This window comes from Exiguobacterium abrahamii (assembly GCF_015645365.1).
GTDB lineage: Bacteria > Bacillota > Bacilli > Exiguobacteriales > Exiguobacteriaceae > Exiguobacterium_A > Exiguobacterium_A abrahamii.
In genome coordinates this window covers 1-115343 of record NZ_JADOYC010000004.1, presented here as the reverse complement: position 1 = coordinate 115343, position 115343 = coordinate 1, and the positions used below count along the sequence as shown (strand labels likewise).

Here is a 115343-nt window from a genome sequence, read left to right as displayed (position 1 = left end):
TCACACGGTTCAATAAAGATTGGAACAGTACGGTTTGTCGTCCGATCAGCGCATAAAACGGGAAATAATGTTTAGCATAAACAAACGTCGGCAAATAGGCATCCGCCTCAATCGTCTTTAACAACAATGGTGAAGCGGGACGTTGTAATCGTTCTGCAAGTCCAACGGTCGCCTTGCATTCGCACAGCTGATCAAGCACTCGAATCGTCAACTCTTCTTCGATATCGAGCAATAAGACGAGATCCAGCAGATTCAATTCATGCGTCTCCATGAATTGATCACTGCGTTGAAGATGCATCGTATAAGTAAAGTCCAGCTTTTCAGCAACAAGTTCCCACAACTCGGAATGGCGCGCCGCATATAGACCTACCGGAAAGTGAAGGGGTTGGCGGACGATCGAGCGATGCCCTTCAAGTGTATAGACTTGATTGACGTCCAGACCGTCTGCTAGCAGCATTTCGAGTAACTGGTGACGATTTTGACACGTGACGAGTGTTTGAAACAGACGATCAATCTCGACGAGTGGTTGTTTCATTTCAAGCGCTATTTTCAAATGAGCAGGTGAATCCTGCTCTAGCGCACGCTTAATGAATTGTAAGGCCTGTTGTTCCGCATCGTTCAGTTGGGCAACATGTGTCCGAAACATTTCGATGTCAAGTTCCCGGAAGGCTTGTAACGCCGGTGCAATTGATTGATTTTTTATAAAGGGTTTCCACATGATTCCCTCGACCTCCTCATTCCAGTATCTCTTCGTAGTGTACGCAATATCCTACCGTCTTGAAAGCAAAAAATGGAGAATCTTCCGTCGTTTCAGGAAGATCCTCCACTTTTTATTTTTTACCGACTTTTAAATGAGCGTTTCGAAAGACAGCATCTTGTTTTCCTGTCTTTTCAACACTTGTTCCGACAGACCCCAGGTATTCAAGTTCATCCTTTGGTTGAATGAACTCGTATGTGATGGCAGGTTCGCCCCGAAGACGAACGTGTATGATTTGTCGATGTCGTAAAGAGAATGATGCGCGCACTTCAAGAAAGGAGGAAGCTGATAAATCATGTTGCCGCTCTAAGATCGTCATCAACTCTTTTTCCGAGTCACGATAGTTCCCCTGCAATTGAGCATACGAAATACCGACTCCTAAAGATAGGATGCCAATTAGACTAAGAGCGAAAATGACCAGCACTTTCTTCATGACTGATCCACCTCCGAAAAAAGTTCATTCTACTTATTCATCGGTTCATCCATCGTTGACGTGAAGTCTTTTTTCGAATCCTTTACGTGAAACTGCATGTCCACATGTGGAATATCATCTTCTAAATAAGGGTCGGATACGGTTTCGAAACCAAACGATCCGTAAAACCCTTCTAGGTGTGCTTGTGCCTGTAAGTAGATCGCAGCTTCTTTCTGCAAATGTACCATCGCTCTCTCCATCATTTGTCTCGCTAACCCAACCGATCGGTGATCACGATGAACAGCTACCCGTCCAATCGCTACTCCTTTTGTCGGATGATCATACATCCGAAGGCATCCGACGATTTGACCGCTCTCACTCCGTACGATTAGGTGTGTCGCTTGTTGATCTTGATCATCTAGCTCCGGATACGCGCACTCCTGCTCGACGACGAAGATATCCGTTCTTAATTTCAAAAGTGCATATAAGGTATCAGGTGTCATGGAATGAAAAGACGCGAAGTTAAATTCGTACATAAAAACTCTCCTCTTTAGTTACGACAAAGTCGTGATAGTTGTCCAGCGTAAATCGTGACGGGAACATCTCTAAACACCGTATCTTTTTCCCAGTTCAGCCCGTTGGCACGAGCGACATTTTGCGAAGCACGATTATCGGGATGAATGATCGAGATGATTCGATCATGCCCTCGATTGAACGCCTCCATCATTAATCGTTTTGCTGCTTCACGACCATAACCGACTTTCCAGTGCTTTGGTTCGAGCCAATAACCGACTTCTAACTCTTCTTTCCCATCCACTTCCTGCATCAATAATCCGGCAAAGCCAATCGGTTCATTCGTTTCTTTTATGAACAACAGTAAAAAACCAGTTTGTCGCTCATCCGAATATCGCTCCAATTGCCGTTCGAACCACTCTCGTGCCTCATCTTCACTCAAGGCAGTGCCTCCATTGATATAACGCATGACTTGCTCATTTTGGACAAGTGACTTATAAAAACTAAAATCCTCTTCTTCGAACGGTCGCATCCATAAACGTTCACTTTCCATCGTCATCGCCTCCTTCTATACTTCTCTTTTCCCGAGTTCTTTTCGCTTCATTCCTCTTCCTGATCCTGCTTTTCCTGTGACATTTTTCATTACTAATCGATGACATTCACTCCCTAGTGCTTGCAATTCCCGGCATAAGTCGGTATTTTGGGAACAGTATGTTGAACAACGACCGCACGATTAATGTTAAAATATATTTTGAGCGCATGAGCGCTGGGTAGGAATTCACGAAAAGGACTGAGACCATAATGACTGAACAAGTAATGACGGGACTGTATGAAGGCATTTCAAAAGAGTCCGTACTAATCAATGAACCTTTAAAATATCATACGTATACAAAAATGGGAGGAATCGCGGATTTATTCATCATCCCAACTTCTTATGAAGAAACAGCTTTTGTCGTCCGATATGCTTACGAACAAGGTATTCCCTTGACGTTGCTTGGAAACGGATCGAATCTTGTCGTACGTGATGGCGGCATTCGCGGCATTGTCCTCTCCTTTGAGAAGTTAACCGATATCTCGGTCGAAGGACATGAGCTCGTCGCTCAAAGTGGCGCAGCAATCATCGAAGCGTCTCGTGTAGCTTACGCGCATCAGCTCAGCGGTCTTGAATTCGCTTGTGGGATTCCAGGAACGATTGGTGGCGCATTGATCATGAATGCGGGAGCATACGGTGGTGAAGTCAAGGATTGCCTCCATAGCGCTACTGTATTGACACGACAAGGAGAACTGTTGAACATTTCGCATGATGAGCTCGAACTGGGATACCGGACAAGTTGCTTCTCGAAGAAAGAATACATCATCCTCGAAGGTCGATTTGCGTTAACAGAGGGTGACCCAGCATTGATCAAGGAAGTCATGGATGATTTGACGCATAAGCGAGAAACGAAACAACCACTCGAGTACCCTTCTTGTGGTAGCGTCTTTAAACGTCCAGAAGGCTATTTTGCAGGGAAGCTGATTCAAGATAGCAACTTACAGGGAACACGCATCGGTGGTGCTGAAGTGTCCAAGAAACACGCTGGTTTCATCGTCAACGTCGAGAATGCGTCAGCATCCGACTATATCGCGCTCATTCGTCATGTCCAAGAAACGGTTCAAGAAAAATTCGGTATCTTACTTGAGACAGAAGTGAAAATCATCGGTGAAGAAGCATAATCAAATCATTTTACGAAAAAGGTGAGCTCCGTATTCGGACTCACCTTTTCGTTCGTTTAGATTGACCAGTTTCCGTCACGCATAACTGATTCACGCGTTCCGTCTGCAAGTTCTCCTTCAATCGATAGATCCGCTGATCCAATCATGAAGTCGACATGCGTCATCGAGTCGTTCGCGCCTTGTGCTTCTAGTTCTTCTGCTGAAAGGCTTGGACCATTTTCGAGACACGTCGAGTACGCACGACCAATCGCTAAGTGGCACGAAGCATTTTCATCAAACAATGTATTATAGAATAGGATACCCGAGTCAGAAATCGGCGAACGGTGCGGCACGAGCGCAACTTCTCCGAGATAACGTGCACCTTCATCAAGTGAAATCAAGTCATCTAATGCTTCTTGACCCTGTTTCGCTTCCGCTTTAACGATTTTTCCGTTCTCGAACCAGAGTGTGAACTCATCAATCAAGTTCCCACTGTAGCTAAGCGGTTTTGTGCTCGAGACGTGTCCGTTGACACCTGTCTTTTTCGGTAACGTGAACACTTCTTCTGTCGGCAGATTCGCGATGAAATCAACACCATCTGCATTCGGACCACCGCCACCTAACCAAACATGACGTTCTGGTAATTCGATTGATAATTCTGTTCCTGGAGCTGTGTAGTGCAATGTTTTGTATTTCTTCTCTGTCAGGAATTTTGCTTTTGAACGCAGATTATGATCATGATCCGCCCATGCAGCGACCGGATCCGCTTGATCGGCACGTGTAGCCTTTAAAATAGCTGACCAGAGCTCTTCAACAGCATTCTCTGAATCAGGGAATACTTTCTTCGCCCAGCTTTCAGAAGGTGCTGCTACGACACACCAGCTGACATTGTCACTCATGACGAACTTCCGCCAATTAGCAAGAGCGACACCGGCTGCTTTATTCGCACGTGCGATTCGGCTCGAGTCCACGCCATTCAATAAATCTGGATCTTCACTGACGACCGATAAGAACGCTGTCTTTTCTTCTGCCAGTTGGTCGTAACGTGCTTTTAACCAATCCGGGAACGTATCAAACGACTCTTCCGGTGCATCGAAATAACGGATTTTCGTCATCTCATCATCTGACCATTGTACATATACTTGCGTAGCTCCTACTTCGTAGGCGACACGCGTGATTTCACGAACGAGCGGCAAATTTTCGATTCCTGCACGCACCTCGAGTTGTTGTCCTGGTTGTAGATTAATTCCCGTACGCACGGCTAAAGACGCGTATTGTTGTAATTCTGCTTGTGTCGGCATTATGTAATCCCCTTTCTTGTATCTTTATTTTCACGAAATAGTTGCAATTTTGCAAGAAATAAGGCGAAACTAGAAAGAGAAGAGAAGGAGGCATCACCATGGAATTCACACCCGGCGATTTTAAATCGGCTTATACGTATTTTCACCGACAGGCACTCGACCTCGTTGGTGATGAAAAAGCACAGCAAGAATTGTTAGTTCGAGCAGAAATCGGACTTGCGCACTTGACGCAAGATATCGCGTCTACAGAAAGCTTGGACATCGAACGCGAGGCAGAACTCGTCCTTTATTTTCAATTAAAACAACTGCTTGAAATGCTTCGTGCTCTCTATCAGAAAAAATTCGAAATGCATGCGGAGCAGGAACAATTGTTATTGACGGCCGTTCTGTACTTCACGTCTCCTGTTGACGCCTTACCGGACGATAACGTCCTCGGGCTCTTCGATGATGCACAAATCGTCGAGACGATTTACGAAGAACTGGCTGCAGACGTCGATCGCTTTCAACATATGGAATGAATGAAAAAAGCAGCTGTCGCGACAGCTGCTTTTTGATTATGCATTTTGTTTCGAAGCAATATGAACAGGTGTCGTGGATTGACGTGATTCATCTACTTCTAATTTTTCTTTATTCAGCCACGTATAGATCATTCCCATAAAGACTGCTCCACCAATGATGTTTCCAGCTAAAGCTGGCAACAGGTTATGCATCGCTCCGGCAAATGTGATCGTATCCGGATGTGGTACGACTAACGCAATGGAGAACAATGCCATATTGGCGATGACGTGATCAAATCCAGAAGCAAAGAAGACTGCGACCAGTACCATCATCATCATGATCTGCGCCAACTCATTCTTCATGTTCTTTGGAATGAAAATCGCTAAACAGACCATCCAGTTACAGAAGATAGCTCGTGTGAAGATTTCCCACGTCGTATGGTGGATCTTCGTTTCTGAGACAGAAAATAACCAGTTGTTCATACCAAGCTCTTGGATGATTCCTGTTTGAGAAAAGAGTAGCGCAAACGCTAATCCTCCAAGTCCATTTCCAATCAGACAGATCAACCAGACCTTCATCGTATCCATCTTCGTCGTATAGCCGCGCATCGTCGCCGTCGTGAAATACATCGTATTTCCTGTGAACAGCTCTGCCCCACCGTAAACGATCAGGACGAGTGCCACTCCGAAGGTCAGTCCACCAACAAGTGTCGCAACAGGTGACTCCGCCATATATAGACCGTTAATTGCTTTTAAGGTAAAAATAATTGCAAATCCAATGAAAATCCCCGCTAGCATGGCACGAACTAAGTACTCGAGAGGACGCATTTGTAGCATGCGCGTCGACTTGATTGCTTTATTCCGTAATCCTTCTAATGCTTCTACCTCGTTCATCGTAGAAACCTCTCTTTCTTTTGTTCAACACTTCACAATGTTTGTTCATTTATTATCATACTTCCATCTTAAAAGATGTTCAAGTATTGAATAGACCTGTTTTATCGTTTTTATAAAAGAACGAGATGTAAACGATATCATTGTGTCGAGATTGTGAAAAATGCCTTTTCTTGTTTTATACAACTAATTAGTTTGAATTCGTAGTCGTGATGCGAAGCGTTCAAAGAACGTGTTTCGCCTTGATGCATCGAGCACATAACCATCAATAACGACCCGATTAAAGCGTCTAGAAGAGGAAGTAGCTCGTTCAATATCGGTCGGAGTGTAGGCGTCGAATGTTTTCCTGTCCATCGTAAAATCTGCACCTGAATACGGATCCGTGTAGTGAATTTCGAGATCGGTCAAATCAGGAATCGTTGAAAATAAAACAAGCGTATGATGCATCAGCACTTTAGATAACCGAGCTTTCAAAAAATCCTGATTCACTTGTAGTGTCCCAGTATCGGTACCAATCCAAGCTTGTCGCTCTTTTCCTGTCACTTCATAGGCAAGACGTAACGATTCTCCTTCGACATCTACCTGTTTTAATTCTGATGAGAACGGAAGTTGTTCGGCTAATTGACGAACCGCTACCGTATTCATCATCGAGGCACCCACTTGTCTCGCTACAAGATCACCATCATGCCAAATGGATGATTGATTTTTTTCATTGGGTTGTTCGAAAAGACGAATTCCAACCAATATTCCTAAGCAGATACAACCAAGAATCCATAACATTTTCTTCATTTTCATCACCTTCCTAAAAAAACGTACCCTTTTTCATCTTTTTTCATAAGAAGGGTTGAAATTTTATGCATTTGAGCGTACTCTTGCATGCAGATACTCACAGAAGGAGGAGCATGAGGTCACTCATCATATTGCCATGACTACAACACACCCACAGAAAAAGAGAGTTGAAAAAATCAGTTTCTTAATCATTGGTACATTGCTGTATTCCCTTTACATCAGCCTACTACTATCTCCAAATGATATCGGATCAGGCGGTATCATGGGGATCACGCTCATTATTCAAGAGCTCTTCCACACGCCAATTGGATTAACGCAATTGCTCTTAAACATTCCCCTCTTCCTTTTAGGTTTCCGTTTCCTACGCAAACGATTCATGTTCTTATCTGGAATTATCGTCATTGCTTCTTCCTTTTTAATTGACTGGATTCCGACTCAAATCGTTCCGGAATCTTTAAACGATCCACTCGTCGCTTCCATCTTTGCTGGTCTAGTCTCTGGTCTTGCAATGGCATTGATCTTCTTCGGTGGTGCTTCAACTGGAGGGCTTGATATTCTCGGAAAGTTTTTCTTTGCTCGTTTTCATAACTGGCCACTTCCTCGTATATTTCTGATGCAAGATCTTGTCATCTACATCCTTGTATGGTGGGTATTTGATCTTAAACACGTTATGTATGCTCTCATCATGAGCTTTGTTCGTGCCAAAGCCCTTCAGACGGTTTACAGTTTCTATTCTGCTTCTAAGCAATGTATCATCATTTGTGAGAAAGCAGATGAAATCAATGAAGTCATTACAAAAGAACTCGGTCGTGGTGTCACGATTCTCGATGCACGTGGAGGATATTCCAACCGAACGAAAAAAATGGTCTATGTCGTCGTTCAAAATAATGAAATCGTCCGTTTGCAAGAAATCGTCTCTTCTGTCGAACCGAATGCATTCGTTACATTCTCGGAAATCCACACTGTCTTCGGCAATTACAAGGAACATTCGTATTCGTTTTAACACCAAGCGCAGCTTAGCTGTGCTTTTTTCATCTTCTTAAAACAGCTTCTCGTATTGCATCATCTTTCCTGCTTTTTTATGAGTATTATTCACTTTTTTGATCATTATCCCTATTCAAAAAATAGACAGGCTTCACTTTTTTTACGATAGTAGTTAAGCTTATGACATGTCTTTTATTTAAAGGAATGATTGCATGCACTCTCTTTGGCGTCAGCGTATTCTGCTGATTTTCTTGGTCAGCTTATTCGCCTCTATCCCAATCATCTATGCGTTATCCGGTTATCGGACGATTGCAACGATGACCGAGCAAATGAAGGATCATGATATACCGTTAATCAATCAGGTAGATCAGTTGGTCGAACACAATCGAGATCGTGCTAATGCGGTTCGTGGTCTCTTATTGTATGAAGATAATCGTTATATCGAACAATATTACTTTTCAACGTCTAAAATCCATGATTTGCGCAATAGTCTGAACCAATCGTCGACTACTCCAGGGACGATTAAAGATCTTCTTCGCCGCAACAATGTTTGGGAGTCCGAAATTGAACGCGTGTTTGTCGTCTATGAACGTCAAAGTCCAACAGCCGCAAAACGTCTTGCTAGACAGTCAACTCAGACGACTCAAACGATTCTCGAAGACTTATCCCGTGTGAAAGATGATTTGTATAAAACGCTTCAAGCCAAATTACAACAATCAGATACTTTGATCGCTACATATAAATGGATGTGTCTTGGTCTCTCCATCCTGTCCTTTTTACTGATTAGTGCCACGGTCTTTTTCTTCCACCGCTTCGCTCCAAAAGGATCAGAACAATCGTCTTTAGAATAAACGAAAAGCGCAGCTTTGGCTGCGCTTTTCGTTTATTCTAAAGACTCATTCAGACATTGCTTTTCCCTCTTGTACATGTTCCATCGCCATATGTACAAGCGATGACACATGATGGTCATCCAAGGAATAATAGACGACTTTACCGTCTTTTCGAAACTTGACGAGTCCTTGTTTCAACAAAGATCGAAGATGATGCGACGCTGTTGCAATCGAACAGTCGACAGAAGCCGAGACATCACAAACGCATAGTTCTTCTTCGATCGTCAGCGCATAAACGATTCGCAGTCGTGTCGCATCCGAAAGAATCTTAAATAGCTTTCCGATTTCTAGCGTCGGAATCGTGTCAACGATATGTCCGATTTCAGACGCGCGTTGTTCATCAATCGCAATCGTTTCACAACGGGGAATGTCCATGTCCGTCACCTCGTTTCTACCTATATTGCACCATGAGAAACAGGACATTGCAAGTTCAGCGCATTCGTCTGCGAATGAGCCAAAACACGAACCATCCTCCTACGTAATCTCCGATATCCCAGACAATTCGATTTTGATCGACAGCGCGTACGCCGATGTCAATGACTTTCGTGCTTTCTAATCGGTTCGTATAATGTTGACGAAGTCGCGTCGGAATCGGTAGACGAAGAAGTGCCCGGTAATAGATATCTAAATGAGTATGTCCCCAAATTTCCGTCGCAATCGAGCTCGTTTTAATATACAACGGACGTTTGTAGCGTCTTTCATACTTTTCTTTCAATAAAAGGGCCATCTCATAAGATATACGATTAGGACGCGGAAATAAAACTTTTCCTAGATGGTAGATCCCCTGATTATCGACTCGAATGATTTGTGGTTCTAACCGATATCGAATCCAATAGCCGTGAAAACGAATTGTCTGCCATTTCAATACAATCACCTCTGAACGGATTATACCCTGTTCTGAAGTGATTGATGCCATTCTCGTACAGCATCTGTCATTTGTTGCGTAGCGAGTTGCCGATCTTCTTTAGCGAAAATTTCTGAGATGACGGCATACCCTTCTAGCGGGATAGGCAGAGAAGAGACATTCGTTGCTGTGATTCCACCAATACCGATTAGAGGTAATCGTACGGCTTCTCGAATTGCCTGAAGCATCGTGTGCGACATGGAATCAGCGTCCGCTTTGGATGACGTCGCAAATAGAGACCCCACGCCTAAATAAGATGCTCCGTCTCGTTCTGCTTCAATCGCTTGTGCAACGGTTGCTACCGAAACACCAATCACAGCATCTGGTAAAAGGCGACGTGCTGCGGTTAAAGGAATGTCTTCTTGTCCGATATGCAAACCAGCTCCGACGAGTAACGCGATATCGATCCGGTCATTGATGATCAAAGGAACGTCGTAGCGATCCGTGAGCGCTTTCAACCGAACTGCCTGATCGAAGAATTCCTTTCCTTGCGCTGTTTTTTCCCGTAGTTGCACGATCGTTGTCCCACCTAAAATGGCTTCCTCAACGACCGTCTCGATCGCGAATCCAGGATGGTACCGACGATCCGTCACTGCATAGATGGAGTAATCAATTGACACGTTCTGTCACCTCCACAAGATCTTGTACCGTCATGAGGCTGATTGCATTGAACAACTCTCGTTTAAAATCACCAAGACCTTGCGCGGAGGCTGCTTGTTCTCCTGCTTTTCCCATGACGAATGTTCCGTGAACAGCCGCCTCAAACGCTGTATATCCTGCACCGAGGAAACTCGCAATTAAGGAAGCCGTCATACAGCCAGTACCCGTGATATCTCCTAGACGAGGTGTTCCTACATGTAATTCCATTTCGCGCGTTCCATCCGTGATATAGTCGTTCGGACCTGTCACGACGAGGACAGATTTGTGTTTGCGAGCGAATGCACGAATACTTTCTCGATCCATCATTGCATCTCCCGCAGCATCGACTCCCTTAGTTCGCCCATCTTCCCCCAGTAACGTCTTGATTTCAGAAGCATTTCCTTTAATGACCGTACACCCGAGATCGATAAGTTCTTTAGAGAAGGCAGTACGTAATGTCGTTGCCCCTGCTCCAACTGGATCAAGAACGATTGGGACATTCAAACGTTCCGCTTCACGGGATGCAAGTCGTTGAGCTGCTTGCATGTCTGCATCGATCGTACCAATGTTTAAGACAAGTGCTTGCGCGAGTCTAACCATCTCTTCTACTTCGCGAATGTCTTCCGCCATGACGGGTGATGCTCCAACAGCGAGTGTGACGTTCGCGCAGTCGTTGATCGTCACCGTGTTCGTCAGATGGTGAATGAGTGGTTTGTGTTCAAGAATGGTCGTAAACATGTGTATCCCTCCAAAGTGAATGAAAATGATGTGTCGGTCCAATACCTTGTCCGAGGGCAAATCCATGACGAATTGCCTCCGTGACATAGCTCTTTGCCTGTCTTACGCTATCTGTTAAATCTTCTCCAAGCGCCATCCGCGCCGCAATCGCCGCAGATAAGGTACAACCAGTTCCATGAGTATGTTGATTGTCTAACCGTTCCGATGTGAAGCGGTGTTCCACTTCCCCATCAAACAACAAATCCGTCGCAGCTCCCGAGAGATGCCCACCTTTTAGTAATACTGCACCTGTCTGTGTAGCCAATTGATGCATCGCCAATCGCATTTCCTCTAGATTGGTCACTGATCGTCCTGTTAAACGCTCCGCTTCCGGTAAATTCGGTGTGACGAGTGTCGCAAGTGGTAGAAGTTCTGAAATCAATGCTTGTTCAGCCTCCGTCCGCAATAGGGCATGACCACCTTTAGCGACCATGACGGGATCTAATATGATCGGAACTGTCTGTTTGCGGAGATGTGTAGCAATGACACGAATCGTCTGCGCATTCGAGACCATTCCGATTTTGATCGCATCGACACGAATGTCTGAAAAAATCGACGTTAACTGGGCATCTACGATTTCTGGGGATAACTCTTCCACCGCTTGAACACCCAACGTATTTTGCGCCGTGACGGCTGTCAGGACGCTCATTCCATAAACGCCTAAAGCTGAAAATGTTTTTAAATCTGCTTGAATCCCCGCTCCACCACCGGAGTCGGATCCTGCAATCGTCAGTACGTGTTTCATGTTCTTTTCACCTTCCCATCGAGCAATGTAAGGGAGTCGTGACCGACAAAAAAAGCGTCGACCGCTGTAAAAAAGCAGTCGACGCTATACGAAAGCGTTATACACGCATTCCGGTATCCGTTCGGCTCAACTTTCCTACGCTGGTATTATCCAGTTCAGGTAATAGGGTCGAAAACAGATTGGTTTTCCTCTCAGCCGGATTCCTCCAGCTCCCCTAGTTGCTCAAGTATTCGTTTCGCCTTAACTGTAGCATAGAGAAGAAAAAAAAACGAGCCGAAGCCCGTTTTGATTACAGATATGCCAATGGATTGACTGCATTCAGAGGAGAAGAAGCACTGTATTGATAGCCTCCGACATGTAGTTCGAAATGTAAGTGTGGCCCTGTTGAATTCCCTGTACTACCAAGTGTTCCGACTTGCTGACCTTGAGAGACCGTTTGTCCTGCACGAACCGATAATGAACTCATATGTGCGTAGACGGTCGTGTACACTTGTCCATCGAGGAAGTGAGAAATCATGACATGATTACCGTAAGGTCCACCACCTGATGCTGTAATGACCGTTCCAGCTGCTGCAGCGACGATTGGAGACCCGACCGAACCACTGAAATCAACACCGTTGTGGAACGTATAACCGTTCGCGCCGCTTGCTGGTCCGAATCCTTGCGACACTCCACCAGAAGATGGTCGAACGAATTTCCCTCCACTCGAAACAACGGGCGGGGCAACAGAATCAGTAGATTCTGAACTCTTACCTGCTTGTTTTGCTGCTTGAGCATTCGCTTTAGCGGCTTTTTCAGCTGCTGCTTTCTCCGCTGCTGCTTTTTCAGCCGCTGCTTTAGCGGCTGCCTTTGCTGCCGCAATTGCACGTTCTTGCGCTTCGAGAGTCGCTTGAAGTTCTTTTGCGTCTAACAGTTCTGTCGTGAACTTCGTCTTCCCTTTTCGTAATTTCTTCAGCGTAGCACTACGTTCTTTCATTTGAAGCTTTAACGCTTTCTTTTGTTCAATCAATACTTTCTTTTCTTGCATTTGCTCCGCTTTTTTCTCAACGAGCGCTTGTTTTGCTTCTGCTAATTTTTGTTGCGTTGCGATGTAATCCGAAATCATTTTATCGTCTTGCTCAGCGATTTTTTTTCCCGCCATGACACGGCTGAATAAATCACCTAAGTCCTTCGATCCAAAAATGACTTCTTCCCATTTAATCGAGTTTCCATCGTTCTCTTGGAAAACACGCAAACGATCACCGAGTAATTCTTCCTGTTTCTGTAACATTTCTTCGTAACGGACGATGTCTGCCTTTAACTCATCGATTCGAACGTTCAACTGTTCAATTTGTTTATTTTTTTCGGAGACTTGGAAAATCTTTTCGTTGATTGCTGCGTCAATTTGATTGATTTGACGTTGCTCTTTTGAGATTTTAGCTTCTTGTTTTTTGATTGCTTTTTCAAGTTTACGTTGTTCAGCGGCATTCTCAGCCTTTTTTTCTTTAATTGTCGCTGCTGCAATCGGTTGTGTTCCTGTTATAAGTAATGCTCCTAAAACAATGGTAGAAATTAGTTTTTTTAGCATATATCGTTTTCCTCACTTATGTTTTTTCATATTTTATTATAGTATTCAAGTTTCTCTCATATCTGAAATAGATTATAGCACCGTAATCGTTTCAAAAAAATTTCATTTACATTTCAAATGAAAACGGTTTTTTGTAATATATGATTTATTTTTTGAAAATGACAAAAAAAGAACCGTTGCATACGCAACGATTCTTTACGATTAAAGCATCGACATTGGATTAACTGAGTTAGCTGGACCAGTCGCACTATAGCTATACCCACCGATATGGATTTCGAAGTGTAGGTGTGGTCCTGTTGAATTTCCTGTACTACCTAACGCGCCAATTTGTTGACCTTGGCTGACACGTTGACCAGCATGAACATTGAGTGAACTCATGTGAGCATATACTGTCGTATATGTCTTCCCGTTCAATTGGTGAGCGATCATGACATGGTTTCCGTAAGGTCCGCCACCTGATGCTGTAATGACTGTACCTGTTGCAGCTGCCACGATTGGCGTACCGACTGGACCACCAAAGTCAATTCCGTTATGGAACGTATATCCGTTCTCTCCACCTGCAGAACCATACCCTTGTGTAACAGTTCCGGCAGTTGGATGAATGAACAGACCACCTGATGATGGTGCTGGTTTTGGTGCAGCTGGTGCTGACGGCGCTGGAGCAGGCGCAGCTGGTGCTGGTGTAGATGGTTTTGGTGCCGATTGTTTCGTCGAACCAGAAGGTTTTGCTGACTGCGCTGCCTTCTCTTGTGCTGCTTGCTGAGCTGCTGCTTCTTTAGCGGCTTGCTCTTCTGCTGCTTTTTGTGCTGCTGCTTGCGCTGCTTCAGCTTCTGCTCGTGCTTTTGCTTCACGTGCCGCTTGAGCTTGACGTTCTTTTTCGATTCGCGCTTCACGTTCACGTGCTGCTTTTTCAGCAGCAATCGCTTTTTCTTGCGCAATCAGAATTTGTTGAACTTCTTTTGCATCCATCAATTGTGTTTCGAACTTTTCTTTTTTCTTACGTAGTTCTTTTAAGCGTTTGTTCCGCTCTTTTAATTGTGATTCAAGATCCGCTTGTTGACGTTTTAATTCTTTTTTCTCTACTACCAACTGCGCTTTCTTTTCTTTTACTTCTTGTTGCGCATCCGCTAATTGCTTTTGCGTATTCTGGTAATCCGTGATCATTTTATCATCTTGTTTTGAAATGGATTTCCCTGCCATGACACGGCTTACGAGATCACCAACGTTTTTAGCACCAAAGATGACTTCTTCCCATTTAATTGAGTTTCCATCATTCTCTTGCATGACACGAAGACGATCACCGAGTAGTTTTTCTTGGCGTTTTAGTTTCGCTTTATATTTCTCGATTTCTTTTCCAAGTTCAACGATTTCACGTTCTGTTGCTTTGATTTGACGATCCTTTGTTTCGACAGCAAAGATTTTTTCGTTCAACGCTTCGTCTAGTCGATTGACTTCTTGTTGTGTTTTAGAGATTTTTTGACCTTCTTGATTAACAGAAGACTCTAAGTTTTTTTGCTTTTTAGCATTGTCTTGTTGCTGTTGTTCGTTTTTGGCTTTCTGTTCACTTAAATCGTCAGCTGCTGCAAAATGAGGTGCTGATGAAAGAACCAGTGCGGAAACGATGAGCGACGCGAACGTTTTTTTCATGTAGTATTCCCTCTTTTTCTGTAGTGTATGTTTTATGATTTATCGTAGAGTATTTAAGTTAAATTTAAATTCTGTAATAGTTTTTCTTTTTTATAAGAACGTTTTTGATTATAGCATTCATTCCTCTTCCATAATATTTCAGTGATATTTCATTTTAAATAAATCTTTCCTCTTCTATGTAATAGAAACATTTGGAAGGTAACTCATCGTTGCAACTTTGGAGTGTTTTTGGGAAACTGAAGCGAACAGAAGGAGGGTATCATATGAAATTAGACCACACTGGAATTGCCGTTCGCGACATGCAGGAAGCCATTTCATTTTATACAAACGTACTTGGAGGAACCTTAACAAAAGAGTACTCGAATCCTGCGCCTGGTATCGCTTCCAATATTGCGGTCATCGAGTTCGATGATGCGCACATCGAGTTGTTGACGCCAACTAGTCCGGATAGTCCGATTGCTCGTTTTTTAAAACAACGCGGGAAAGGTGTCCATCACATTGCTTATCGCGTAGAGAATTTAGATCAAGCGATTGAAGAAGCAAAACAACAAGGGTTAACATTTTTAGAAGATACGTATCGAACGACGCCATTCGGACGACGACTGATTTATATGAATCCCCGGCATTCACACGGCGTCATTACGGAACTCTGTGATTATCCAGAGAACCCCTAAAAAAATCAGCACTGCGTTATCGCAGTGCTGATTTTTGTTCTATACCATTAGCCAAGTTTTGCAACGATTTCCCGATTGAATGCAGGAATATCATCTGGTTGACGACTTGAGACGAAATTATCGTCAACGACGACTTCTTCATCTGCAAAGTCCACACCAGCATTTTCTAAATCAATTCGAATTGATTTATAACCTGTCATTTTTCTTCCTTTGACGATTTTTGCATTAATCATCAATTGTGGTCCATGGCAAATCGAGAAAATTGGTTTTTTCGACATATCGAATTCTTCGACGAATGAGACAAAACGCTCGTCTTCTCGAAGTAAATCTGGTGAAAAACCGCCTGGAATCAGGAGAGCATCGTAGTCTGTTGCTGAAGTCTCATCAATCGAGAGATCAACATTTACTTTTGCCTCTTCCTGTTTGCCGACGAGTTCTGCACCTTTTTTAGCACCAATGACAGTGATCTCGTGCCCTGCTTCTTTTAATGCATCAACCGGTCCTGTGAATTCTACATCTTCAAAATGATCGGCGAGTACGACTGCTACTTTTTTAGACATGTGATTCATCCCCCAAGTTGTTTGATTTAAATCGGATCTTCTCCGCGATCTCGTGGAGAGACCGTATCATCTGGCATTTCGTCTTTTCCTTTTAGGATTTCCTTTTGTTGCTCCTCTGTCAGTTTCCGTTCTTTATCCGACAGACGATCCCGTTCATCTTCAAACTTTTCATTTGGACGATCGGTTTCTTTCGGTGCCATGGAAAACCCTCCTTATGATTCGTCGATTATGCTTATAGTGAATCGACGACTTTAACTGAAAGATCGACATCAATGTTGCCACGTGTCGCTTTCGAGTACGGGCAGAAATTGTGTGTCTTCTCTAGTAAATCTTCGGCTTCTTCTTGCGATACGCCGACGACCTCGACGACGAGTTTCGCTGCAATTTTTACACCGTTATCCGCTTCGTCCTGTAAGAGGCTGACTTCTGAATTCGTCCGCGTCTCGACTCGTTTTTTTGCTTGGCGCGCCATCAAATTATAGGCACCATCAAAACAAGCGGCATATCCTGCTGCGAATAACTGTTCCGGGTTTGATGTCGGAATGTCTTCTTTGCCTTTTGTTCCTGGCATGACTAAATCGAGATTGATGACGTTATCGTCTGAAGCGACTTTCCCGTCGCGACCACCGACTGCAGATGCACGTGAAGTAAGAATGACGTTTGACATGATAGAAAACCCCTTTTCCTGTTGAATTAAAAAATGCTTTTTTTTGCCACATAGACAGTAATACCCGTCACTGAGGGAGATAAACACAAGAGGTGTCTATCACCTTAGCTAATCATTTTTTAAGTAGACAAAAAAAGACGATGAACTCGAAGTTCATCGTCTTGCACATTCTATTTCTTATCCAATCTCTTCTGTTGCAGTTTCTTCTTGATCAGGCAATTGAAGATAAATCGATTTCACTTGATGATTATCGACTTCCATGACTTTGATCGTGTATTCCTGATAGCGGAATTCTTGACCACTCGACACTTCCGTATCTTGTGCCATGACCCAGCCACCAATCGTATCAATGTCTTCTTCTTCAATTCCTAGGTTAAAGCGTTCATTTAGGTCATCAATCAAGACACGGCCTGAGATGCGGTATAACCGCTCATGAATTTGTTCGATATCTGCTTTCTCATCCTTATCGAATTCATCTCGGATTTCTCCGACGATTTCTTCCAAGATGTCTTCCATCGTGATGACACCAGCCGTACCACCATATTCATCGATGACGAGTGCCATCGGTGTCCGTTCCACCTGCATTTTCAGCATGGCATCTTGAAGCGGCGAATATTCGGATACAATCGGCAAGTTGTGGATGTAATAGCTTAATGCTTTTCCTTTGTTCGCCATATGATCCGTAAACAATTGTTTCGCATTGATGAAGCCAAGGATTTTATCCTTATCTCCTTCTTCCGCTACTGGGTAACGTGTGAACTGATACTCTTCAACGAGGCGAATGATGTCCTCCATCGATGCATCGTTCGAGATCGTGATTAAGTCCGTCCGCGGTAACATGATGTCTTTCGCGATTCGCTCATCGAACGAGAAGATGTTCTGCATGTAGGAAAGCTCAGTCTGGTTGATTTCTCCACTCTTATAACTCTGCGTCATGATGATTTTAATCTCTTCTTCAGAATGGACTTCTTCGTGTCCCGCTGGCTCGACGCCAAACAACCGAAGAATGATTCGTGCTGAACCGTTCAATGTCCAGATGAAGGGTTTCATGATTTTACCGAACCAATATAGTGGTGGCGCGAGTAACATCGTGATCGCTTCAGTTTTTTGAATCGCTAAAGATTTTGGAGCAAGTTCTCCAAGCACGACATGAAGAAACGTTACAATCGAGAATGCAAGAACGAACGAAATGATCGTCGAGACGGAGTTCGGAATGTCAATCTCTTCGAACAACATACCGAGAATCGCACCCACCGTTGATTCTCCTAACCACCCGAGACCAAGCGCTGTCACCGTAATTCCAAGTTGACAGGCCGATAAATAATAATCCAAATTCTCAAGTAGCCTCTTCGCCACTTTCGCAGTCTTGCTTCCTTCTGTAATCAACTGATCGATTCGAGACATTCGCATTTTGACGACCGAAAATTCGGCAGCTACAAAAAAAGCGGTTAAGACGATGAGTAGTGCAATGACGAGTAACCGAATGATGATCGTCGTCGTGTCGAATGTCTCCATTGAGTGTGTACTGTCCAATCGTTTCCCCGAAGAAAGGGGATTCACCTCCATTAATATAAAGCCAGATGCCGAGGCATCTGGTGGTTTACAGCAAAAAGAAGCTTCAGACTTTCAAAGCTTCCCTACTTTTTCATATTCATACTATAACGGAACTTTCATAAAATGTGTACTTGAAGACATCATTTCAGACCGTCAGACGACATAGAGAATAAAGATTACGATCATGAGTAACATCGCGATTCCCTTTAACAAGGCACTTGATAAGATACCAAGGACTGTTCCGATTCCAACTGAAACCGAGGTTTGCCATGTTTTTTTACTAATGATTTTTTCCGTCAAGATGGCAAAGACAAACGGGAAAATTAATAATCCGATACCCGGCAAAATAAATGGTCCCGCAATCAATCCGACTGTCGTTGCAATCTTAGCCGCTTGTGAGCCTCCCCGTCGATCGACGGTGTAGGCGCTAACGAGATAATCGAGTGTAAATAAGAGAATGATGAAAATCGCTTGAATCACCCAAAAACTAATCGATAATTCAGAGAACCCGAATCCGAATCCATAAATCAAAAAGCCTACTACTAAAATCGGTGCACTTGGGATGATCGGATACACGAGACCTGCAAAAGCGACTAGAAAACAGACGACGATCAGACTCCATAACAAGATTGTCACTTTCTATTCCTCCCTTCTTTTGATTCTCTTGCCCTTTTTACGTCGAAGGGGAGACAAAAGTTTCATTCAACGCCCGATGAATTTGATTTTGTAAAAAATCACGATCCCAGTCGTTCATTGTTTCAAAACGTACTTCCGAACAGATGTATGGAATGAACCGTTGAATCGTTTCATAGTGAGCTGGTAAGGCTTGCCGCTTCATCGTTCCAAGCGACTCAAGCATCGTCGCGAGAACTGAAATATCTTCTGCTCCGTAATGTCGTAGTTGATAAAACGTCGTGTATAACAATTGTTGGTAAGTTTCCCTGACGACGATGTGTTGCTGGTCCTTTCCAACAACTAGCACACCATCTGGTATTACGGCATACTGTCGCATTAAGTCACCAATGATCCGAACCGCATGTCTTGCTGTATTCGGATCATTGATTCCTGGAGAAATCGCACGTAAAGCAACTTCACTTAATTTTTCAAGAACAAATGCAAAATCCTGTTCTGAAGATTTCGTCGGTCCAATCAAGATACTTTCATTGATATCCCGGCAAGTTGCCCGTCCGATGGCTTCTCCCTCTGTTACGAATGAGCCGACCGTTCGATGAATATACACGCGGTCTTTCTGATCAAAAGCATCATAATCGACTGCTTGAATATATCCGGTTCGTGTTGCCTGAATAAGATGTGGATAATTTGTCGTCATCTTTCTTTCAGTAATCTTCTGTTCTCCTGATTCTAGATGTTCGATTTGACGTTTTAACAATTCGTTCCCTTCTTCGTGTAATCGATCGAGTAATGTCGTCACGCGAATCGACTGACTGACGATATGAATGAATGCGACGAATGCCACGATCGATATCAACACGACGAGAACGGCTACTGTCGAAGCGACGACGCTCGTCTTCAAAGCCGGACGAAGAAAAAAGAGCATCGTCATCGAGTAACTGACCGCTCCAATGAATATACCGAAAATGTGTTGCACCTGCCGATTCTCGATGAAGTTAGGCAATGTCCGTGGTGAAAATTGTGATGAATAGGTCGTCAATACGACAAGAATGGTTGAGAATGTGAATGTCATCATGGCGAGCAGTCCGGTAAAGACCGAACTATGGATTGTCTGCGCTAAGCCAAGCGTCGTTTGCCAGTCTTTTGGAAACCAGTTTGATATATACACATCTAACCACGTCACGATTCCCGTCAAACCAATCCCAATGAGACCATATAACAATGGCCACCACCAATTGATTTCTCGAGACAGGACTTTCAGCTTCTTCAAAATAAAATTCCTCCTTTTTATAGCACTATATTGATTGAATTCCTGATTTAAAGCGCTTTAAAACCCATCTGACTGACTGACTTTGAGCAATATGTTTGGTCGAAGTGCACGGATGTGTTTTACTTCTTTTCATAACGTGAATAACTTAATTGTTATGAAAACGAATGGGAGATGAAATGATATGGCTCAACAAAACGAAGCAACATTGCATACAGATTTCACGAAGATTTATATTGATGGTCAGTGGCGCACAGGCGCAAGTGACAGCAACATGACGAACACGAATCCTTTCACGGGTGAAGAGCTCTTTACAATCTCTGCAGCAAATCAACAAGATTTAGATGACGCTTATGAAGCGGCTCAAGTCGCTCAAAAAGACTGGGCAAAAGTTCCTGCTTTAAAACGTCAAGGTCTCATCGAAAACTTCTTGAAAGTCTTGTACGAAGAGAAAGAAACGATCATCGAATGGTTGATCAAAGAGTCCGGAAGTACACGCATCAAAGCGGAAGGTGAATTCCTTGCTTCTGTCTTGATCGTCAAGGAAGCTGCGACATTCCCACTTCGGATGCACGGTGAAATTCGTCCATCGGTCGTACCAGGCAAAGAAAACCGGATTTACCGTAAAGCACTTGGTGTCATCGGTGTCATCAGTCCATGGAACTTCCCGTTCCACTTAGCTGTACGGTCGATCGCTACTGCCATTGCCATCGGGAACGCAGTCGTTGTTAAACCGGCTACGGACACACCTGTTTCAGGTGGATTGATTTTTGCTAGTCTGTTTGAAAAAGCCGGATTGCCAAAAGGTGTCTTGAATGTCATCGTCGGTCGCGGTTCAGAAATCGGTGATGCTATCGTCGAACATCCTGTACCACGCTTGATTTCATTCACAGGATCCACTGAAGTTGGTCGTCATATCGGTGAACTTGCTGGTAAACACCTGAAGAAAACAGCGCTTGAACTTGGCGGAAACAACGTCTTCGTCGTACTTGATGATGCTGATCTCGATCGTGCGGTCGAATCTGCTGTCTACAGCAAGTTCTATCACCAAGGTCAAATTTGTATGTCGACGAACCGAATTCTCGTCGCTTCTTCGATTCATGATGAATTCGTCGAGAAATACGTCGCTCGTGTAAAAGAGCTACAATACGGTGATCCATCACATGATCGGACACAAGTCGGACCACTCATCAACCAATCACAAGTTGAACGGATTCTTGAAGATCTCGAGAAAACAAAAGCTGCGGGTGCAACCGTTCGTGTCGGCGGCGAAGCAAAAGATAACGTCATCGCACCTACTGTCGTCACTGGTGTTACGAATGATATGCCACTCGCTAAAAATGAAATCTTCGGACCAGTCGCTGTCATCATCCCGTTCGATACGGATGAAGAGGCACTTGAAATCGCGAACTCGCTTCCGTACGGATTGAGCGGCGCTGTCCACGGTTCTTCTATTGAACGTGCGACTGCCTTTGCACTTGAAGTCGAGACAGGTATGATTCACATCAACGATCAATCGGTCAACGATGAGCCACATATGCCATTTGGTGGTGAAAAAGATTCAGGGCTCGGTCGCTTTAACGGCGAGTGGGTACTTGAAGAATTCTCGACTGTCCAATGGTTATCTGTCATGCACGATCGTCGTCAATACAAACCATTCTTTGAGTAATATAAGAGTAGGGTTTTCCCCTACTCTACATAATTTTGTGAAGGAGTGATTTCACATGCCGTTATTACGATTCGACGTCATTGAAGGACGTTCAGAAGAAGAGTTAAAAACGTTACTCGATACCGCACACGATGCGATGGTCGAAGCATTTGATGTGCCGGAGCGCGATCGTTATCAAATCGTGCATACGCATAAAGCACATGAGATGGTCATTCAAGATACAGGACTCGGATTTGAACGGAGTAAAGATATCGTTCTTATTAGTGTGACGAGTAAAACGCGGACGGAAGAGAAAAAACAACGTCTCTACCAATTACTCGCCGAACGCTTACAAGCAAACTGCGGACTCGCACCGACTGATTTGATGGTGTCGATCGTCGAAAATGATGCAGCCGACTGGAGCTTCGGTCTTGGCGAAGCACAGTTTTTAACGGGTAAACTATGATCGTCTGTAAGTAGAACAAAAGGGAAGTATGTTATCGGTAATTTCCGGTAACATACTTCCCTTTATTTGTTCTTACTTCATTAAACAAGAGAGAACCTTCACATGACTTACTCCTTCGTTTCTTCCGTCTTCTCCCGTGGATTTTCCCGTTGCAGCGGTGCTTTCCAACTAAATTGATCGGGTTCTGGAACGAAGTCAAGGCCTCCTGGATGGAACGGTTGGCACCGTAACAATCGACGCGTCGTCAAATAACTACCTTTTACCGCACCATGACGTTCAATCGCCTCCATCCCGTAATGGGAGCATGTTGGATAGAATCGACATGTAGCTGGTTTCATGGGAGAGATGACTTTTTGATAAAAACGAATTCCTCCCATTAAGACACGCTTCATACTGTCCCTTCTTTCGTCTTTTTTTCTAGTGTAACGCATCTGTCCATCATTTTCAGATGTTCTGCCTTATACTAAAAGCAGATTTAAAAGAAGGATGTGTTGAGATGAAGGCATTAACTTTCCACGAATTCGGAGGTTCTGATGTATTACGCTTCGAAGACGTACCAACGCCAACAATCACTGAACAGGAAGTTCTGATTGAAATGAAAGCGATCGGTCTGAATTTCGCAGACATCTATCGCCGAAAAGGAAACTACCATTTGGAAGGACAGCCCCCCTATATTTTAGGTTACGAAGGTTCAGGCATTATCACAGCGGTTGGTTCAGCTGTTTCAACGTTCCACGTAGGTCAACGAGTTGCTTTTGCGGACGTTCCGCTTGCGAATGCTGAGTACGTCGCAGCACCCGTCGATAAATTGATTCCGCTTCCTGATGGTATCTCATACGAAACAGCAGCTTCTGTCTTATTACAAGGGTTAACAGCGCATTATTTAACTCGAGATAGCTATCATGTCCAACCGGGAGATGTCGTCTTAGTGCATGCAGCCGCCGGTGGCGTTGGTCAGTTGTTGACACAGCTCATTCGTTTGCTTGGGGCAACTCCGATTGGATTGACGTCTTCTCCTGAGAAAGCACAGATTGCTAAAACTGCGGGCTGTGAATCTGTCTATTTATATTCCGAGAACTGGGTCGAGCACGTGCTCGCGCAAACTTCGGGTAAAGGGGTTGATGTGGTCTACGAATCCATTGGTCCTACCTTAATGGATAGTTTCCATGTGACAAAAGTCCATGGAACGGTTGTCTTCTATGGTATGGCAGGCGGCGATCCCGTATCTGTCGATCCTCGCTTCTTGATGGATACGTCCAAAACATTGACGGGTGGTGACCTTTGGAACGTATTAACATCTTCTGAAGAACGAATCCGTAGATCTGGTGAATTATTTGATTGGATTCTATCCAATCATCTCACCCTGTCTTCTCCTACAACATTCAGATTATCTGATGGCAAAGCAGCACATGACTTTTTAGAAAGTCGACGCAGCACAGGAAAACTACTTTTGCTTCCTTAACTCGTTTTTTCTAAGACGACTCCCCGTGAGTCGTCTTTTTTATGTGAAATTAGAATTATCGATTGCTTTTTTTTAATGAAGAGAGTAAAGTAAATCTCATCAAAACCTAAAACCCAAATAAGTTTTGAGTTTTAGAAAGGGGATTTGTATTTATGTTTCGCTCAGAATGGAAGAAATTGAAGAGTCCGATGATGATTGTCGTCATTCTCGCCCTCATCCTCGTACCGTTTCTCTACAACTCCATCTTCTTATCTGCATTCTGGGACCCATACGGTCAAACAGAAGATATCAAGGTCGCTATCGTCAACGAAGACAAGGCGACGAAGTTTAAAGGAGAGAAAGTCGACATCGGGGATCAATTCGTCGACAAACTCAAAAAAAATGATGATTTTGATTGGCAGTTCTTATCTAAGGACAAAGCCGAAAAAGAATTACGTGACGGCAAAATCTATATGACGGTCGTCATCCCGAAGAACTTCTCTAAAAATGCAACTACACTACTCGATGATCATCCGAAAAAGATTGAGTTGGAGTATTACTTGAATCCAGCCAAAAACTACTCGGGCACACAAATTTCGAGTACGGCTGCAAAACAATTAAACGAAAAGATCCGAAAATCCGTGACGAAACAATACAGTAGTGCGATTTTCGGTGCGTTAAAGAAAATTGCAAACGGTATGGAAAAGGCATCGGACGGTTCTTCTAAACTAGAAGATGGCAACCATAAAACAGCGGATGGTGCCAAAACACTGGCAACGAACCTTGGAAAACTTGCGGATGGCAGTCTGACACTGTCCGAAAAACTTGGGGAAGCCAATCAAGGTTCGAAAAAACTCAGTGACGGCGTCACGACACTCGACGAAAAGACTGCCCTCTTCGCCCAAAAAACGGGTGAATTGTCTTTTGGGTTGAACACGCTAGACGAAAATGGTGGCAAATTACAAGCCGGTGCTGCACAACTAGAAGACGGAGCAACGAAACTCAGCGGTGGCTCGACACAAGTCCGTCAAGGGGCAGAACAACTGGCTGCAGGTACGGCTCAGCTTAATGAAAAAATTCCTCAATTGACGGATGGATTAAATCAATTGGATGAAAAAGCACAAGCTGCCAACGCCTTTTTAACGCAACTTAATCAAGATGCTGAAAAAGCGAAACAAGATTTACGAGCACGTCGTGAAGCCCTTGAAGCAAACGTTGCGCAACTAAAAGAAGTCATTTCTGCTTCTGAACAGTTATCGGATGAAGAAAAACAAACGTTACTCGGTTCTATCGGTTCATTAGAAGAAAACATCCAAAATCTCGCCGCCCAAGAAGGCGCGATTGATCAGAGTCTTGCTCAAGCAACGGACGCAACGAAGAAGATTGGTCAACTGGCTGCAGGTGGTCAACAAGTCGAATCAGCTGTATCACAACTGAACGCAGGTCAAGTGAAACTCGTCGACGGTGCGAAACAAGTCGAGTCTGGTGCACAACAATTAGCAAGTGGTCAACAAACATTCAATGAAAAACTCGGTCAATATACTGCAGGTGTGCATAAAGCTGCAACAGGTGGCGCACAACTGGCTGACGGGGCTAATCAGCTTTCAGATGGCACACATCAACTCCAAACAGGTGCTAGCGCGTTAAATAACGGGTTAGGACAATTGGCTTCTGGTTCAACTACGATTACGGACGGAATCGGCAAAACGACCGATGGGGCTTCAAAAATTGCGGATGCCAATACCAAACTTGAAGATGGGGCTAAAACATTGAAGGACGAGCTCAGCAAAGGAGCTAAAGACGCAACCGTCAAGCCGACGAAAGAGCGGGATAATATGCTGGCAGAACCTGTCGTCTTAAAAGAACATGACTATTCGACGGTCAACAACTACGGTTCTGGTTTATCAGCTTATATCCTTAGTATCGCCTTATTCGCAGGTGCCTTGATGTTCTCGTCTGTCTATCAGATTCGTCCAGAACATGGCGAAAGTCTGACATGGCGCTTCCTTGTCGGTAAATTATCACTCATCTTACCGATTGGAGCCTTACAAGGTGTCGCAGCGGCCACAGCCATCGTCTATGTCCTCGATGCTGATGTCGCAAGTGTTCCTGCGCTCTATGGATTTGCTGCCTTAACAGGTATGACGTTCATTACGATTCTGTTCACGCTCGCGATGCTACTCGGTCGCGTCGGACAGTTCCTTGCCTTCCTACTACTTCTGCTTCAAATCGGTGGTAGTGGTGGTACGTTCCCAGTCGAGATGACGCCAAGCTTCTTCCAAGCCATTCATACGTTCTTACCAATGACGTATTCAGTCGGCGGATTCCGTGAAGCTCTTGGACTTGGTGTGACAGACGCCCTCATCTCAAACAGTCAAGTCCTTGCGACCATCTTAGTCGTCGCGTTGATCATCAGCTTCGTTGGAGGGCTCGGAGCCAAGCGAATTTTACTCTCAACGAAAGTGAGACGAAAACAACATGACACAGTCTAATAAAGAAACATTGATACTGGACTCAGCGATGGCTTGTTTTTCTGAACTTGGTTATAAAGGTACGACGATCGAGCGTGTCGCCCGACGCGCTCATGTCGGGAAACCGACCGTCTATCAATTGTTCGAAAGTAAACTCAACCTTTTCGAATCACTCGTAACACGTGTGCTGCAAGAGATGAAAGAAGAAGCAGAACGCGCTTACGTCGAACATGCGACGGTAGAAGAAAATAAGCAAGCAATGATCGACGCTATCGTCTATCATCAGCAACAACATTTGTTCATTCTTCAAATCATCGAAGAAACACGTAATCTCAAATTACAAGAAATGCAAGAACTACGGACACGGATCGAACGGCATGTCGTCGAATATCTTAAAACGCTACTCGAGACTCGCCTTGGACAAGATGATCGTGACGTACCAGTCGATGTCACCGCCTTTCTGATTTTCCGGACGTACATTGCGTTAATTGCCGAATGGCCATTGATTGCTCAACCGTTGGAATTAGATACGATTCGCCGTGCCATGCTACGCATTTTATGAATCAAAAAACCGCCGATCAGTGGATCGGCGGTTTTTCATATTCTCGATTTTTTTCTAAATTCCGTGCCGTTTGACTAGAAGTAACTGTTTTCTCATCCTTCAAAGTGCCAAACAACCAGTCCCCTACCGGATTCGATACACCAAACCAATAGTGTTCATTTTTGAAATGATGTAATAGATGCGTCTTTTTCATCCATTTTCCAAAGCGTGTTCTCGGTTTCAGCGGAACGTGTGCCACGTAATGTTTCCATTCATACACAAGCAACATGACGACCAATCCACTCGCGGCTGCAGCTGTCGAGACGATAGATTGTGTCAGAAGATAGGTCAGAGCCGCAAAGAAACCAAGGTTCGGCAAGGAATACCAGACAGGTAAAAACAACAGATGCAGTTCATTCGGATGCGCATGATGATCGTAATGAAGTCGTTTCAACAATTTTCGTCCAAGCGCATTTTTAGGTGGTGGTAAATGGAACAAAAAACGATGCGTCAAGTATTCACTGAAACTAAAGACGATCAGTCCAAGACAAAAGAACAGTAAAATCGACCAATGAAACGGCTGAGCAAGGACATAACTACTGACCGCAATCAGTATTACGAGCATGATTAAAATATCCGGAAATAGAAAAAAACGGCGATAGATGTCTGACATAGATGCCCTCTCCTTTCTTTTTTCGTTACAGCGTCTAATCATACGTTCATTGATTCGTCATGTTTTTTTACTTCAAGTCGTGTAATCATTCTCACTCTTTCCCTTATACTAAATAGGGAATGGAGTGATGATCGCTTTGAGTTTATCGACCGGAATCATCTTCGTGTTACTCGCCTATACACTCATGTCGCTCTACGACATGTGGCAGGTATATCGGACAACTAGCAAGCTTTGGATGTTTGTATTATTTCTTGCAACATTGATCAGTCTCATCGTTGCCTTTTTTGTGGCCCCTGTCCTTGCGCTATTCTTTTACTGGTCACGCCATCCATTGAAACGAAACATCGGTATCGTGTTACTGATTGTCGTGTGCCTCATCTCAATTATGACGAAGCTATCTGCTTAATCGACTTCCTTCATGAACTACTCATGAAGGTTTTTTCATGTTCTACTACCGAAGAAGAGACGGCGCATCAACTCACGTTCCGGCATCTCCGTCGTATTGAGGACGTCTAAAAATGGTCGATCATCATATGAAAGCTTCAGGATTTCTGAACGGACTTGATCCTTCTCCCATTCAATGATTGCTACTGGGGCGATGGCTGTCTCCTGACATCCAAGTGCACCTGGATTAATAAAGAGTGTTTGTCCTGTCTCGACTTGTTGCGCTGGATGATGGTGACCGAAACCAATGATCCGCGCCTCACTTCCAGCAAACAAGACGGATAAGTTGTCTTTCGTTCCATCTACCGCTTGCTTTAACGGCTCTTCCCCAATCTTCTTCGTCTGGTCGGCATAAGCATAGTGCGTCAGGTGCATCGTTTGTTCCTGATGCATGATATTTAAGACACGCGGTAAACGTTCCAAATACTTTTGATTCTCTTGCGTCAACGTATCCGCGATCCATTGGTGATGCTCTTTCGCATGGCGGTAACTATCGGGATAGGTCTCCCCATGAATTAAAGCAAGGACACATTCATCATGATTCCCAGAAATCGTTTGAATATCAGGTCGTTGCTTCAATAGATCAATGACTTCATTATGCTCTGGTCCAATGCCGACAAGATCACCGAGACAATAGACGGCATCGATATCTGGTTGTTGATCAAGATAGGACAATACTGCACGTAATGCTGATGCATTGCCATGAATATCTGTAAAAAGCATGACTTTCATGTAAACGCCTCCATTGTTGGTACATTAGGATTTCTCGGTGATACCGTGAATTCCTGTCAGATTTCAGGAAAAATAAATTGTCAGAAAATATTGATTATTAATCAAGAGCGTGTTAGGCTTAGAAAAATTCACAGAGAGGGGCACGATCGAATGATTCCGACGCAACAGCCATTTAACCAAGCCGGCCGACTGATTATTCTATGCATGAGGGACTGAAAACTTTTCCGATGATGAAACGGAAATGATTTTTGGGCCCTTCTTTCGATGCATCGAATGAGGCGCCCGCACAGAATGAGTGGCGCCTATCCCAAAAACGGATAGGCTTTTTTCATGGCAAAAAATAGAGATAGATAGAGAGGATGACAACGTTGAAAGAATATGCGATGGATCGAATGGTAAAAGTATCAGCTGGAATGGCAAATGCCGTTCTTGTAACACTCGGTGTCGGACTCCTGATTGAGACGCTCGGAAATCTTCTACATATCCAAATGCTACTGACGATTGGTGGTGTCGCAAAAGTACTACTCGCCCCTGCACTTGGTGCCGGTATTGCCTTTCAGCTCGGAGGAAACACACTTGTCCTGTTCAGCGCGATGATCGCAGCAACGATCGGTGGTGCCGCTCTTCAATCAACTGCTTCTGGACTCGTTCTTGTACCCGGTCAGCCGATCAGTGCGTTACTCGCAGCTGCCGTCGCTGTATACGTCGGAAAACGCATGACTGGAAAAACGAAATTTGACATGATGGTCATCCCGATGAGCGCTGTCCTTGCTGGCGGCGTGACTGGAATCGGTGCTGCTGCCGTCACGACACCACTCCTTACAAAATTCAGTGCCATGATCACAGCATCCGTTGAATCATCTCCAATCGCAACTTCTCTTGTCATTGCACTCATCTTTAGCGTCTTATTGATGTCTCCTGCTTCGTCCGCTGCACTCGCTATCGCTTTGCAACTTGATCCTGTAGCAAGTGCCGCTGCACTCATTGGCTGTTCCGCTCAATTCGTCGGCTTCACGTTGATGGCATACCGTCAGACGGATCCAGGTGGTTTGATTGCTTCATTCTTTGTAACACCTAAAGTACAATTCCCGAATATCGTTAAAAATCCACGTCTTGTCGTTGCACCGTTTCTCGCAGCGATGATTTCAGCTCCTGTCGCGACGCTTCTTCTCTCTTTGAAAGTACCGTACGAACTCGCAGGACTTGGATTAAATTCGATGATTGCTCCACTTAATATCTTCGTCAACCAAGGTCCTCAGGCGTTCCTCGTCTTCTTCTTGACTGGTGTCGTTCTACCTGGTGTCTTGACGCTCGTCTTCTATCGATTGACGACCGTCGCAGGGTGGACGAAGCGCGGCGATCTTCATCTCGAAATTCAATAAAACAATTTACCTCCCTTCCAACTATTCCTGATTGATTTCGGGAATAGTTTTTTTAACGCAAAAAAAAATCGCCCCTTCGAAAAGGAACGATTTCGGTATGATTCTGACTGGGCTCGAACCAGCGACCTCTACCCTGTCAAGGTAGCGCTCTCCCAGCTGAGCTACAGAATCATGCTGTGTTGTTACTGGGTATGTTTTTATTATAGCAGCATATCGAAAAGTGTAAAGCCTTTTTCATAAAAAAAATTATCTTTTTTCAAAAAGATCTTTTTAAATAAAAACAGTTTTAAAGTTGCGGGTTCTATGAGTGTCCTCTACTATGTAAATAAGCACATATAAAAAGAAAGGAGCGTTCATATGAACTTTTTAACCCGATTTAGTTTGAAGAACTCGGTTGCTGTCTTCATCATTGCAATCCTATTGATTTTAGGAGGCGTGTATTCCTTCTCACAATTAAAAGTTGATCAGTTCCCGGAAATCGAGTTTCCTCAGATTTCAATCGAAGCGGTTTACCCTGGTGCATCACCTGACGATGTCGATAAACAAGTCGTCTCAAAGCTTGAAACCTCCCTTAAAGGAATTGAAGGGGCTACCAAGCTAACAAGTTCTTCTTATGAAAGTATCGGTATCTTAAACATCGAATTCCCGTTCGATACCGATATGGATAAGGTTGAACAACAAATCGATGCTGCCATCCAAGATGCGAATCTACCGGAGGAAGCAACGACGAAATTAAATCGTCTGTCCTTTGGATCGTTCCCGATCTATAATATCTCCTTCTTTAGCAAAGATGGCAAAGACATCGAAAAAATTCTAAAGGAAGATATTGAACCTGAACTTAATAAGATTCCAGGCATCAACAGCGTGTCGGTTGGTGGCTATAAGGATGATCTCGTTCAAATCACTGTCGATAAGGAGAAAGCGACGGAAGCGGGTCTCTCGCTCTCAAGCATCAAGGAACAAATCAATGGAAAGTATGTCTCGTTCCCATCTGGTCAGCTATCAGAAAACGATTCGAAAATTCCGATTCGCGTTGAGGAAAAACTAGAAAATCTAGATAAACTCAAAAATCTACAATTGACACCTGCTACAGGTGCGGCTAGTTCATCAAGTAACGGTCAAACAGGTGGTTCATCTGCTGGCGGTCCACCACAAGGTGCAACGCAAGGACTACCAAGTACAACAGGTGGTGCAGCTGCAGATCAGGCTTCTGAACCTGCAGAACCGATTCGCCTAGAGGATATCGCAAAAATCGAAGCCGTCTCGCAACAAAGTGAAAAAACGCGTTACGATTTAAAAGATTCCTTATCGATGGCAATCACGAAAAAACAAGATGCCAATACAGTCGAAATCGCAGATGAAGTCACGAAGATTCTCAATAAATATGACGACCAAGTCGACTATACGATTGGGATCGATTCAGCGAAGGATATCGAGGAGTCCGTTGCGACACTCGTCAAAGAAGGATTACTTGGTGCACTCTTCGCATCACTCGCTGTACTCTTGTTCTTACGAAACCTCCGTGCAACGATCATCGCCATCGTCTCGATTCCATTATCATTACTCATCGCTGCTATCTTCTTGAACTGGCAAGATATTTCCCTGAACATCATGACACTTGGTGGGATGGCTGTTGCAGTCGGTCGTGTCGTCGATGATAGTATTGTTGTCATCGAGAACATTTTCCGGCGCGTCCGAAAATCCGAATCCGGTATGACGGATGAAATCATCGAACAATCGACAAAAGAGATTCTAAAAGCAATCACGTCATCAACGCTGACGACCGTCGTCGTCTTCCTACCGATTGGATTTGTCGGTGGGATTACTGGTAAGTTCTTCTTACCGTTCGCTTTGACGATTATTTTCTCATTACTTGCTTCACTACTCGTTGCGATCACGATCGTACCGATTCTCGCGAAATTTGCCTTTAAGAAAGTACCAGCAGAAGAAAAAGAAGGCGCTCTCCAACGTTGGTATGGCAAGCTGATTGAAAAATCACTCTCGCACAAGGCGATCATCTTGGTCGTATCGTTTGTCCTTCTCGGTGGTTCCCTGGCGATCGTACCGCGTCTCGGCTTTACGTTCATTCCGAATGAAGCATCGAAGACCTTGACGGCATCGCTTGAACTTCCGGCTGCCACATCACTTGAAAAAACAAGTGACGTCTCGTTTGAGATGGAAAAAATGTTTGATAAAGAAAAAGCCATTGCTGACGTGACGACTTCTGTCGGAGCACGTGACTTCACGACAGGCTTACGTCTCGATAATAAAGCAAGTTATTTCTTGAATCTAAAAGACGGCGTAAACGTCGAGAAAACGATCAAATCACTTGAGACACAGATGGAAGACATTGCTCAAGATGAAAACGTCGATGTCAAAATCAGTGTGGCTGAACTATCGACAGGTGGTCCACCATCGAATAACAACGTCGATGTCGACTTGTTCTCGAACGATCTCGAAGCCCTTCAAGAGGCGGCAAAACTCGTCGAGGATAACATGTCGAAAAATAATGATTTGAAATATATCACGAACAACTTCAGCGAAAAACAAAAGCAGTATCTCGTAGAAATCGATCCTGAGAAAGCAAGTGATCGCGGACTATCTGGTTTCCAGATTCTCGGTACCGTTAACGATCAAACGAAGCCAGTTACGGTCGGAACGCTCAATCTCGACAATAAGGATCAAGACGTACAATTATCTTATGAAGAAGGACTCGTCTCGAAAGAAGATCTCGAAGACGTCCAACTCTTCTCAGCAAACGGTCCTGTCGCTTTGAAAGATGTCGCGAACGTCAATGAAGTCGAGACCTTCACATCGATTCAGAAACTCGACGGAAAAGTATATGCTCGCGTATCTGGACAAGTCAAAGGAGACGACGTTCAAAACGTATCGAATGCCGTAAAAGCTGACGTCGAAAAAATCGATTTACCAGACGGTGTCTCACTGACAAGTGGTGGCGGAAATGACGATACGGTTGAAATCTTCCAATCACTTGGAATTGCGATCGTCGTTGCAATCGGACTTGTTTACCTGACAATGTTGATTACGTTCGGAAAAGCTCGGATTCCATTCATCATCTTGTCCTCTCTGATCTTTGTTCCGATCGGTTCACTCGTCACGCTCTTCCTTGCGAATGAACCATTGTCTGTCAGTGTCATGATCGGCTTCTTGATGTTGATCGGAATCGTCACCACGAACGCAATCGTTCTCGTCGACCGCATCGGTCAAAACGTCGGACGTGGAATGCCGATTCGCGAATCATTGATTGAAGCTGGTAAAACGCGATTACGCCCAATCCTGATGACCGCATTTGCAACAATCATGGCATTGGTACCACTCGCATTAACCACTTCTTCAGGAACATTGATCTCAAAAGGTCTTGCCTTGACGGTCATCGGTGGATTAACGACCTCTACGTTGTTAACACTTATCATCGTTCCTGTCGTCTATGAATTGTTCTTCTTCAAAAAAGCAAAAAAAGAACGTACAACTAAGTAAATGCACATGAAAAGGAGCCTATCGCGATCCAAGCGATAGGCTCCTTTCATTCTATAAGACCTTACGACTCTAACTGTTCATCCGTTCGTTCCAACGTACCATCATGTTGCGCCACTAATCCGTCGAGGACGGATGGTTCAAACTCTTCACCGATCGCAATGATTCCTGTTTGTCCAGGCGGAATGACACCGAGTGTTCGTTTGAATGTTTCTTGAATTTCTTGATTTTCTTTCATGTCTTTCGATCCACCAATCAGCATACCCGTCATCGAACCAAGTAAGATGCCGAATGGGCCTCCTAGAATACCCACCGCCATTCCAATTAACGACCCTTTGACGGCGCGATTCGATCCACTTAGGTCTACAGCATCTTCAAACGAAAAAGCACCATTCTCATTTCGCTTGATGACGGCAATCTGTTCGAAATCGACTTGACCTCGCGCATGATATTTCTTCAATTCACTGAACACTTGATAGGATGTCGCTTCTTCTTTGAACGTAAACGTCATAATGTGATGTTTCGCATCTTTTTTTGCCATTCGTTCCACCTCTTTCACCTGAGACGAATAACCGACTAAGCCAACATCCTCTATTTACCATGTTTTTAAGGAGTCGAAACCTTTACCGGTTTCCATGGTGCGAGGTGGAAGTACTCCTCCATTGTTAATCCACTGACTTTTAGACGAGCGGCAAGCGTTGCTCCGACATACCGATAGTGCCAGCTCTCATACGTATACCCCGTCCAAGATTCTTTACCAGAAGGATAGCGGAGATGGAAGCCATAGCGGTGAGCATTCGCAAACAACCATTTCGCCTCTTTTGTTTTGGAAAAGCTAAACGTGGCGTATTTTGTTGAATCAGCGCCTCCGATATCAAACGCAAGACCAGTCTGGTGTTCACTTTTTCCAGGTTCCGCACTATACGTACTCGCCTTCTCGTACCCATCACGCGCAACATATTTATCAAATAACGTTTTTTGATAGGCATAGGAGCGATATGTACTAAACGCAACGAGCGTAATTCCCTCTTTTTTAGCCGCTATACGCATTTTCTCAAACGCTGCTCTTGCTTGTTGATTCTCACCAGGAGCGTACGTCGAGCGGAGCGCTAAGTTCTTATTCGCGATGAGGGTCTTACCGATCCGTTTTCCACCGATTTGTTCATCCGTCAATAGATACTTCGTACTCGCATACCCAATCTTCGTACCATATTGTACTTTTGACCATGTACCGACTTTCGACAGTTCCGTCACATAGATCCCTGTCGGAATAACCGCAAGACTCGGTTGATCAATCGATGCTCCTTTACGCAAATGAAGGGATGTCTTTGCTTGCCGATAAGTAGAAGTCGATGCTTCGACCGTTGGTATATACACTGATGTACAGGCCGCTGTTAATGTCAACGTCGTGATGAGTGTCGTGATGTATTTCATGAATCGTATATCTCCTTTATGCATGTTCTAATCTGCATCCATATTTTAGATTAGAATACCATTCTTTTTTTCAAACAGGGTTCTTTCGGAATGCTTGTCATGAAAATGAAGTATTTCTGAAGTTTTCTAAATGTAGCTTAAGGACGAATTACAATGGGTAAATAACGATGTATGCGTTTTCGAAACATGATTCTGATGTAGAAAGGAGTAGCGTACGTGTCACTTTGGGAATGGATTTTCAGTATTGGTAGCATCTGCTGGATTGGTGAGATGATTCGTTTTCGGAATCGCTCCGAGTCTAAGTCAGGCGCAGCAGAACAAGTGAGTTTTTATTTGATTTTCCTTGTCCTAAGCGGAACGATCGTCTGCGCTTTCCTCTTTGCGAATGAAACCGTTTCTTCTGTCATGCGCATCTCTTCATGCATTTTGTTATGGTGTGGTGTTTCCTTGCGCTTATGGGGAATTCTCCACTTAAAGCAACAGTTCACTCGTCATGTCGTCGTGGCGTCGGGTGATCAGCTCGTCAGTAGCGGTCCCTATCGCTTTTTACGTCACCCGTTATACAGTGGATTGTTGTTGATTACGATGAGCTTCCCCCTGTTCACCGGTCAGTCCGGACTCTTCATTCTCTCTGGACTTCTGATGTTCATTTTCTTGCTCTACCGGATTCGAATCGAGGAAGCGATGTTAACGAAAGGTTTTGGACCCGCCTATACGGTATGGGCTGCAAAACGAAAACGATTGATTCCATTCATCTACTAAAGGAGAAGTGATTCATTTGAAGAAACGCGCAATTGTCATCGGAGCTGGTCTTGCCGGTATGTCTGCTGCCATTCGTTTGGCTGGAGATGGTTATGCAGTCACGATGCTTGAAAAGAATGCAAACGTCGGAGGGAAACTGAATCAACGGAGTGGGAAGGGATTTACTTTCGATACCGGCCCTTCCATCTTAACGATGCCTTGGGTACTCGAACAACTCTTCTCAAGCGTTCATCGTAACTTGGATGATTACTTAGAAATCGAGCGCATTGAACCGCAATGGCGTACATTCTTTGAGGATGGAACAAAAATCGATGTCAAAGGTGACTTACCTGGAATGCTCGAAGAAGTCGAACACGTCTCGTCACGAGCGGATTTCGTTGAATTGTTCCGGTACTCCAAACAAATGTACGACTTGTGCCTCGACAGTTTTTATAAATACAGCCTTGAAGATTTAAAGGACTTAAAAAAATACCATACGATGTCAGATTTATTAAAGATGGACCCGATGAATACCGTTGCGACCGGAACAAAAAAACATCTCAATGATCCGTATCTCGAACAGCTGTTCAACTATATGGTCATGTATGTCGGTTCTAACCCGTATCAGGCACCTGCTGTTTTCAATCAAATGATTTATGTTCAAATGGGACTCGGCATCTATTATGTCAAAGGTGGGATGTACCAAATCGCGCGGGCTATGAAACGATTACTTGATGAGCTCCGTGTCACGGTTCATCTCAACTCACCTGTTGAACAAATCGTCCTTGAAAATAAAAAAGCGGTTGGCGTCCTATCGAACGGAACATTTCATGCGGCTGACATCGTCGTCTCAAACCTTGAGGTCATCCCGACTTATGAACGGATCGTACCGGAGAAAAAAGCCCGGAAGCAGGCTAAAAAATTACAGGCGTCGTTCGCCCCTTCCGTTTCAGGTCTTGTCCTACTGCTCGGTGTAAATCGTGAGTATAGCGGGCTAGCACATCATAATTTCTTTTTCTCGGAAAATCCAGAGCGTGAATTCGCCCAAATGTTCAAAGAAGGTACCCCTCCTGAGGATCCGACGATTTACGTCGGAGTCTCGTCAAAATCCGACGCCTCCCAAGCTCCTGAAGGGAAGGATAACTTATTCGTCTTGACACACGTTCCACCGCTAACACTTCAAAAAGGTGAAGTCGACTGGGATGCGTACCGTGAAGTCGTTCTCGATAAACTGGAGCGGATGGGACTTCATGGGCTTCGGGAATCGATCGAGTTTGAATATCGCTTTACCCCAGAAGATTTGAAGGAATTATATGGTCCAAACGGTGGATCGATTTATGGTGTCGCAGCCGATCGGAAGAAAAATGGTGGATTCAAGATTCCATCGAAGAGTGACTTGTACGAAGGACTTTATTTCGTCGGTGGTTCGACACACCCAGGCGGCGGTGTACCGATGGTCACCTTGTCCGGTCAACTGACGGCTGACTTAATCCGAAAACATGAAGGTGCTGTTCCTACGCCTTAAGATTTCTCCAATTACAAAAGAGACGGAAACTGATTCACGCATCAGTTCCGTCTCTTTTTTTACTTTGTATTCGTCAAAAGTGGTACGACGTGAATGTCCGCCTTTTCTCCTGATTCCACATCCATTCGACATACGGCTGGCATCGGTAAGGACTTCCAAAATGCGTAATCGAATGTCGGATCAAATGTTTCTAAGAGTAGCACCATGATATTTCCATGTGTTCCAAGAACGACTGTTTCGTCAGGATGCTTCTCCACTAGTTCGTCGATGAATGGTCGAATGCGTTGCGACGCTTCTTTGTTCGTTTCACCTCCATACGGATTTTCATTCGGATGTTGCCATACATATGTGACCGCTCCTTGAAAATCGTCAAGCTCTCCCGGTGCTAGTAATCGCTCTCGTAGTTCCTCTACCTCAATGATTGGGTGTTGACGTGCCTCCGCGAGTGGTGCAATCGTCTCGATTGCCCGTCGATACGGGCTGCTGTAGAATCTGTCGATTGGAATTCCTTGAAAGGTTTCAAGTAAATGTATCGCATCTGCCTGTCCTGTATCGGAAAGTGGACGTGCTCGCTCATCTGTTGAGTATGTCGAATGTGCGTGTCGTACGAAATAAAATGTCGTCATGTTTTGAATTTCCCCTTTATTGGTGTGTCCAGCGGTATCCGATTCCGCGAACTGTTTCCAGATGCTGTTCAATCGGAAAACCGCAAACACGTAGTTTTTCTCTCAAATGTCTGATATGCGAGTCGATCGTCCGCTCGTCTACAGCCGCTTCCGCTCCCCATAACATTGTCGTTAGTTGATCGCGCGTCCAAACACGTCGTGGAGAATCTAAAAATACACCTAACAACTCAAATTCCGTTTTCGTTAACGAAATCTTTTGTTGGAGGTAACTACAACGATAGCTTTCCCGGTCATAGGATAGACCATCGTACTGTTGCTGTAATAAAACTTCCATTCGTCCGATCAGTTCCCCTTCTTGAATCGGTTTTGATATGTAATCATTCGCTCCTACTTCTCGTGTCCGAATGATGTCTTCCCGTTGATTCCGCGCCGTAACCATTAAGATCGGGATGTTAGAGTGTTCTCGAATGAGACGACAACATGTCCAGCCATCCATATCCGGCATCATGACATCTAGTAAAATCAGGTCGAATACGTGCTGACGGCAGAGATCAAGAGCTTGTTGCGCAGAATCCACAAGCTGACACGTGTACCCATACGGCTGAATATACAGTTTGAGCAGTTCAAGCATCCTTGGTTCATCATCTACGATCAATACATGCGGCATTTTATTTCTCCTTCCACTGCAGTGTCACTTGTGTTCCATGTCCAAGTTGACTCTTGATGTTCAATTCTGCTCCATGTGTCTGAGCAATTGCTTCAACGATGGAGAGTCCGATTCCAGTTCCTCCATGTTTTCGAGAACGAGATGCTTCCGTTCGGTAGAGCCGTTTCGTTACATGAGGTAAAGATTCTGCAGCAATCCCTTCTCCTGTATCTTCGATTTGAATGAAAGCCCCTACTGCGTTGACACCATAACGAACGATAATTTTTCCCGACGTCGTATGTCGCCGTGCATTTTCAATGATATTCACGATCATCTGACGGAGCTGCTGAGCGTCACCCATCACTTCCATTCGCTCACCTTCTATCTCGAACGAAACATTTTCTTGTTCGATGTCCAGGCGCATCAATCGTATCACTTGATGAATCAAGTCTTCGACATCGACAGGTTTTCGTTCCATCATAAAAGCATTGGCATCAATGCGTGCTAACCAAAATAATTGCTCAATCCATTCATTCATTTGCTGACTTTCTTCTCGAATGATCGTAACGTAGCGTTGTTGCTCATCCGGCGTCAACGTTTGACGTTCGAGAATGTCCGCGTATCCCTTTATATATGTCAATGGTGTTCGTAGTTCATGAGATACGCTTGCTAAAAATTCGGATCGTTCCCGATTCAAAAAATCGAGATCTTGTTTTAATTGCTGAATCGAACGCGCCAATTGTCCCAGTTCGTCTTGTCGATCAATCGGCAACGCTCCATCTTCCCCATCTAATAGACGTGCCGTCGCTTTTTCCATTTGAACCAGCGGACGAGAGATGAGTCGGGTCGTCCAAATGCTTGCCGCACCTGCTAATAAAAGTGCGAGCAGACCCACTTGGAAAAACTGCTGTTTCAACGGATTAAGTACGTGATCCACGATTGCTTTAGAAGCGAACATGAAGACATGACCCTGATGTTTCCCGTCGATGGTGATGGGACTGTCCGTCATTAAAAAGTCACGCATCGTCACGATTTTTCCTTGTTGACGGTAATCAAAATCCGTATGCTCTAGCACACTTTTCATCTCATTCGACAAAGGTCGTGACGCTTCGAGTCGTTTTCCATCTGCATCAGTGATCACCACAGTAAACGATGAATCTGCTTCCATCATGCTGACATGGCGCATCGTCGTTTGGTCATAGGAATCGACAAGGACATCACGATGGGTATTTCCTCGGTTCAGTAAACCGTCCACTACTTCCTGCGTTCGTGTTTGAGACAACTGATAATACAACGTCCCAAACAACACACTGCCACAAATTAAAAATGCCGCAAGCACGATTCCTCCAACCGAGTATGAAATACGACGCATGACATTTCCTCCCTTTCTCTTCACTTTAGTATAGCGAAAAAAAACACGATCGACGCAGGCAAACGAAACTGTCACCTCATCTGCACACGATTTGCACATACGCTGGGTATAGTAAAAAAGACTAGTGAATTCAGGAGGGTTTTATTATGAAAAAATCATTGACGTTAACCGCACTGGCTCTTAGTTCTACGCTTTGGCTCGGTGCATGCGGATCCGCTTCAAATGACGAAGGAAGCAATAGCGACTCACACGACATGTCTCATGGAGATATGATGCATTCGAGTGATGGAAAGATACCGTCTGGTCTAAAGGAAGCCAGTGATCCGACTTATCCGAAAGGAAGCAACGTCACGTTGACGACGAATCATATGGATGGAATGAACGGAGCTAAAGCAACGATTGCGGGAGCTTATGATACCGTCGTCTATGCGATTAGTTACAAACCGACTACTGGTGGAAAGATAGTGAAAAATCATAAATGGGTCATTCAGGAAGAACTCGATCCCGTTCCAACTAAGCCACTGCAAGTTGGTGACGAAACGACTGTCAAAGCGGATCATATGAAGGGTATGGATGGAGCTAAAGCGACGATTGACGAAGTAAAAGAAACGACGGTTTATATGGTGAACTATGAACCGACGGACGGTGGAGAGATGGTGAAAAATCATAAATGGGTCACAGAGGATGAGATAAAGAAATAATAAAAAAAAGCCCGCTTTTTCCTTTAAAGGAGAAGCGGGCTTTCGGTATGATTCTGACTGGGCTCGAACCAGCGACCTCTACCCTGTCAAGGTAGCGCTCTCCCAGCTGAGCTACAGAATCATGTTTGCAGTACGTTATGTACTTGCTAGGACATGTATTAATATATCAAGAAACTAAAAGGCTGACAAGTCTTTTTCCGAAAAAAAATAAAAAAATTTAAAATGGGGGAATCAACCCCGCTTCCCCCATTTTGAATGACTTACAGGAAGGTTGATACTCGATCAATCGGTAAACGTAGTGCCGGACGTTTTTTCGCATCTTCAACCGCTTTTCCGACAGCAATTAACATGACTGGTACATACCGTGACTCGGTGATGAACGTTTCCGCAAAACGTTGATGATCAAATCCACCCATTGCGAGTGTTGATAATCCACGCGCTTCTGCCGCAAGCATCAATTGCATCGCAGCAAGGCTCGCATTCGACATAGCCGCGTCGCGACCATACGCCTCACTTTGATAAGCGCCTTCTACCTGTGCCTTGATCGAATCAAACAGATCCTCTGTCATGCCACCTGCTTCTACTGCTGGACCGTACACCGGATTGTAGTTTCGATTAGCTTGAACATCACCTAAGATCGCAATGACTGCTGAAGCCGAAGTGATAGCCGGCTGATTGTATGCGATCGGTGCAAGCTGTTGCTTCGCTTCTTCCGAATGAAAGACCGTGAAATGCCAGTGTTGCAAATTCCAAGCACTCGGCGCGGCTGTCGTCCATTCTAATAGTTCTTCTACTTCCTGTTTTGAAAGCTTGAACGTTTCGTCGTAATGACGAACGGAACGTCTTTCTGTTAAGACACGCATTGTATCAAGTGTTGCCTGTGTCATGTGTAAATCCCCCTTATCATTATCAGATTACTTAGATATCGTAGCATGTCTCTTTTTCATTGTCCTCTATCAGTACTTCAAATGAATTAACTGTTATAAAACAATAGTTGACATTAAACTCCTGTACTAATACAATAAAATCAAGAAAAAAGATCATTGCGTTTACTTTGAAGGAGGAAAAACACATGGAACAACCCCTTTACCAAGAAGCATCTGCTGCATTCTATCGTGAGCTTCCCGTCAAGACGTGTGCCCATTGCGGAAAAGAGATGGATGAACAATGTGAATCCTATCAAACGGAATGCGATGAGTGTGCTGTAACAGAACACTAATAACACATGAAACAATCACTTACTTAGTGGTTGTTTTTTTATTTCTTTTAAACTCTTTCTAAATAAATCGATATTTTTTAGAAAAATCGATTTTCCGTCATCTTTTTGTCATCTGTTTGTTACAAAAGAAACAGTCAGAATGTTACATTATCTGTATATGATATTTTTTGACAAAAGGAGCGACAGACAACGATGGATCCATTTACCTCAAGCCACGCTAGCGAACTCGGTCCACGACCGCGTACAAAAAAAAGAAAGTTTTTCCCTCGATTTTTCTTACTTCTCACACTTGTTTTTCTCGGAGTTGGGGGATATGTCGCTTATCGATACGTTTTTACTCCTGAACAGCAATCCATTACGACAGGTAAATCCATTACTGAAGTACCTATCGTCAATATGGAAAAAGCACGCGTGGAAAAATGGAATGGCGTGACGAAAAAAGTCGCTTATTTAACATTCGAGGATGGTCCATCCGCATTAACACCGGACTTACTACGAACATTGGATCAACTTCAGACTCGTGCCACTTTCTTTTATCTCGGATCACAAGTAGATGCTTTTCCGCAAGAAGTCAAAGCTACTGCTAAAGCTGGACACTATATCGGATTACACGGGGAAACACACGATTACGATACATTGTACGAAAAAGGAAAGTATGTCTCAGAGATGCAAAGTGTTCAGAAGAAAATCCATGAGTTGACGAAGCTAACACCACATTTGACACGACCACCTTATGGCTCTGATCCCGGCATCACGAAAAAAATGGCATCTGCCATTCATTCAGCAGACTTCCGCGTATGGGACTGGTCGATCGATTCAATGGACTGGTATTACAAAGATAGTGCAAAAGAAGTAGCGAATACGGTCATTCGGCGAGCAGAGCGTCCGTTTGAAATCATTCTCTTACATGAACAACCACAAGCCATCAAAGCACTTCCAGCCATTGTTGCCGGACTTCAAAAAAAAGGCTATCAATTCGCGATTTATGATGAAGATTTCCATATTCCGTACAACTTCGCGCAACACTCGAATTTATAAGGAGTTACTATCCAGATGAAAAAAACATTCGTAGCAGTACTGTTCCTGTCGAGCTTTGGACTCGCTGCCTGCTCCAACGATTCACCAGCCTCTCTTCATGAACAGCTAGAGCAACAAGTCAAAGGTGAAGAGAAAGCATTCACGCTAGCTGATCAACGTGCTCGTAAGGATGAAATTTCAGTTAATACGTACCAAGCCGTTCTTGATGCAGGTGCTGAAGAAATCAAACGCTCTCAAAATGAACGAGAGGAATTAGAAGCCTTAAATGACGAACGGCTTGCTTTATTGAAACAAGAAGAAACGTTACGTAAAGAAACGTACGCTGCACTTGATCTTGAAGAATTGCAGGATGCTGTCAACCAACTTGATGGTAAAGCAAAAACAGAAGGAACTGCCTTAGTAGCAATCATCAAGGAACGCCAGCAGACGTTTCAAACGTTCTCGAAAACGTATCGACAAGCGATGGACGCTGAAAAGAAAGTGCTTTCACGCTTGACGAAAAAACCGGATTTCGTTAAGATTGATGAGTCAACAGCGGATTTAAATCGTTTAACACGGAAAGCTACCGCGTCATTAAAGAAGTGGAATACGCTGACCGTTCAGTATAATCAAACGAAAACCCGGCTGTATCGTTTGCTCGACACATCAACTCAATAAATCACACAGGTTGCAACCAAACCCTGTCCAAAAAACCTGGACAAGGCCCCGTTGCAACCTTTTTTGTGTGGTTTTTACTAAAAATGGAGGGAAATTATTCATGCATCGCTCAAAAGCCACTTTATTCGTTCTCATCGGCGCTATCAGTTATGGTGTCCTCTCAACGATCGTCAAACTCGCTTATGCTGCTGGATTCAACTCAGCAGCCGTTTCAGGTAGTCAATTTTTCTTCGGCTGGCTGATGATTTTCGGACTTGCCTTATTTACGAAAAATCTTCGTCTCGATCTTAAAACAGCTGGTCTTCTCATGCTGATCGGTATCTCAAGTGGTACAACTGGTTATCTGTACTATCAAAGTCTTCAAACCGTATCCGCATCCGTTGCAATCATTCTCTTATTCCAATTTACTTGGATCGGTGTCATCATCGATGCGCTCGCATTCAGACGTTTACCTACTCGCGCGCATTTCCTGTCCGCGATTCTACTGATTGGCGGAGCCATTCTTGCGAGTGCGGCTTACTCGAGCCCACTCGACCTGCGTGGAACATTATTCGGTCTTGGAGCGGCTGTCAGCTTCTCCATTTTCTTACTCGCCAGTGGACGCATCGCCAATCATTTACCCGTCATTAAGAAAAGTTTTTACATGATGACAGGTGGTCTTGCTTTCGTCATGACGATGTATCCACCGACGACGTTCTTGTCCTCTGCGAACTTCGAAAATGGACTTCTGTTATACGCGATTCCGCTCGGTCTGTTCGCGTTGATTTTACCACCACTCTTATTTGCTGCTGGCGCACCTCATCTTTCCCCAGCAAGCGTTTCTTTACTTGGAGCGGCTGAACTACCGACAGCAGTCATCTGTTCTGTCTTAATTTTAGGAGAACATCTGATGAGTTCCCAGTGGGTCGGGATCGTCATCATCTTGATCGGAATCTTTTATCCAATCTATCGCTCAAGCAAAACAGCAGCTGTTGCGAACGTACAGCAAAACGACCTTTCCTGAGCTCAGGAAAGGTCGTTTTCTTTACTTCTGTCGTTTCATCGCATCCGCAACGAACTCGACGTCCGTGCCGATGATGATTTGCACGCTAGTCGCCCCCATCTTCATGACACCTTTTGCTCCAGCCGCTTTAATCGCTGCTTCGTCAATGATGTTTGGATCTTTAACTTGAAGACGTAAACGTGTCGCACAATTGTCAATCGACGTGACATTTTCTGTTCCTTTCAATCCGGCAAAAATTTGAGCTGCTTGTTGCTCATATTTATCGTCTGAATCTGTCAAAACGACTCCCGTGTCTGTGACGAGCGATTCATCTTCACGACCTGGTGTCTTCAGATCAAATTTCGTGATCATGAAGTAGAACAGGAAGTAGTAGACGACCGCGAACGCGAGACCAACCGGGATGAGAAGTAATGGTTTTGTGGCAATCCCGAAGTTCAAGGCATAATCAATGAAACCAGCCGAGAAGGAAAAGCCATGTAAAATACCGAGTAAGTTAACGATGGCCATCGATAGACCTGTTAAAACTGCATGAATGACATATAAAACAGGTGATAAGAACATGAACGAGAACTCAATTGGTTCCGTGATACCTGTCAAGAAGGACGTCAATCCAAGACCAATCATCGCTCCAGCAACTGCTTTTCGATTTTCCTTACGCGCAGCCATGACAATCGCAAAAGCTGCAGCCGGTAAGGCGAACATCATGATTGGGAAAAAGCCCGCTTGATAAATCCCAGCTGTCGGATCTCCAGCGAAGAAGCGCGCGATGTCACCGTTCGCGACCGTACCATCTGCTTTTTCATATGAACCGAAGACGAACCAGAAAATATTATTTAAGACGTGGTGTAAGCCGACAGGAATCAAGAGACGGTTAAAGAATCCAAACAGAGCAGCGCCTCCTGCACCAAGACCAACCATCCATTCACCAGCACCGTTGATGCCTTGCTCGATGAACGGCCAGACATAACCAAAGATGAAAGCAAGTACGAGCATGACCGCTGATGTAATGATTGGAACGAAACGACGACCACCAAAGAATGCTAACCAATCCGGTAACTTAATGTTATAGAACCGATTGTATAGAAGTCCTGCGACGATACCCGCGATGATTCCACCAAATACCGCCATATTAACGGTCGAACCGAGTGTCGCCTGATTCGCGATCGAACCAAGTGTCGCTCCGTCGACCTTGGTCGAGGAATCATTGACGATCGCCGCGATCGCATCATACTTCGCCTGAATCTGTGCACTGGAATAATCCTTGTTCATCGAGTCGACGCCATTCTTTAAGACGAGATACCCGATGGCCCCGGCAAGACCCGCTGCCCCACTCGCATCGATCGATAGACCAATCGCGACACCAATGGCAAAAATCAGTGGAAGGTTATCAAAAATAGCCCCTCCTGCTGCTACCATCAACGGAATATCAAGCATATCCGCCGAACCTAACCGGAGCACGATTCCCGCAGCCGGTAATACTGCGATTGGTAGCATCAAGGCTTTACCAATTCGTTGTAGAAACTGCAACATACCTTTCACCCTTTCCTGAATAAAACGATAATGACAGAACAATGTAAACGCTTTTACGTTTTTTATTATTCCACATAAATATCTAAATGACTAGACCTTTATACAAATTATTCATTATCTTTTTTTATAGATATAAAAATTCATTATAGCAGACGCTAAAAACCGGACTAGAGTCATTCTCCAGTCCGGTTTTTCTATTTAATTTCAACGGTCTTAGCGGCGATTCGTATCTTCGAAATTTTGTTGGACGTTTCCGACTGTTTTCTTCGCCTCGCCTTTTACTTGATCTTTTTTACCTTCACGTTCTGTTGATTTATCGCCTGTTGCTTTCCCGAGCGCTTCTTTCGCTTTCCCTGCTACTTTATCGACGAGACCATCTACTTTTTTATTGAGACCACTGTTGTTTGACATAACCATTACCCCCATTTAAAAGTTTTTTTTGCGATAGTTGTCTGTTCCCTTGTCACTGATTTTCAAACGTTTCCTGTATTAAAACCGACACTTACCTAAACAAAAACAACAGTGAACGTCCTGTCCACTGTTGTTTAATCTAAAGCTATTCTTTTTATTGGGCGACGGAAACGCCTAATACTTGTTCAATCCGTTCGAACGCCCAATCCAACTCTTCTTTTGTAATGACGAGCGGTGGTGCAAAGCGAATGACTGTCTCGTGCGTTTCTTTACAGAGTAAGCCTTTTTCTTTCAACGCTTCGCAATATGGTCGCGCTGCTTCTGTGAGTTCAACACCAATGAACAATCCACGACCACGTACTTCTTTAATCATCGGGTTGTTGATTTGTTTTAATTTTCCCATGAAATACGTACCGAGTTCGAGTGAACGTTCCGGTAACTTTTCGTCTTCTAATACTTCAAGTGAAGCAATCGAGACGGCACAAGCGAGCGGATTGCCACCAAACGTCGAGCCGTGTGAACCTGGATTGAAGACGGAAAGGACATCTTTATTCGCAGCAACACATGAGATTGGGAATACACCACCACCCAGTGCTTTCCCAAGAATGTACATGTCTGGTGTTACCTCGTCCCAATCAGAAGCAAACCATTTACCGGAACGACCGAGTCCAGATTGAATCTCATCCGATACGAGCAGAACATTCTGCGCACGACAGACTTCTTGTGCGTCCTTTAAGAAACCATCGTAAGGAATTAAGATGCCCGCTTCGCCTTGAATCGGTTCCAAGATGAATGCCGCTGTATTTTCAGTGATTGCCTGTTTTAATGCCTCAAGATCGCCATATGGAATCGTCTTGATTCCAGGAAGAAGCGGTCCAAATCCCCGTTGGTATTCTGCTTCCGTCGACATCGAGACGGCTGTCATCGTCCGACCATGGAAGTTTCCTTCACAAACGATGATTTCAGCATCACCTGGAATTTGTTTGACTTCATATGCCCAGCGTCGTGCTGCTTTTACTGCTGTCTCGACAGCTTCCGCACCTGTATTCATTGGTAACACCATGTCTTTACCCGTCAATTGTGCTACTTTTTCATAAAAAAAGCCCAGTTGATCATTGTGGAAAGCACGTGACGTCAATGTAATCTTGTCTGCCTGACGTTTTAAGGCGTCGATGATCTTTGGATGACGATGTCCTTGGTTAACGGCTGAATAGGCACTTAGCATATCCATATAGCGACGTCCTTCAGGATCCGTAACGAAGACACCCTCCGCCTCTGAGATGACGATCGGGAGTGGATGGTAGTTATGTGCTCCGAACTGTTCTGTCTGTTGAATGATTTTCTCTGTTTGATTCATCGAAATTCCCCCTCATAACTCTTTAGAAAACGCTTTCAATGTTATTATAGCAGATTCTTTCACATAATCTTCATCTAAAAAGTATCCGAGCGAAAGGATTCTAATGCGTAAGAATTGAATATATTGGGAAAAGACAAGACAAGTGAACCGTCATCTCTTTTCAATATAAAGGAGCGTGCGCACGTAATGGACCGTTCGACCATTGATTCCTATGAAGTCGTCATTCAAGAATTCCCTTTACCCGCTTTCATCCTGAATACTGACTTGACCATCCGTTCTTGGAATGAACTAGCCGAAAGCCAGTGGGGCTGGACACAACAAGAAGTCGTGGGTCAGACTGTTCCACTTCTTGAACGGGAAGACATGGCATTCAGCCAGCAGATTTGGCATGCCTTCTTGGAGCGCCGTCAATCCGTCCAATTACCGAATGCCTCCTTATTGCATAAGACGGGCACTTCTGTAACGTCAACTCTCCTTTTGTCTCCTTTACTTGATGATACAGGAACTGTCATTGCCGCTTTTGCTTGCTGTATCCCTTCAGCTGAGCAACAAACGAATATGAAACCACTCTTCCAAGGATTGATGGATTTGCGTCATGCATTCGATCAGATTGCTTCTGTCGCCGTCTTCGACGCACGAGGAACGATCAAGTACGTGAATGATCAACTCATCGATGTGACAGGATATTGCTCTGAGATGCTTCTCAACCAGCCTTGGTCACTCATCCTAGATCCATCCAGTCCCGTCGTTTCGGGGATTCGTGCACAACTTCGTGAACGAAAAGCATGGTCTGGTCGCCTTAGCCTTACTTCGCAAACGGGCGAACGAAAACATCTCCAAGCGACGCTCATTCCGATCTATGATGCAAACGGTGTTCGTTTTCAGCACCTGTTCATCGGCAACGACATCACGGAAACAGCGGTGCTTGAAGAAGAACTCGATTTTTTAGTGCATCATCATGAGATGACGCACTTATTAAATAAACGCGGATTTTTACGCGAAGGCGAGGCATTATTCCGTTCTGCCGCGTCGCATGATCCGATCGCGCTCATCCTGTTCGATATTGATCGTTTCAAAGTCATCAACGATTCGTTTGGAACACATGTCGGCGATCAACTACTTCAAGCGATGGCAACACGCCTTTTGCAACATACGACAGGTGTACTCGCCTTTCATCCGACGAGTGATCTATTCGGTGTCTTGTTACCTGCGCCCTCGAGCAATCTGCTCTTCCAATATGCTCGGAAATTACAACAAGCACTGCAGCGCCCTTATTATATCAACGGTCATTCATTGATCGTTTCTTGTACGTTCGGGATCACGGTCTATCCGTCGGAAGCCAAAACACTGGAAGATTTATATCGCCGCTCTGAAACAGCTCTATACGCAGGAAAATCAATTGGTACCGGAACGATTCAGTACTTAACACACGAGATGGACACACAATTCACACGGAAAATCCAACTCGAACGTTCTCTCTTCACGGCACTCGAAGATCAATCCCTATATCTTGCTTATCAACCAATCATTGAACTTCAGACACAAGCCGTCAAAGGCTTCGAAGCGTTATTACGCTGGAATCACACGGCACTCGGGAGTATTCCACCAGATGAATTCATCCCACTCGCTGAAGAAGCTTCACTGATCACACCAATCAACAACTGGGTCATCATCGAAGCATGTGAACAGCTCGCGAAGTGGAAACAGACGATTGACCCTGAACTGACGATGGCAATCAATATCTCACCGCATCAGTTTCAAAGCGACTCCTTTATTCGAACGTTGCAACATATCGTAACGGAGCGACTCGTTTCACCATCTTCCGTTACGCTGGAGATGACAGAGAATATCGCGATCTTACAGACACAACGAACAGTCGAACGCATGCACCTCATCAAGTCGCTCGGCTTCCGTTTATCAATCGATGATTTCGGTACTGGTTATTCTTCTTTACAGTATCTCAGTGCTTTTCCAATCGACGAATTAAAAATCGATAAAGTATTCATTGATGGTCTGGCGACAAATGACCACGCCTTGCTCGATTCCATCATTCAACTCGGTCGCAATCTAGAGTTGAATCTTGTCGCTGAAGGTGTTGAGACAGAACACGCGTTAGATTATCTAAAAACAACATCGTGTCAGCATATGCAAGGATTCATTTTCTCTGAACCTCTATCTGTACAGGATGTCGAAAAGAGATTCTTGACACCTTAATCAAAAAAAAGAAGTCACGGTGGATAAAAACCACTGTGACTTCTTTTTGCATAGCGTTTCTTACAATTGAATTTCTCCTACAACCATTCCGTAAACGGCTACTCCTGCTAAGACAACGAGAATCATACTGGCAATCCACTCATAACGTGACATGCCCGTCCGTTGCTGTTCCCGCTCTGCTAAAGCGTACGCGAGAATCCCTGGAGCATAGACTAATGCCGCGATGACGATGTACCAGATACCCGACGCATAGACGAGCCAAATCGAATACGCAGATGCGATGACAGAGAAAAGCAACATTTTCTGATTGCGCTCTTCTCGCGATATCCGAATGCTATACAACGCTGATAATAAATATGGTAATAACGCACAAATCCCAGCGATACTCGACAGGACAAGATAGGTTTGTGCTGAGAAAAGCGCGATTCCAGCGACGACCTGTGTCGCGATTTGTGTAATCAACAGCGCACCGACTGGAGCACCTTTCCGGTTCGTTTTTGCGAATGCTTTCGGAAATGCGCCGTCTTTTGCAACGAGATACGAAATCTCCGATGCGAGAATCGTCCATCCGAGAAGTGCACCGGATAATGAGATAATCAAACCGATCATGATGATCGTCGCACCGATTGGTCCAATCGCTGCCTCTAATACATACGCCATCGTCGGTTCTTTTAATCCAGCTAGTTGTTCTTGACTAAGCACTCCGAGTGATAGGACGGAAATCAAGATATAGATGATTAACACGCCAACAAGTCCTGTTACTGTCGCTTTCCCGACATCACTTCGGTTTTTGGCACGGCTTGATAAGACGACAGCACCCTCAATACCGACGAACGCCCAAAGTGTGACGAGCATCGTTCCTTTTACTTGATCAAAGATCGAACCGAGTTCTGTTCCCTCTCCCCAAATATCCAGATTAAACGTTTTGATATTAAAGGCAATTCCTACTAGAAGAATGAAAATCAAGATCGGGACAAGCTTTGCGATCGTCGTAATCAGATTGACGAGCGTCGCTTCCTTGATTCCGCTCGAGACGAGCCAGAACAATCCCCAAATGACGACCACACTCATCAAAAGGAGGAATATTCGATTTTCTGCTGCGAAAATCGGGAAGAAATAACTAATCGCATTAAACACGAGCGTGATATTCGCAACCGTTCCAATCCACGCCGATACCCAGTATCCCCAAGCACTGTTAAAACCGACGAAACGTCCGAATCCTTCACGCGCATAGGCATAGATGCCGCCTTCGAGCTCTGGTTTACTATTTGCGAGATGCTGGAACACCAGCGCGAGCATGATCATCCCAATCCCCGTAATACTCCATCCAATGAGGATAGGTCCTGCACTTGCACTTTGGGCCATTGCACCAGGAAGGTTAAAAGCTCCTCCACCGACCATGGAACCGATGACCATTGCCGCGAGCGCAAAGAAGCCGATTTTTTGCTGATTCATGATGAGACACTTCCTTTTTCGTATATCTATTACATCTTACGTATATTCATTCGAAAGACACAAAAGTCATTATAACAAATCACCTTTTAAAGTAAAGAAAGGATTTGAGACGAATGAACTGGATCCATGTATTTCAGCTTGAAGACCTTCTAAAACTCCTGTTAGCCGCTACACTTGGAATTTTCATCGGATTCGAGCGTGAAATCAAAAATAAACCGGTTGGTATACGCACTAGCCTCGTAATTACCCTGATCAGTTGTCTGTTAACCATCGTTTCCATCAAATCGGTCTTACTCTACCATGACATGGCGACGAATGTTCAGATGGATCCGATGCGTCTCGTCGCCCAAATCATAACCGGAATCGGTTTTATTGGCGCTGGTGTCATCTTACGTCGACCGCATGATATCGTCAGCGGACTGACGACTGCCGCTATTATTTGGAGTGCAAGTGGGATTGGGATCGCTGTCGGTGCAGGTTTCATCTGGGAGTCGATTTTTCTCGTTCTCTTTCTCTTCCTCTTACTGGAAGGCTTAACTCGGATGATGGGTCGTATCAACAATAGTCGGTTCGAAGCAAATGTCCTCGTTGCGCATCTTTTACTTCCTTCTGGACTTGATCCGACAGACATCGTTCTTGCTCTTGAGCGTAAAGGTGTACGTATTACGAATATGCGTTTACGTGGTGATCCCGTTCGATTGACGTTACGAATGTATTCCCCTCATGCGTTGACCTTATTCCTACTTTATGACTATTTGAAATCGCTTGGACTTGAGGATATAGACCTTGATCAATGAGAATTTTCAGAAAATTTATGTTGCATTTTTAATCACTTTCACTTAAATTAACAATATGTTCACATTTTTCTGAAATATTTAACACTAACTCTTGGGGGGTCATCGTTCCATGAATAAACCATCGAAAATCGCTTTTGCTGGACTTTCCAGCATCGCACTTCTTGCTGTCGCTGCATGCGGGCAAGGAAATGACGAAAACACAAGCGGATCAGATTCGAAAAACAAGAAAAAGGAAGTCACACTCGTTTCGACGACGGATGTACCTCAGTTAGATCCGACGAAAACGACGGACTCGACTTCCATCATCGTCACGAACAACGTTTTTGAAGGGCTGTATCGTCTTGATGGAGATAACAAACCGACACCTGGAATCGCGGAAAGCGTCGAAGTGTCGGAAGATAAAAAAACATATACGTTCAAACTGCGTAAAGATGCGAAGTGGTCAGATGGATCAGCCGTCACAGCAGATGATTTCATCTATGCTTGGAAACGCGCACTTGATCCGAAGACAGCAGCAGAATACGCGTACATTTTACAAGATTTAAAGAACGCCAACAAAATCATGTCTGGCGACGCTGAACTTGATGAGCTCGGTGTCAAGAAAGTCGACGAGCAGACACTTGAAGTCCAACTTGAAGCTCCAGCACCTTACTTCCTTGGTTTGACAAGTTTCCCAACTTACTTACCATTAAAACAATCATTCGTCGAAGATAAAGGCGATAAATTCGCGACAAGTGTTGATACAATGGTCTTCAACGGACCTTTCGTCCTTGATAAGTGGCAAGCGAATGCTGGCTGGACATACAAGAAAAATCCAGATTACTGGGATAAAGCGAATGTCAAGATGGATAAAATCGATGTCAAGGTCGTCAAAGAAATCTCAACTGGCGTCAACCTGTTCGAAGCGAAAGAAGTCGATTTCGCACCAATTACGTCTGAATTCGTTTCGCAGTATGAAAAATCAGATGATTACAAGACGCGTCCAGATGCTCGAATCAACTTCCTTCGCTTTAACCAAAAGAATAAAGCATTGAAGAATAAAAACATTCGAAAAGCACTCGCGCTTGGCTTTGAAAAACAAGGGATTACAGATGTCATCCTAAACGATGGATCAAAACCAGCAAACTTCATCGTCGCGAAAGACTTCACGTTTACACCAGATGGGGAAGACTTCCGCGCGAAATATCCAGATCTTCAAAGCTACGATGCTGACGCCGCGAAAAAAGCTTGGGATGCTGGCTTGAAGGAACTTGGTGTGAAAACAGTTGAACTCAGCATGCTCTCACGAGATGAAGATGCCTTTAAGAAGGTTTCTGAGTACTTAAAAGGAGATCTTGAGAAGCACCTGCCTGGTTTGACGATCAAAATCAAACAACAACCATTCAAAAACTTCCTCGAACTCGAATCGAAGGGAGATTACGATATCTCTGCGGCTGGTTGGGGACCTGACTACCAGGATCCAATGACGTTCCTCGATATGTGGTTAACGGATGGAAGCTTCAACCGGATGGAATACTCGAACAAAAAGTTCGATGATCTCATTAAGGGAGCAAAACAACAAGCAGATGAAGCGAAACGTTGGTCGGACATGCAAGAAGCTGAAAAAATGCTGTTGACAGAAGACTACGCCATCGCACCAATCTACCAAAAAGGGGAAGCTTACTTACAACGGACAAACATTGATAAATTGTACCGTCACCCATTCGGTGCCGATATGAGCTTTAAATGGATGGAAGTAAAATAACCCTTTAAAACATTGATGAACAAGTAGCGGACCTCGTTCCCTACTTGTTTTTTTATTTCCAGACGACATTCTCAAAAAACAACAAAGACCCCTTCTGACGGAGCCATCGGGGGTCTTTACTGTGCAATTTGTTTGTAAAAAGCAATCTCTTCATCCTGTCCTTCCTCAACTGCTCGGAAGAATTCAGCGAAGTATGCATAAAGAACGGTGCGTTCCTCATATGTCGGTCGAGCTTGACGAATGACGGAGAATGCAAGATTTCGCAACTGACGTTTCGTTCGTCGATGTGTCGGTAGGGCATGAAATTGACGCGTGAATGAACGGTAAACATCCGCAATCAAAGCTTCATGTCCTTCAAAATAGGTCTTATCCATAATGATGATCTCCTTTCTAACCTTGTTGTCCTACTGTTTTCTACGACCCTTCTAGATAAAAGTTTCATAGAAAGTGAGATTTCTCACAAACGATATAGAACTTACTATAACAAGCTTTCCAAAATGATTCAACATCCAAACTATTAAGTTTCATTAAGGAATTTTAGCCGTTTTGTAAAGTGGCTTTTTTTGATTTTATCGTAACTCGATTGATAGAAAAACGGTCTGAGTCCCGGAATGAGACTCAGACTCGCGACGGACATCAGTCTGCTTGTACTGAAATATGCTGAAAGTGTTTTACGTCGAATAATCCACTGTCGGTCAGCTTCAATTCCGGAATGACCGGTAAGCAAAGGAATGACATCGTTAAATAGGGATTAAAGGAGCGATCCGCCTCTAACACATCGAGGGCATCATTCAATGCTTCGAGTGTATCTCCAACTTCTTGGAAGGGACGATTCGTCATCAGTCCAGCGATTTCAAGCGGTAACTCAGCAAGTACCTCTTGCCCATTGACGGCAATGACTCCTCCACCTGCTTGGACGAGACGTTCCGCAGCTAGTTGCATTTCCTCATCCGACGCGCCAACGATGACGAGGTTGTGCGAATCATGGGCAACAGTCGCCGCAATCGCTCCGCGTTTCATCTTGAAACCTTTGACGATCCCAACTGCCGAGAAAGATGTCCCATGATGACGTTCAATGACAGCAATCTTTAAGAGATCCTGCTCCGGCACAGGCACGAAATGCCCGTCTTGAAGTGGAACGTCGAGAATCAAGTGCTCGGTGACGATGCTTTTTGGAATGACTCCGATGACATGCGCCCGTGCTGATTCAAGTGGAAGGGCAAATACTTCTGGTGTAATCGGTTTTGTATTCAAGGTTCCACGTAATGACTCCGGCACATAAGCACGTCGAATAGGTCGAATCGTTTTCCCAGCTCGCGCGACGCAATTGCCTTGAATATACACCTCGTCAATCACGACGTTATCGGCATCGGATAACAAGACGAAGTCCGCCCGGCGTCCTGGTACGATGGCTCCCCGATCGTCTAAACGATACGCATTCGTCGCGTGCAACGATGCCATCGCATACGCTGTTTCGCGTTTAATTCCATGACGAATCGCAAAGCGGATATTATAGTCGATCGTTCCCTCTCGTAACGTGTCATCCAAATGTTTATCATCCGTACAGAAGAGGAAACGGCTCGCGTTGCTCTCCGTCACGGCATCGAGTACTTCCTTCAAGTTTCGGGCAGCTGATCCTTCCCGCACTTCGACATACAGACCACGACGCGCTCGGGCGATCGCATCTTCCTTACTGACAGATTCATGATCCGTTCGAATTCCGGCGACACCATAAATGTTAATTTCGCGTGGTCCAAGTCCCGCAGCATGACCATCGACCAGTTTTCCTGCGTCTTCGATCTGTTTAATTTTTTGGAGCATATCGCGATCGGCTCGTTCGACCGCCGGATAATCCATGACTTCTCCTAAACCATGGACACCAGGATGATTGACGAACGGTGCAAGTGCCGCCGCATCAAGTGATGCTCCCGCGTGTTCAAACGAAGTCGCCGGTACGCAGCTGGGTAGCATCATACGGACATCAAGCGCGAGACCTTCAGCATCGTCTAACATGAAGGATAATCCTTCTGCTCCTTTGACATTCGCGATTTCATGCGGATCGGCGATGATCGTCGTGACACCTAACGGTAGAATCGCTTGCTCATACTCACTCGGCGGCACCATCGATGATTCAATATGGACGTGGGCATCAACGAAACTTGGTGCGATGAAAAGTCCTTCTCCCGGACGATTCTCGATTCCCTCATACCCCTCTCCGACAGCAGCAATATAACCTGAATCAATCGCTACATCTGCTGTATATGTCTCACGTGTCATGACATCAATGACTGAAATATTCTGATAGACGACGGCTGCTTTCTCTTTTTTTGCAGCAATCGCGATCAATCGTTCACGCACTGTTTGTTCCATCCTGTCTCCTCCTGTTGTAAGCGTATTTTTACCATCTTACAATTAGTTTGGAAGCTGTTGCAATTTATTTTTTGTAACGTCAAGATGAAAGAGTATCGATTTAATGCCTGAGGGGGAAAAACGCATGAAATATCGTGTCGGTTCACTTGTTCCAAACATCGATCCATCTGTTTATTTAGCGGACGGATCTAAAGTCATCGGAGAGGTCACGATCGGAAAAGACTCATCTGTCTGGTTCAATACGGTCATCCGGGGAGACGAAGGTCCGATTCACATCGGGGAACGCGTCAACATCCAAGATGGTTCAATGATTCATCAGTATGAAGGGTATCCGACCATCATTGAAGATGAAGTGACGATTGGTCATATGGCGATGATTCACGGCGGAATCATTCGAAAAGGAGCGTTAATCGGAATGTCGGCGACGATCCTCGATGAAGCCGAAATCGGAGAAGGGGCATTCGTTGCTGCGGGGAGTCTTGTGCCGCCAAAAATGAAGGTACCTGCCGGCGCGATGGTCATGGGTGTTCCTGCAAAAATCGTCCGGGATATCAGTGACCATGATCGATTCATTATGGAACGAACAGTCCGAAAATACGTGAAACGAGGGCAGCAGTATGCTGACAGTTGTGAAGCCATTACAGAGGATTTGACAAGCTTGTGAAAACGTTTACAAAGTTCACGGGTTCTTAACACCTCCCCTCTTCCGTCTTTACAATTCTTTCGTACACTAAAGGTGTAAGAGATGAATCAAGACACAGAGAGGGGATTTTATATGATTCCAGTATACGAAGAACGCATCATGTCTGATTTGTTTTCATCTACGAATAACCCAAGTTACGGTTTGCCGACGTTACCCGAATCGGAAACGGATTGGTTGACAGTCGAGATCCAAGCACGTATCGTCAAAGATGCCGAGCACCGCCTTGGAACATTAAACCGAGAGGAAGAACGTGTATGATTCAGCAACGCACTGTTCGCGCTTGGCTCGCTAGTCGCATCAAAAAATAATTTAATCACTTGATTACGTATTTTCCAAAACGATATAGCGCGTCAGCGCGCATACAAAAAGAGCCGAAGCGGATTCCCGCCTCGGCTCTACCTGTTTATTTTGAAATTAATCCTTCCTCGATCAAGAAATCACGTGCGACTTTTTCAGGGCGCTGTTTCTCGACATCTGCTTTGTAATTCAATTCTTGCATCTTCTCATCCGTAATCTTATCTTTTAACGTGTTGAGGACTTTCTTCAGCTCCGGATGTTCTTCAAGTGTTTCTTGACGAACAAGCGGTACCGCATAGTATGGTGGGAAGAACTTTTTATCGTCTTCTAGCACTGTTAAATCGAATTTTTGTAACAAACCATCTGTTGAGAAGCTATCGATGACGTTCGTTCGACCATTCGTCAGTGCTGTATAACGGAGTCCTCCATCGACGGGTTGTACATCTTGGAATTTCATGTCCGGGTACTTTTTCTTCAGACCAAGATAACCATCTTCCCGGTTCGCAAATTCGATTGTTGATCCGAGAATCAAACGATCACTGACTTTTGACATATCTGACACCGTCTTCAAGTCATATTTTTCGATATCTTCTTTCGTCATGGCAAGGGCATACGTATTGTTGAAACCGATTGGGTCCAGGACGTCGACCTGACTTTTCTCAGGAATCATCTTCCCGACTTTTGCATAGACCGTTTCCGGATCCGTCTCGACGTCTTGCTTGAGCACGTCGATCAACAAAGTACCTGTGTACTCGACATACGCGTCAATTTCCCCTTTTTCAAGCGCCCCGTAAGCGACTTTCGTCCCCCCGAGGTTCAATTGACGTTCGACTTCCAAATCCGTTTTATCTTCGATTAAATCCGCTAACATATTTCCGAGAATCAATTGTTCCGTAAAGTTCTTCGATCCGATGACGATTTTATCTTCCTTGAGGAAAGAGTAAGCGACCGTTCCACCGATTAACAAGAAGACGATACTTGCGATCGCGATCTTACGTCCAGCTGGCATCGCCTTGCGACGCTTCCGTGCCTTATTCTTGATTCGACCATCTGCAAGTGGAATCCCATTTGGCGCCACGGAGTATTCAATCCGACTGACGACGAAGTCGATGACAAGAGCTAAAATACCGGCTGGAATTGCTCCGGCAAGAATCTGGTTATTATCAACCGTTTGAATACCTGAGAAGACGAGATAACCAAGACCACCGGCACCAATGAATGCTGAAATCGTCATCAAACCAACAGCTGTAACGGCTGAAATTCGAATCCCTGCCATCATGATCGGCAAAGCAAGTGGAATCTGAACCTTACTGAGGATTTGCCGATCCGTTAAACCAATTCCTTTAGCTGCTTCGAGCGTGTCCCCTGGAATGCTCGACAGACCCGTGTACGTATTTTTAACGATTGGCAAGAGTGAATAAAGCACGACCATGATGATCGCTGGTGTCGATCCGATACCAATGAACGGAATCAAGAAACCGAGTAAAGCAAGACTCGGAACGGCCTGCACGACGCTCGTCAGCGCAAGGACAGGCTTCGCAAACTTTTGGTAACGGGTGATCAGGATCCCGATCGGAATCCCGAGAACGACCGCGATGACGACGGCAAAGACTGTCAGCTGTAAGTGCTCTAGCAATAAATCACCGATCTGATCGGTATTATTTTTTACATAATCAAAGAATCCGCTCATTGGACTTCCTCCTCATGAATGAATTGCTCACTCAAGACGGAAAGTAAGCTACTACGCGTGATCAACCCTCTGAGTTTTCCTGTTGCATCCGTTACTGGTAGATAACCAGTCTCTTCCTGATTCATGACTTCAAGAACGTCGAGTAATGAATCATGTTCATTAACGGCGATGATTTCGCCCTCCATCACTTCTTCGATCCGTTGACTCTTATCCGCTATCGTCTGGATGTTCTTCAACTTAATTAGCCCTTGTAAGACGCGGTCACGATCGGTAATCAACAAGCTGTCGACTTTGCGTCCACGCATGATTTCAATTCCCTGCAACAACGTCCGTTTGCCACTGATTGAAACCGGGTCCTCGATCATGATGTCTTCTGCCTTGATGTATTCTGGACTACTCCAGATTTTATTTTTTCCGATGAACGATTCGACATATTCATCTTTTGGATGACGCAAGATTTCTTCTGGAGTATCGAACTGAACGATTTCCCCATCACGCATGATACATATCCGATCCGCTAACTTGATCGCTTCATCCATATCATGGGTGACGAAAACGATCGTCTTTTTCACTTCTTCTTGCAAGTTAAAGAGCTCTTCCTGTAGATCGTTACGAGTAACGGGATCGAGTGCACTGAATGGCTCATCCATCAAGATGACATCAGGGTCATTCATCAGAGCACGCGCGAAACCGACACGTTGTTGTTGTCCACCACTGAGTTCGCTCGGGTATCGATCGATGAATTGCTTTGGATCAAGCCCGACCATCGTCAACAGTTGTTCTGTCCGTTGATCCATCTCATCGTGGTTCTTCCCCTCAAGCCCAGCAATCAATTGAATGTTTTCCCGGACCGTCATGTGAGGGAACAAGCCTGTTTGTTGGATGACATATCCCATATGACGTCTTAATTCGATCGTATCCGTCTTCATGATGTCCTTCCCGTTGACTAAAATCGTACCTGAAGAAGGTTCAATCAATCGATTGATCATCTTAAGTGATGTCGTCTTCCCACAACCACTTGGTCCGATGAAGACAACGAGTTCACCCTTTTGAATCTCGAGCGATAAGCCTTTCAAGACGACATTGTCCTTAAACTGCTTACCGACGTTTTTGAATTCGATCATTCCTTCTCACTCCTTTTTACTATTTCCATATATTATGGTTTCCCAAAAAGATTACGGTTTAAACAAATTTTCTGTAATTTAGTTTTATTTCTTTGCAAAACGGGAATTTCTTAGTTCTTTTTTTAAAATAAAGGGAATACCTTAATAAAGAGTACTTGTAAAACATGTTTTTGATGAAGGAGGTACTAGACGATGAACATCAAGAAACCCACCATCATGATGATCGGACTGCTTCTCCTGACTCCACTTTCAATCCCCTCACAGGTCGATGCAGCGAGCTCTACTTTTGTCACAAAAGGAACGACGACACAAAAAGTCGTCGCATTGACGTTTGATGACGGTTCAGATGGAACGAACATTGCCAAAATCTTGAGTATCTTAAAAAGTAACCAAGTGAAAGCGACTTTCTTTTTGACAGGCAGTGGTGCAAACAATCATCCTCAATCGATCAAAAACATCACAACCGCCTCTCCTACACACCAAATCGGCAATCACTCGTATTCGCATCCGGATTTTACGACCTTAACAGCAAGCCAGATGACAAGTGAATTATCCCGAACAGAATCCCTCATCCGGTCCTTGACCGGAAAAACGACGAAACCAATTTTCCGGGCGCCGTTTGGTGCAAGTAACAGTAACGTGTTGAGTACCGTTGGTGCAGCAGGTTATACGAAAACGATTCAATGGAATATTGATACGACGGATTGGAAAGGCATCTCTTCAACAGCCATCTTGGATCGTGTAATACCAAAAGTCGTTCCCGGATCGATTATTCTGATGCATACCGGTGCTGGTGCGAAAGGAACACCAACCGCCTTGCCAACGATGATTTCAAAACTCAAAGCAAAAGGCTATTCGTTCGTCACGATTTCAGAACTGTTACGGTCACCGACTTCAACCGGTACGACGTATACCGTCAAAGCTGGCGATACACTCTATTCCATCGCCCGCAAATACAACGTCTCGGTCTCTGCCCTCGCGAGTGCGAATAACATCACGAACTGGAATCTGTTGAACGTCGGTCAAGTCTTGAAAATTCCAACAACGACTTATACGGTCAAAGCCGGTGATACACTTTACTCGATTGCGACACGATATGGTGTCACCGTCACAGCATTGATGCAGGCAAACAACATTACGAATCCGAACCTATTGCTCGTTGGACAAGTCTTAAAAATTCCAAACTGAATCTGCTGATCGCAACAAAAAAAACGATCCCTCTCTATTCAAGAGAAGAATCGCTTTAGATCGCATGCATGAAATCGGCGCGACAGCGTCGGTTTTTTTATCCTCTAGTTTGACCCCGCACCTCTTACGACTCTGATCGGACCCCATTGATTCCAAGATCACACTGAATCAAATCCGCATACGTTTGTCGACGGACGACTTCACGGGATTCCCCGTCCCGAACGAAGATAAGTGCTGGACGTAAGAACTGGTTATAGTTGCTTGCCATCGAGAAGTTGTATGCCCCCGTTCCAAAGACAGCAAGGGTATCGCCACCGTTCGGTGTGACCAACTGTGCTTTTTCAGCGACGAGATCCCCTGATTCACAAGCTGCTCCAACGACCGTCACTTCGGCCGTCTCACCACTCATCCGGTTTGCGATGACCGTTTCATACACGGCACCGTAAAGTGCTGGGCGAATGTTATCCGTCATTCCACCATCGACCGAAAGATATGTTCGGACGCCTTCGATTTCTTTGATGGCCCCGACCGTATACAGTGTCGTTCCTGCATTCGCAACGACCCAGCGCCCTGGCTCGATCCCGATTCGTGGACGTTCGATGCCGAGTCGCTCCGTTTCCGTCTCGATCACGTCCATGACGCGTTCGATCGTCGCTTCAAAATCAAGCGGTTGATCGTCCTGTGTATAGGCAATACCGAAGCCACCGCCAACATTAACTTCGCTGACTGTGAAGCCATGATGCGCACGAATCGTTTCGACAAAGCCCATCATCGTCCGAGCCGTCTGTTCGAACAGTGACGGATCTTGGATTTGTGAACCGACATGACAATGGATGCCGAGTAACGATAGATGTTCCGATGCTAAAATTGCTTCGATTGCGTCCAAGTAATCTGACGCATGCGTTGAGAAACCGAATTTCGTATCGACACCACCCGTTTGAATTTTCGCATGCGCTCCCCCGATAACTTGTGGCACGATCCGGATCAGGACATGAACCGTTTGACCAGCTTGCGCTGCGATCGCTTCCAGTTGTGCAATTTCGGCAAAGTGATCGATGACGATCCGTCCGACACCTTCCTCGACGGCATATTGAAGATCAGCCGTCGATTTATTCGAACCATGGAAATAGATTCGTTCTGCCGGAACACCGGATTGGCGGGCGATGAAAAGTTCCCCCCCCGTAACGACATCGATTCCTAGACCATGACGCACGACTTGTTCGTACACGGCACTGACCGTCAGTGCTTTAGAAGCGAAGGAAGCATACGTGTTCGGATACTTATCAAGGAAGTGTTCCCGGACGGTCGCCAATCGATCCGTCAGCTCCCGCTCTGCCATCACGTACAATGGTGTTCCGTACTGTGCTGCAAGATCGGTCGCTGCGACACCATCGATGTGCAACGTATTGTTTTCTTCTGTCAGGTATTGACTTCCATACATAATAAGTTCCTCCTTATAGATACTGATGCGTCAAACGCCACGACCGGGCGCACATCTGCTCTGAATTGTTCGCTGCTCCTGTCCGGGTGATATCGTCAATTTCAACGCCATCCCCGTATAACACGACCTCGTCTCCAACCTCAATCGTTCCATCGACAGCGACGAATGTATGACTCATGAATAATTTATTGATGACCGGATAAGGTTTTTCTTTGATGTGAACAGGCAACGCGGCACGCCCACGGACGACACCGTCTCCATAGCCGACGGGTAAAATAGCAATCCGCATCGGTTCTGCACTCGTAAAGTTCGTCCCGTATCCCACATGCTCACCCGGTCCAATTTCGCGAATTTCAACGACCTCCGTCGTCATCCGTAGCGAAGGAACGAGCCAGTCCATCTTTTCAATCGGTGAATAGCCGAATAAGAAGATGCCCGGGCGGACATAGTTACAAAATGCGAGACGCGGATCGTGTTTGACGATCGTCGCACTGTTTTCCGAGTGCATATACGTAAACGTATGGCGCTTTCGTAACACATCGGCAATGGCGACGAAACGTTCGACTTGTCCATCGTGATCCGCATCCGGTTCATCGGCAAGCGGAAAGTGTGTATATAAACCTGTTAAAGCGAGCGAATCTGCTTGCGCAAGCGCAAGAACAGCTTCCGCCTCTTGAAGCGAACTGACACCAAAACGATTCATCCCGACGTTGATCTTCAAATGTAACTCGATTCCCTGCAGCTGTTTACTGTTTAGGGCGAGCCATTCTAGCGATGAGACACCGAGTGCGATTCCGAAACGTCGTGCTGTTTCAAAATCCTCCGTCGGATTCATCACCAGTACATAACTGTCTGGAAAATTCGTTTTGATTTCAATGGCTTCATACAACTCAGCGACAGCAAAGTGATGCACATCGGATGCCATCAGCGTCTCGACCATCTCGAGCATACCTAAGTTATACGCATTGTTCTTGACCACGGCAAAAATACGTTTACGTGACCGAGCGAAGACCGATGCGACGTTCTGTCGCACCGCCTTCCGATCGATCGTGACGAGTGTACGCGTCGTCATTCTGCGACAGCGGGTGTCACGTACGTCAACCAATCCGCATATTGCGGCAATTGACCTGTGACGGCTTGACGGTAAAGATCGAGCAACTCATCTGCGACGTTCCGTGTTCCGCCGTTGATCGAGATATGATCGATTTCACCGACACTCGTGATTTCAGCAGCTGTTCCTGTTAAGAAGATCTCATCTGCGACATACAGCTCATCGCGTCCGATATGACGTTCGACGACAGGATAGCCTTGATCTTGTGCCAAACGGATGATGACTTGGCGTGTGATACCGTCGAGTACTGAACAATCAAGTGACGGTGTATGAATCGTTCCGTTTTTAAGAAGGAAGAGATTCGCAACACTCGCTTCACTGACGTTACCGTTCATGTCGAGTGCGATAGCTTCATCAAATCCATCACGGATCGCTTCACCTTTTAAGAGTTGTGAGTTCATATAGTTCGCAGCCGCTTTCGCTTGCATCGGCATCATCGTTGATGAGACACGGCGGTATGATGCGACTTTTGCCCGGATGCCAGCGCCTTTATCGAAGTATTCCCCAAGCTCCCAGCAAGAGATGCCGACATGAACCGTTGTATCTTTCGCCATCAATGCTTGCCATGGCGTACCGAGGAACACGAATGGACGGATATAACAAGATTCGAATCCGTTTTTCGCAATTAGATCAATCGTCGCTTGGACGAGTTCATCAACCGTATACGGAATCGTGACGTGATAATACGCACAACTGCGGAAGAGACGTTCGATATGTTCCTTCAATTGGAAAATCGCCGGTCCGTCCGGTGTCGCGTATGCACGAATTCCTTCAAAGAATCCACTACCGTAGTGAATCGCATGTGACATGACGCTCGTGTTCGCATCTTTCGGATCATGAAAGACTCCATCTAACCAAATTGCTTCTCCATACTGTGTATCCACTGCCATGTGTTTTCCTCCTCTTCGACGTCAATCAGAGTGAACGTAAATCATCCACCAATTGCGTCTTCTCTTCTGTTTTCGCATCTTTCTGTTTGATGACACGTGCAGGTGTTCCAGCAACGACGCTTCCAGCAGGTACGTCTTCTGTGACGACACTACCAGCAGCGACGACGGCATCTTTGCCGACTTTGACGCCTTCAAGAATGACTGCATTTGCACCAATCAAGACACCGTCTTCAATGATGACAGGTGTTTTTGAAGGTGGTTCGAGGACACCCGCGACCACGGCACCTGCGCCGACATGAACGTTTTTCCCGATCGTCCCACGTGCACCGACGACAGCGTTCATATCAATCATTGTACCATCTCCGATTGATGCACCGATATTGATGATCGCACCCATCATGACGACTGCGTTGTCACCGATGACGACATGATCACGAATCCATGAACCTGGCTCGATGCGCGCATTCAAGTGACGTGTATCAAGCATTGGTACCGCACTGTTGCGACGGTCATACTCCACGTGAACATCCGTGATGCGATCTGAATACTTTTCTAAGAAAGTAGCCGCAAGTCCTGCATCCGCGAAGAAAATCTTTGATTCATCTGATCCGAATGCAGTAGCGCCTTCGATCGTCAAGCCCGCCAAATCGCCGTTGACGTACAGTTTTACCGGTGTTTGTTTTTTAGCATCTTTAATGAATTTAGCAATTTCGTAAGCATCAGTGAGTAACATGTGAATCCTCCTGTGTGTAGAGCGTCTCTAATGTATAGAGTCCCGCTGTTTTTTGAATGAGTGCTTCAGCTGCTTTGATCGCACCAGAAGCAAATACTTTTTTCGATAACGCCGTATGTTTGATTTCAATTAATTCGTCGACACCTGCGAATAAGACTTCGTGTTCTCCGAAGATCGTTCCACCGCGCATCGCGTGCATCCCGATCTCGTTCGTCTCGCGCTTTTGCCGCGTCTGTGACCGATCATATACCGGTGTGACGTCACGTGCCGTCTGAATCGTTTGCAATAACAACTCAGCCGTTCCGCTTGGCGCATCGACTTTTTGGTTGTGATGTTTCTCGAGCAATTCGATGTCATACGCTCCTGCTAGTGGTACGAGTGTCTTCAGCAGTTGCTGCACCATCGCGATGCCGTACGACATATTGTACGACTGGAAGATCGGAATTTCTTTTGCAGCGTCCTTGATCGATGCCAGTTCCGCCTCCGAAAAACCAGTCGTCGCGATGACGAGTGGTGTTTTTGTCGCCAGCCCGTATGCGAGCAGATCCGGTAGCAAACTCGGATGCGAGAAGTCGATGATCGCATCGACCGTCTCTGACATCTCCGTTAGCTCGGCATATGAAACGATCGTATCGGATGACTTCGTCCGGTCAACGATCGCCACGACACTTTGTGGTGCGAGTTCGACGACGTATTGTCCTGTCGCCCCGTAACCGTGTAACGCGAGTTTCATCGAACCACTCCTTTGTAAGCCCGCATCGTTTCGAGTAAGTGGGCGTGTCCTGCTTCTGATTGACGGACGAGCGGCAAGCGTGGCGCACCGACAGCAAAGCCGAGTTCTTCAAGCGATGCTTTGACTGGAATCGGATTGACGTCACTGAACAAGGCACCGATGACCGGTAACAAGTCTGCCTGAATCCGGCGCGCCGTGACGAGATCTTGCGCGAGTAACGCCTCAGCAAGTGCTTGTGTCTCTGCCGGGTACGGATTCGAAAGAACTGAGATGACGCCTTGTGCCCCCCATGCCATGTATGGCAGGATTTGATCATCATTTCCACAGAAGACGGCGAAGTCTTCCGGAATCGCCGCCATCAGTTCACCCATGAAGCTGACATCTCCACTCGCTTCCTTAAACGCTTGGATGCGTGGATGACGTGCTAACGTCACTGCGGTTTCGACTGCGATCGCAACGCCTGTCCGCGACGGAACGTTGTACAGCATGATTGGTAATTCGGTTGCATCAGCGACCGCCGTGAAGTGTGCGACGAGCCCGGCTTGTGATGTTTTGTTGTAGTACGGTGTGACGAGCATCGCTGCATCCGCACCAAGGCGTTCTGCGAGTAACGTCTTCTCGATTGTTACTGCCGTGTTGTTCGAACCCGTTCCGGCAATGACGGGTACTCGTCCTGCCGTGACTTGAACGGCAGTCGTCAATAGTTGTTCGAATTCCGTGTTTGTCAGTGTCGAACCTTCTCCTGTCGTCCCTCCGACGACAAGTGCCTGAATCCCTGCTGCGAGTTGTTGCTCGATCAAGCGTTCGAATACGTGTAGATCCAACTCGCCTGCTTCATTAAATGGTGTGACGAGCGCTGTACCTGCTCCTTTGAACATGAAGAACTCCTCCTTTTTTATGAATGAATCGACTGTTCGATGGCTTGGCGTGCGACTTGTACGGCGTTTGACGCGGCACCTTTTCGGATGTTGTCGGCTACACACCAAAGATGGAACGTATTCGCGAGACTATCATCTTGTCGAATTCGTCCGACATAGACATCGTCCGTTCCACTCGCGTCAAGTGGCATCGGATAACGCGTATTCGCGACATCATCGACGAGGACGACGCCCGGTGCGCTTTCCAGTGCTTCACGGATCGCTTCGACCGTTGTCGGTTGTGTAAACGTGACGTTGATCGCAACCGAGTGAGAGTTCGTGACTGGAACCCGGACACATGTCGCACTGACTGGTAATGCTGGAAGATTGAAGATTTTCCGTGTTTCATCAATCATCTTCTGCTCTTCTTTCGTATAGCCGTTCTCAAGGAACACATCGATATGCGGCAAGATGTTATCGTGAATCGGATGTGGATAATTGACGGGTTCTTCTCCGCGTGCCCCGCGTGCCAGATCCTCGATTCCTTTTTGACCTGAACCGGATACGGCCTGATACGTCGTATAGTTGACGCGTTCGAATCCTAGTGACTGGAGCGGTGCTAAGGCGACGACGGATTGAATCGTCGAACAGTTCGGATTTGCGATCAAGCGGTCTGTCGTCTGAATCGCTTGCGGATTGACTTCTGGCACGACAAGTGGAATCGTCTCCTCCATTCGGAAGGCACTTGAATTATCAACGACGAGTGTTCCGTTTTCGGCTAGTAACGGGGCATATTGCTCACTGATCGTTCCGCCCGCTGCGAACAACGCGACATCGATCCCGTCTTCCGTGATGTTTGGCGTCAGCGCTTGGATCGTAATATCTTCTCCCTTGAACTGCACCGTGTTCCCTGCTGAACGAGCAGAAGCGTAAGCGGACAGGCGGCTGACCGGGAAGTCCAGTTCGGCGAGTACTTGTAACATTTTTTGACCGACGGCGCCGGTTGCTCCGATGACGGCTACATGATACATGCTGTTTTCCTCCTTATAACTCGAACGCGTTTGCAATCGCTGCAACCGTCCGTTCAATGTCTGCTTGTGCAATCGTGTACGAGATACTGATTTCTGATGTCGTGACTTGATAGAACGGGATGTTCTCCGCTCGGAAGATTGCAAACAATTTCGAAGCAACACCTGTTGCATCCCGCATCCCGATGCCGACGACAGATAACTTCGCGTGCTGATTGTGGCGGTCGACCTTGACTGTCGTGAAGCGATCCATGATGTCTTTCAATGCTTCATCGAGGAACTCTTCCTCATCGAGTGGACAGGAGAACGATAAAAAGATGTCACTGTCGAACGTCGTTTGACTGATCATGTCGATGTTGACGTGGCGGTTCGATAAGAGTTCGAAGATATCGGCTACTGCTGCGTTCGTTTGCGGTACGTGTTTGATTGATACCGTCAAGACGTTCTTCGTCACACTGACACTCGTGACCGCTTTTTGTTCCATTGTTTCCGTCGCTTCCATGATCCATGTTCCCCTTTTCGATTCAAGTGTTTTCCCGACGAAGATGTGTACGCCGTATTTTTTTCCTAGTTCGACACTCCGCATTTCCATGACCTTCGACCCGAGGGCGCTCATCTCCATCATCTCATCATATGAGATGTGCGGAATCGGTTGAGCAGCAGCATGGATTCGTGGATCAGCCGTATAGACACCGTCGACATCCGTGTAGATTTCACACCGTTTATCAAGGACTGCCGCAAGGGCAACAGCCGTTGTATCCGATCCACCACGTCCGAGCGTCGTGACATCACCGAGTTCGTTGACACCTTGGAATCCAGCGACGATGACGACATCGTATGTTTCGAGTTTTTGTCGTAATAGATTTCCATCAATCTGTTTGATCTTACTTTTCGTATGCAATCCCATCGTACTGATTCCCGCTTGAGCGCCTGTTTGCGATAACGCTTTGACGCCGAGTGAGTTGAGGGCGATGCTGAGTAATGAAATCGTCTGTTCTTCTCCGATGGCAAGCAGACGATCGAGTTCTCGGCGCTCGGGGCGATCCGTGATGGCTTGCGCCTGAGCAATCAAAGAATCTGTCATCTTGCCCATCGCTGAAACGACGACGACAAGTTTTTCACCTTCGGCTGCGCGACTCTTCAAATAATTCGCAATAGACTGAATCTGTTCGACAGTCGCAACCGAGCTTCCACCAAATTTAAGTACAGTTGTCACAATCCTATCTCCTTTGTCCCGATACAGAAAAAAACGACGGGCCGGTAGGAGCGTTCCTACGGCCCGTCGTTATCACGATCGGACAAACGAAGACAAAGTCATTCGTTCTTTTACGTAAGATAGCGCTCCGAAACATCGGTTTCGGCAGTACAACGGATCTTAACCGTTGTACCAGCAAATGAGAAGAAGCATCTTCTCGTTCACTTCGGCGGACTTCCCCTTTCACATCATTCGGCATGCTTGCCTTCAAGAATGATGCTACTCATGTCATCCGCGCCTCTATCTGTCGGTTGTTAGTTACAGTTATAGCAGACATCTTTTGTTAAATCCAGTCATTTGACTGATTTTTTTCAAAATCCGTCAATTCGCAAGATGCTGTTTCGCGAGTTTGAGTTGCTCCGACACGGCAGCAAACCCTGTCCCGCCGTAGCTTGTCCGGCGTGCCACTGCTTGAACCGGATCGAGGAGCGGATAGACGTCTTCCGTGATATCCGGATGGAACGTTTGATACATTTCGAGATTCAAATCCTTCAGGAAACAACCATTCTGCACACAGTAAAGGACGGCTTTCCCGACGATTTCGTGCGCTTCCCGGAACGGTATGCCTTTCGTCACAAGGTAGTCGGCGAGTTCCGTTGCATTCGAGAAGTCTTGCATTGTCGCCTTCTTGAGCGCTTCGGTCTTAAACGTCGCAGATTCAATCATTCCGGTGAAGATTTGAACGGATTGGAGAACGGTATCGGCTGTATCGAAGACCCCTTCCTTATCCTCTTGCATGTCTTTATTGTAAGCGAGTGGTAATGCCTTCATCGTCGTCAAGAAGCCCATCATGTTGCCGTAGACGCGACCCGTTTTTCCACGAATCAACTCAGCGAAATCAGGATTTTTCTTTTGTGGCATCATGCTTGATCCTGTTGAGAAGGCATCCGATAACTCGATAAAACCGAATTCTTGCGACGCCCAGATGATGATTTCTTCACAAAAACGCGAGAGATGCATCATGACGGTCGAGGCGATCCCGAGGTATTCGATGACGAAATCACGGTCCGAGACAGCATCAAGACTGTTCGGATAGACCGACTCAAAACCGAGCAACTCGGCAGACCGGAAACGGTCGATCGGGAACGTCGTCCCCGCGAGCGCCCCCGCTCCGAGTGGTGATTTCCGGATCCGTTTTTGATTATCTGTCAATCGTTCGACATCACGTTCGAACATCCAGAAATAAGCGAGCAAGTGATGCGCAAGCGAAATCGGTTGTGCCCGTTGCAAATGCGTATACCCTGGCATGACCGTCTCGATATGTTGCTCCGCTTGTTCCATGATGACCGATTGGAGTTCGCGTAATGCTGTCGTCAACGCCTCAACATGTTGTTCCATCCATAGATGTAAATCCGTTGCGACCTGGTCATTTCGGCTCCGTGCCGTATGCAGTTTTCCTGCAACCGGACCAATCTGTTCCGTCAACAAACGCTCGAGGTTCATATGAATGTCCTCATCCGCTAGCGTATAGGAATGGTCTGCTAACGTCGTTTCCAGTTGCTTCAGTCCTTGCTCGATTTGTGTCCACTCGTCTTGAGCAAGAATCCCTTGTTCAAATAGCATCTGCGCGTGTGCGAGACTGCCTTTTAAATCGACGCTCGCTAATTTTTGATCGAACGTGATCGATGCTCCGAAGGCTTCCGCTTGAGCGGAAGCACTTTCCGTAAAACGTCCACCCCAGAGTTTGGTCATTTCGTGACACCCGCCTGACGATGTACGCTCGCATGCGTCGAAACGGCAAGTCCGTGTAATTTGATGAAGCCTTTTGCTGCTTCATGATCGAACGCGTCTTCTTTCGTGTACGTCGCAAGTTTCTCATCGTAGAGCGAGACAGCGGACTGACGACCTGTCACGGTTGCGTTTCCTTTGAACAGTTTAACGCGAACTTCTCCTGTGACGTCCTGTTGTGTCGCTGTCAAGAATGCTTTCAAGCCTTTCGTCAATGGTGCATGGAAGAGACCGTTATAGATCGTTTCTGCGTATTGTTTGCTGAGAAGTGGTTTGAAATGCGCGACGTCCTTCGTCAATGTAATCGTCTCGAGTGCAGCGTGCGCTTTGAGTAACACCGTTGCGCCTGGGCACTCATAGACTTCCCGCGATTTGATACCGACGAGACGGTTCTCGACGTGGTCGATCCGTCCGACCCCATGTGCACCAGCGATGATGTTCAGTTCCGTGATCAGTTTCGCCAGTGGATACGTCGTTCCGTTGATCGAGACCGGAACACCTGCTTCAAAGCCAATGATGACTTCTTCTGCCTGATCCGGTGCGTCTTCTGGCGCTACTGTCAACGCGTAAGCGTCTTGCGGTGGCTCTGTCCAAGGGTTTTCTAGGACGCCACACTCGTTACTCCGTCCCCAGAGGTTCATGTCGATTGAGTAGGGGCTGTCGAGGTTGATCGGGATCGGCACGTTGTTTTCTTTCGCATAGGCGATTTCTTCTTCCCGTGACCATTTCCATTCCCGAACCGGTGCGATGACTTCGAGTGATGGATCAAGTGCTGCGACCGAAACTTCAAACCGGACTTGGTCGTTCCCTTTTCCGGTACATCCGTGAGCAACCGCCGTCGCACCGTGCTGATGCGCGACTTCGACAAGCTTTTCTGCGATCAATGGACGCGAAAGCGCTGAAATCAACGGATAGGCATTTTCGTAATGGGCGCCATATTGAAGTGCCGGCAAGACGAAGTCTTGTGCGAATTCTTCTTTTACATCGAGGACGATCGATTCGATCGCACCGACGAGGAGTGCTTTTTCTTTAATGACGGATAAATCTTTTCCTTCTCCGACATCCATGCATAAGGCAATGACGTCATAGTCCTTGCTCAACCATTTGATGGCTACCGATGTATCAAGTCCCCCAGAGTACGCTAAGATCAATTTTTGTTTCGACATGTATAATTCCCTCCTGGTTTTAAATTCATCTGTCTGTATAAAAATTCATTATGAATTATATATATACATAGAAAACAAAAAAAAGAAACCCTTTTTGCAGGATTTCTTTCAAAATGACTTACATTTTTTTCTCCATCGTTCGGTGCGGGATGCCCGCATCGTCGAATTCATCGGAGACGATCGTATACCCAAGTCCTTGATAAAACGGGATCGCTTGGACTTGTGCACCGAGTGTTAGCAATTGCTTCCCTTCGCGACGTGCGACTCGTTCCATCGCCTGCATCAACTCGCCACCGTATCCTTTTCCTCGCGCTGTCGCTAGCGTCGCGACACGCTCTACCTTCATCCGTTGGTCGTCATATGGACGGGTACGCCCCGTTGCGACCGGTCGACTCTGCTCATCGAGGACAAGCAGATGAATCGCTGTTTCATCATGTGTATCGTATTCAAGATGGCGTGGTACGCCTTGTTCCTCGACGAAGACACGCTCCCGGATCATCCGGACGGCTTGATGTTGTTCTGCTGTACGTACTTGAATGACTGTCATGACTGATATTCCTCCTGTAATCGATCGACATATGCCATCGCATCATCCCGATTCGTAAATTGTGCCTGTGCCTGAACCGCACTTCCTCCGCCTCGCCCATTGAATGCTTGAACATGTGCTTTAGTAAATTTCCCGAGATGGGGTTCACCTGGACTACTCATCAATAACTTGTTCGTCGTCGCATTCCAGACGACGCCGACGCGTCCCGCTTCTTGAATCGCTTTAGCCAGTTGCTCGGATATTTTGATTTCTTCATCCAGATGTTCAAACACAAGAATGCCTTCTTGTTGTTCTAAAGCGTGAGCGAGTGTGAACGTCGCGAGTTGTTCCTGGGCATGTTCGACCTGTTTCGTTAAGCGTTTCTGCTCATCTTGTAACGCTTGAACGGCTTCTAAGATTTGAACCGGTTTGACTGATAAAGCTTGCGCTGCTTCCCGTAAGGCTCGTCGTTCTGCCTGTAAGAGTTGGTATGCCCGTTCCTTTGCGACATAAGAAAGACGAATATTTCCACGAATTCGTTCGACTCCAGTAAAGAGAATCGACTCGAGCTGTGACGTCGAATCGAGATGCGTTCCACCACAGGCACTATAATCGAGTGTACCGATTTGAACGACGCGAATTCGTCCTTCGACTTGTGGTGTTTTTCGTAATGGTAAGCGTAGCGCTTCCGCCTCGTCATATTCGGTCGCTGTGATCGGTAATCCTTGTTCAATCACCTGGCGTAATCGTCGATCCAGCTGTTCTTGTTGCAGAGTTGTCCATTCAGGTGTCTCGATATCAAGCGTCGAGACCTCACTTCCCGTCCGAAAACTAAGTGTCTTGATATTTGATTCATCTTGTAGGATTGCAGAGATGACATGTTGTGCCGTATGCTGCGCCGCGTGATCGATCCGGACTGCGTCATCTACGATCCCGGTGACGTCACCTGTGAGCGGCGTCGCCAGTTGGTGCCAGACGACACCGTCTTCGATTTGGACGTCAAGGACCGGTTGGTCGTTCAATGTTCCACGGTCCGCCGGCTGTCCACCGCTCTCTGGATAGAAGTAACTTTTCTCTAAAGCAACCCAATAGCCGTCTACTTGTTTTGTCGTGCGAATGGATGTCTGAAAGGTTCGGACATCGGATTCTATTTGTTCGGGGCGCATGCCTCGACCACCTTTCTCTGTCAGTTTCACTCTGTATTATGCCATATTTCATCCAGAATCGTTTGTCGGCTTGCCTTTTTCCTAGTACACTAGACGAAAGACTACCGATCGCGAAGGGACGAAATGCCGTGATTCAGCATATCAATAAAAATTCACCACTCCCCATCTACTATCAAATCGAAGCTGCCTTAAAACAACAAATCGAAAGCGGTGTTCTTCAACCTGGCGATCTGATCCCGTCCGAGCGCGAATTTGCGGAAGCACATCAAATTAGCCGAATGACGGTCCGCCAAGCCATTTCAAACTTGGTCAACGCCGGTTACTTGATTCGTCAAAAAGGACGAGGAACATTCGTCGCGAATAAAAAAATCGTCATGCAACTGTCTGGCTTGACGAGTTTCTCGGAAGAGATGGAACACTTAGGCTTAGAACCGACGAGTGCGCTACTTTCCTATCAAATCATCGACGCCTCGATGACGATCGCCAACAAGCTCCGGATTCGTGAAGGGGCATCCGTATATGAACTGAAACGTTTACGTATTGCTGATGAGCAAGCGCTTGCTCTTGAGACCGTCTACATCCCGGAACAGCTCTTACCTGGACTCGATCAAGACGTCGCGACCGCATCGCTCTATGCATTTGCAGAAGCGAGCGGATTAAATCTTGGGCGTGCGAGTCAAACGTTCGAATCACGCCTTGCAACGAAGGAAGAGGCGGGCCATCTTGGTCTATCGACCGCTTCGCCTGTCTTATCCGTCGAGCAACTGACGTACCTGGCAACAGAGCAACCGTTTGAATACGTCATCTCCGCTTACCGCGGCGACCGCTATACCTTCACCGTTGAAATGGAACGCCAACGCTAAAAATCCCCTTGTATCGTCGTACAGTGACGATGATACAAGGGGATTTTTAGTGTGTCTTACTGTGCAGGGACGGCTTCCGTCTCTGTCACGGGTTCTTCTGTCGTACTTTGTGCCGGGTCTGTCTCTTCCTTGATCGGTTCGACTTCTTGACCTTGCATCGCTTTTGCTAAATTACTTTTCACTTGCTCCAATTGATTCGGATCGAGGTGATACTCCCATTTCCCGCTAATACCGATGTAGCCTTCTCCAGCGAGTTGGTACTCTGTCGTGTTACGTAACGCTGCTGTGAAATCTGCTAAACGTGTATAATCGTTCGGACCTAAGTTCGTTTCGACGTTATCACCGACAGCATCCAAAATATCACGGTATGCACTGAGGGAACGGAAACTTGCCGCTTCTTTGGCGACCGCTTGAATGACTTGCATCTGTTTTTGACCGCGTCCGATATCACCGAGCGGATCATCATGACGGTTCCGGACGTAAGCAAGTGCTTGCTCTCCTGTTAAATGTTGCATCCCTTTATCAACAGTGACAGTACCGGCTTTACGTTTTGAATCTTGCTCTTTGAACGCATATCGTACATCGACGTCTACGCCGTCCAATGCATCGATCAATTGAACGAATCCTTGGAAGTTAACTTTAACGACGTGATCGATTTGAATACCGAGTAGGTTTTCTGTCGTTTCACGCGCTAATTTAATCCCATTATAGGAATTCGATTTATCCATCGAACCGAAGTAATGAGCATGGGTGATTTTATCTTGCTCAACACCTGTCTTACCATAAGGTACATCGTATTTCGAATAATCGATGTTCACGAGTGAATCACGCGGAATACTCGTCAACACTAATTGTTCCGTTTTTTTATTTAAGATCCCGACGATCATGACATCCGAACGGGCTGGTTCATGACGTTCTTTACTTTTTTTCGTTTCATCCGTTCCAAGAATCAAGAATGATTCTGACGGAACGTCATCATATTTAGAACTCACCTTCGAGCCGGGAATATTAATTTGTGTCTTTGCCAATGTTTCTTGCGTTTTAATAAAAACAGCTCCAGCATATCCAGAACCGATGATTGTGACAAGCAGGACGAGTGCAGCGATGACTTTCATGAACATCTTGCCAGCACTTGGCTGTCTCTTTCGTGCGGATCGCGTTTCCATCATGTAAACCCTCATTTTCATGTAAATTTTCCGTAAAGTTCGCTAATCTCCATTATCCGGACATTTAATGAAATGTCAATTTACGTTTCGATTAAAGAAATCGTATGGAATCGTTGCACTGAAAAAATCATGGATCCTTAATACGCTGTGTCATGAGATTGAATGCTCTTGGGATATGTCCTGTTGCTGCCTTTCTATCTAAATAACAAATCGCTTGAGACTAGGCTCAACAGAATCAAAAAAAGGGATAGAGTCAATCCAATGATTGTCTCTATCCCTTTTGATTCATCGCTCTTCCATCGTCATACTTTCATGAAATTCAGATATGCCGCTCGTCCTGTACGTTTAGCGTCATCTGACAATAAAGAGGCCGCTTCTTCGTCCAAGATCACCATGACATCAGCATGACGCTTGAGTACAGTTGCTGGACAATCCGTTGTTGCGACACCTTCCATCATGTCGCGAACTGCTTCTGCCTTTCGTTCACTAGAAGCAACGAGAAGGATTTTCTTCGCTTCCATGATCGTACCGATTCCCATCGTGATCGCCTTCGTCGGTACTTCTTCCAATCGATCAAAGAATCGTTGGTTCGCTTCTCGTGTCGACTCTGTCAATTCCGTTACGTGCGTCTTAGCATCGAACGGTGTACCCGGTTCATTGAAGGCGATGTGTCCATTCGCTCCGATTCCAAGCAATTGAATGTCGATTCCCCGATTGCGGACGAGCGCTTCATATCGTTCACTTTCGCGCACGGGATCTTCTGTGTCCCCGATTGGAACGAATGATTCCTTAAACGCGACATCTTTGAATAGATGCTCTTGCATGAACGTATGGTAACTTTGTGGATGCTCTGGACTGAGACCGACATATTCGTCCAGATTGACCGTCGTCACATGTCGACAATCGAGCGAATCCTTCCGCCATTCCTCATAGACGCCGACCGGTGAACTTCCCGTTGCCAGCCCTACCGTCAAACCTTCCGGGTGACGCTCAATTTCCTGTTTTAAAAATTGATAGGCCACCTGTGCTAATTCTTCTCCTTTTTCTACGATCATCCATTTCATGAGGTAGACTCCTTTCCGTTCGTGATCCGGTGTCGCGTACCACGATGAATCGTTTCTTGAATATGAAGCGCTTCGTCGAGCAGGACGATGTCCGCATCCTTGCCGACCGAGAGGCTTCCTTTTTGAGTCAATTGCAGTTCTTTTGCCGCATTGACCGATGTCATGCGGACCGCTTCTTCGAGCGTACAGCCTGTGAAGGCGATGATATTTCGTAAGGCAGCGTCCATCGTCAGGACACTTCCAGCTAAGCTACCGTTTTCAAGACGTGCCGCACCGTCTCGAACGAATACAGCCTGACCACCCAACTCATATTCACCGTCTGCTAATCCTTTTGCACGCATCGCATCCGTAATGACGATCAGTCGCTCTGCGCCTTTCATTCGGTAGGCGAAGTCTACCATTTCTGGCGCACTGTGAATCCCATCCGGAATGATCTCCGCATAGACGTCTGGTGTCAGAAGGCAATATCCGACCGTTCCCGGCTCCCGGTGATGAAGTGCCCGCATTTGATTGTAGAGGTGGGTACCATGCGTGACGTGACCGGCTTGGTTTTGGGCATACGTCGCGTCTGTATGTCCAGCTGATGGAATCGCACCCGTCAAGCGCACTGCCTCTTCGAACGCTCGTGCTCCCGGGCGTTCCGGAGCGTATGTGACGAGCTTAATCGTGTCCCCTGCTGCTTTTTGCCATTTCAAGAACTGCTCGACATCCGGTTCGACGATATGTTCGTGAGGCTGTGCTCCCGCATAATCCGGATTGATGAATGGTCCTTCAAGATGAACACCGACGATCGTCGTATCGTCTTGTGCTACGACTTCTCGAACCGTCTCAAGCGCGCGTGTGATATTTCCCCAGTCCTGAGTAATCGTCGTCGCTAAAAACGATGTCACACCCTCTTGTAACATCTGTCGGCTGAAATGACGCAACCTCTCGGCATCTCCATCCATGACATCGACATCATATCCCCCATGGATATGCACATCGATCATTCCTGGAATGAGTGATTGATGCTGCGCATCGATCGTCTCTTCTCCTGCGATTTCCTCGAATTCCGACATGGGTCCCATCGCCTCGATTGTTCGGTCAAAACGAATGAAGCCGTCTTCAATCGTCTGCTCTCCCGTGTAAATCCGGGCATTGGTGATCACTGTCATCTGGCATCTTCCTTTCTCTATCCGTCCATGACTTGCTTCCGTATTTAGTATAACGCGATTAATTCTAGTTGTATAGACCTTTGTACATTTAAACGAAATTATAAAAGGACGATCCCGCATATCCGTAGATATAGGGTCGCCCTTTGTATACCCGTCGATTGCCGACTTCACGCGTCAGTCGATCATGGTAATAAAATCCGGTCTTTCTTTCGAGAAATCAGACGAGTTGCTTTTAAGATTGCCATCGGTAACGATTGACGCTTTCGGTAAGCCAGATATCGTCCTTCCCATTTTGGATCATACTTTTCTTTGTATCGTCGTAGACCGGTGAAACTATACATGTAGCGAATATTATTGAAGACATCCGCTGCCACACGTTCTTGCCAGAAAGACGTCTCGTCCTCTCCGACGGACGAAAGAGGAGCCATTCCCATGTTGAACGTGTGGTAGCCTTCATCTTTCGCATACTCGAATAGTCGGATGAACATTGCATCCATGATTCCATTCGGTCCATCTGGTCGAAAACGCATCAAGTCAATCGATAGGACCCCTTCTTGGTAAGCAGGCATGAATGTCATGAACCCGATCAATCGTCCTTCCGCTTCACGCATGATGCCGATCGGTGCCCGGTTTAAATAAGGTTCGTGGAAGTAACCGAGCGAGAAACCTTTCTCGGACTTCCCTCCTAACCATTCGTCGGAGACCTCTTGTAGTTCTGCTAATAGTGTTCCTGAAATAGGTGGCTCGACTACTTCGAACGTCATGCCCTCTCGTTCAAAGCGATTTTTAATCGATCGAAGTCCAGCTCGTTTTTTCCCTGATACAGTGAAAGATGGGATATCGACGATCGCTTCTTCCCCGAGTTTGAAGAAGTTGAAGCCAAAATCATGATAGAGAGACATATTTTGCGCTTGAATTTGATAGATGTTCGGAATATATCCAAGATCTTCGACGCGACGTAAGAAAGACGCGATGACTTGTGAATGCTCCTTCGGATCTCCACTAGGGTCGCCAAGGACCATGATCCGATTACCGGTCTGACTGAACTGGATGAATGAACGCCCTGTTTCGGAGAAGAAGAAACGTTTATCACCTAGAAACGCGAGATGACTCAAATAATTCCCACCCTGCTCACGCAATACCGATTCGATCTTTTCAGCATCGAATCGCTCACCGAGAACCGGTTGATTGAATGTGTTGAATAAGCGGATGAAGACGAGAACATACACGAGCGCAAAGATAGAGGCACTCGCTGCAAACATGAAAATTTCGTGTGCTGGATACACTTTTGTTCCATCTGCTGATCCGAGTGTATAGAAGGCGTATCCAAAAAAGACGAATCCTCCAATGTACAATAGACCAGCGAAGGCAACCCGGATGAAGCGTGTCGTCGTAATGAGCGTTCGTTCTCGGTGAAATGCTTTTCGCGACATCAGTAGCAAGACGAGAACGATGATGACGGCAAGGAAGGAAATCAAGTTAAAACCACGAAGTGCCATTCCAATCAATGCGAAAAAAGATGCCCCGTACATCATATATAACGACCGTTTTGTTCGACGATACAGTGCTGTCGATAAGAGGACGAACAATAAGCCGCCCATCAAGAAGAAACTATTCGCGAGTAACAGCGCTTCATGCGGTAATTTCGATTCCAAATATTCATACTGCGTCGAGACAGGTGGTAAAATCGCCAGTCCCCAGATCGTGATTCCGGCAACGAGTGTGATCAACGCGAGTGTGAAATGACGAATTTTACTGAGGAATCGCAGTTGTAAGCGCCAAATGACGCCCCCGACCTCCATCGATGGACCAACGATCGGTTTGTCTTCGATCATCTTGACGACCGGACCGCTGAACTCCCGAGCTGAGAAAATGACACCGATCAGGAACGGAATCAAATAGTAGACAAGACGGTAGATCAATAATCCGGTCAAGACGATGCCTTCCTCGACACCCGCGCGCTGCATGCCGATCAAAAACACTAAGTCAAACGAACCAAACCCACCCGGTACCATCGAGATCAAACCGGCTGTCGCAGCGATGATGAAAACACCGATGACTTTTGAGAAACTAACATCCGTCCCAAGCGCCGCGAGGATCAGATAGACGACAACGCCAGCACTGAACCATTCTGCGAGTGAGACGAGTGAATATAACGCAATCGATTTCGGATGGATGCTGCTATTGCCTCGTCGAAACGAGAACAGCAAATAAAGTGGAAAGAAGAAGGCGACACCAATGATGACGGGCCACAGCCATTTCTTTAAATCGAGCACTTCAAACGCCGGAAAAACGTGCAAAAGCGATAAGGCCGATAAGATGGACAACCCACTGATCAACGTCGGTGCCATCCAGCCGATCGCTTTCAACAAACGACCACCTTCAACAAATGGTCGATAAAGAGCGGATCGGATCGCCATCCCAGCGAGACCACCGAATCCGATGATCCCGTTAAAGGAGTTCGCAATCCAGGATGCTCGGAAAATCAGTCCGATCGGTGCTTTCGCCTCCAATGAACGTAATAAGAAGAAGTCATAAAAGAACATCGTCGAGACTGCCGTAAGACCTGCGAGAATCAACAGGATGAATTGCCAAGATGGGACTTGACGAATCGCTTGAATCGATTCCTGTAGCGACAAACTCCGCAATTCGTTTTGTCCTTGATAAAAAATGAATCCAATCAAGACGATCGGCAAGATGATCTTCGCAATCGTCATGATGCGTTGTTTTGAGAATTTCAAGCTGCCAGCCTCCTTGATTTACGGATTAAATGCATAAGACGAACAAGTAGTAGCGTTGCTCCGACCGCAAGACCGATGATCAATCCCCACCAGTAACCATCTGGTCCGAGCGTCGTATAGCGTTCGAGATAAAAACCTAATGGTAGTCCAATGACCCAGTAGGCAGCAATCGTCAACAAGAAGGTGACGTTGACATCCTTGAATCCACGTAATGCACCTTGCGTCGGTGCAGCAACGGCATCCGACAGTTGAAAGAAAATCGCTAAAATCATGAAGTGTGCGGCTGCTTCGATGACTTGCGGGTCTCGACTATATAACGCCGCGAGTTCTTCATTCTTTAAGTACAAGAGAATACCGGAAAACACGGAAACCGCAACGCACATCGTCAATCCAATGACGACATACTGGACAGCGTCCTTGATTCGTTTGGCACCGACCTCGAAACCGACTGTGATCGTCAAAGCGGACGCAGCGGATAATGGAATCATATAGACGAACGAAGCGAAGTTGATGGCCGCTTGATAGGCACCGATGATGACATCGCCGTACGCTCCGAGCAGCAACGTGACCGCCGAGAAAATACTGACTTCAGAAAAAATCGCTAGACCAATCGGGGCACCAAGTAGAATCAATTCCTTGATTCGCTTCATGTCTGGACGGTAAAAGCGCCGCAGAATCCCAAGGCGTTGAAATAACTCTCCTTTAAAGACGACAGCGATGATCGCTAGACAGAGAATCCAGTACGTGATGGCAGTCGCAACTCCTGCGCCCACTCCACCAAGTTCCGGAAAACCGAAGCTTCCGAAGATGAATAGATAATTGAAAAGGACGTTAATGGGTAAAGAGATTAGTAGTAAGACCATCGTGATATTTGATTTCCCCAACGAATCGACGAGTGTTCGTAACACGAAGAAAACGAACATCGGTACGATCCCGAGTGCTAACATCACGAGGTAATTTCGCGCGACTTCACGCGCTTCTGCCGATAACTCCATCCGTTCGAGAATCGGATTGACAGCGATAAGTCCGATGACGACAGTCAAACCAATGATCACGACAGCAACGTACAGCGCCTGCATGACGATTCGTTTGACTTCCCGCTCGCGTTTCGCTCCCATCGCTTGGGAAACGAGCGGTGCGACGGCAAGTAGAATACCGGTCAGTCCTGTGTAGACGGGTGCCCAGAGACTTGCTCCGACCCCGACGCCTGCTAAATCAGCAGAACCATATCGACCGGCCATGACCGTATCGAAAAAACTAATTAAGTAAAACGCGACTTGCGTTACGAGGATGGGAAAGAAAATTTTCATGAATTGCTTCATCTTTCCTGAGAACGTAACTGTTTCTAACATGTTTCCACCACATTTCAGGAGGAGTCCTCCTTAATTTTAAAACCTAGCACTCTTGAACTCTTACGAAAATAATCCGAGGAGGGATTCATCTCATGAACCATCGAGATACTGAAAAGCTGACTTTCGAACTGCTTGAGACATGGTCGACCTTCAATCATTATGCCAAAGAAGCTCAAACGTTTGAGAATCCGGAAGATGTCCATCAAGCGCGGATTCGGTTACGGAAACTGATCACATTCGCCCGATTGGTCGATTTGACGGAGGAACCCGTTTATTTGATTTGGAAGCGCCTGATGCATGCTTTCGGCGAAGTCCGTGACCTCGACGTACAACTCGAAGCAACCTCAAATAAAACAGAAATCGATCAGTTGTTCGCGAACCATGTCGCTCTGCAACTTCAAGGAAAACGTTCGACTTTAATCGAGACGATGCATCTCTTGATCTCAAATGAACTGGATCGATCCGTTCGTCGCTTTTTAGCCGGTCCGATGACAAAGCGCCTCAAGCGGATGTCAGAAAAAGAGCTGATTCAGGCCGCTGAGAAACGCTATGAGAAAAAACGTGAACAATTTGAAAAAGTACAACGAAAGGATGGAACGAAGCGTGTCGAACGGATGCATGAATTACGGCTTGCTACAAAAGCATACCGTTATACGGTCGAGTATCTTCGTCCCTACACGCATCAACCGAAGTCTGCTGTTGATCGTCTAAAGACAACCCAGACACGACTCGGACACATCAATGATACGTATCAGCGATTAGAAAGATGGCGCTCTTTCGAGGTTCCATCTGCTTATCAAGAAGAGCGTTTGCGTCAGATCAAGCGCTTAGAGGACGAGCTACGTTCTGCGCTTGATCAGATTGAAATCGCTCATGGATGACGTTGAACGAGTAATTCCAGCATCTTTGTTCCGGCAATCGAGTTTCCTTTTGCGTCAAGCGATGGTCCGAAGACACCGATTCCGAGATCAGCCATATCGAAATCACTTCGACCGCAAGCAACGACTGCACCGGAAACACCACTTTTTCCTGGAAGCCCGACTTGGACGGAAAATTCTCCAGATGCATCGTACATGCCACACGTCGTCATGATCGCTCGAATGATTCGTGCGTTCCGACGTGAAATGACTTGGCGTCCTGATGGTGTTTTTCCAGATGTACTCAAAATTTTCCCCATCATGGCAAGTCCTTTACAGTTCGTCAAAATCGCACATTGTTTCGTATAGACGTCGATGATTTCTTCGACATTGCCTTCGATGACACCGTGATAGCGCATGAAGTAGAGCAACGCCCGATTCAAATCCGTCGTTTCAAATTCTGATTCAGCAACATCTGCGTCATATTTTACCATTTCTACTTCAATATCCAATAGCTTTGCGATGAATTGACGCAATTGAAGTAATTTATCGGCAGCATCCGTTCCCGGTAACATGCTCGTCACGGCTAATGCCCCTGCATTGATCATTGGATTGAGCGGTTTTGTCGGAATCGTCTCTTCAAGTTTTGCGATCGAATTGAACGCATCGCCTGTCGGTTCCATCCCGACTTTTGAAAAGACATAATCTTCTCCGAATGTCTCGAGGACGAATGCGAGCGTGATGATCTTCGATACACTCTGTAGTGTAAACATCGTATCCGCATCACCTGCCGAGACGAACGTTCCGTCGGCGTTACAGACGGCGATTCCGAGTTGTGTTGGATCAACCTTCGCAAGCTCTGGAATATAACTGGCGACTTGTCCAAGCACTGTATATGGACGGCATTCTTCAATCAACTCCTCGAGTTGGGCTTGTGTAACATTCATGGCGTTCCCTCTTTCTCTTTTTTTCTAGCTTATCACGCATCTGACGAATACGGATATGGTTCTTCCGTAAACGCTAAAAGGAGTCGACTCGTTTCAGCCGAGTCGACTCCTTTTTCTAGCATCTGCTTCATCCGTGGACGACTAGTTCGCCGTCTTCTACGTCAATCGCAATCCGGGCGCCATCTTGTATCGCCCCACTGATCAAGGCACGGGCAAGTTTCGTCTCAATCGTCCGTTGCATATAACGATTGATTGGACGTGCGCCGTATTGTGGTTCGAAGGCTTCTTCGAAAATCAACGTCTTCGCAGCATCCGTAACATCAATCGTAATGCCACGTCCAGATAAACGTGAACTCATTTTCTCGACCGCTTTGTCGATGATTCGTTCGATTTCCGTCCGGTGGAGTGGATGGAATAAAATCGTATCATCGATCCGGTTCAAGAACTCCGGTCGGAAGTGGCGCTTCAGTTCTTGGCGAACGGCTTCTTCTTCCGCTGCATCGATGACACCATCTTTGGCTGCTTCAAGCAGGATCGGTGCCCCGATGTTTGACGTCATGATGACGATCGTGTTCTTGAAGTCGACGACACGTCCTTGTGCATCTGTTAAACGACCATCATCGAGCAACTGAAGCAAGATATTAAAGACGTCCCCGTGCGCTTTTTCGATCTCATCGAACAACAGCACTGAATACGGGCTCCGTCGGACGGCTTCCGTCAATTGACCGCCTTCTTCATAACCGACATATCCCGGAGGCGCACCGACGAGACGGGAGACATTGTGTTTTTCCATATACTCCGACATATCGATGCGGACGATGTGATCTTCACTATCGAACATCGCCGCTGCCAAGGCTTTGGCGAGTTCTGTCTTCCCGACCCCTGTCGGACCGAGGAACAAGAACGAGCCAATCGGGCGGTTCGGATCCTTGATGCCTGCGCGCGCTCGAATGACAGCGTCCGCGACGAGACGAACCGCTTCGTCTTGACCGAAGACGCGCTCATGGAGCGTATCTTCGAGATAAAGTAATTTTTCCCGTTCGCCCTGAGCAAGCCGCGTCACCGGAATACCGGTCCATTTCGAAACGATGTCGGATATCTCTTCTTCCGTCACCGCTTCTCGAACGAGTTCGTGTGAGACGTGTTCAGATGACTCTTCCGCGACTTTCAGCCGTGCCTCAAGATCCGGAATTTGACCGTACTTGATTTCCGATGCCCGGTTCAAGTCATAGCGTCCTTCCGCTTCTTGTAACGCCAGTTTCGCTTTCTCAAGATCCGCACGTAACTGCTGGACACTTTGCGAACTTTCTTTTTCCCGTTCCCATCGCGTCCGCAATGCACTCTCGTCTTCTCGAACAGAGCTGAGCTCTTGCTGTAAGACCATAAGTCGTTTCCGAGATGCTTCATCCGTTTCTTTTTTTAACGCCGCTTCTTCGATTTCGAGCTGCATGACCCGACGAACGAGTGAATCGAGTTCAGCCGGCATTGACTCCATATCGGTCCGAATCATCGCACATGCTTCATCAACGAGATCGATTGCCTTATCCGGCATGAACCGGTCCGTGATATACCGATCGGATAACATCGCCGCCGCGACGAGCGCATTATCATGAATCCGTACACCGTGGTGAATCTCGAATCGTTCTTTTAGTCCACGCAGAATGGAGATCGTATCCTCGACATCCGGTTCCGCGACGAGGACTTGTTGGAAGCGACGTTCAAGCGCCGGGTCCTTTTCGATATACTTTCGGTACTCATCGAGCGTCGTCGCACCGATACAGTGCAATTCTCCTCGCGCAAGCATCGGCTTGAGCATATTTCCGGCATCCATTGCGCCGTCCGTCTTCCCAGCACCGACGATTGTATGCAGCTCATCGATGAATAAGAGAATCTGTCCTTCGGCTTCCTTGACTTCATTCAAGACTGCCTGCAGGCGTTCTTCAAACTCACCCCGATACTTCGCACCAGCGACGAGCGCACTCATATCTAAACTGAACAACTGCTTGTTTTTCAGGCTCTCCGGTACATCCCCTCGCACGATCCGTTGCGCGAGTCCTTCAACGATTGCCGTTTTCCCGACGCCGGGTTCTCCAATCAAGACGGGATTGTTTTTTGTCTTCCGACTCAAAATCCGGATGACACGTCGAATCTCATCATCACGTCCGATGACAGGATCTGTTTTCCCGGACCGGAAATCCGCTACGAGATCACGTCCGTATTTTTTCAGCACATCAAACGTCTCTTCAGGATTTTTCGTCGTGACCTTCCGATTGCCTCGCATACTGACGATCGCTTCTCGGAGTGTCTCTTCCGTGATGCCTTGACGACGTAGGTACTGAGCTGCTGGACTTGATTGTTTGATTAATGCTAACAATAAGTGTTCGACGGAGACATAGTCATCCTGCATGAGACGCGCTTCCGTCTCTGCTTCCGTCAACACGTTCAGCAACGAGCCCCCGATCCGAGGCGTCGTCGCCTGGGACAAGGCAGGAAGTTTACCGATCGCCTCGTCAATCGCTCCATTCAATGTCTCAATCCGTTGATTCAACTTTTCAAAGACGACTCGTGCAATCCCTTCTTCTTGAGCAAGTAAGGCAAGTAACAAATGCCATTCTGTGATTTCACTATGACGACGTTGTTTCGCGATCGCTTGGGCAGAGACGATTCCCTCGTGTGCCCGATCCGTTAAACGTTCAAAATCCATCCTTGATCACTCCTTCACTGCAAGTTGACGTTCCCACTCTTCATAAAAGGCACGGTCCATCTCAGGTAACTTGACTTCGAGTTGGACAAGTAACGCCCCACGATGACCATTCGCTTGACTCAGACCACGATTTGGAATCCGGAGTCGCGCTCCTGGTTTCGTGCCCGGTTTGACTTTCAGTTTGATTCGTTTCCCTTCAAGCGTATCCGCGACGACTTCGCCTCCGAGCACAAGCGTCGTCGGATGAACACGGACGGTTGAGATGACGTCTTGGTCGACCCGTCGGAACTGATCGTCATCCTTCAAGTGAATCGTCACGTAAACATCTCCCGCGACACCTTGTCGGTTTCGCATCGAACTTTTTCCACGTAAGCGGACTTTTTTACCATCATAGACGTCTTTCGGAAGCGTCAGCTGGATCGATCCCGTCGCAAGACGCACCGTGACTTTTTCGTTTGTACTGAGGTGTCCGAGCGGCACCGTCAATTCAAGCTCTTCATCGGTCGACACTTCTTCCTGACTAAAGAACGAACCGAACATGTCTTCAAATCCGAACGATTGTCCAGGTCGTGTCCGTCCACCACCTCCGAACTGTCGGAACAGATCTTCGTAATCTCCAGCGCCACCTGCTCCAGCACCTGCCATCTGGTCGAAGTTACTGCCGTATCGATCATACTGCGCTCGTTTTTCCTCATCTCCAAGCACATCGAAGGCTTCTTGGATATCCTTGAAACGCTGGTCCGCACTCGCCTCTTTATTGACGTCTGGGTGATACTGCTTCGCCAATTTGCGGTACGCGCGCTTAATATCTTGATTCGATGCATCCTTTGCGACACCGAGTGTTTGGTAGTAGTCTTTTGCCATTCGAATTCACTTCCTTTTCCTATACTTCATTACCTTAATTATAAAAGTCGTATCTTAATTGGTCAAATATAGTCAAACTTTTTTCTGACATTCTGTTCTCTTTTCACTTTACGTCCTTGCGACAAACAAGTTTCACCGACTGAACCATGTTATACTGATAGCCAAACAGGAAATGAACGATGGGAGGGTTTACAGATGGACGGTAAAACACGTAAAAATATCACGCCTGGTCTTAAAGTCAGTATCGTGTTAAAGCAAGATCAACGAACAGGTAAACGAACAGAAGGAATCGTCAAAGACCTTCTCACGAAATCACCGCAACATCCGCACGGGATTAAAGTGCGCTTAGAAGACGGTCAAGTCGGTCGTGTTCAAGAAATTTTAGATTAAGAAGACAGCAATCGCTCGCCCTGATTCCTTTTCGGAGTCAAGACGAGCGATTTTTTCATGCTTCAGTCGCTTGTTCTAAATACCGCCACGTCGCTTCGACAAGAATACGCGCTGCATCGAGCATCGCCGGCTCCTTAAAATCAAACTGCGGATGATGATGCGGTGGATACGAAGCATCTCCCGCTCCTGTAAAGAAGAACGCGCCAGGTACGTGTTGCAGATAATAAGCAAAATCCTCGCCACCCATCGTTGGTTCAATCTCAAATACATGCGCGTCTCCTAGAACTCCTCGTGCGACAGATTCAATCAATGCGGTGGGTGCAGCATGGTTGATGACAGCTGGATAGCCTTTTTCGTATGTAAAGTGATACGTTGCTCCGACTGCATCACAGATTCCTTTGATCGTTCGCTCCATCCGCTCGATGATATCGTCCGCTGTCGCTTCATCAAACGTCCGGACCGTTCCTGTCAACGTCGCTTGATCTGCGATGACATTAAACGTATTCCCCGCATGTAATGTTCCGACGGTCACGACTGCCGGCTCCAGTGGATTGAGTTGACGACTGACGATTGATTGTAATTCCTTAACGATCGTTGCCCCGAGTAAGACAGCATCAATCGTCTCATGTGGTTTCGCACCGTGTCCGCCTTTTCCATATAAGGTCAGCTCGAACTTATCAGCCGCTGCCATGATCGGACCGGTCCGTACACCGACATGTCCTAAATCGATCGTGGACCAAAGATGCGTTCCGAAGATGACATCGACCCCTTCGAGACAACCGTCCGCAATCATATCGCGTGCACCGCCCGGAACGACTTCTTCCGCATGTTGATGAATCAAGACGACGTTCCCCGGTAACGATTCCCGTTGCTGTATGAGCGTTTCTGCGACGGCCAGCAACGTCGCCGTATGACCATCGTGACCGCATGCATGCATCACACCTGGAACCGTCGACCGATACGCGACCGCTTTGGCGTCAGTAATCGGTAAGGCATCGAAGTCGGCACGCAACGCGACGGTCTTCCCCGGCTTTCCTCCACGAATATACCCGACGACACCACGTCCACCGACCTCCGTCTTGACTTCGATTCCGAGCGCTTTTAAATGTTGCGCGATATAACGCGGGGTCTCGACTTCGTGAAACGACAACTCTGGGTGCTGATGTAAATAGCGACGGCGCTTGACCATTTCTGGATACAACGCATCTAGTCCGGCAGTTCGTTCTGGCATATATGTATCCCCCTTATTTCTTTTGATGCAGTGTCTTAACGCTTTCTCGCGTGTATTGGAGACGTTCGAGCGTGTCTTCATAATGTCCCGCAGCATACGATAAGAACAAGACATCGATCGCAAACAGTTGGGCGAGACGCGAACTGAGCGCCGCACTACGAAGCGGTGCTTCCGGTGCGCGTGATGTCCAAAGCGCGATATCCGCGAGTTGGCTGATCCGGTTGTCCCCGAAACGTGTCAGACTGATGACCTTCAACCCTTGGATTTTCGCCAAACGGATCAACTCGACGACCTCTTCCGTTTCTCCGCTGTAGGAAATCGCAAAGAAGACATCTTCTTTACGTGCATTCGCTAAGATCGTCGCAAGCAGATGCTGGTCCGTTTCTTGAATCGCTAGTTTCCCGACACGTGTCCATTTTTGCGCCGCGTCTTCGGCTACGACATGCGATGCCCCAATCCCATAAAAATAAATCGCACGCGCCTGATCAATCACATCAATCGCATCTGCAATCCGTTCATCATTCAACTGCTTCGCAGTATCCTGTAACGCTTGAATGCTGTTACTAAGCGTTTTTTCAATCAAGTCGACAGGACGTTCATCCTTTTCGATATCGTGATACCCTTTTAAATCCGTCCGTGCTGTATCGGCAGAGATACGCATCCGCAACTCCGGGTATCCCTTTAATCCAAGCGCCCGGCAGAAGCGGACGACTGCAGCGGCACTTGTATCCGATTCCTCTGCGAGTTGGTGGATCGTCATGCGCGCAATTTGGTTCATATGCGTCAAGACATAGTCTGCGACTTTTCGTGAGGACGATGGTAGTTCCTCTCGAACTGCACCGATTTGTGAATAGATACCGCCTTTCATCTACATCTCCCCTTTATCCTCTTCTTTTTAAAAGAACTAACGATTTATCACTTACCGCGTCGTTCCTGTGTGTAGAACTGTTCTTCTTTCATTATGCTCTCTCCTACTGGCTTTCGTAAATCTAAAAAATGGGAAAGTGAAACAAAATACCATTCTTCTTCCATACCCTTCCTTTCTGATTCATATGCTTCTCTCTTCCAGCGTCCGTTCTACATAAAAAGCGACATTCCGTCCATTGGAGGAATGTCGCTTCATAAAGTGAATCGAGAAATCAGCGAATCTTGACGATTGGTTTTTTTGTATCCGGATCGAGGAACAGCATCGCTTCCGTATCCCCGTTCAAGTTCGTCACAGTGATCGTCGTTGGAATGTTTCGATTATACTCCCAACGATTCTCAAGCAGATACGTCACGTACTGAACGAATGCGACGAGTTCTGCTTTTCCGTAAAATTGAACGGGAATCTTCATCTCAAGCTTTTTCAGTTCGTCTTCTTGATAGAAGCCTTCCCCTATCATACCGGTGTAGTTCGGGAAGTAGTCTTCTAGACGGTCTTTAAATAAATCGAACTTCGCCGCATCATCCCGCACATCATTCGTCGCGCGTGCTGACGGGTAGTAGTAATAGCGCTCATTGTAGTTTTTCCAGTCGTTCGCACTGATTTGATTCCCGCGACCGATGAAGGCAGACGAGAGATAGTGACCGGAAACCGGTGATCCTTCTTTTTCCTGGAGGTAGAGAGCGACGTGAATCGGTGTCGTCTTCATCCCTTGTGTCTTACGCATCTTCTTGACTAACTCGTTTGCCATCCGCTTTCCTTCAGCAACGACTTTCTTTTCATCAAGTTTAACGGTATAGGTCGGTCCATAGTTTTCATCTTGGAACACATACTCACTATTTAAGACAAGCGCAATCGACGTGCCACCGAGTTCGAGTTTCTTATCTTCTTCAAGCATGTAGTCTTGCTCTAAGATATGCGATAGAATCATAGGTGACTTTTGGTTTTTTTCTTTATACGACTTACCAGACGTATAGGCTGGGTTCAGACCTTCAGGATCGCTGACGCCATCGCCTGCTTTTCCTTTTCGCAACAACCATTTCGCGATTTGGTCGGCTTCGAGTAACTGACCTTCTTGGTAATAGTATTTTTCCGGATCAAAAAACTGTGTCGAATGACGCATTAAACCCGTTTCGATTTCATCAAGCTCAAGACGTGAACTGACACGTTTTTGTGTCATTCCACGTGCGACGCTTGGACGAAACGGTAAGACCGTCCGGTAGTACGAATCCGTCGTATCAATGGCTGGACTGACGACGGCTTGGACTTCCTTACCTTGTTCACTTTCAGTAATGACTTCTTTTGTATCGCTACTTGGCGAAAGGTCGAACGAACAAGCACCTAAAAATAACGTGCTCGATAACGTCAACGCTACTGCTGTTTTATAGTTCATCTCTATTTGCACCCCATGTTTTTAAATCGTTCTCTTTATCATAACAGAATCGTTTTCCATCGGGGAAGGACAAGTTTTCCCCTGATTTTCAAAAAAGATGATGCGCCTTAGCGTATCCGAAAGGACTTTTTCTCATGACACGTCGTAAATTCATCGGTCTGCTTTTTTTACTGGCAGGCATCGCCCTTATTGCTTGGCCCTTCATCAGTGACTATCAGCGTGAACAAGAGGCAGCCAATTTAAAAGAACAATGGACAAAAAGTTTAAAGACCGTCGATGCGAAAGAAACGAAACAACCGCTCGCAAAATCAGGTGTTGGACTGCTCTCGATTCCAAGCATTGATTTTGAGCAAGTCATCTTAGAAGGCTCGACGACAGCGGTGTTGGACCGTAGTATCGGTCATATTCCAGAAACCGGATCACCCGGAAAAGGCAATTATGCGCTCGCCGGACACCGAAGTTTTACGGAAGGGCTTCACTTCAATCGTCTGCCTGACGTCAAAAAAGGCGATACCGTCGTCGTCACGACAAAAACACATCGGTATACGTACCGCATCACATCCAGTCGTCTTGTCACACCGACGACATTGTCCGTCCTCGATCAATCCGTCGCTTCCCCAACCATCACATTAATCACCTGTGATCCACCAGAAACGGCAACGAATCGTCTCATCAAACAAGGTACTTTGGTTCGGAGCGAGACGATTGCTTCGTGACAAAGATGAACATAGATAAAGGAAGGCGGAATCCCGCCTTCCTTTGAAACTGAAGATAGTGTGCAATTTTTCTCTAACGAGAAGGATTGCGCTTTTTTGTTCGTCTCGCATCGTTTTCCTGGGACAAGCATCGCGCCGCTTCGCTTCGCTGCAGGGTCGCTCTTGCTTGTTTTTCCCTAGGAAGCGATGTCGAGGGAACAAAACGCTTCTCTGATACTTCTTCCCGGTATAAAAAGAATGACGCATTACATACACGCCACTCCTACAGGAAAAAGCGCAATTTTGCGCTGTCAGAGACAAACAAGACCCGTTTTCCTGCTCAAATAGAGCGGGAAAACTGGCTTGTGTCTCGCCTGAGGAAAGGGCGTGAAAAGACGCGTCATTTTTTGGAGTCAGCCTTTTTGTCTATAGTCTGAAAGGAAGGCGGAAATTTCGCCTTCCTTTTTATTTGATCGTTCTCATTCATTCTGCTCACGCTTCGTGTTTAGCTAGTTCTTCTAACAGACGCGCTTCATCCCAAATTTCGATACCGAGCGATTCAGCCTTCGTCAGCTTAGAACCTGCCTTTTCCCCTGCGACGAGTACGTCCGTCTTTTTACTGACGCTTCCTGTCACATCGGCACCGAGTGCTTCGAGTCGTTTACCAGCCTCTGACCGTTTTAAGCTCTCGAGCGTTCCCGTCAAGACAATCGTTTTGCCACCGAGTGGTGCATTCGTCTGATCAACCCGTTCCCCAAGGAAACGTTGATTGACGCCGAGTTGTTCCAAATCACGAATCAATGCCTGTGCTTCCGGATGTTCGAAGTACTTCACGATCGAATCCGCGATTTTCCCACCGATGCCATCGATTGCAACAATCTCCTCGTAGCTTGCTGCTGCAATCCCTGCTAACGAATCAAAACGTTCCGCTAGAAGATACGCTGCTTTTTGACCAACAAGTCGGATTCCGAAACCAAACAACAGACGCTCAACCGAGTTCTGTTTCGAGGCTTCGATTGCCGCAAGCAATTTATCAACGGACGTCTCACCCATCCGGTCGAACGTCAATAATTCTTCACGATCGAGTCGATATAAATCGGCAATCGTCCGGATCGCTTCATGATCATACAATTGACGGACGACTTTTTCACCGAGACCGTCGATGTTCATCGCCTGACGCGAAACGAAGTGAATGATACCTTCCATCAATTGTGCTGGACATTCCGGACTGACACAGCGGATGTCGACTTCACCTTCGAGACGGACAAGTTCCGATTGACAGGCCGGACAATGCGTTGGGAAGACGATCGGTGTCTCTTCCCCTGTCCGTTCTGCTGTAACGACTTGTACGACTGCCGGGATGACATCGCCCGCTTTTTTAATGATGACCGAGTCCTGAAGGCGGATATCTTTTTCAGCGATGAAGTCGGCGTTGTGTAGTGTCGCATACGTCACCGTCGATCCTGCGACGACGACCGGTGCAAAACGGGCGCGAGGTGTGACTTTCCCGGTCCGACCGACACTGAAATCAACGTCTTCTACCGTCGTCATGACTTCTTCCGCCGCAAACTTATAGGCTGTCGCAAAGCGGGGACTTTTTGCTGTGAAGCCGAGCTCTTCCTGATCATCGTATCGATCGACTTTCAAGACGATTCCGTCGATCTCATATGGCAGGCTCGCGCGTGCTTCTGTCCAGTGCGCGATGTAGGCAAGAATCTCTTCCACTGTCTCACACGTCTGCATATGTTGATTGGTCGGTAACCCGAGTGAAGCGAGTTGTGCCATCGCTTCGCTATGTGAACGGGCCGTCAACGTATTGACACCGACGCCATACACGAACAACGACAGATTGCGCGACGCTGTGATCGACGAATCCAGCTGACGCAGGCTACCTGCGGCCGCATTACGCGGATTCGCGAACAATGTCTCTTCCCGGCTTGCCCGGTCTTCATTCAAGCGTTCGAACGATTGTTTCGGCATGTAAGCCTCACCGCGGACTTCGACCGTCTCTTCTGCCTGCAAACGCAGCGGTAACGCTTTGATCGTCCGTAGGTTCTGCGTGATGTTCTCACCGACTGTTCCATCGCCACGCGTTGCCCCACGAACGAATCGACCGTCTTCGTATTTCAGCGAAATCGCAAGTCCATCGAATTTCAGTTCGGCGACATACGTCGTCGAACGTCCGAGCGACCGCTCAATCCGAGCAACCCATTCGCGAATTTCTGTCTCATCAAAGACGTTTCCGAGCGACAGCATCGGTAAATCATGCGTCACCTTCTCGAACGCTTCGAGCGGTGCCGCGCCGACGCGTTGCGTTGGCGAATCCGGTGTGATCAGTTCTGGATGCTCTGTTTCTAACTCCGTCAGTTCACGAAGCAATTGATCGTACGTCGCATCCGGTACCGTTGGTTGATCCAGTACGTAGTATTCGTAGCTGTATCGGTTTAATGTTTGACGAATCTCATCTATACGCTGGCTTGCGTCCATCTGTGGACCTCCCGTCATACCTTTTTAATCGGTGCAAATTTCGCGAGCAGTCGTTTGATTCCGACTGCTGGGAATGCGATATCGATTTCAAGATTATCTCCTTCACCACGAGTCTGGACGACTGTACCGAGTCCCCATTTCCCGTGCTCTGCCTTATCTCCGACCGACCAACCGAGCGTTTCCGCACCTGACGTCTTCATTGCTGTCGGTTTGCTGATCGAGCGACCGATGACGGCTTTGCCTTGCGGAACAGGGCGGTCTTCCCATGGAAGTGGCTTCGCTTTTTTACCTGTCCGCTCGATGACGACTTCCGGCAGCTCCGCGAGGAACCGTGATTCTTGGTTCGCATTCGTCCGTCCGTACAGAGAACGCATCCGCGCATGTGACAAGTAAAGGCGTTTCTCAGCACGTGTGATCCCGACATACGCGAGGCGACGTTCTTCCTCCATCTCGTCTTCATCCTGAAGCGAGCGGCTATGTGGGAACAAGCCTTCCTCCATCCCGATCAAGAAGACGACCGGGAACTCGAGTCCTTTTGCCGAGTGGAGCGTCATCAATGTAACTTGTTCTTCCGGATCCGTCTCGTCGAGTGAATCGACATCGGCGACGAGTGTCAAATCAGTCAAGAAGGCGATGATCGTCCGATCTTCTGGATCGGCTTTCGCCGTTTCCTTCTCAAAGTTTTGCGCAACGGTGATGAACTCGTTAATGTTCTCGAGACGACTTTGTGCTTCTAGCGTCTTATCTTCCTTCAGTACTTGGCGATAGCCTGATTTCTCGAGTACTTCTTCGACCAGTTCCGACAGGCTGATGAATTCTTGCATTTGACTGAGTCCAAGAATCATCGTCCGGAAATCCGTCAGCTTCGCTGCCGTCTTCGGTGCGATACTCGACAATTCGATATCGCGAATCGCTTCCATCAATGACACGCCCTGTAAGTCGGCGAAATCACGCAGCTTATCAATCGTCGTTGCGCCGATGCCACGTTTTGGTTCGTTGACGATCCGCGCGAAGGACAGGTCTTCATCCGGATTCGAAATCAAACGGAGATAAGCGAGAACGTCCTTGATCTCTTTACGATCGTAGAACTTCGTGCCGCCAATCATTTTGTACGGAACGTTCGATTTCAAAAGTGTTTCCTCGATCGCACGCGATTGTGCATTCGTCCGGTACAGAATCGCGATATCGCTCAGTTTCATCCCGTAACGAAGCGAGTTCCGAATCTCTTGGACGATATAGAAGGCTTCTTCCCGCTCATTCTCTGCCGTATGAACGATCAGCTTCTCGCCTTCATCATTATCCGTCCAAAGTTTCTTGTCTTTGCGCGTCGAGTTGTTTTGGATGACATGGTTGGCCGCTTCCAAGATTCGTTTCGAAGAACGGTAGTTTTGCTCGAGTAAGATGACAGCTGCATTCGGATAGTCCTCTTCGAACGAGAGGATGTTCGCGATGTCAGCACCACGCCAGCGATAGATCGACTGATCCGAGTCCCCGACGACACAGAGATTCTGATGTCCCGACGCTAACAGGTTGACGAGATCATACTGGGCTTTGTTCGTATCTTGATACTCATCGACATGGATGTAACGGAATTTCTTTTGATAGTAAGCAAGAACATCCGGACTCTTCTTGAACAATTCCGTCGTTTTTCCGATCAAATCATCAAAGTCGAGCGCGTTGTTCCGGCGTAAGACCGCTTCGTATCCTTTATAGATTTCAGCAACGGTCTTCTCATACGGGCTCGTCACGATCGAGGCGTAGAATTCAGCACTGCGTAATTCATTTTTCTGTGACGAGATGATCGTCAGCATCGAACGTGGATCCCATTTTTTTGGATCCAAGTTTTGTTCCTTTAAGACGAGCTTGATCGCCGACTGCTGATCACTTGAATCAAGAATCGTGAAGTTGCGGTCGTAACCGAGCTGATCGATGTCACGACGTAACATCCGGACACACATCGAGTGGAAGGTCGAGACCCAAATATCATTCGCGACACCACCGACCAAACGACCGATCCGGTCTCGCATTTCCCGCGCCGCCTTGTTCGTGAACGTAATCGCGAGGATGTTCCACGGTGCGACTTGTTTAGCCGCCATCAAATAAGCGACCCGGTGTGTCAGGACGCGTGTCTTCCCGGAACCGGCTCCTGCCATGATCAGCAGTGGACCTTCCGTATGCTTGACTGCTCTTGCTTGCTCAGGGTTTAGTCCGCTGACGAGCTGTTCACTCAAATTAAACATATCAATAGCCTCATTTCTTATATTCCGAACTTTTGTTCCTATATTTTATCGTGTCGCTGCGACGGTCGCAAGCGCTGCTTTTAAATCCTCATAAATGACGTTCCCGACGACGATCGTATCCGCATACTGTAGCATCTCACGCGCTCGCTCTTCGGAGTCGATTCCTCCACCGTAAAACAGGCGTGCCTGTTTCAAGACATCGCGAACGGCTGCGACTCGTTCCGGTTCTCCGTAAACGCCGCTGTATTCGAGATATACGACCGGTAGACGGAAGACGCTATCCGCTAACTGCGCATAAGCGACGGTCTCATCTAATGTTAGCGGTTTTGCTTGTGTCACATGCGCGACCTTCGCATCAGGATTCAGGACGATATACCCTTCCCCGACAAGATCAGCGTGCGCCAGCATATGACCGACTTGTTCTAACGCCTCGACCTGTTTTTCAACGACATATTCTAACGTACCGGCATTCAGGACCGTCGGTGTCAGATACGTATCAAATCCCATCGTTGCGGCTTCGAGTTCAGAAATCTCGAGTGCCACTGCGACTGGATACCGGCGCAAACGCATCAAGAGATCAAGCGTCGCATCGAGTGTGATGTCATCTGTTCCACCGACAAGAATCGCATCCGTTCCGGACGTCGCAATCGCCTGCAGGCTCGCATCATCAATTGGTTTTGCTGGATCTAGTTTAAAGACATGTCGCCATTCATTAAAAGGTAATAACACGGTTCGTCCCATCCTCTCTTTCTCATTCCACATTCAGTATAAAACAAAAAACCATCTCGCGCAGGGCGAGATGGTCAGACGTGTGTCCGTCGTTTCGTCAAGAGTGACGCCAGTAACAACGCAAAGACCGCATATACCGGCACGAACGCCCACGGTTCTGCCAAAAAGAAACCGAGGACCGGGACGTCGAGCAACGGTGAATCCGGTGAACAGAGTGCTCGCCCATTGACGAGCGCCAAAAACGGTAAGACAGGAACAGCAAAGATATAGGCGAAGTTAATCCAAAAGGCACGTTTCATAAAAGAGCCTCCTTATCCGATGATGACGGATTCCTTCGGATAGTTGTAGTTACGTTTCGGTTGGTTCGCTTTCAGGAGAAGAACGAACGAGATGACACCGATTCGACCGATGAACATCAACACAGACAACGTCCATTTTCCGATATCCGATAATTGATCGGTGATGCCGAGCGATAGACCGGTCGTTCCGAAAGCCGAACACGCCTCAAAAAACAGCACGAGGAACGGGGCATCTTCGACAAGCAATAAGACGATCAATCCGACCATCGTCACACCAGTCGAGACGACGATAACGACGAATGCTTTCCAAATATCCGATTGACCGATTTCACGACCGAAAATTTTAATCCCGTATTCACCGCGGATGAAGGCGATGACACTCAAGATAGCAACAGCGAACGTCGTCGTTCGAATCCCCCCACCAACGGAAGACGGTGACGCCCCGATGAACATCAAGATCGACAAGACGAAGATCGAAGCCTGCGAGAAGGACGTGATGTCGACGGTCGTCAATCCCCCGTTTCGCGTCGTGACGGATTGGAACAAGGCGTCGACGAGCTTCTCATTGATCGGTAGTCCTTTAAACGATTGATTCCACTCGAACAACAACAACGATGCGGTTCCAAACAGGACAAGAATCAAGAACGTCGACGCTGTTAATTTCGTAAATAGTGAAAAATGATACGGCTGACGTGTCGCTTGGCGTGTCGCCCGGTACGAGATGTAGCGCCGGACTTCGACGAGTACCGGAAACCCGATCGCACCAAGTGTCAGTAACAAGATTTGCATGAAGACGACGAACAAATCACCGCGAAACGGTAGTAACGATTCACCCGTGATATCAAAACCAGCATTCGTCGTCGCACTGACCGAACCGAACAGTCCTTGGAGCATCGCTTCACCGAGTGTCGGAAAATACTTCGTATAGTACAGCCCGAGAATCAATGCCCCGATCAATTCAATCGAGACGATGATCAAGATGACTTCGCGAATGTATTTGACGACCCCTTGCATCGTCGTCTGGTTCTGATCTCGGACGACGAGTTGGCGTTCCCGAAAGCCGATTCGTTTTCCGAGAATGACCCCCATCGCGATATGAAGCGACATCAAACCAATTCCGCTGACTTGCACTAAAATCATGATCATGAAGTAGCCGAACGTCGTGAAGGTTTCTGAGACCGAGACCGTCGTCAAACCTGTGACACTGACGCAACTAACCGCCATGAAGACGAGGTCCGTGAAGTCCCAGTTGTAGTCTCCCTTGGTCGACCACGGCAGACCGAGCATGATGATTCCGATGATGACTGCAACGAAGTAGATGATGACGAGCGACTGGATGGGCGTCAGCCTTCGAATGAAATGCTGAATTTTATGTTGTAACGCAAAATCCAATGTGACACGCCCCCCTTCATAGAAGTAGCGGATAACATTAGTTATCCGCTACTTCTTGCTCGATAAGACCTAGGCGGGCAAGCGCCAGATCATAACCGCCCGAACCGTAGTTCAAGCAACGTTTGACACGCGAGATCGTTGCTGTTGAAGCACCGGTCGCCTTTTCGATTTTGTGATACGTATTGCCTTCACGTAATTGACGTGCGACTTCAAGACGTTGGGCGAGCGCCTGGATTTCGTTGACGGTCGCTAAGTCTTCGAACAACGTATAACAATCTTCTAATGAATCCATCTTCATGATGGCTGTAAATAACTGATCTAATTCTTTTCCACGCAATTTATCGAGTTGCATCTTGTGACTCCCTTTCCCATTCAATTGCTCTTTAATAGTTTAAAGCGCGACGTTTTAAAATTCAAGCGTCATCGCAAAATCGCTGGGAAAAGGACTTTTTTCCGAAGGACTTCGTATATTCCCTGTGGTGTGATCCGTACATATGGTAAGTGAGTGGACGCTAGGAATAGCAACGTATAGACAGGATCTTCAAACGCATAACCGCGTTCAAACAAGGCTTCCCGTAGAGCGGTTTCCTGAACGATCAAATCTTCGAGTGGCAAGTCGGACGTCTGCCCCATCAAGGTCAACGGAACTTCAGCGATGACTTCTCCGTCCTCGACGAGAACGATTCCGCCGCCGAACGCTTTCATTCGATCAAACGCGACTTGCATGTCTCGTTTCGATTTACCGATCATCAAGATATCACCGCTAATCGAGTACGAACTGACGAGACCACCGACTTGTGTCGCAAAGTTTTTCAGAACGGTATTCAGTCGCCACTTCCCTTCCCGGTCGAGTAACATCAGGAAGGATTCATCACATCCTGCCGGTAGCACAGGCACACTTGTATCGTGTTCGACTTGATAGAGCTTCATGATGACGGAATTGACCATCTCAAGACCAACCGGCATGCTGAACGAGAAATCCTGTTCCGTTAACGAAACCTGGACTTCCGAACGTGGCATGAGCGCATAGACTGCATCGAGCGCTTCTGCCGGGTAACATGGAATGTCTGCTTGACGGACCCATGTGCCGCGCGCAAGTACGGCGACAGGTGTCGGTGCATCTTTTGCCTCAAGGAAATTGAGATGCGCGATCCGTCCCGGTGCGATACTCCCGAGCAGATGATCGAGATTAAAATGACGCGCTGCATTGTACGACGCGATCCGATACGCTTCTTCGACCGGGATGCCTGCCTCGAGCATCAATCGGATCGTCTCGTCCATCATGCCTGCCTTATAAAAGGACGGCGTTGAACCATCTGTCGTCACGAGCACCTTATCAAACTGCGTCAACCCTGCTTCGACGAGACCTTTAAAGATATCCGGTAAATCTGGACGAATCGATGAATAACGAATTGTCGTCGTGTAGCCAAGTTCAAGACGTGTCATCGCTTCTTCAACCGTCATCGCTTCGTGATCGCTCGTCACGCCGTACAGCGCCATCTTCGTCAGCGTCTTCGCTGAAGCACCAGGGAAATGACCTTCGATCGGTTTTCCGAGTTTGATCGCATCCTGCATCCAGTGAAGCAGTTCATCATCTCCTTGCGAGAGACGTGGCCATCCCGTCAACTCACCCGCTTGGATGACTTGTGGATGCTTGAGCCACGCTTGAATCCGGCGATTATCGATCGAGATACTGTCGGCATCAAGCTCGGTTTGTGCGTCGAGTCTTGCCCACCAGTACATTGAGGTCGGTAAGTCCGCTAGCGCCTCGACTTGAGCAAACGCTTGCTCCGTCGGCTCTAATAATAACAACATGTTGTCATTGACGAGCGTCGATGTTCCCCGCTCTGCTGCGAATTTTGCAAGACTCGCTGGATTGTAAAGTTGGAACGGATGGGCATGGGGTTCAATGTAACCGGGTACGATATATTGACCTGTCGCATCATGATACGCATCGGCTTGTTCCGGCATCTCTGGACCGACATAGACGATCCGGTCGCCACTAATCCAGATATTCGCCGTCCGCCATGCTTTGACACCATGATTCAGGTAAGTGGCATTCTGTATGACAAGTGTCGGTGCAAGCTTTCCGCTGATGACCGCTTGGTGTGTTCGTACTTCAGATTTCGTCCAAGGGGATCTTCCACAATTTTTTTTCACGAAAGCTCGACCTCCTTTGTTTTATTGAAAACGCTTTCTTATAGTTCTTATACTAAAATGTTGCTAAGTAAGTTTCAAGAAGTTTTGCCCCGTTCCGGATTCATTTGGTCAAAATAACACAAATTCGCCATGGAAGACAAATCTTTTCGTGCACTTCGCCAAGAAACAAAAAAACCAGACGCGGCTCCTTCAAGCACGTCTGGTTCAGATATCATGATTCATGCGAGGCACGAAAGGCTTTTTGAGCGATATCAGTTCGGTAAAAGAATGGTTGATCCGTCACGTCTGGTAAGTTCGCATAGACCTGTTCGACAGCCTGCTCGATCGTCTCGGCACGGCTGACACACACGAGGACACGTCCACCAGCTGAGACAAGTTGATCGTCTCGTTCTGCCGTGCCGGCATGAAAGACGAGAAGACCGTCCCCGATCTGTTCAAGTGGAATCGCTTGTCCCGTTTTTGGCGCTTCCGGATATCCTTCTGCTGCGACGACGACACCGACAGCTGCTTGATCCGTCCAAACGACTTCTGGTGTCTGTCCGTCCATCAACGGCATGATGACATCCAGCAACGGCGTCTCTAAGCGCGGAAGAATGACTTCTGTTTCCGGATCACCGAACCGGGCATTGAACTCGATGACGAATGGTCCTTGTTTCGTCAGCATCAGACCGGCATAGAGGAAGCCGGTGAACGGAATTCCTTCGCTTGCCATCTGATCGACGAGCGGCTGAATGATGCGATCAACGGCTTCTGTCGTCAATGCTGCTTCGTCCCACTGAGGTAGCGGCGAATACGCGCCCATGCCTCCTGTGTTCGGACCTAGGTCACCGTCAAACGCCCGTTTATGATCTTGCGACAATACCATCGGGATGACCGTCTCTTCGTGCACGAATGCCATCAACGAACACTCTTCCCCGATCAGGCATTCTTCGATGACGACGCGGCTTTGTTGACCGTATTCCCCGGCAAACGTATCGTGGATTGCAACAAGCGCTTGATCCACGGTTTCTGCGACTGTGACTCCTTTTCCGGCAGCGAGTCCATCGGCTTTGATGACGATCGGTGCACCCGCTTTGCGAACATACGCCTCTGCGTCTGCTGCTGAAGTAAAGACGGCGTGAGCAGCGGTCGGAATACCGGCACGCTCCATCAATTCTTTTGCGAACTGCTTACTTCCTTCGATCGCTGCCGCTTCCCGTGTTGGTCCGAAGATTTGCAGTCCCGCTGACTGAAAGGCGTTAACGACTCCGAGAACAAGTGGTCCTTCTGGTCCGACGATCGTCCAATCGATCTGTTCGTCTTGTGCGAACGCCACGAGTTCATCGATGGCATCTTCGGCGATCGGAACACATGTGGCTTGTGTCATCCCGGCGTTCCCAGGCGCAGCATACACGGTCTCGATTCGTTCATCCTGTGCCAGCTTCCAGACGAGCGCGTGTTCACGCCCGCCTTTACCAATCACCAATACCTTCATTCAAATCGCCTCCACTTAGTGTTTGAAATGTCGAACGTTCGTAAAGACCATCGTGATGCCGTGTTTGTTACACGCATCGATCGACTCTTGGTCGCGAATCGAGCCGCCTGGTTGGATGATTGCTGTAATACCAGCTGCTGCTGCAGCTTCGACTGTGTCCCCCATTGGGAAGAAAGCATCGGAAGCAAGGGACGCGCCAACTGCTTTTTCTCCAGCTTGCGTAATCGCGATGTTCGCTGAACCAACACGGTTCATCTGTCCTGCACCAACACCGACCGTCACTTCGTCCTTCGCGAGAACGATCGCATTCGACTTGACGTGTTTGACGGCGCGCCATGCGAGTTTCAAATCTTCCCATTCCGCTGCTGTCGGTTTGCGGTCTGTCACGACACGTGCGGCTGCATCATCAAGCGTCTCATCGTCACTGTCTTGGACGAGCATGCCGCCAGCGACTGCCGTATAACGGATCGCTTGGACACGTTTGACGTCGAGTTCAAGCAGACGGATGTTCTTTTTCGCTGACAACAAGGCGAATGCGTCTTCTGTGAAGGACGGGGCGATGATGATCTCAAGGAAAATGCCGCTTAATTGTTCTGCTGTCTCTAAATCGACTTCACGGTTCAAGGCGACGATGCCACCGAAGATCGACACTGGATCGGCTGCATGCGCGCGGCGGAACGCCTCTCCGATCGTTGGACCGACGGCCACACCACATGGGTTCATGTGTTTAACGACGACGGCTGCTGCTTCGCGGAACTCGTCGAGAATTTCAAGTGCGGCGTTGGCATCTTGAATATTGTTATACGACAACTCTTTACCGTGTAACTGTTTCGCGGAAGCGAGGGAAGCTCCACGATAAATCGGTGTTTTATAGAAGGCTGCTTCTTGGTGTGGATTTTCTCCGTAACGAAGATCCTGGACTTTCTCAAGCGTGATCGTCAACTGATCCGGGAACTTCTCGCCTGTTTGCGTCAAGAAATAATCCGCGATCAACGCATCGTACGCCGCTGTATGCCGGAATGCTTTCGCCGCAAGACGTTGGCGTGTCTCAAACGTCGTTCCACCTTCACGAATCTCGGCAACGACTGTTTCGTAATCGGCTGGGTCGACGACGACCGTGACAGCTACGTGATTTTTCGCTGCTGAACGCAACATGCTTGGTCCACCGATATCGATGTTTTCGATCGCATCAGCATAGGCGACGTCTTCTTGTAAGACTGTCTGCTTGAACGGATACAGATTGACGACGACGAAATCGATCGGTTGAATCTGTTGCGCCGCCATCTGCTCACGATGCGATTCAAGGTCACGACGACCGAGTAATCCACCATGAACCATTGGATGGAGCGTCTTGACACGTCCATCAAGCATTTCTGGGAATTGTGTGACTTCACTGATACCAATGACCGGAAGCCCAGCTTCCTCTAACGCTTGATGTGTTCCGCCTGTCGAGACGAGCTCGATCCCTGCTTCATGAAACGCCCGTCCTAATTCGACGATTCCTGTTTTATCCGACACACTAATTAACGCTCTCATACGTTTGCCTCCTCTTTCATCCACTCTTCGATGACTTGCGGATACAGTCTATGTTCGACACGCTGAATCGCTTGTTGCAATGTTTCACGCGTCATCTCTTCTGTAATCCGAACGGCTTCTTGGGCCATGATTGGTCCTGTGTCCATTCCTTCATCGACTATATGAATTGTAACACCTGTGATTTTAACTCCGCCACGAAATGCTTGTCCGATCGCATCTTTTCCCGGGAAGGCCGGAAGTAGCGACGGGTGGATGTTGACGATCCGCCCTGCGTATCGTCCGAGCAACTCTTCGCCAATCAATCGCATGTAGCCGGCGAGAATGATCCGTTCGACGCCTTTCGCTTCAAGACGGGCAATGATCTCCCGCTCAAAACTCGGTTTATCCGGATAGTCCTTCGCCCGAAAGACGAAGACGTCGCATCCGCGTCGTTTCGCCCGTTCAATGACCATCGCGTCCGGTTGATCGCAGACGATCAGTTCGATCGAGGCATGTAACGTTCCTGCCTCGTTTGCTTCAAAAAGTGCTTCGACATTACTACCGCTTCCTGATGCAAAACAGGCGATCTTCATGCGTCGACTCCTTGAATCCGGACACCTTCTTGATTGGTCACCTGACCAATCACGTACGCCGTCTCATTTTCACGAGCGAGGCGTGCTGTCACTTCCGCGACATCTTCCGGTTTGACGATCAACATGAAACCAATCCCCATATTGAAGACATTATACATATCATGTCGTGGCAAATCACCCGCTTGCTCGAGCCAGTCGAAGACTGGTAACGTCGGCCACTTTTTCGGGTCGAATGATGCGCCAAGACCTTCCGGTAAGACGCGTGGTACGTTCTCGTAGAATCCACCACCCGTAATATGGACCATCGCTTGAATCTTTTCCGTCTCAAGGGCTGCTTTGACTGCTTCGACGTAGATACGTGTTGGCATCAGGAGCGCATTTCCGAGCGTATGACCGAGCATCATAACTTCATCTTCGTAGCGGAGACCGCTGTCAGCGACGATTTTACGGACGAGTGAGAACCCGTTCGAATGGACGCCGGACGAAGCGAGACCGAGAATGACATCTCCCGCTGCGACGTTATCACCTGTGATCAATTTTTGTTTCTCGACGGCACCGACGGCGAACCCGGCGATATCATATTCGCCGTCCGCATACATCCCTGGCATTTCCGCTGTCTCGCCGCCAATTAACGTACATCCCGCCTGGACGCAACCTTCTGCGACACCGGCGACGATCCGTTCGATCTTCGCCGGAATCGCCTGACCGAGCGCGATATAATCAAGGAAATAAAGTGGTTCCGCGCCTTGGACGATGATATCGTTCACACACATCGCGACACAGTCGATCCCGATCGTATCGTGTTGTTCCAGTGCGAAAGCGAGCTTCAGTTTCGTACCGACACCATCTGTCCCACTGACAAGGACCGGTTCTTTCAACTGCAATTGGCTGAGGTCGAACATCGCACCAAAGCTACCGAGTCCCGTCAATACTTCTTTGCGCATCGAACGGGCGACGTGTTTTTTCATTCGAGTGACTGACTCATATCCTGCTGTCAGACTCACACCTGCTGCTTCGTAATGTTTGCTCATGTTCTTCCCCCATCTATCAAAGTTTAGCTTCTAACTCGAGCGAACCGAGCGGTGTCGGATACTCTCCTGTGAAGCAAGCGGTACATTGTCCTTTTAACGGTCCATCGAACGGGCGATCGATGGCATCGACCATGCCCGGTACAGTTAAGAATTCAAGTGAATCCGCACCGATTTCCTGACGAATTTCTTCCGGCATCAATCGAGCAGAGATCAGTTCTTCCTTCGACGAAGTATCAATCCCGTAATAACATGGATTCGTAATCGGTGGTGCCGTGATGCGGACGTGCACTTCCGTCGCACCCGCTTCACGTAACAAACCGACGATACGACGACTCGTCGTTCCCCGGACGATTGAATCATCGACCATGATGACACGCTTTCCTTGTACAACGCCGCGTAGCGCGGACAACTTCATTTTGACCCCACGTTCCCGTAACTCTTGTGACGGCTGGATGAACGTCCGTCCGACATACCGGTTCTTGATCAATCCCATTTCATATGGAATCCCACTCGCTTCCGCGTAACCGATCGCTGCCGAAATACTTGAATCCGGTACTCCGGTAACGACGTCTGCTTCGACCGGTGCTTCTTCATACATCTTTTTCCCGAGTGCTTTGCGAGCTGTATGGACGTTGACGCCATCAATGATTGAATCCGGACGTGAGAAGTAGATGTATTCCATCGAACACATCGCTCGTTCGCGTGGTTCCATGTATTGACGAGACGACATGCCGTGTTCTGTGATCGTTACGAGTTCCCCTGGCTCGATATCACGAATGAACTCCGCGCCGACGATATCAAAGGCACATGTCTCTGACGCGAATACGATGCCGCCGTCCGGTGTCTTCCCGAGTGACAGTGGACGCAGTCCGTGTGGATCAACTGCCACGAATAACGTGTCTTCCGTTAAGAAAAGGAAGGCGAACGCCCCGACGAGACGCGCGAGACTGTCAGCAATCCGGTCTTCGAGTGTGTCGAGCTTACTGCGTTTGACGAGATGGGCGACGACTTCCGTATCACTCGTCGTCTGAAAGATGGCACCCTCTGCTTCTAACAGGTGCTTCAGTGAATCGGCGTTGACGAGGTTTCCGTTATGTGCGAGAGCGAGATCTCCCGTCCGCGATTTGAAATGCAGCGGTTGAGTGTTCTCAAGCGTGTTTCCTCCTGCTGTCGAATACCGGACATGTCCGATCGCATGATGTCCTTTCAGATTCGTCAGTGTCTCTTCCGAAAAGACTTCCGTTACGAGTCCTTGCCCGCGGTGCGGGAAGAGGTCGTCACCGTCACTCGTGACGATGCCTGCCCCTTCCTGTCCCCGGTGTTGCAAGCTATGCAAGCCGTAATAGGCGAGTTGGGCTGCATTCGGTTGTCCGAAGATCCCGAAGACGCCACACTCCTCATTTAGTCCTTTGATGTCATATAACACGCGATTGCTCCTTCCCAGTCTTCCTGTAAGGTCGAACGGTCTGCTTCAATCCGTGTCTCTACCGTTTCGATGACGAGAAGCTCATCGTTCGTGACGACACCGATTGCTTGAGCACCAGTCCGTTGTTCGAATGCTGTGACATGCGCTTGTGGCACCGTGACGATGAAGCGTGATTGCGATTCGCTGAACAGGTGTAACGTTGGTCCGTCGAACTGAACCGTCAACCCGAGGTTCGTCCCAAATGTCATCTCAGCGAGAGCGATGGCAAGACCACCTTCTGATACATCATGCATCGCATTGACTTCACCTGCTTGTACTGCCTGCTGTAACAATTGTAAGCGTGCGTGTTCGATCGCTAAATCAATCTGTGGTGCGCGACCGAATGATTTACCGAATTGCATATATTGAAGCTCACTGCCACCAAACTCGGCTGTTGTTTCTCCTAATAGATAAATCTGGTCACCAGCTTGTTTGACGTGTTGTGTTGTGATCCATTCCGTTTGCTCGTGTAAGCCAACCATTCCGACGACCGGTGTCGGGTGAACCGCTTGACCGGCTGACTCGTTGTAGAGTGAGACGTTTCCACCGATGACAGGTGTCTCAAGGACACGACATGCTTCTGCCATACCGGCTGTTGCTTGCTGCAACTGCCAGAAGCCTTCTGGTTTATCCGGATTTCCGAAGTTCAGACAATCCGTGATGGCGAGTGGTGTCGCCCCACTCGCGACGATATTACGTGCTGCTTCCGCAACCGCAATCTGTCCACCGACGTATGGATCCAAGTAGACGAAGCGGCTGTTGCAGTCGGTCGTCATCGCGAGCGCTTTGTTCGTGCCGCGGACACGAATGACGGCTGCGTCTGATCCTGGTGCGACGACGGTCGATGTCTGGACCATATGATCGTACTGATCGTAGACCCAACGTTTTGAAGCGATCGTCGGCTGACGGAGTAACGCCCGCCATGTCTCAACGACATCTTCGACGACGGGAAGCGTCTCTTCCATCGCTTGGAATTCTTCATAATACGCAGGAACGCGGGATGGTTTTTCGTAGACCGGTGCTTCTTCTGCTAACGCATCAACCGGAACTTCTGCCACGATATCTCCGTGATGAATCAACCGTAAGACTTTCTCTTCAATGACTTCTCCAACGTGAACGGCATGGAGTCCCCATTTGCTGACGATTGCTTCGATCTCTGCTTCGCGACCACGCTTGACGACAAGTAACATCCGCTCTTGTGATTCAGAGAGCATCATTTCGTAAGCCGTCATCCCTGTCTCTCGTTGAGGGACGTCATCGAGGTGCATCTCGATGCCCATACCGGCTTTTGAAGCCATCTCTGCTGAAGACGATGTCAGTCCGGCAGCACCCATGTCCTGCATCCCGACGAGTGCCGGATGCCCGACGATTTCAAGACAAGCTTCAATCAATAACTTCTCCATGAATGGATCACCGACTTGAACAGCCGGACGTTTTGCTTCCGTATCCTCTCCGAGATCCTCCGAGGCAAAAGTCGCACCATGGATCCCATCGCGTCCAGTAGCTGCACCGACGTACATGACCGAGTTGCCGACACCTTTTGCTTGACCTTTTTGAATATCGGCATGGTTGATCAAACCGATACACATCGCGTTGACGAGCGGATTGCCTTCATATGAACGATCAAATCCGATTTCGCCACCGATCGTTGGGATCCCGACACAGTTGCCGTAACCCGCGATCCCAGCGACGACTTGTTCGAACAGTTGATTGACACGTGGTGTACCGAGATGCCCGAAGCGGAGCGAGTTCATAAGTGCGACCGGTCGTGCGCCCATCGAGAAGATGTCACGAATGATTCCGCCGACGCCCGTCGCAGCCCCTTGATACGGTTCAACAGCGGATGGATGGTTGTGGCTTTCGATCTTAAAGACGACTGCCTGCTCATCGCCGATATCAACGACACCTGCCCCTTCCCCTGGTCCTTGTAAGACACGTGGTCCAGTCGTCGGGAATTGACGGAGGACGGGTTTAGATGTCTTGTATGAACAATGCTCGGACCACATGACTGAGAACAATCCTGTTTCCGTATAGTTCGGTTGGCGTCCGAGTAAATCGACGACCATCTGGTATTCCGTATCACTCAAGCCCATCGTGGCATAGACGCGTTGCTCTTGAATCAATTTTGGTGTTGGTTCAGACTGTTGTTTTAGCATGGTATGCCCCCTGTTTGACGAGTGAAGTAAAGAGTTTTAGTCCATCTGTTCCGCCGGTCAAGAGTTCGACCGCTCGTTCCGGGTGTGGCATCATCCCAAGAACGTTGCCGGCTTTGTTCGTGATCCCGGCGATATCACCGCGTGAGCCGTTCGGATTATCGACATACGTGAAGGCGATTTGTCCGTTCGTTTGCAGCATCGCGTAAGTCGCATCGTCACAGTAGTAGTTTCCTTCGCCGTGCGCGATTGGAATCGAGATCGTCTCGCCTGGCAGATAATCCGATGTAAAACGTGTCTTCGTATTTTCAACCTTCAGTTCAACCGTCCGGCACATGAACTTCAAGCCGTTGTTGCGGTGCAAGACACCTGGCAAGAGTCCCGCTTCGACAAGAATCTGGAATCCGTTACACACTCCGAGGACCGTTTTCCCTTCTGCCGCAAAACGTTTGACTTCTTCCATGATCGGTGAGAAGCGCGCGATTGCGCCGCAACGGAGATAATCTCCGTAAGAGAATCCGCCCGGCAGTAAGACGCCGTCGTAGCCTTCAAGTGATGTTTCGGTATGGAAGACGTATTCCGCTTCTTCTCCGAGCGCATCCTTGACCGCATGGTACATATCTAAATCACAGTTCGATCCCGGAAAGACGATGACCGCGAACTTCATGCTGGCGTCACCTCTTCGATCGTAATCTGGTAATCTTCCATCACTGTGTTGACGAGTAGTTTTTGACACATCTCATGAATCATCGCTTCTGTCGTTTCCGTTTCAACGAGCAGTTCAATCTGTTTTCCGATTCGGACACTCTCGACACCGGTAAAACCAAGCTGTTGCAATCCGCCTTTTACAGCAACTCCTTGTGGATCTAAAATGCTTTCCCGTAATGCGATCGATACGATGACTTTTTTCATTGTGTGTTTCCCCCTAGGCGATTGAATAGTGTTTGGTAAGTCTCTGTCAGTGAACCGATATTGCGACGGAAGACATCTTTATCGAGATGTTCTCCTGTCGCCTGATCCCACAAGCGGCATGTATCGGGTGAAATCTCATCTGCCAGTAGAATCGTTCCGTCTGCCGTCTTGCCGTACTCCAATTTAAAATCAATCAACGTGATTCCGTTTTGACGGAAGTAAGGTTGCAAGACTTCGTTTACGCGAAGCGCTTTGTCCGACAACTCTTTTAACTCTTCAGAAGTCGTAATCTTCAGTAAATTAATGTGTGATGAGGTGACGAGTGGATCGCCTAACGTATCATCTTTATAGTAGAACTCAACGATTGGTGTTTCGAGCACCGTACCTTCTTCGATACCGAGCCGTTTACTCAAGCTCCCCGCGACGACGTTTCGGACGACGACTTCGAGTGGGATGATAGTGACACGACGTACGAGCTGTTCGCGCTCCGAGACACGTTCAATGAAATGTGTCGGAATGCCCGCTTGTTCGAGGATTTCAAAGAAATGACTCGTCAATCGGTTGTTTAATTCGCCTTTTCCAGCAAAGACTTCTTTTTTCTCGCCGTTGAATGCCGTGGCTTCGTCTTTATAGACGATCCGGAGCACATCCTGCTCCTGCGTCGTGTACAATCGTTTTGCTTTTCCTTCATAAAGTGGTTGCATCGCTTTCGTCCCCCATGATCCTAAGATGTAGACGGGGCACGTGCCCCGTCCCAGGTTGATTAGTTCAAGCCACACCGTTCAAAGATTTCATCGACGCGACTCGTATGGTACGTCGGATCGAAACACGCCTCAAGCTCTTCTTCTGTGAAAAGTTGTTGAATCTCTTCTTCTTGCCACAATAAGTCACGGAACATGATTTGTTCTTCCCACGCCTGCATCGCACGCGGTTGAACGAAATCATACGCCGCTTCACGTGACCAGCCTTTTTCGATTAAAGCGAGTAAGACATGTCCAGAGAAGATGACACCAAACGTCCGGTCCATGTTCCGCTTCATGTTTTCCGGGAAGACCGTCAAGTTCTTCACGATGTTTCCGAAACGATTCAACATATAGTTGAGTAGTCCTGTCGCATCCGGAAGAATGATGCGTTCTGCCGAAGAATGCGAGATATCCCGTTCGTGCCAGAGTGAGACGTTCTCGTACGCCGTCACCATGTGTCCACGGATGACTCGGGCAAGACCTGTCATGTTCTCTGAACCGATTGGATTCCGCTTGTGCGGCATCGCCGATGATCCTTTTTGACCTTTAGCGAAGAATTCTTCGACTTCACGTGTTTCCGTCTTTTGCAGACCCCGGATTTCCGTTGCCATCTTTTCGATCGATGTCGCGATCAGAGCAAGCGTCGACATATAGTGTGCATGACGATCACGTTGTAAAGTTTGCGTTGAGACCGGAGCAGGCTTTGTCCCTAACTTTTCGCAGACATACTTTTCAATGAACGGATCGATGTTCGCGAATGTCCCGACGGCACCTGACATCTTGCCGTATTCGACCGTCTCACGTGCTGCTTCAAAACGGACTTTGTTTCGTTTCATCTCTTCATACCAAAGCGCTAGTTTCAGACCGAACGTCGTCGGTTCTGCATGTACGCCATGCGTTCGTCCCATCATGACCGTATATTTATGTTCGTTCGCTTTGACTTTTAAGATGTCGATGAACCGATCGAGATCTGCAGCAAGAATGTCATTTGCTTGCTTCAACAGATACGAGAGTGCTGTATCAACGACGTCCGTTGACGTGAGTCCGTAATGGACCCACTTACGTTCTTCTCCGAGTGTCTCAGAGACGGCACGCGTGAAGGCGATGACATCATGACGTGTCTCTTGCTCGATTTCAAGGATGCGGTTGACATCAAAGGAGGCATTGTCCCAAAGCAACTGGACGTCCTCTTTCGGGATGACTCCTAGTTCGCTCCATGCTTCACACGCAAGGATCTCGACTTTTAACCAAGCCTCGAATTTGTTTTGTTCGGTCCAGATCGCTTTCATCTCAGGACGTGTATACCGTTCGATCATTGAACTGTCTCCTTCCATATCGACAGGCGTTCGACTTCTGCCAAAGCATCGTCGACGGTGTCCGCAAGAATGTTCAAATGGCCCATCTTGCGTCCTGTCTTGGCTTCTGCTTTTCCATATAAGTGAACTTTCGTCCGAGCGTTTAGTCTCGGTAGTTCCTCGTATAATGCTGTGACATGCTGACCCAGGATGTTCGCCATGACGACCGGTGTCGTCAGACGGGTATCACCGAGTGGGAGACCACTGATGGCACGGATATGTTGCTCGAATTGGGATGTTTCGCAAGCATCGATTGAATAGTGTCCCGAATTGTGTGGTCGGGGTGCTAGTTCATTGACGATTAGTCGAGAACCAACGACGAACAACTCGATAGCCAGTGTACCGATCAGCCCGACGGCATCCGCGATCGATTCAGCGAGCGCAATTGCTTCTTGTTCGAGCGATTCAGAAATCCGTGCCGGTACGATCGATAGATGCAAAATGTTTTCTCGATGTATGTTCTCACTGACCGGGAAAACACGTGTTTCTGTTGCGCTTCGAGTGACGATGACGGAAATTTCCTGATCAAACGGTAACCACTGCTCCGCAACATATTCAGTCGGTTCGAATTGTTTGATTGCCGCTTGGAACTGTTCTTCCGTCCGAATGACGGTCTGTCCTTTTCCGTCATAGCCGAATCGTGCTGTCTTCAAGACGAACGGTAACCCGAGTCGTTGTTTTGCTTCCTCTAAGTCAGACGGATGCGTCACCGGATAGTACGGAGCGACAGAGTGTCCAATGCGTTCAATCATCTCTTTTTCCCGTACCCGATGTTGCGTTTGAAAAAGAAGATCCGTTCCATGAATCAGTTTCGTCCCGATCGCTTCAGCGACTTCCGTCGAGATGTTCTCGAATTCGTAGGTGACGACATCTGATTCAGCTGCGAGCTGTTTGGCTGCCTCGACATCCGTGAAAGCAGCTTGAATATGTTGATCCGCCACTTGCGCACACGGTGCGTTGTCCGTTGGGTCGAGTGTCAAAATCTCAAAGCCCATCTCACGGGCGGACAGTGCCATCATTCGACCAAGTTGACCACCGCCTAGTATCCCGATTCGTTTCATAGCAGATTCCCTCCAGATGCAATGACGTCTCCTTCTAGTTCGACTCGCATATGATCGAGCTTGCGGGCAAGTCGTTCATCTTGAATCGAGAGAATTTGAGCAGCTAGCAATCCGGCGTTTTTTGCGCCTGCTTCTCCGATGGCGACCGTTGCGACCGGTACGCCACCTGGCATTTGAACGATCGAGAGCAAGGAATCAATTCCTTGGAGCGCTCTACTTTTCACAGGAACACCGATGACAGGTAATGTCGTTTTAGCAGCGACCATGCCCGGTAGATGAGCAGCACCGCCTGCACCGGCAATGATGACCTTCAGTCCTCGTTCACGTGCTGATTCAGCATAACGAAACATTAGATCCGGTGTCCGGTGTGCGGAAACGACTTTCTTTTCGTATGGAATCTCAAGTTGCTCCAACACATCACATGTATGTTTCATCGTTTCCCAATCCGATTGACTTCCCATGATGACGCCGACTTCTACATTTCCCATCGCTGTTTCCTCCTTTGTGCATAAAAAAAGCCCAAACCACGGCTAAAAGGGTGGCTTAGGGTATAAAAAGGTACGCCAAAGAAATATCGACGAACATCCATATACCCCATAGTCCAACGATTTAGGGTCGTTGGGTAGAAACTTGCAAGCCATATCCCTGCTATTATACGAGGTGTTTATATTCAATCATCCTGTCACGACTTCATCTTAACAAGTCCATCCCAAGGCGTCAACCAAAGGCGAACAATTTAATTATCTGAAAATTTATCGTTCGGTTTTAAAAGGTGTTTTTCTTATTTCATTTAGTGTCCATTCGGAGTTTATTTCTTGGGAGGCATTAAATAAAATGAAGTATAAAAAAAGCATCGTCCGAATGAATCGGACGATGCTTGAGGAGTTATTCGCTCTCTTTCACTTTGCAATCGAAGACGATTTGCTGACGAATTGGATACGGTTCGCCATTCGCGTCTAATCCAAAGATCGGCTCTTCTCGTCGGACCGTCGGGCGGTATCCCATGGCATCGATACGATCCAAACAAGCACCAATCGTCTCGTTCTCTTCGACGGCTACGCGTAGTTTCGTTTTTTTCGCCATATCCCTGTTCAGTCCCTTCATTAAAGTGGATGCATGTCTTTCTACAAAAAGACACAAAAAAGCGGCGGCCCTTGAGCGTATGCTCCAGAACCACCGTTTGCCTGGCAACGTCCTATCCTCACAGGGGGAAGCCCCCAACTACTTTCGGCGTTCAAGTGCTTAACTTCCGTGTTCGG

The 115343-nt window shown here is 47.0% G+C and carries 110 protein-coding genes, 2 tRNA genes, 1 rRNA gene and 3 riboswitches (1 of these 116 running past the window's edge); of the genes, 30 read left to right on the top strand and 83 right to left on the bottom strand.

What is annotated here, in order from left to right:
* From ITJ88_RS12625 to ITJ88_RS12610, 4 genes are all read right to left on the bottom strand, one after another.
* Positions 1-718, bottom strand: partial view of a hypothetical protein gene (locus ITJ88_RS12625; RefSeq protein ID WP_195865898.1) — the 5' portion only. 218 nt of this gene lie to the left of the window's left edge; 718 of the gene's 936 nt are visible here — the first part of the coding sequence; the start codon lies at positions 716-718; its stop codon lies beyond the left edge, outside the window.
* Positions 719-830: 112 nt separating this feature from the next.
* Positions 831-1190, bottom strand: a complete 360-nt coding sequence (locus ITJ88_RS12620) for a hypothetical protein (RefSeq protein WP_064300833.1) — start codon at positions 1188-1190, stop codon at positions 831-833.
* A gap of 29 nt (positions 1191-1219) precedes the next feature.
* Positions 1220-1672, bottom strand: coding sequence for a GNAT family N-acetyltransferase (locus tag ITJ88_RS12615; protein ID WP_230088850.1), 453 nt, complete (start codon positions 1670-1672; stop codon positions 1220-1222).
* Between the two features lie 47 nt (positions 1673-1719).
* On the bottom strand, positions 1720-2235 hold the full coding sequence (locus ITJ88_RS12610) for a GNAT family N-acetyltransferase (RefSeq protein ID WP_058703640.1): 516 nt from the start codon (positions 2233-2235) through the stop codon (positions 1720-1722).
* Positions 2236-2483: 248 nt separating this feature from the next.
* Here ITJ88_RS12610 and murB point away from each other — a divergent pair, with 248 nt between their 5' ends.
* Entirely contained in the window at positions 2484-3395 is a 912-nt protein-coding gene (gene murB, locus ITJ88_RS12605) for a UDP-N-acetylmuramate dehydrogenase (protein WP_035398835.1), read from the top strand.
* Between the two features lie 56 nt (positions 3396-3451).
* On the opposite strand, the gene ITJ88_RS12600 is transcribed toward murB, so the two are convergent.
* Positions 3452-4675 (bottom strand): aminopeptidase, encoded by a 1224-nt coding sequence (locus ITJ88_RS12600; protein WP_035398837.1) that lies wholly within the window; start codon positions 4673-4675, stop codon positions 3452-3454.
* A 98-nt stretch (positions 4676-4773) separates the two neighbouring features.
* Between ITJ88_RS12600 and ITJ88_RS12595 the strand changes: the two genes are divergently transcribed.
* A complete protein-coding gene (locus ITJ88_RS12595) occupies positions 4774-5193 on the top strand; it encodes a YkvA family protein (protein WP_195865897.1) in 420 nt (139 codons plus the stop codon).
* 36 nt (positions 5194-5229) lie between these two features.
* Here ITJ88_RS12595 and ITJ88_RS12590 read toward each other — a convergent pair whose 3' ends face one another.
* Together ITJ88_RS12590 and ITJ88_RS12585 are read right to left on the bottom strand one after the other, a co-directional pair.
* The gene (locus ITJ88_RS12590; protein WP_023467197.1) at positions 5230-6066 is read right to left on the bottom strand and encodes a formate/nitrite transporter family protein; all 837 of its coding nucleotides are present in this window, start codon (positions 6064-6066) and stop codon (positions 5230-5232) included.
* Between the two features lie 183 nt (positions 6067-6249).
* Entirely contained in the window at positions 6250-6852 is a 603-nt protein-coding gene (locus tag ITJ88_RS12585) for a hypothetical protein (RefSeq protein ID WP_149426838.1), read from the bottom strand.
* A gap of 136 nt (positions 6853-6988) precedes the next feature.
* Between ITJ88_RS12585 and ITJ88_RS12580 the strand changes: the two genes are divergently transcribed.
* Positions 6989-7855 (top strand): YitT family protein, encoded by an 867-nt coding sequence (locus ITJ88_RS12580; protein ID WP_029340819.1) that lies wholly within the window; start codon positions 6989-6991, stop codon positions 7853-7855.
* 193 nt (positions 7856-8048) lie between these two features.
* Complete coding sequence (locus ITJ88_RS12575; protein ID WP_195865896.1) at positions 8049-8687, top strand: CHASE3 domain-containing protein; 639 nt, start codon at positions 8049-8051, stop codon at positions 8685-8687.
* Positions 8688-8732: 45 nt separating this feature from the next.
* Here the strand turns inward: ITJ88_RS12575 and ITJ88_RS12570 are convergent, their stop codons facing one another.
* From ITJ88_RS12570 to ITJ88_RS12540, 7 genes are all read right to left on the bottom strand, one after another.
* Complete coding sequence (locus ITJ88_RS12570; RefSeq protein ID WP_149426836.1) at positions 8733-9101, bottom strand: ArsR/SmtB family transcription factor; 369 nt, start codon at positions 9099-9101, stop codon at positions 8733-8735.
* Between the two features lie 55 nt (positions 9102-9156).
* Positions 9157-9405: a hypothetical protein gene (locus ITJ88_RS16325; protein ID WP_230088849.1), complete on the bottom strand. Its 249-nt coding sequence runs from the start codon at positions 9403-9405 to the stop codon at positions 9157-9159.
* A gap of 206 nt (positions 9406-9611) precedes the next feature.
* A complete protein-coding gene (thiE, locus tag ITJ88_RS12560) occupies positions 9612-10250 on the bottom strand; it encodes a thiamine phosphate synthase (RefSeq protein WP_195865894.1) in 639 nt (212 codons plus the stop codon).
* Positions 10240-11007: a hydroxyethylthiazole kinase gene (thiM, locus tag ITJ88_RS12555; RefSeq protein ID WP_195865893.1), complete on the bottom strand. Its 768-nt coding sequence runs from the start codon at positions 11005-11007 to the stop codon at positions 10240-10242. Before thiM ends, thiE begins: the two co-directional genes overlap by 11 nt.
* Positions 10988-11791 (bottom strand): bifunctional hydroxymethylpyrimidine kinase/phosphomethylpyrimidine kinase, encoded by an 804-nt coding sequence (thiD, locus tag ITJ88_RS12550; RefSeq protein ID WP_087682130.1) that lies wholly within the window; start codon positions 11789-11791, stop codon positions 10988-10990. The genes thiM and thiD overlap by 20 nt, the downstream gene beginning before the upstream one ends.
* A 115-nt stretch (positions 11792-11906) precedes the next feature.
* A riboswitch (TPP riboswitch) is annotated at positions 11907-12017 on the bottom strand.
* 63 nt (positions 12018-12080) lie between these two features.
* Positions 12081-13358, bottom strand: coding sequence for a murein hydrolase activator EnvC family protein (locus tag ITJ88_RS12545; protein ID WP_195865892.1), 1278 nt, complete (start codon positions 13356-13358; stop codon positions 12081-12083).
* Positions 13359-13559: 201 nt separating this feature from the next.
* Positions 13560-15005, bottom strand: coding sequence for a murein hydrolase activator EnvC family protein (locus ITJ88_RS12540; RefSeq protein WP_195865891.1), 1446 nt, complete (start codon positions 15003-15005; stop codon positions 13560-13562).
* Between the two features lie 263 nt (positions 15006-15268).
* Here ITJ88_RS12540 and mce point away from each other — a divergent pair, with 263 nt between their 5' ends.
* Positions 15269-15679 (top strand): methylmalonyl-CoA epimerase, encoded by a 411-nt coding sequence (mce, locus tag ITJ88_RS12535; RefSeq protein WP_195865890.1) that lies wholly within the window; start codon positions 15269-15271, stop codon positions 15677-15679.
* A gap of 47 nt (positions 15680-15726) precedes the next feature.
* On the opposite strand, the gene ITJ88_RS12530 is transcribed toward mce, so the two are convergent.
* The 6 genes from ITJ88_RS12530 to ITJ88_RS12505 all read right to left on the bottom strand — a co-directional run bounded on the left by ITJ88_RS12530 (position 15727) and on the right by ITJ88_RS12505 (position 20363).
* Positions 15727-16239 carry a type 1 glutamine amidotransferase domain-containing protein gene (locus ITJ88_RS12530; protein ID WP_195865889.1) on the bottom strand — a complete coding sequence of 171 codons (513 nt, stop codon included), beginning with the start codon at positions 16237-16239 and terminating at the stop codon, positions 15727-15729.
* Between the two features lie 26 nt (positions 16240-16265).
* Positions 16266-16439: a hypothetical protein gene (locus ITJ88_RS12525; protein WP_195865888.1), complete on the bottom strand. Its 174-nt coding sequence runs from the start codon at positions 16437-16439 to the stop codon at positions 16266-16268.
* Positions 16440-16471: 32 nt separating this feature from the next.
* Positions 16472-16906, bottom strand: coding sequence for an organic hydroperoxide resistance protein (locus ITJ88_RS12520; protein WP_023467178.1), 435 nt, complete (start codon positions 16904-16906; stop codon positions 16472-16474).
* 177 nt (positions 16907-17083) lie between these two features.
* Positions 17084-18421, bottom strand: coding sequence for a hemolysin family protein (locus ITJ88_RS12515; RefSeq protein WP_023467176.1), 1338 nt, complete (start codon positions 18419-18421; stop codon positions 17084-17086).
* A 192-nt stretch (positions 18422-18613) separates the two neighbouring features.
* Positions 18614-19096 (bottom strand): DUF456 domain-containing protein, encoded by a 483-nt coding sequence (locus ITJ88_RS12510; RefSeq protein WP_023467174.1) that lies wholly within the window; start codon positions 19094-19096, stop codon positions 18614-18616.
* A gap of 37 nt (positions 19097-19133) precedes the next feature.
* Positions 19134-20363 (bottom strand): DUF2254 domain-containing protein, encoded by a 1230-nt coding sequence (locus tag ITJ88_RS12505; RefSeq protein ID WP_195865887.1) that lies wholly within the window; start codon positions 20361-20363, stop codon positions 19134-19136.
* A gap of 181 nt (positions 20364-20544) precedes the next feature.
* Between ITJ88_RS12505 and ITJ88_RS12500 the strand changes: the two genes are divergently transcribed.
* Positions 20545-22029: an aldehyde dehydrogenase family protein gene (locus ITJ88_RS12500; RefSeq protein ID WP_023467170.1), complete on the top strand. Its 1485-nt coding sequence runs from the start codon at positions 20545-20547 to the stop codon at positions 22027-22029.
* 55 nt (positions 22030-22084) lie between these two features.
* A complete protein-coding gene (locus tag ITJ88_RS12495; RefSeq protein WP_029340806.1) occupies positions 22085-22474 on the top strand; it encodes a tautomerase family protein in 390 nt (129 codons plus the stop codon).
* 107 nt (positions 22475-22581) lie between these two features.
* Here ITJ88_RS12495 and yidD read toward each other — a convergent pair whose 3' ends face one another.
* Positions 22582-22866 (bottom strand): membrane protein insertion efficiency factor YidD, encoded by a 285-nt coding sequence (gene yidD, locus ITJ88_RS12490; RefSeq protein ID WP_058703741.1) that lies wholly within the window; start codon positions 22864-22866, stop codon positions 22582-22584.
* A gap of 104 nt (positions 22867-22970) precedes the next feature.
* On the opposite strand from yidD, the gene ITJ88_RS12485 reads away from it, so the two are divergent.
* The 3 genes from ITJ88_RS12485 to ITJ88_RS12475 all read left to right on the top strand — a co-directional run bounded on the left by ITJ88_RS12485 (position 22971) and on the right by ITJ88_RS12475 (position 26948).
* Complete coding sequence (locus tag ITJ88_RS12485; RefSeq protein ID WP_195865886.1) at positions 22971-23936, top strand: quinone oxidoreductase family protein; 966 nt, start codon at positions 22971-22973, stop codon at positions 23934-23936.
* A 152-nt stretch (positions 23937-24088) separates the two neighbouring features.
* The gene (locus ITJ88_RS12480) at positions 24089-26407 is read left to right on the top strand and encodes a YhgE/Pip domain-containing protein (RefSeq protein ID WP_195865885.1); all 2319 of its coding nucleotides are present in this window, start codon (positions 24089-24091) and stop codon (positions 26405-26407) included.
* Positions 26394-26948 (top strand): TetR/AcrR family transcriptional regulator, encoded by a 555-nt coding sequence (locus ITJ88_RS12475; RefSeq protein ID WP_195865884.1) that lies wholly within the window; start codon positions 26394-26396, stop codon positions 26946-26948. The genes ITJ88_RS12480 and ITJ88_RS12475 overlap by 14 nt, the downstream gene beginning before the upstream one ends.
* Before the next feature lie 16 nt (positions 26949-26964).
* Here ITJ88_RS12475 and ITJ88_RS12470 read toward each other — a convergent pair whose 3' ends face one another.
* Entirely contained in the window at positions 26965-27600 is a 636-nt protein-coding gene (locus ITJ88_RS12470; RefSeq protein ID WP_195865883.1) for a sterol desaturase family protein, read from the bottom strand.
* A gap of 127 nt (positions 27601-27727) precedes the next feature.
* Here ITJ88_RS12470 and ITJ88_RS12465 point away from each other — a divergent pair, with 127 nt between their 5' ends.
* Positions 27728-28006, top strand: coding sequence for a hypothetical protein (locus ITJ88_RS12465; RefSeq protein ID WP_195865882.1), 279 nt, complete (start codon positions 27728-27730; stop codon positions 28004-28006).
* 35 nt (positions 28007-28041) lie between these two features.
* Here ITJ88_RS12465 and ITJ88_RS12460 read toward each other — a convergent pair whose 3' ends face one another.
* Positions 28042-28776 carry a metallophosphoesterase family protein gene (locus ITJ88_RS12460; protein ID WP_195865881.1) on the bottom strand — a complete coding sequence of 245 codons (735 nt, stop codon included), beginning with the start codon at positions 28774-28776 and terminating at the stop codon, positions 28042-28044.
* A gap of 359 nt (positions 28777-29135) precedes the next feature.
* Between ITJ88_RS12460 and ITJ88_RS12455 the strand changes: the two genes are divergently transcribed.
* On the top strand, positions 29136-30158 hold the full coding sequence (locus ITJ88_RS12455; protein ID WP_029340800.1) for a PTS sugar transporter subunit IIC: 1023 nt from the start codon (positions 29136-29138) through the stop codon (positions 30156-30158).
* Between the two features lie 98 nt (positions 30159-30256).
* Here the strand turns inward: ITJ88_RS12455 and ITJ88_RS12450 are convergent.
* Positions 30257-30329 (bottom strand) — tRNA-Val (locus ITJ88_RS12450).
* Between the two features lie 186 nt (positions 30330-30515).
* Between ITJ88_RS12450 and ITJ88_RS12445 the strand changes: the two genes are divergently transcribed.
* Positions 30516-33656 (top strand): efflux RND transporter permease subunit, encoded by a 3141-nt coding sequence (locus tag ITJ88_RS12445; protein WP_195865880.1) that lies wholly within the window; start codon positions 30516-30518, stop codon positions 33654-33656.
* A gap of 61 nt (positions 33657-33717) precedes the next feature.
* Here ITJ88_RS12445 and ITJ88_RS12440 read toward each other — a convergent pair whose 3' ends face one another.
* A complete protein-coding gene (locus ITJ88_RS12440) occupies positions 33718-34194 on the bottom strand; it encodes a hypothetical protein (RefSeq protein ID WP_023467153.1) in 477 nt (158 codons plus the stop codon).
* A gap of 65 nt (positions 34195-34259) precedes the next feature.
* Complete coding sequence (locus tag ITJ88_RS12435) at positions 34260-35087, bottom strand: M15 family metallopeptidase (RefSeq protein WP_195865879.1); 828 nt, start codon at positions 35085-35087, stop codon at positions 34260-34262.
* A 216-nt stretch (positions 35088-35303) separates the two neighbouring features.
* On the opposite strand from ITJ88_RS12435, the gene ITJ88_RS12430 reads away from it, so the two are divergent.
* Both ITJ88_RS12430 and ITJ88_RS12425 read left to right on the top strand, forming a co-directional pair.
* On the top strand, positions 35304-35849 hold the full coding sequence (locus tag ITJ88_RS12430) for a methyltransferase family protein (protein ID WP_058703732.1): 546 nt from the start codon (positions 35304-35306) through the stop codon (positions 35847-35849).
* 16 nt (positions 35850-35865) lie between these two features.
* On the top strand, positions 35866-37353 hold the full coding sequence (locus tag ITJ88_RS12425; protein ID WP_195865878.1) for a phytoene desaturase family protein: 1488 nt from the start codon (positions 35866-35868) through the stop codon (positions 37351-37353).
* 59 nt (positions 37354-37412) lie between these two features.
* On the opposite strand, the gene ITJ88_RS12420 is transcribed toward ITJ88_RS12425, so the two are convergent.
* From ITJ88_RS12420 to ITJ88_RS12410, 3 genes are read right to left on the bottom strand one after another with little or no spacing between them, the layout of a single operon-like run.
* Positions 37413-37979: a histidine phosphatase family protein gene (locus tag ITJ88_RS12420; RefSeq protein ID WP_195865877.1), complete on the bottom strand. Its 567-nt coding sequence runs from the start codon at positions 37977-37979 to the stop codon at positions 37413-37415.
* Between the two features lie 16 nt (positions 37980-37995).
* Positions 37996-38646, bottom strand: a complete 651-nt coding sequence (locus ITJ88_RS12415; protein ID WP_195865876.1) for a response regulator transcription factor — start codon at positions 38644-38646, stop codon at positions 37996-37998.
* 1 nt (position 38647) lies between these two features.
* Positions 38648-39997: a HAMP domain-containing sensor histidine kinase gene (locus ITJ88_RS12410; protein WP_195865875.1), complete on the bottom strand. Its 1350-nt coding sequence runs from the start codon at positions 39995-39997 to the stop codon at positions 38648-38650.
* A gap of 146 nt (positions 39998-40143) precedes the next feature.
* Between ITJ88_RS12410 and ITJ88_RS12405 the strand changes: the two genes are divergently transcribed.
* On the top strand, positions 40144-40698 hold the full coding sequence (locus ITJ88_RS12405) for a YdhK family protein (RefSeq protein WP_195865874.1): 555 nt from the start codon (positions 40144-40146) through the stop codon (positions 40696-40698).
* A gap of 48 nt (positions 40699-40746) precedes the next feature.
* On the opposite strand, the gene ITJ88_RS12400 is transcribed toward ITJ88_RS12405, so the two are convergent.
* Positions 40747-40819, bottom strand: a tRNA-Val gene (locus tag ITJ88_RS12400).
* A 139-nt stretch (positions 40820-40958) separates the two neighbouring features.
* On the bottom strand, positions 40959-41585 hold the full coding sequence (locus ITJ88_RS12395) for a nitroreductase family protein (RefSeq protein WP_035398905.1): 627 nt from the start codon (positions 41583-41585) through the stop codon (positions 40959-40961).
* A 185-nt stretch (positions 41586-41770) separates the two neighbouring features.
* On the opposite strand from ITJ88_RS12395, the gene yhfH reads away from it, so the two are divergent.
* The 4 genes from yhfH (at position 41771) to ITJ88_RS12375 (ending at position 44615) form a co-directional block, all read left to right on the top strand.
* The gene (yhfH, locus tag ITJ88_RS12390) at positions 41771-41917 is read left to right on the top strand and encodes a protein YhfH (protein WP_064505459.1); all 147 of its coding nucleotides are present in this window, start codon (positions 41771-41773) and stop codon (positions 41915-41917) included.
* A 411-nt stretch (positions 41918-42328) separates the two neighbouring features.
* Positions 42329-42955, top strand: coding sequence for a polysaccharide deacetylase family protein (locus ITJ88_RS12385; RefSeq protein ID WP_370567813.1), 627 nt, complete (start codon positions 42329-42331; stop codon positions 42953-42955).
* A 15-nt stretch (positions 42956-42970) separates the two neighbouring features.
* A complete protein-coding gene (locus ITJ88_RS12380) occupies positions 42971-43612 on the top strand; it encodes a YkyA family protein (protein WP_195865872.1) in 642 nt (213 codons plus the stop codon).
* Positions 43613-43712: 100 nt separating this feature from the next.
* The gene (locus tag ITJ88_RS12375) at positions 43713-44615 is read left to right on the top strand and encodes an EamA family transporter (RefSeq protein ID WP_195865871.1); all 903 of its coding nucleotides are present in this window, start codon (positions 43713-43715) and stop codon (positions 44613-44615) included.
* Positions 44616-44636: 21 nt separating this feature from the next.
* On the opposite strand, the gene nagE is transcribed toward ITJ88_RS12375, so the two are convergent.
* The 3 genes from nagE to ITJ88_RS12360 all read right to left on the bottom strand — a co-directional run bounded on the left by nagE (position 44637) and on the right by ITJ88_RS12360 (position 47913).
* Positions 44637-46145: an N-acetylglucosamine-specific PTS transporter subunit IIBC gene (gene nagE, locus ITJ88_RS12370; RefSeq protein WP_195865870.1), complete on the bottom strand. Its 1509-nt coding sequence runs from the start codon at positions 46143-46145 to the stop codon at positions 44637-44639.
* 213 nt (positions 46146-46358) lie between these two features.
* Positions 46359-46556: a CsbD family protein gene (locus ITJ88_RS12365; RefSeq protein WP_023467139.1), complete on the bottom strand. Its 198-nt coding sequence runs from the start codon at positions 46554-46556 to the stop codon at positions 46359-46361.
* Between the two features lie 154 nt (positions 46557-46710).
* Positions 46711-47913, bottom strand: a complete 1203-nt coding sequence (locus tag ITJ88_RS12360) for an ornithine--oxo-acid transaminase (protein ID WP_195865869.1) — start codon at positions 47911-47913, stop codon at positions 46711-46713.
* A 186-nt stretch (positions 47914-48099) separates the two neighbouring features.
* Between ITJ88_RS12360 and ITJ88_RS12355 the strand changes: the two genes are divergently transcribed.
* Entirely contained in the window at positions 48100-50127 is a 2028-nt protein-coding gene (locus ITJ88_RS12355; RefSeq protein WP_195865868.1) for a putative bifunctional diguanylate cyclase/phosphodiesterase, read from the top strand.
* A 60-nt stretch (positions 50128-50187) separates the two neighbouring features.
* Here the strand turns inward: ITJ88_RS12355 and ITJ88_RS12350 are convergent, their stop codons facing one another.
* Positions 50188-51585 (bottom strand): basic amino acid/polyamine antiporter, encoded by a 1398-nt coding sequence (locus ITJ88_RS12350; protein WP_370567822.1) that lies wholly within the window; start codon positions 51583-51585, stop codon positions 50188-50190.
* Between the two features lie 110 nt (positions 51586-51695).
* Here ITJ88_RS12350 and ITJ88_RS12345 point away from each other — a divergent pair, with 110 nt between their 5' ends.
* Both ITJ88_RS12345 and ITJ88_RS12340 read left to right on the top strand, forming a co-directional pair.
* Positions 51696-52379 (top strand): MgtC/SapB family protein, encoded by a 684-nt coding sequence (locus ITJ88_RS12345; RefSeq protein WP_195865866.1) that lies wholly within the window; start codon positions 51696-51698, stop codon positions 52377-52379.
* 109 nt (positions 52380-52488) lie between these two features.
* Complete coding sequence (locus tag ITJ88_RS12340; RefSeq protein WP_195865865.1) at positions 52489-54123, top strand: peptide ABC transporter substrate-binding protein; 1635 nt, start codon at positions 52489-52491, stop codon at positions 54121-54123.
* 116 nt (positions 54124-54239) lie between these two features.
* Here ITJ88_RS12340 and ITJ88_RS12335 read toward each other — a convergent pair whose 3' ends face one another.
* The gene (locus tag ITJ88_RS12335) at positions 54240-54497 is read right to left on the bottom strand and encodes a hypothetical protein (RefSeq protein ID WP_023467133.1); all 258 of its coding nucleotides are present in this window, start codon (positions 54495-54497) and stop codon (positions 54240-54242) included.
* A gap of 262 nt (positions 54498-54759) precedes the next feature.
* A complete protein-coding gene (ade, locus tag ITJ88_RS12330) occupies positions 54760-56493 on the bottom strand; it encodes an adenine deaminase (RefSeq protein WP_195865864.1) in 1734 nt (577 codons plus the stop codon).
* Positions 56494-56617: 124 nt separating this feature from the next.
* Between ade and ITJ88_RS12325 the strand changes: the two genes are divergently transcribed.
* Positions 56618-57157 carry a gamma carbonic anhydrase family protein gene (locus ITJ88_RS12325; protein ID WP_195865863.1) on the top strand — a complete coding sequence of 180 codons (540 nt, stop codon included), beginning with the start codon at positions 56618-56620 and terminating at the stop codon, positions 57155-57157.
* A gap of 111 nt (positions 57158-57268) precedes the next feature.
* Entirely contained in the window at positions 57269-57454 is a 186-nt protein-coding gene (locus tag ITJ88_RS12320; protein WP_050678068.1) for a hypothetical protein, read from the top strand.
* A 145-nt stretch (positions 57455-57599) separates the two neighbouring features.
* Here ITJ88_RS12320 and ITJ88_RS12315 read toward each other — a convergent pair whose 3' ends face one another.
* Together ITJ88_RS12315 and ITJ88_RS12310 are read right to left on the bottom strand one after the other, a co-directional pair.
* Positions 57600-59183, bottom strand: coding sequence for an ABC transporter permease/substrate-binding protein (locus tag ITJ88_RS12315; RefSeq protein ID WP_195865862.1), 1584 nt, complete (start codon positions 59181-59183; stop codon positions 57600-57602).
* A complete protein-coding gene (locus ITJ88_RS12310) occupies positions 59180-60307 on the bottom strand; it encodes an ABC transporter ATP-binding protein (protein ID WP_195865861.1) in 1128 nt (375 codons plus the stop codon). Before ITJ88_RS12310 ends, ITJ88_RS12315 begins: the two co-directional genes overlap by 4 nt.
* A 192-nt stretch (positions 60308-60499) precedes the next feature.
* Between ITJ88_RS12310 and ITJ88_RS12305 the strand changes: the two genes are divergently transcribed.
* The gene (locus ITJ88_RS12305) at positions 60500-61495 is read left to right on the top strand and encodes a LysM peptidoglycan-binding domain-containing protein (RefSeq protein WP_195865860.1); all 996 of its coding nucleotides are present in this window, start codon (positions 60500-60502) and stop codon (positions 61493-61495) included.
* 124 nt (positions 61496-61619) lie between these two features.
* Here ITJ88_RS12305 and lysA read toward each other — a convergent pair whose 3' ends face one another.
* The 12 genes from lysA to ITJ88_RS12245 all read right to left on the bottom strand — a co-directional run bounded on the left by lysA (position 61620) and on the right by ITJ88_RS12245 (position 74129).
* Positions 61620-62936, bottom strand: a complete 1317-nt coding sequence (gene lysA, locus ITJ88_RS12300; RefSeq protein WP_195865859.1) for a diaminopimelate decarboxylase — start codon at positions 62934-62936, stop codon at positions 61620-61622.
* 13 nt (positions 62937-62949) lie between these two features.
* Positions 62950-64008, bottom strand: coding sequence for an alanine racemase (gene alr, locus ITJ88_RS12295; protein WP_195865858.1), 1059 nt, complete (start codon positions 64006-64008; stop codon positions 62950-62952).
* Positions 64005-64937: a branched-chain amino acid transaminase gene (locus ITJ88_RS12290; RefSeq protein ID WP_195865857.1), complete on the bottom strand. Its 933-nt coding sequence runs from the start codon at positions 64935-64937 to the stop codon at positions 64005-64007. Before ITJ88_RS12290 ends, alr begins: the two co-directional genes overlap by 4 nt.
* Before the next feature lie 25 nt (positions 64938-64962).
* Positions 64963-65670 (bottom strand): 2,3,4,5-tetrahydropyridine-2,6-dicarboxylate N-acetyltransferase, encoded by a 708-nt coding sequence (dapD, locus tag ITJ88_RS12285; RefSeq protein ID WP_029340774.1) that lies wholly within the window; start codon positions 65668-65670, stop codon positions 64963-64965.
* Complete coding sequence (gene dapB / locus ITJ88_RS12280) at positions 65657-66403, bottom strand: 4-hydroxy-tetrahydrodipicolinate reductase (RefSeq protein ID WP_195865856.1); 747 nt, start codon at positions 66401-66403, stop codon at positions 65657-65659. Before dapB ends, dapD begins: the two co-directional genes overlap by 14 nt.
* The gene (dapA, locus tag ITJ88_RS12275; RefSeq protein ID WP_195865855.1) at positions 66400-67281 is read right to left on the bottom strand and encodes a 4-hydroxy-tetrahydrodipicolinate synthase; all 882 of its coding nucleotides are present in this window, start codon (positions 67279-67281) and stop codon (positions 66400-66402) included. The genes dapB and dapA overlap by 4 nt, the downstream gene beginning before the upstream one ends.
* A 17-nt stretch (positions 67282-67298) precedes the next feature.
* Complete coding sequence (locus ITJ88_RS12270) at positions 67299-68291, bottom strand: aspartate-semialdehyde dehydrogenase (RefSeq protein WP_195865854.1); 993 nt, start codon at positions 68289-68291, stop codon at positions 67299-67301.
* A gap of 13 nt (positions 68292-68304) precedes the next feature.
* A complete protein-coding gene (locus ITJ88_RS12265; protein WP_023467116.1) occupies positions 68305-69504 on the bottom strand; it encodes an aspartate kinase in 1200 nt (399 codons plus the stop codon).
* A gap of 112 nt (positions 69505-69616) precedes the next feature.
* A riboswitch (Lysine riboswitch) is annotated at positions 69617-69794 on the bottom strand.
* Between the two features lie 70 nt (positions 69795-69864).
* Positions 69865-71235, bottom strand: coding sequence for an argininosuccinate lyase (gene argH, locus ITJ88_RS12260; RefSeq protein WP_195865853.1), 1371 nt, complete (start codon positions 71233-71235; stop codon positions 69865-69867).
* Complete coding sequence (locus ITJ88_RS12255) at positions 71232-72437, bottom strand: argininosuccinate synthase (RefSeq protein WP_050678063.1); 1206 nt, start codon at positions 72435-72437, stop codon at positions 71232-71234. Before ITJ88_RS12255 ends, argH begins: the two co-directional genes overlap by 4 nt.
* Positions 72438-72555: 118 nt before the next feature.
* Positions 72556-72984, bottom strand: a complete 429-nt coding sequence (locus tag ITJ88_RS12250) for a GNAT family N-acetyltransferase (RefSeq protein WP_023467111.1) — start codon at positions 72982-72984, stop codon at positions 72556-72558.
* Positions 72981-74129 carry an alanyl-tRNA editing protein gene (locus ITJ88_RS12245; RefSeq protein WP_195865852.1) on the bottom strand — a complete coding sequence of 383 codons (1149 nt, stop codon included), beginning with the start codon at positions 74127-74129 and terminating at the stop codon, positions 72981-72983. The genes ITJ88_RS12250 and ITJ88_RS12245 overlap by 4 nt, the downstream gene beginning before the upstream one ends.
* 128 nt (positions 74130-74257) lie before the next feature.
* Between ITJ88_RS12245 and phnF the strand changes: the two genes are divergently transcribed.
* Positions 74258-74992 (top strand): phosphonate metabolism transcriptional regulator PhnF, encoded by a 735-nt coding sequence (gene phnF, locus ITJ88_RS12240; RefSeq protein ID WP_023467107.1) that lies wholly within the window; start codon positions 74258-74260, stop codon positions 74990-74992.
* A 56-nt stretch (positions 74993-75048) separates the two neighbouring features.
* On the opposite strand, the gene ITJ88_RS12235 is transcribed toward phnF, so the two are convergent.
* The 5 genes from ITJ88_RS12235 to ITJ88_RS12215 all read right to left on the bottom strand — a co-directional run bounded on the left by ITJ88_RS12235 (position 75049) and on the right by ITJ88_RS12215 (position 82469).
* Positions 75049-76161, bottom strand: coding sequence for an LCP family protein (locus tag ITJ88_RS12235; protein WP_230088847.1), 1113 nt, complete (start codon positions 76159-76161; stop codon positions 75049-75051).
* 299 nt (positions 76162-76460) lie between these two features.
* Positions 76461-77222, bottom strand: a complete 762-nt coding sequence (gene nagB, locus ITJ88_RS12230; RefSeq protein ID WP_050679000.1) for a glucosamine-6-phosphate deaminase — start codon at positions 77220-77222, stop codon at positions 76461-76463.
* Complete coding sequence (nagA, locus tag ITJ88_RS12225) at positions 77219-78376, bottom strand: N-acetylglucosamine-6-phosphate deacetylase (protein WP_195865851.1); 1158 nt, start codon at positions 78374-78376, stop codon at positions 77219-77221. Before nagA ends, nagB begins: the two co-directional genes overlap by 4 nt.
* Positions 78377-78558: 182 nt before the next feature.
* A complete protein-coding gene (gene mprF, locus ITJ88_RS12220; RefSeq protein WP_195865850.1) occupies positions 78559-81117 on the bottom strand; it encodes a bifunctional lysylphosphatidylglycerol flippase/synthetase MprF in 2559 nt (852 codons plus the stop codon).
* Complete coding sequence (locus ITJ88_RS12215) at positions 81114-82469, bottom strand: MATE family efflux transporter (protein ID WP_195865849.1); 1356 nt, start codon at positions 82467-82469, stop codon at positions 81114-81116. The genes mprF and ITJ88_RS12215 overlap by 4 nt, the downstream gene beginning before the upstream one ends.
* Before the next feature lie 92 nt (positions 82470-82561).
* Here ITJ88_RS12215 and ITJ88_RS12210 point away from each other — a divergent pair, with 92 nt between their 5' ends.
* Positions 82562-83350: a CHAD domain-containing protein gene (locus tag ITJ88_RS12210; protein ID WP_023467100.1), complete on the top strand. Its 789-nt coding sequence runs from the start codon at positions 82562-82564 to the stop codon at positions 83348-83350.
* Here the strand turns inward: ITJ88_RS12210 and glsA are convergent.
* The 3 genes from glsA to ITJ88_RS12195 form a co-directional block, all read right to left on the bottom strand.
* Complete coding sequence (gene glsA / locus ITJ88_RS12205; protein WP_023467099.1) at positions 83341-84273, bottom strand: glutaminase A; 933 nt, start codon at positions 84271-84273, stop codon at positions 83341-83343. The genes ITJ88_RS12210 and glsA overlap by 10 nt on opposite strands.
* Before the next feature lie 127 nt (positions 84274-84400).
* Entirely contained in the window at positions 84401-86977 is a 2577-nt protein-coding gene (gene clpB / locus ITJ88_RS12200; protein WP_195865848.1) for an ATP-dependent chaperone ClpB, read from the bottom strand.
* Between the two features lie 6 nt (positions 86978-86983).
* Positions 86984-87841 (bottom strand): DnaJ C-terminal domain-containing protein, encoded by an 858-nt coding sequence (locus ITJ88_RS12195; RefSeq protein ID WP_195865847.1) that lies wholly within the window; start codon positions 87839-87841, stop codon positions 86984-86986.
* Between the two features lie 195 nt (positions 87842-88036).
* Between ITJ88_RS12195 and ITJ88_RS12190 the strand changes: the two genes are divergently transcribed.
* Entirely contained in the window at positions 88037-88231 is a 195-nt protein-coding gene (locus tag ITJ88_RS12190) for a YwbE family protein (protein WP_029340759.1), read from the top strand.
* Positions 88232-88286: 55 nt separating this feature from the next.
* Here ITJ88_RS12190 and ITJ88_RS12185 read toward each other — a convergent pair whose 3' ends face one another.
* The 3 genes from ITJ88_RS12185 to ITJ88_RS12175 all read right to left on the bottom strand — a co-directional run bounded on the left by ITJ88_RS12185 (position 88287) and on the right by ITJ88_RS12175 (position 91780).
* Positions 88287-89462, bottom strand: a complete 1176-nt coding sequence (locus ITJ88_RS12185; RefSeq protein ID WP_195865846.1) for a M20 metallopeptidase family protein — start codon at positions 89460-89462, stop codon at positions 88287-88289.
* A gap of 13 nt (positions 89463-89475) precedes the next feature.
* A complete protein-coding gene (locus ITJ88_RS12180) occupies positions 89476-90330 on the bottom strand; it encodes a MurR/RpiR family transcriptional regulator (protein WP_050678993.1) in 855 nt (284 codons plus the stop codon).
* Positions 90331-90601: 271 nt separating this feature from the next.
* The gene (locus tag ITJ88_RS12175) at positions 90602-91780 is read right to left on the bottom strand and encodes a CamS family sex pheromone protein (protein ID WP_087682081.1); all 1179 of its coding nucleotides are present in this window, start codon (positions 91778-91780) and stop codon (positions 90602-90604) included.
* 134 nt (positions 91781-91914) lie between these two features.
* Here ITJ88_RS12175 and ITJ88_RS12170 point away from each other — a divergent pair, with 134 nt between their 5' ends.
* Entirely contained in the window at positions 91915-92496 is a 582-nt protein-coding gene (locus ITJ88_RS12170) for a class D sortase (protein WP_087682080.1), read from the top strand.
* Between the two features lie 471 nt (positions 92497-92967).
* On the opposite strand, the gene ligA is transcribed toward ITJ88_RS12170, so the two are convergent.
* The 21 genes from ligA to rrf form a co-directional block, all read right to left on the bottom strand.
* Positions 92968-94962 carry an NAD-dependent DNA ligase LigA gene (gene ligA / locus ITJ88_RS12165; protein ID WP_195865845.1) on the bottom strand — a complete coding sequence of 665 codons (1995 nt, stop codon included), beginning with the start codon at positions 94960-94962 and terminating at the stop codon, positions 92968-92970.
* 14 nt (positions 94963-94976) lie between these two features.
* Positions 94977-97202, bottom strand: coding sequence for a DNA helicase PcrA (gene pcrA, locus ITJ88_RS12160; protein WP_035412308.1), 2226 nt, complete (start codon positions 97200-97202; stop codon positions 94977-94979).
* Positions 97203-97247: 45 nt separating this feature from the next.
* Positions 97248-97943 carry a heptaprenylglyceryl phosphate synthase gene (pcrB, locus tag ITJ88_RS12155; RefSeq protein ID WP_174316006.1) on the bottom strand — a complete coding sequence of 232 codons (696 nt, stop codon included), beginning with the start codon at positions 97941-97943 and terminating at the stop codon, positions 97248-97250.
* Between the two features lie 62 nt (positions 97944-98005).
* The gene (locus ITJ88_RS12150) at positions 98006-98230 is read right to left on the bottom strand and encodes a hypothetical protein (RefSeq protein WP_035398958.1); all 225 of its coding nucleotides are present in this window, start codon (positions 98228-98230) and stop codon (positions 98006-98008) included.
* A gap of 12 nt (positions 98231-98242) precedes the next feature.
* Positions 98243-99622, bottom strand: coding sequence for a TrkH family potassium uptake protein (locus tag ITJ88_RS12145; RefSeq protein WP_195865844.1), 1380 nt, complete (start codon positions 99620-99622; stop codon positions 98243-98245).
* Positions 99623-99659: 37 nt separating this feature from the next.
* A complete protein-coding gene (locus tag ITJ88_RS12140; RefSeq protein ID WP_023467078.1) occupies positions 99660-99974 on the bottom strand; it encodes a YerC/YecD family TrpR-related protein in 315 nt (104 codons plus the stop codon).
* A gap of 68 nt (positions 99975-100042) precedes the next feature.
* Complete coding sequence (locus tag ITJ88_RS12135) at positions 100043-101782, bottom strand: adenine deaminase C-terminal domain-containing protein (protein ID WP_064300875.1); 1740 nt, start codon at positions 101780-101782, stop codon at positions 100043-100045.
* 211 nt (positions 101783-101993) lie between these two features.
* A complete protein-coding gene (gene purD, locus ITJ88_RS12130) occupies positions 101994-103256 on the bottom strand; it encodes a phosphoribosylamine--glycine ligase (RefSeq protein WP_195865843.1) in 1263 nt (420 codons plus the stop codon).
* A 15-nt stretch (positions 103257-103271) separates the two neighbouring features.
* Positions 103272-104792, bottom strand: coding sequence for a bifunctional phosphoribosylaminoimidazolecarboxamide formyltransferase/IMP cyclohydrolase (gene purH / locus ITJ88_RS12125; protein WP_195865842.1), 1521 nt, complete (start codon positions 104790-104792; stop codon positions 103272-103274).
* The gene (purN, locus tag ITJ88_RS12120) at positions 104789-105364 is read right to left on the bottom strand and encodes a phosphoribosylglycinamide formyltransferase (protein ID WP_195865841.1); all 576 of its coding nucleotides are present in this window, start codon (positions 105362-105364) and stop codon (positions 104789-104791) included. The genes purH and purN overlap by 4 nt, the downstream gene beginning before the upstream one ends.
* Positions 105361-106395 carry a phosphoribosylformylglycinamidine cyclo-ligase gene (purM, locus tag ITJ88_RS12115; RefSeq protein ID WP_195865840.1) on the bottom strand — a complete coding sequence of 345 codons (1035 nt, stop codon included), beginning with the start codon at positions 106393-106395 and terminating at the stop codon, positions 105361-105363. Before purM ends, purN begins: the two co-directional genes overlap by 4 nt.
* A 16-nt stretch (positions 106396-106411) precedes the next feature.
* Positions 106412-107821: an amidophosphoribosyltransferase gene (gene purF / locus ITJ88_RS12110; protein WP_035398966.1), complete on the bottom strand. Its 1410-nt coding sequence runs from the start codon at positions 107819-107821 to the stop codon at positions 106412-106414.
* On the bottom strand, positions 107797-110016 hold the full coding sequence (gene purL, locus ITJ88_RS12105; protein WP_195865839.1) for a phosphoribosylformylglycinamidine synthase subunit PurL: 2220 nt from the start codon (positions 110014-110016) through the stop codon (positions 107797-107799). Before purL ends, purF begins: the two co-directional genes overlap by 25 nt.
* Complete coding sequence (gene purQ, locus ITJ88_RS12100) at positions 109997-110680, bottom strand: phosphoribosylformylglycinamidine synthase subunit PurQ (protein ID WP_195865838.1); 684 nt, start codon at positions 110678-110680, stop codon at positions 109997-109999. The genes purL and purQ overlap by 20 nt, the downstream gene beginning before the upstream one ends.
* Entirely contained in the window at positions 110677-110925 is a 249-nt protein-coding gene (gene purS, locus ITJ88_RS12095) for a phosphoribosylformylglycinamidine synthase subunit PurS (RefSeq protein WP_023467069.1), read from the bottom strand. The genes purQ and purS overlap by 4 nt, the downstream gene beginning before the upstream one ends.
* On the bottom strand, positions 110922-111629 hold the full coding sequence (purC, locus tag ITJ88_RS12090; RefSeq protein ID WP_195865837.1) for a phosphoribosylaminoimidazolesuccinocarboxamide synthase: 708 nt from the start codon (positions 111627-111629) through the stop codon (positions 110922-110924). Before purC ends, purS begins: the two co-directional genes overlap by 4 nt.
* 59 nt (positions 111630-111688) lie before the next feature.
* Positions 111689-112984: an adenylosuccinate lyase gene (gene purB / locus ITJ88_RS12085; protein WP_195865836.1), complete on the bottom strand. Its 1296-nt coding sequence runs from the start codon at positions 112982-112984 to the stop codon at positions 111689-111691.
* Positions 112981-114084, bottom strand: coding sequence for a 5-(carboxyamino)imidazole ribonucleotide synthase (gene purK, locus ITJ88_RS12080; RefSeq protein ID WP_230088846.1), 1104 nt, complete (start codon positions 114082-114084; stop codon positions 112981-112983). Before purK ends, purB begins: the two co-directional genes overlap by 4 nt.
* Positions 114081-114572, bottom strand: a complete 492-nt coding sequence (purE, locus tag ITJ88_RS12075; RefSeq protein ID WP_058704939.1) for a 5-(carboxyamino)imidazole ribonucleotide mutase — start codon at positions 114570-114572, stop codon at positions 114081-114083. Before purE ends, purK begins: the two co-directional genes overlap by 4 nt.
* A gap of 89 nt (positions 114573-114661) precedes the next feature.
* A riboswitch (purine riboswitch) is annotated at positions 114662-114763 on the bottom strand.
* Positions 114764-114969: 206 nt separating this feature from the next.
* Positions 114970-115167, bottom strand: coding sequence for an NETI motif-containing protein (locus ITJ88_RS12070; RefSeq protein ID WP_029340738.1), 198 nt, complete (start codon positions 115165-115167; stop codon positions 114970-114972).
* Between the two features lie 99 nt (positions 115168-115266).
* Positions 115267-115343, bottom strand: a 5S ribosomal RNA gene (rrf, locus tag ITJ88_RS16485); the annotation flags it as partial.

Bases quoted from the DNA above. Each gene is read 5' to 3' on its own strand.
- ITJ88_RS12620 (WP_064300833.1), bottom strand. From the start codon at position 1,190: ATGAAGAAAGTGCTGGTCATTTTCGCTCTTAGTCTAATTGGCATCCTA.
- ITJ88_RS12615 (WP_230088850.1), bottom strand. From the start codon at position 1,672: ATGACACCTGATACCTTATATGCACTTTTGAAATTAAGAACGGATATC.
- ITJ88_RS12610 (WP_058703640.1), bottom strand. From the start codon at position 2,235: ATGGAAAGTGAACGTTTATGGATGCGACCGTTCGAAGAAGAGGATTTT.
- murB (WP_035398835.1), top strand. From the start codon at position 2,484: ATGACTGAACAAGTAATGACGGGACTGTATGAAGGCATTTCAAAAGAG.
- ITJ88_RS12600 (WP_035398837.1), bottom strand. From the start codon at position 4,675: ATGCCGACACAAGCAGAATTACAACAATACGCGTCTTTAGCCGTGCGT.
- ITJ88_RS12595 (WP_195865897.1), top strand. From the start codon at position 4,774: ATGGAATTCACACCCGGCGATTTTAAATCGGCTTATACGTATTTTCAC.
- ITJ88_RS12590 (WP_023467197.1), bottom strand. From the start codon at position 6,066: ATGAACGAGGTAGAAGCATTAGAAGGATTACGGAATAAAGCAATCAAG.
- ITJ88_RS12585 (WP_149426838.1), bottom strand. From the start codon at position 6,852: ATGAAGAAAATGTTATGGATTCTTGGTTGTATCTGCTTAGGAATATTG.
- ITJ88_RS12580 (WP_029340819.1), top strand. From the start codon at position 6,989: ATGACTACAACACACCCACAGAAAAAGAGAGTTGAAAAAATCAGTTTC.
- ITJ88_RS12575 (WP_195865896.1), top strand. From the start codon at position 8,049: ATGCACTCTCTTTGGCGTCAGCGTATTCTGCTGATTTTCTTGGTCAGC.
- ITJ88_RS12570 (WP_149426836.1), bottom strand. From the start codon at position 9,101: ATGGACATTCCCCGTTGTGAAACGATTGCGATTGATGAACAACGCGCG.
- thiM (WP_195865893.1), bottom strand. From the start codon at position 11,007: ATGTTTACGACCATTCTTGAACACAAACCACTCATTCACCATCTGACG.
- thiD (WP_087682130.1), bottom strand. From the start codon at position 11,791: ATGAAACACGTACTGACGATTGCAGGATCCGACTCCGGTGGTGGAGCG.
- ITJ88_RS12545 (WP_195865892.1), bottom strand. From the start codon at position 13,358: ATGCTAAAAAAACTAATTTCTACCATTGTTTTAGGAGCATTACTTATA.
- ITJ88_RS12540 (WP_195865891.1), bottom strand. From the start codon at position 15,005: ATGAAAAAAACGTTCGCGTCGCTCATCGTTTCCGCACTGGTTCTTTCA.
- mce (WP_195865890.1), top strand. From the start codon at position 15,269: ATGAAATTAGACCACACTGGAATTGCCGTTCGCGACATGCAGGAAGCC.
- ITJ88_RS12530 (WP_195865889.1), bottom strand. From the start codon at position 16,239: ATGTCTAAAAAAGTAGCAGTCGTACTCGCCGATCATTTTGAAGATGTA.
- ITJ88_RS12525 (WP_195865888.1), bottom strand. From the start codon at position 16,439: ATGGCACCGAAAGAAACCGATCGTCCAAATGAAAAGTTTGAAGATGAA.
- ITJ88_RS12520 (WP_023467178.1), bottom strand. From the start codon at position 16,906: ATGTCAAACGTCATTCTTACTTCACGTGCATCTGCAGTCGGTGGTCGC.
- ITJ88_RS12515 (WP_023467176.1), bottom strand. From the start codon at position 18,421: ATGGAGACATTCGACACGACGACGATCATCATTCGGTTACTCGTCATT.
- ITJ88_RS12500 (WP_023467170.1), top strand. From the start codon at position 20,545: ATGGCTCAACAAAACGAAGCAACATTGCATACAGATTTCACGAAGATT.
- ITJ88_RS12495 (WP_029340806.1), top strand. From the start codon at position 22,085: ATGCCGTTATTACGATTCGACGTCATTGAAGGACGTTCAGAAGAAGAG.
- yidD (WP_058703741.1), bottom strand. From the start codon at position 22,866: ATGAAGCGTGTCTTAATGGGAGGAATTCGTTTTTATCAAAAAGTCATC.
- ITJ88_RS12485 (WP_195865886.1), top strand. From the start codon at position 22,971: ATGAAGGCATTAACTTTCCACGAATTCGGAGGTTCTGATGTATTACGC.
- ITJ88_RS12480 (WP_195865885.1), top strand. From the start codon at position 24,089: ATGTTTCGCTCAGAATGGAAGAAATTGAAGAGTCCGATGATGATTGTC.
- ITJ88_RS12475 (WP_195865884.1), top strand. From the start codon at position 26,394: ATGACACAGTCTAATAAAGAAACATTGATACTGGACTCAGCGATGGCT.
- ITJ88_RS12470 (WP_195865883.1), bottom strand. From the start codon at position 27,600: ATGTCAGACATCTATCGCCGTTTTTTTCTATTTCCGGATATTTTAATC.
- ITJ88_RS12465 (WP_195865882.1), top strand. From the start codon at position 27,728: ATGATCGCTTTGAGTTTATCGACCGGAATCATCTTCGTGTTACTCGCC.
- ITJ88_RS12460 (WP_195865881.1), bottom strand. From the start codon at position 28,776: ATGAAAGTCATGCTTTTTACAGATATTCATGGCAATGCATCAGCATTA.
- ITJ88_RS12455 (WP_029340800.1), top strand. From the start codon at position 29,136: ATGACAACGTTGAAAGAATATGCGATGGATCGAATGGTAAAAGTATCA.
- ITJ88_RS12445 (WP_195865880.1), top strand. From the start codon at position 30,516: ATGAACTTTTTAACCCGATTTAGTTTGAAGAACTCGGTTGCTGTCTTC.
- ITJ88_RS12440 (WP_023467153.1), bottom strand. From the start codon at position 34,194: ATGGCAAAAAAAGATGCGAAACATCACATTATGACGTTTACGTTCAAA.
- ITJ88_RS12435 (WP_195865879.1), bottom strand. From the start codon at position 35,087: ATGAAATACATCACGACACTCATCACGACGTTGACATTAACAGCGGCC.
- ITJ88_RS12420 (WP_195865877.1), bottom strand. From the start codon at position 37,979: ATGACGACATTTTATTTCGTACGACACGCACATTCGACATACTCAACA.
- ITJ88_RS12415 (WP_195865876.1), bottom strand. From the start codon at position 38,646: ATGCCGCATGTATTGATCGTAGATGATGAACCAAGGATGCTTGAACTG.
- ITJ88_RS12410 (WP_195865875.1), bottom strand. From the start codon at position 39,997: ATGCGTCGTATTTCATACTCGGTTGGAGGAATCGTGCTTGCGGCATTT.
- ITJ88_RS12405 (WP_195865874.1), top strand. From the start codon at position 40,144: ATGAAAAAATCATTGACGTTAACCGCACTGGCTCTTAGTTCTACGCTT.
- ITJ88_RS12395 (WP_035398905.1), bottom strand. From the start codon at position 41,585: ATGACACAGGCAACACTTGATACAATGCGTGTCTTAACAGAAAGACGT.
- yhfH (WP_064505459.1), top strand. From the start codon at position 41,771: ATGGAACAACCCCTTTACCAAGAAGCATCTGCTGCATTCTATCGTGAG.
- ITJ88_RS12380 (WP_195865872.1), top strand. From the start codon at position 42,971: ATGAAAAAAACATTCGTAGCAGTACTGTTCCTGTCGAGCTTTGGACTC.
- ITJ88_RS12375 (WP_195865871.1), top strand. From the start codon at position 43,713: ATGCATCGCTCAAAAGCCACTTTATTCGTTCTCATCGGCGCTATCAGT.
- nagE (WP_195865870.1), bottom strand. From the start codon at position 46,145: ATGTTGCAGTTTCTACAACGAATTGGTAAAGCCTTGATGCTACCAATC.
- ITJ88_RS12365 (WP_023467139.1), bottom strand. From the start codon at position 46,556: ATGTCAAACAACAGTGGTCTCAATAAAAAAGTAGATGGTCTCGTCGAT.
- ITJ88_RS12360 (WP_195865869.1), bottom strand. From the start codon at position 47,913: ATGAATCAAACAGAGAAAATCATTCAACAGACAGAACAGTTCGGAGCA.
- ITJ88_RS12355 (WP_195865868.1), top strand. From the start codon at position 48,100: ATGGACCGTTCGACCATTGATTCCTATGAAGTCGTCATTCAAGAATTC.
- ITJ88_RS12345 (WP_195865866.1), top strand. From the start codon at position 51,696: ATGAACTGGATCCATGTATTTCAGCTTGAAGACCTTCTAAAACTCCTG.
- ITJ88_RS12340 (WP_195865865.1), top strand. From the start codon at position 52,489: ATGAATAAACCATCGAAAATCGCTTTTGCTGGACTTTCCAGCATCGCA.
- ITJ88_RS12335 (WP_023467133.1), bottom strand. From the start codon at position 54,497: ATGGATAAGACCTATTTTGAAGGACATGAAGCTTTGATTGCGGATGTT.
- ade (WP_195865864.1), bottom strand. From the start codon at position 56,493: ATGGAACAAACAGTGCGTGAACGATTGATCGCGATTGCTGCAAAAAAA.
- ITJ88_RS12325 (WP_195865863.1), top strand. From the start codon at position 56,618: ATGAAATATCGTGTCGGTTCACTTGTTCCAAACATCGATCCATCTGTT.
- ITJ88_RS12320 (WP_050678068.1), top strand. From the start codon at position 57,269: ATGATTCCAGTATACGAAGAACGCATCATGTCTGATTTGTTTTCATCT.
- ITJ88_RS12315 (WP_195865862.1), bottom strand. From the start codon at position 59,183: ATGAGCGGATTCTTTGATTATGTAAAAAATAATACCGATCAGATCGGT.
- ITJ88_RS12310 (WP_195865861.1), bottom strand. From the start codon at position 60,307: ATGATCGAATTCAAAAACGTCGGTAAGCAGTTTAAGGACAATGTCGTC.
- ITJ88_RS12305 (WP_195865860.1), top strand. From the start codon at position 60,500: ATGAACATCAAGAAACCCACCATCATGATGATCGGACTGCTTCTCCTG.
- lysA (WP_195865859.1), bottom strand. From the start codon at position 62,936: ATGTATGGAAGTCAATACCTGACAGAAGAAAACAATACGTTGCACATC.
- alr (WP_195865858.1), bottom strand. From the start codon at position 64,008: ATGACGACGCGTACACTCGTCACGATCGATCGGAAGGCGGTGCGACAG.
- ITJ88_RS12290 (WP_195865857.1), bottom strand. From the start codon at position 64,937: ATGGCAGTGGATACACAGTATGGAGAAGCAATTTGGTTAGATGGAGTC.
- dapD (WP_029340774.1), bottom strand. From the start codon at position 65,670: ATGTTACTCACTGATGCTTACGAAATTGCTAAATTCATTAAAGATGCT.
- dapB (WP_195865856.1), bottom strand. From the start codon at position 66,403: ATGAAACTCGCGTTACACGGTTACGGGGCGACAGGACAATACGTCGTC.
- dapA (WP_195865855.1), bottom strand. From the start codon at position 67,281: ATGTTCAAAGGAGCAGGTACAGCGCTCGTCACACCATTTAATGAAGCA.
- ITJ88_RS12270 (WP_195865854.1), bottom strand. From the start codon at position 68,291: ATGTATCATGTAGCCGTCATCGGAGCAACCGGCGCCGTCGGTCAAAAA.
- argH (WP_195865853.1), bottom strand. From the start codon at position 71,235: ATGACCAAACTCTGGGGTGGACGTTTTACGGAAAGTGCTTCCGCTCAA.
- ITJ88_RS12255 (WP_050678063.1), bottom strand. From the start codon at position 72,437: ATGTCGAAACAAAAATTGATCTTAGCGTACTCTGGGGGACTTGATACA.
- ITJ88_RS12250 (WP_023467111.1), bottom strand. From the start codon at position 72,984: ATGACAGTCATTCAAGTACGTACAGCAGAACAACATCAAGCCGTCCGG.
- ITJ88_RS12245 (WP_195865852.1), bottom strand. From the start codon at position 74,129: ATGCGCCCCGAACAAATAGAATCCGATGTCCGAACCTTTCAGACATCC.
- ITJ88_RS12235 (WP_230088847.1), bottom strand. From the start codon at position 76,161: ATGATGGAAACGCGATCCGCACGAAAGAGACAGCCAAGTGCTGGCAAG.
- nagB (WP_050679000.1), bottom strand. From the start codon at position 77,222: ATGAAATGGATGATCGTAGAAAAAGGAGAAGAATTAGCACAGGTGGCC.
- nagA (WP_195865851.1), bottom strand. From the start codon at position 78,376: ATGACAGTGATCACCAATGCCCGGATTTACACGGGAGAGCAGACGATT.
- ITJ88_RS12215 (WP_195865849.1), bottom strand. From the start codon at position 82,469: ATGTTAGAAACAGTTACGTTCTCAGGAAAGATGAAGCAATTCATGAAA.
- ITJ88_RS12210 (WP_023467100.1), top strand. From the start codon at position 82,562: ATGAACCATCGAGATACTGAAAAGCTGACTTTCGAACTGCTTGAGACA.
- glsA (WP_023467099.1), bottom strand. From the start codon at position 84,273: ATGAATGTTACACAAGCCCAACTCGAGGAGTTGATTGAAGAATGCCGT.
- clpB (WP_195865848.1), bottom strand. From the start codon at position 86,977: ATGGATTTTGAACGTTTAACGGATCGGGCACACGAGGGAATCGTCTCT.
- ITJ88_RS12195 (WP_195865847.1), bottom strand. From the start codon at position 87,841: ATGGCAAAAGACTACTACCAAACACTCGGTGTCGCAAAGGATGCATCG.
- ITJ88_RS12190 (WP_029340759.1), top strand. From the start codon at position 88,037: ATGGACGGTAAAACACGTAAAAATATCACGCCTGGTCTTAAAGTCAGT.
- ITJ88_RS12185 (WP_195865846.1), bottom strand. From the start codon at position 89,462: ATGCCAGAACGAACTGCCGGACTAGATGCGTTGTATCCAGAAATGGTC.
- ITJ88_RS12180 (WP_050678993.1), bottom strand. From the start codon at position 90,330: ATGAAAGGCGGTATCTATTCACAAATCGGTGCAGTTCGAGAGGAACTA.
- ITJ88_RS12175 (WP_087682081.1), bottom strand. From the start codon at position 91,780: ATGAACTATAAAACAGCAGTAGCGTTGACGTTATCGAGCACGTTATTT.
- ITJ88_RS12170 (WP_087682080.1), top strand. From the start codon at position 91,915: ATGACACGTCGTAAATTCATCGGTCTGCTTTTTTTACTGGCAGGCATC.
- ligA (WP_195865845.1), bottom strand. From the start codon at position 94,962: ATGGACGCAAGCCAGCGTATAGATGAGATTCGTCAAACATTAAACCGA.
- pcrA (WP_035412308.1), bottom strand. From the start codon at position 97,202: ATGTTTAATTTGAGTGAACAGCTCGTCAGCGGACTAAACCCTGAGCAA.
- pcrB (WP_174316006.1), bottom strand. From the start codon at position 97,943: ATGGGACGAACCGTGTTATTACCTTTTAATGAATGGCGACATGTCTTT.
- ITJ88_RS12150 (WP_035398958.1), bottom strand. From the start codon at position 98,230: ATGAAACGTGCCTTTTGGATTAACTTCGCCTATATCTTTGCTGTTCCT.
- ITJ88_RS12140 (WP_023467078.1), bottom strand. From the start codon at position 99,974: ATGCAACTCGATAAATTGCGTGGAAAAGAATTAGATCAGTTATTTACA.
- purD (WP_195865843.1), bottom strand. From the start codon at position 103,256: ATGAAGGTATTGGTGATTGGTAAAGGCGGGCGTGAACACGCGCTCGTC.
- purH (WP_195865842.1), bottom strand. From the start codon at position 104,792: ATGAGAGCGTTAATTAGTGTGTCGGATAAAACAGGAATCGTCGAATTA.
- purN (WP_195865841.1), bottom strand. From the start codon at position 105,364: ATGAAGATCGCCTGTTTTGCATCAGGAAGCGGTAGTAATGTCGAAGCA.
- purM (WP_195865840.1), bottom strand. From the start codon at position 106,395: ATGAGCAAACATTACGAAGCAGCAGGTGTGAGTCTGACAGCAGGATAT.
- purL (WP_195865839.1), bottom strand. From the start codon at position 110,016: ATGCTAAAACAACAGTCTGAACCAACACCAAAATTGATTCAAGAGCAA.
- purQ (WP_195865838.1), bottom strand. From the start codon at position 110,680: ATGAAGTTCGCGGTCATCGTCTTTCCGGGATCGAACTGTGATTTAGAT.
- purS (WP_023467069.1), bottom strand. From the start codon at position 110,925: ATGAAAAAAGTCATCGTATCGATCGCATTACGGGAAAGCATTTTAGAT.
- purC (WP_195865837.1), bottom strand. From the start codon at position 111,629: ATGCAACCACTTTATGAAGGAAAAGCAAAACGATTGTACACGACGCAG.
- purB (WP_195865836.1), bottom strand. From the start codon at position 112,984: ATGATCGAACGGTATACACGTCCTGAGATGAAAGCGATCTGGACCGAA.
- purK (WP_230088846.1), bottom strand. From the start codon at position 114,084: ATGAAACGAATCGGGATACTAGGCGGTGGTCAACTTGGTCGAATGATG.
- purE (WP_058704939.1), bottom strand. From the start codon at position 114,572: ATGGGAAATGTAGAAGTCGGCGTCATCATGGGAAGTCAATCGGATTGG.
- ITJ88_RS12070 (WP_029340738.1), bottom strand. From the start codon at position 115,167: ATGGCGAAAAAAACGAAACTACGCGTAGCCGTCGAAGAGAACGAGACG.